At 62.6% G+C, this 105580-nt stretch carries 82 protein-coding genes, 1 tRNA gene, 2 pseudogenes and 2 riboswitches; of the genes and pseudogenes, 21 read left to right on the forward strand and 64 right to left on the reverse strand.

Going from position 1 to position 105580, the window contains the following annotated elements; genetic code table 11:
- From AB4Y32_RS29670 to AB4Y32_RS29695, 6 genes are all read right to left on the reverse strand, one after another.
- The coding region (locus tag AB4Y32_RS29670) for a tetratricopeptide repeat protein (protein ID WP_368724738.1) at positions 1–2143 on the reverse strand (2143 nt) is incomplete at its 3' end.
- Between the two features lie 54 nt (positions 2144–2197).
- On the reverse strand, positions 2198–3403 hold the full coding sequence (locus AB4Y32_RS29675; protein ID WP_368724739.1) for a class I SAM-dependent methyltransferase: 1206 nt from the start codon (positions 3401–3403) through the stop codon (positions 2198–2200).
- A complete protein-coding gene (locus tag AB4Y32_RS29680) occupies positions 3400–4341 on the reverse strand; it encodes a UDP-glucuronic acid decarboxylase family protein (protein WP_368724740.1) in 942 nt (313 codons plus the stop codon). Before AB4Y32_RS29680 ends, AB4Y32_RS29675 begins: the two co-directional genes overlap by 4 nt.
- Complete coding sequence (locus tag AB4Y32_RS29685; protein ID WP_439899859.1) at positions 4338–6170, reverse strand: O-linked N-acetylglucosamine transferase family protein; 1833 nt, start codon at positions 6168–6170, stop codon at positions 4338–4340. The genes AB4Y32_RS29680 and AB4Y32_RS29685 overlap by 4 nt, the downstream gene beginning before the upstream one ends.
- 189 nt (positions 6171–6359) lie before the next feature.
- On the reverse strand, positions 6360–7046 hold the full coding sequence (locus tag AB4Y32_RS29690) for a glycosyltransferase (protein ID WP_368724742.1): 687 nt from the start codon (positions 7044–7046) through the stop codon (positions 6360–6362).
- A gap of 347 nt (positions 7047–7393) precedes the next feature.
- Positions 7394–7469, reverse strand: a tRNA-Arg gene (locus AB4Y32_RS29695).
- 333 nt (positions 7470–7802) lie between these two features.
- On the opposite strand from AB4Y32_RS29695, the gene AB4Y32_RS29700 reads away from it, so the two are divergent.
- Positions 7803–8738: a cytochrome c5 family protein gene (locus AB4Y32_RS29700; protein ID WP_368724743.1), complete on the forward strand. Its 936-nt coding sequence runs from the start codon at positions 7803–7805 to the stop codon at positions 8736–8738.
- An 80-nt stretch (positions 8739–8818) separates the two neighbouring features.
- On the opposite strand, the gene AB4Y32_RS29705 is transcribed toward AB4Y32_RS29700, so the two are convergent.
- Positions 8819–10906, reverse strand: coding sequence for a UvrD-helicase domain-containing protein (locus AB4Y32_RS29705; protein ID WP_368724744.1), 2088 nt, complete (start codon positions 10904–10906; stop codon positions 8819–8821).
- A 373-nt stretch (positions 10907–11279) separates the two neighbouring features.
- Here AB4Y32_RS29705 and AB4Y32_RS29710 point away from each other — a divergent pair, with 373 nt between their 5' ends.
- On the forward strand, positions 11280–12329 hold the full coding sequence (locus AB4Y32_RS29710; protein WP_368724745.1) for an oxidoreductase: 1050 nt from the start codon (positions 11280–11282) through the stop codon (positions 12327–12329).
- A gap of 43 nt (positions 12330–12372) precedes the next feature.
- Here AB4Y32_RS29710 and AB4Y32_RS29715 read toward each other — a convergent pair whose 3' ends face one another.
- From AB4Y32_RS29715 to pseB, 3 genes are read right to left on the reverse strand one after another with little or no spacing between them, the layout of a single operon-like run.
- Positions 12373–13263 carry a class I SAM-dependent methyltransferase gene (locus AB4Y32_RS29715; RefSeq protein WP_368724746.1) on the reverse strand — a complete coding sequence of 297 codons (891 nt, stop codon included), beginning with the start codon at positions 13261–13263 and terminating at the stop codon, positions 12373–12375.
- Positions 13260–14231, reverse strand: coding sequence for a glycosyltransferase family 2 protein (locus AB4Y32_RS29720; RefSeq protein ID WP_368724747.1), 972 nt, complete (start codon positions 14229–14231; stop codon positions 13260–13262). The genes AB4Y32_RS29715 and AB4Y32_RS29720 overlap by 4 nt, the downstream gene beginning before the upstream one ends.
- 47 nt (positions 14232–14278) lie before the next feature.
- Positions 14279–15322, reverse strand: a complete 1044-nt coding sequence (pseB, locus tag AB4Y32_RS29725) for a UDP-N-acetylglucosamine 4,6-dehydratase (inverting) (RefSeq protein ID WP_368724748.1) — start codon at positions 15320–15322, stop codon at positions 14279–14281.
- 78 nt (positions 15323–15400) lie between these two features.
- Here pseB and AB4Y32_RS29730 point away from each other — a divergent pair, with 78 nt between their 5' ends.
- A complete protein-coding gene (locus AB4Y32_RS29730) occupies positions 15401–15580 on the forward strand; it encodes a hypothetical protein (RefSeq protein WP_368724749.1) in 180 nt (59 codons plus the stop codon).
- Here the strand turns inward: AB4Y32_RS29730 and AB4Y32_RS29735 are convergent.
- The 10 genes from AB4Y32_RS29735 to rfbF all read right to left on the reverse strand — a co-directional run bounded on the left by AB4Y32_RS29735 (position 15570) and on the right by rfbF (position 26785).
- Positions 15570–16373 (reverse strand): hypothetical protein, encoded by an 804-nt coding sequence (locus AB4Y32_RS29735; RefSeq protein ID WP_368724750.1) that lies wholly within the window; start codon positions 16371–16373, stop codon positions 15570–15572. The genes AB4Y32_RS29730 and AB4Y32_RS29735 overlap by 11 nt on opposite strands.
- Positions 16374–16416: 43 nt before the next feature.
- Positions 16417–17484, reverse strand: a complete 1068-nt coding sequence (pseI, locus tag AB4Y32_RS29740; protein WP_368724751.1) for a pseudaminic acid synthase — start codon at positions 17482–17484, stop codon at positions 16417–16419.
- On the reverse strand, positions 17481–18065 hold the full coding sequence (pseH, locus tag AB4Y32_RS29745; protein ID WP_368724752.1) for a UDP-4-amino-4,6-dideoxy-N-acetyl-beta-L-altrosamine N-acetyltransferase: 585 nt from the start codon (positions 18063–18065) through the stop codon (positions 17481–17483). The genes pseI and pseH overlap by 4 nt, the downstream gene beginning before the upstream one ends.
- Positions 18062–19291 carry a UDP-2,4-diacetamido-2,4,6-trideoxy-beta-L-altropyranose hydrolase gene (gene pseG / locus AB4Y32_RS29750; protein ID WP_368724753.1) on the reverse strand — a complete coding sequence of 410 codons (1230 nt, stop codon included), beginning with the start codon at positions 19289–19291 and terminating at the stop codon, positions 18062–18064. Before pseG ends, pseH begins: the two co-directional genes overlap by 4 nt.
- Positions 19216–20442: a UDP-4-amino-4,6-dideoxy-N-acetyl-beta-L-altrosamine transaminase gene (gene pseC, locus AB4Y32_RS29755; RefSeq protein WP_368724754.1), complete on the reverse strand. Its 1227-nt coding sequence runs from the start codon at positions 20440–20442 to the stop codon at positions 19216–19218. The genes pseG and pseC overlap by 76 nt, the downstream gene beginning before the upstream one ends.
- A 33-nt stretch (positions 20443–20475) precedes the next feature.
- Positions 20476–22284 (reverse strand): thiamine pyrophosphate-binding protein, encoded by a 1809-nt coding sequence (locus AB4Y32_RS29760; protein ID WP_368724755.1) that lies wholly within the window; start codon positions 22282–22284, stop codon positions 20476–20478.
- Entirely contained in the window at positions 22281–23435 is a 1155-nt protein-coding gene (locus tag AB4Y32_RS29765) for an NAD-dependent epimerase/dehydratase family protein (protein WP_368724756.1), read from the reverse strand. The genes AB4Y32_RS29760 and AB4Y32_RS29765 overlap by 4 nt, the downstream gene beginning before the upstream one ends.
- A gap of 17 nt (positions 23436–23452) precedes the next feature.
- Positions 23453–24766, reverse strand: a complete 1314-nt coding sequence (gene rfbH / locus AB4Y32_RS29770; protein ID WP_368724757.1) for a lipopolysaccharide biosynthesis protein RfbH — start codon at positions 24764–24766, stop codon at positions 23453–23455.
- A gap of 172 nt (positions 24767–24938) precedes the next feature.
- Positions 24939–26015, reverse strand: coding sequence for a CDP-glucose 4,6-dehydratase (rfbG, locus tag AB4Y32_RS29775; protein WP_368724758.1), 1077 nt, complete (start codon positions 26013–26015; stop codon positions 24939–24941).
- Positions 26012–26785 carry a glucose-1-phosphate cytidylyltransferase gene (rfbF, locus tag AB4Y32_RS29780; protein WP_368724759.1) on the reverse strand — a complete coding sequence of 258 codons (774 nt, stop codon included), beginning with the start codon at positions 26783–26785 and terminating at the stop codon, positions 26012–26014. Before rfbF ends, rfbG begins: the two co-directional genes overlap by 4 nt.
- 299 nt (positions 26786–27084) lie before the next feature.
- Positions 27085–27194, forward strand: a riboswitch (glycine riboswitch).
- Between the two features lie 52 nt (positions 27195–27246).
- Positions 27247–27389: riboswitch (glycine riboswitch) on the forward strand.
- Between the two features lie 88 nt (positions 27390–27477).
- Here rfbF and gcvT point away from each other — a divergent pair.
- The 6 genes from gcvT to AB4Y32_RS29810 all read left to right on the forward strand — a co-directional run bounded on the left by gcvT (position 27478) and on the right by AB4Y32_RS29810 (position 36644).
- A complete protein-coding gene (gene gcvT / locus AB4Y32_RS29785; RefSeq protein ID WP_368724760.1) occupies positions 27478–28596 on the forward strand; it encodes a glycine cleavage system aminomethyltransferase GcvT in 1119 nt (372 codons plus the stop codon).
- A gap of 113 nt (positions 28597–28709) precedes the next feature.
- Positions 28710–29090: a glycine cleavage system protein GcvH gene (gene gcvH / locus AB4Y32_RS29790; RefSeq protein ID WP_090870586.1), complete on the forward strand. Its 381-nt coding sequence runs from the start codon at positions 28710–28712 to the stop codon at positions 29088–29090.
- A gap of 64 nt (positions 29091–29154) precedes the next feature.
- Positions 29155–32085 (forward strand): aminomethyl-transferring glycine dehydrogenase, encoded by a 2931-nt coding sequence (gene gcvP, locus AB4Y32_RS29795; RefSeq protein ID WP_368724761.1) that lies wholly within the window; start codon positions 29155–29157, stop codon positions 32083–32085.
- A gap of 240 nt (positions 32086–32325) precedes the next feature.
- A complete protein-coding gene (locus AB4Y32_RS29800; RefSeq protein WP_439899860.1) occupies positions 32326–33369 on the forward strand; it encodes an alginate lyase family protein in 1044 nt (347 codons plus the stop codon).
- A 97-nt stretch (positions 33370–33466) separates the two neighbouring features.
- Entirely contained in the window at positions 33467–34855 is a 1389-nt protein-coding gene (locus tag AB4Y32_RS29805; RefSeq protein WP_368724763.1) for an L-serine ammonia-lyase, read from the forward strand.
- An 88-nt stretch (positions 34856–34943) separates the two neighbouring features.
- Positions 34944–36644, forward strand: a complete 1701-nt coding sequence (locus tag AB4Y32_RS29810) for a thiamine pyrophosphate-binding protein (RefSeq protein WP_368724764.1) — start codon at positions 34944–34946, stop codon at positions 36642–36644.
- Positions 36645–36818: 174 nt separating this feature from the next.
- Here the strand turns inward: AB4Y32_RS29810 and AB4Y32_RS29815 are convergent, their stop codons facing one another.
- Entirely contained in the window at positions 36819–37967 is a 1149-nt protein-coding gene (locus AB4Y32_RS29815) for a branched-chain amino acid ABC transporter substrate-binding protein (protein ID WP_368724765.1), read from the reverse strand.
- An 88-nt stretch (positions 37968–38055) separates the two neighbouring features.
- The gene (gene putA, locus AB4Y32_RS29820) at positions 38056–42030 is read right to left on the reverse strand and encodes a trifunctional transcriptional regulator/proline dehydrogenase/L-glutamate gamma-semialdehyde dehydrogenase (RefSeq protein ID WP_368724766.1); all 3975 of its coding nucleotides are present in this window, start codon (positions 42028–42030) and stop codon (positions 38056–38058) included.
- A gap of 308 nt (positions 42031–42338) precedes the next feature.
- Between putA and AB4Y32_RS29825 the strand changes: the two genes are divergently transcribed.
- Positions 42339–42500 carry a hypothetical protein gene (locus AB4Y32_RS29825; RefSeq protein WP_368724767.1) on the forward strand — a complete coding sequence of 54 codons (162 nt, stop codon included), beginning with the start codon at positions 42339–42341 and terminating at the stop codon, positions 42498–42500.
- A 302-nt stretch (positions 42501–42802) separates the two neighbouring features.
- Here the strand turns inward: AB4Y32_RS29825 and AB4Y32_RS29830 are convergent.
- The 3 genes and pseudogenes from AB4Y32_RS29830 to hemE form a co-directional block, all read right to left on the reverse strand.
- Positions 42803–43279 (reverse strand): annotated as a pseudogene (locus AB4Y32_RS29830) (putative sulfate exporter family transporter); the annotation flags it as partial.
- Positions 43280–43289: 10 nt separating this feature from the next.
- Positions 43290–45548 (reverse strand): primosomal protein N', encoded by a 2259-nt coding sequence (locus AB4Y32_RS29835; RefSeq protein WP_368724769.1) that lies wholly within the window; start codon positions 45546–45548, stop codon positions 43290–43292.
- 445 nt (positions 45549–45993) lie between these two features.
- Positions 45994–47097, reverse strand: a complete 1104-nt coding sequence (gene hemE / locus AB4Y32_RS29840) for a uroporphyrinogen decarboxylase (protein WP_368724770.1) — start codon at positions 47095–47097, stop codon at positions 45994–45996.
- 172 nt (positions 47098–47269) lie between these two features.
- On the opposite strand from hemE, the gene AB4Y32_RS29845 reads away from it, so the two are divergent.
- Complete coding sequence (locus tag AB4Y32_RS29845; RefSeq protein WP_368724771.1) at positions 47270–48064, forward strand: transporter substrate-binding domain-containing protein; 795 nt, start codon at positions 47270–47272, stop codon at positions 48062–48064.
- Positions 48065–48857: 793 nt separating this feature from the next.
- On the opposite strand, the gene AB4Y32_RS29850 is transcribed toward AB4Y32_RS29845, so the two are convergent.
- The 27 genes from AB4Y32_RS29850 to AB4Y32_RS29980 all read right to left on the reverse strand — a co-directional run bounded on the left by AB4Y32_RS29850 (position 48858) and on the right by AB4Y32_RS29980 (position 79847).
- Entirely contained in the window at positions 48858–50588 is a 1731-nt protein-coding gene (locus AB4Y32_RS29850) for an AMP-binding protein (protein ID WP_368724772.1), read from the reverse strand.
- A 203-nt stretch (positions 50589–50791) separates the two neighbouring features.
- Positions 50792–51217, reverse strand: a complete 426-nt coding sequence (locus AB4Y32_RS29855) for a F0F1 ATP synthase subunit epsilon (protein WP_368724773.1) — start codon at positions 51215–51217, stop codon at positions 50792–50794.
- A gap of 157 nt (positions 51218–51374) precedes the next feature.
- On the reverse strand, positions 51375–52769 hold the full coding sequence (gene atpD / locus AB4Y32_RS29860) for a F0F1 ATP synthase subunit beta (RefSeq protein ID WP_368724774.1): 1395 nt from the start codon (positions 52767–52769) through the stop codon (positions 51375–51377).
- 92 nt (positions 52770–52861) lie between these two features.
- A complete protein-coding gene (gene atpG / locus AB4Y32_RS29865; RefSeq protein ID WP_368724775.1) occupies positions 52862–53749 on the reverse strand; it encodes a F0F1 ATP synthase subunit gamma in 888 nt (295 codons plus the stop codon).
- A 91-nt stretch (positions 53750–53840) separates the two neighbouring features.
- Positions 53841–55382 (reverse strand): F0F1 ATP synthase subunit alpha, encoded by a 1542-nt coding sequence (atpA, locus tag AB4Y32_RS29870; RefSeq protein ID WP_368724776.1) that lies wholly within the window; start codon positions 55380–55382, stop codon positions 53841–53843.
- Between the two features lie 58 nt (positions 55383–55440).
- Positions 55441–55980: a F0F1 ATP synthase subunit delta gene (locus AB4Y32_RS29875; protein WP_368724777.1), complete on the reverse strand. Its 540-nt coding sequence runs from the start codon at positions 55978–55980 to the stop codon at positions 55441–55443.
- Between the two features lie 2 nt (positions 55981–55982).
- Complete coding sequence (locus AB4Y32_RS29880) at positions 55983–56453, reverse strand: F0F1 ATP synthase subunit B (protein WP_087738543.1); 471 nt, start codon at positions 56451–56453, stop codon at positions 55983–55985.
- 137 nt (positions 56454–56590) lie between these two features.
- Entirely contained in the window at positions 56591–56860 is a 270-nt protein-coding gene (gene atpE, locus AB4Y32_RS29885; protein WP_007180033.1) for a F0F1 ATP synthase subunit C, read from the reverse strand.
- A gap of 79 nt (positions 56861–56939) precedes the next feature.
- The gene (atpB, locus tag AB4Y32_RS29890) at positions 56940–57791 is read right to left on the reverse strand and encodes a F0F1 ATP synthase subunit A (protein ID WP_368724778.1); all 852 of its coding nucleotides are present in this window, start codon (positions 57789–57791) and stop codon (positions 56940–56942) included.
- Between the two features lie 145 nt (positions 57792–57936).
- Positions 57937–58482: an ATP synthase subunit I gene (locus tag AB4Y32_RS29895; protein ID WP_368724779.1), complete on the reverse strand. Its 546-nt coding sequence runs from the start codon at positions 58480–58482 to the stop codon at positions 57937–57939.
- A gap of 282 nt (positions 58483–58764) precedes the next feature.
- Positions 58765–59913 (reverse strand): SLC13 family permease, encoded by a 1149-nt coding sequence (locus AB4Y32_RS29900; protein WP_368724780.1) that lies wholly within the window; start codon positions 59911–59913, stop codon positions 58765–58767.
- 11 nt (positions 59914–59924) lie between these two features.
- Positions 59925–60815, reverse strand: coding sequence for a ParB/RepB/Spo0J family partition protein (locus AB4Y32_RS29905; RefSeq protein ID WP_368724781.1), 891 nt, complete (start codon positions 60813–60815; stop codon positions 59925–59927).
- Between the two features lie 38 nt (positions 60816–60853).
- Positions 60854–61624: a ParA family protein gene (locus AB4Y32_RS29910; protein ID WP_368724782.1), complete on the reverse strand. Its 771-nt coding sequence runs from the start codon at positions 61622–61624 to the stop codon at positions 60854–60856.
- A gap of 49 nt (positions 61625–61673) precedes the next feature.
- Entirely contained in the window at positions 61674–62351 is a 678-nt protein-coding gene (rsmG, locus tag AB4Y32_RS29915) for a 16S rRNA (guanine(527)-N(7))-methyltransferase RsmG (RefSeq protein WP_368724783.1), read from the reverse strand.
- Positions 62348–64306 carry a tRNA uridine-5-carboxymethylaminomethyl(34) synthesis enzyme MnmG gene (gene mnmG / locus AB4Y32_RS29920; protein ID WP_368724784.1) on the reverse strand — a complete coding sequence of 653 codons (1959 nt, stop codon included), beginning with the start codon at positions 64304–64306 and terminating at the stop codon, positions 62348–62350. The genes rsmG and mnmG overlap by 4 nt, the downstream gene beginning before the upstream one ends.
- Positions 64307–64463: 157 nt before the next feature.
- Positions 64464–65255: an ABC transporter ATP-binding protein gene (locus AB4Y32_RS29925; protein ID WP_368724785.1), complete on the reverse strand. Its 792-nt coding sequence runs from the start codon at positions 65253–65255 to the stop codon at positions 64464–64466.
- Positions 65255–67039 (reverse strand): branched-chain amino acid ABC transporter ATP-binding protein/permease, encoded by a 1785-nt coding sequence (locus tag AB4Y32_RS29930; RefSeq protein WP_368724786.1) that lies wholly within the window; start codon positions 67037–67039, stop codon positions 65255–65257. The genes AB4Y32_RS29925 and AB4Y32_RS29930 overlap by 1 nt, the downstream gene beginning before the upstream one ends.
- A 4-nt stretch (positions 67040–67043) precedes the next feature.
- Complete coding sequence (locus AB4Y32_RS29935) at positions 67044–68099, reverse strand: branched-chain amino acid ABC transporter permease (protein WP_368724787.1); 1056 nt, start codon at positions 68097–68099, stop codon at positions 67044–67046.
- Between the two features lie 231 nt (positions 68100–68330).
- Positions 68331–69491, reverse strand: coding sequence for an ABC transporter substrate-binding protein (locus AB4Y32_RS29940; protein WP_368724788.1), 1161 nt, complete (start codon positions 69489–69491; stop codon positions 68331–68333).
- 267 nt (positions 69492–69758) lie between these two features.
- Positions 69759–70925 (reverse strand): ABC transporter substrate-binding protein, encoded by a 1167-nt coding sequence (locus tag AB4Y32_RS29945; RefSeq protein WP_368724789.1) that lies wholly within the window; start codon positions 70923–70925, stop codon positions 69759–69761.
- Positions 70926–71421: 496 nt separating this feature from the next.
- Positions 71422–72393: a branched-chain amino acid ABC transporter permease gene (locus tag AB4Y32_RS29950; protein ID WP_368724813.1), complete on the reverse strand. Its 972-nt coding sequence runs from the start codon at positions 72391–72393 to the stop codon at positions 71422–71424.
- Positions 72393–73277 (reverse strand): branched-chain amino acid ABC transporter permease, encoded by an 885-nt coding sequence (locus tag AB4Y32_RS29955; protein ID WP_368724790.1) that lies wholly within the window; start codon positions 73275–73277, stop codon positions 72393–72395. Before AB4Y32_RS29955 ends, AB4Y32_RS29950 begins: the two co-directional genes overlap by 1 nt.
- 130 nt (positions 73278–73407) lie before the next feature.
- The gene (locus AB4Y32_RS29960; RefSeq protein WP_368724791.1) at positions 73408–74631 is read right to left on the reverse strand and encodes an ABC transporter substrate-binding protein; all 1224 of its coding nucleotides are present in this window, start codon (positions 74629–74631) and stop codon (positions 73408–73410) included.
- Positions 74632–74683: 52 nt separating this feature from the next.
- The gene (locus AB4Y32_RS29965) at positions 74684–75439 is read right to left on the reverse strand and encodes an ABC transporter ATP-binding protein (protein ID WP_368724792.1); all 756 of its coding nucleotides are present in this window, start codon (positions 75437–75439) and stop codon (positions 74684–74686) included.
- The gene (locus AB4Y32_RS29970) at positions 75436–76215 is read right to left on the reverse strand and encodes an ABC transporter ATP-binding protein (RefSeq protein WP_090870649.1); all 780 of its coding nucleotides are present in this window, start codon (positions 76213–76215) and stop codon (positions 75436–75438) included. The genes AB4Y32_RS29965 and AB4Y32_RS29970 overlap by 4 nt, the downstream gene beginning before the upstream one ends.
- Positions 76216–76462: 247 nt before the next feature.
- Complete coding sequence (locus tag AB4Y32_RS29975; protein WP_368724793.1) at positions 76463–78178, reverse strand: GMC family oxidoreductase; 1716 nt, start codon at positions 78176–78178, stop codon at positions 76463–76465.
- A 145-nt stretch (positions 78179–78323) separates the two neighbouring features.
- The gene (locus AB4Y32_RS29980; protein ID WP_368724794.1) at positions 78324–79847 is read right to left on the reverse strand and encodes a CoA-acylating methylmalonate-semialdehyde dehydrogenase; all 1524 of its coding nucleotides are present in this window, start codon (positions 79845–79847) and stop codon (positions 78324–78326) included.
- A gap of 203 nt (positions 79848–80050) precedes the next feature.
- Between AB4Y32_RS29980 and AB4Y32_RS29985 the strand changes: the two genes are divergently transcribed.
- Positions 80051–80950, forward strand: a complete 900-nt coding sequence (locus AB4Y32_RS29985; protein ID WP_368724795.1) for a LysR family transcriptional regulator — start codon at positions 80051–80053, stop codon at positions 80948–80950.
- 323 nt (positions 80951–81273) lie between these two features.
- A complete protein-coding gene (locus AB4Y32_RS29990; protein ID WP_368724796.1) occupies positions 81274–81804 on the forward strand; it encodes a class IV adenylate cyclase in 531 nt (176 codons plus the stop codon).
- Positions 81805–81823: 19 nt separating this feature from the next.
- On the opposite strand, the gene AB4Y32_RS29995 is transcribed toward AB4Y32_RS29990, so the two are convergent.
- Positions 81824–82315: an Lrp/AsnC family transcriptional regulator gene (locus AB4Y32_RS29995; RefSeq protein WP_368724797.1), complete on the reverse strand. Its 492-nt coding sequence runs from the start codon at positions 82313–82315 to the stop codon at positions 81824–81826.
- 144 nt (positions 82316–82459) lie between these two features.
- Here AB4Y32_RS29995 and phhA point away from each other — a divergent pair, with 144 nt between their 5' ends.
- Complete coding sequence (gene phhA / locus AB4Y32_RS30000; protein WP_368724798.1) at positions 82460–83350, forward strand: phenylalanine 4-monooxygenase; 891 nt, start codon at positions 82460–82462, stop codon at positions 83348–83350.
- A gap of 71 nt (positions 83351–83421) precedes the next feature.
- Positions 83422–83745, forward strand: a pseudogene (locus tag AB4Y32_RS30005) (4a-hydroxytetrahydrobiopterin dehydratase); the annotation flags it as partial.
- Between the two features lie 117 nt (positions 83746–83862).
- On the opposite strand, the gene AB4Y32_RS30010 reads toward AB4Y32_RS30005, so the two are convergent.
- Positions 83863–84084: a DUF3717 domain-containing protein gene (locus tag AB4Y32_RS30010; protein WP_368724799.1), complete on the reverse strand. Its 222-nt coding sequence runs from the start codon at positions 84082–84084 to the stop codon at positions 83863–83865.
- A gap of 116 nt (positions 84085–84200) precedes the next feature.
- Here AB4Y32_RS30010 and AB4Y32_RS30015 point away from each other — a divergent pair, with 116 nt between their 5' ends.
- Both AB4Y32_RS30015 and AB4Y32_RS30020 read left to right on the forward strand, forming a co-directional pair.
- A complete protein-coding gene (locus AB4Y32_RS30015; RefSeq protein WP_007581727.1) occupies positions 84201–84887 on the forward strand; it encodes a response regulator transcription factor in 687 nt (228 codons plus the stop codon).
- Positions 84888–85137: 250 nt separating this feature from the next.
- Positions 85138–86637, forward strand: a complete 1500-nt coding sequence (locus AB4Y32_RS30020) for a sensor histidine kinase N-terminal domain-containing protein (RefSeq protein WP_368724814.1) — start codon at positions 85138–85140, stop codon at positions 86635–86637.
- Between the two features lie 56 nt (positions 86638–86693).
- On the opposite strand, the gene AB4Y32_RS30025 is transcribed toward AB4Y32_RS30020, so the two are convergent.
- From AB4Y32_RS30025 to mnmC, 8 genes are all read right to left on the reverse strand, one after another.
- Positions 86694–87176 carry an SET domain-containing protein gene (locus AB4Y32_RS30025; RefSeq protein ID WP_368724800.1) on the reverse strand — a complete coding sequence of 161 codons (483 nt, stop codon included), beginning with the start codon at positions 87174–87176 and terminating at the stop codon, positions 86694–86696.
- A 260-nt stretch (positions 87177–87436) separates the two neighbouring features.
- Complete coding sequence (locus AB4Y32_RS30030) at positions 87437–88549, reverse strand: NADH:flavin oxidoreductase/NADH oxidase (RefSeq protein ID WP_368724801.1); 1113 nt, start codon at positions 88547–88549, stop codon at positions 87437–87439.
- 128 nt (positions 88550–88677) lie between these two features.
- On the reverse strand, positions 88678–89382 hold the full coding sequence (locus AB4Y32_RS30035) for an MOSC domain-containing protein (protein WP_368724802.1): 705 nt from the start codon (positions 89380–89382) through the stop codon (positions 88678–88680).
- Positions 89383–89412: 30 nt separating this feature from the next.
- Entirely contained in the window at positions 89413–90126 is a 714-nt protein-coding gene (locus AB4Y32_RS30040) for a glutamine amidotransferase (RefSeq protein ID WP_368724803.1), read from the reverse strand.
- A gap of 133 nt (positions 90127–90259) precedes the next feature.
- Positions 90260–90904 (reverse strand): MarR family winged helix-turn-helix transcriptional regulator, encoded by a 645-nt coding sequence (locus AB4Y32_RS30045; protein WP_368724804.1) that lies wholly within the window; start codon positions 90902–90904, stop codon positions 90260–90262.
- Positions 90905–91574: 670 nt separating this feature from the next.
- Entirely contained in the window at positions 91575–92690 is a 1116-nt protein-coding gene (locus tag AB4Y32_RS30050) for a YbdK family carboxylate-amine ligase (RefSeq protein ID WP_368724805.1), read from the reverse strand.
- Positions 92691–92861: 171 nt separating this feature from the next.
- Positions 92862–94064: a cation:proton antiporter gene (locus AB4Y32_RS30055; RefSeq protein WP_368724806.1), complete on the reverse strand. Its 1203-nt coding sequence runs from the start codon at positions 94062–94064 to the stop codon at positions 92862–92864.
- 880 nt (positions 94065–94944) lie between these two features.
- Positions 94945–96912, reverse strand: a complete 1968-nt coding sequence (mnmC, locus tag AB4Y32_RS30060) for a bifunctional tRNA (5-methylaminomethyl-2-thiouridine)(34)-methyltransferase MnmD/FAD-dependent 5-carboxymethylaminomethyl-2-thiouridine(34) oxidoreductase MnmC (RefSeq protein ID WP_368724807.1) — start codon at positions 96910–96912, stop codon at positions 94945–94947.
- A 489-nt stretch (positions 96913–97401) separates the two neighbouring features.
- Between mnmC and AB4Y32_RS30065 the strand changes: the two genes are divergently transcribed.
- On the forward strand, positions 97402–97680 hold the full coding sequence (locus AB4Y32_RS30065; protein WP_007581741.1) for an HU family DNA-binding protein: 279 nt from the start codon (positions 97402–97404) through the stop codon (positions 97678–97680).
- Between the two features lie 82 nt (positions 97681–97762).
- On the opposite strand, the gene AB4Y32_RS30070 is transcribed toward AB4Y32_RS30065, so the two are convergent.
- Positions 97763–99061: a GTP-binding protein gene (locus AB4Y32_RS30070; protein WP_368724808.1), complete on the reverse strand. Its 1299-nt coding sequence runs from the start codon at positions 99059–99061 to the stop codon at positions 97763–97765.
- 112 nt (positions 99062–99173) lie between these two features.
- Positions 99174–99677, reverse strand: coding sequence for a lytic transglycosylase domain-containing protein (locus AB4Y32_RS30075; RefSeq protein WP_368724809.1), 504 nt, complete (start codon positions 99675–99677; stop codon positions 99174–99176).
- Between the two features lie 517 nt (positions 99678–100194).
- Here AB4Y32_RS30075 and gspD point away from each other — a divergent pair.
- Genes gspD through gspF form a run of 3 tightly spaced genes read left to right on the forward strand, consistent with a single transcriptional unit; the run spans position 100195 to position 105411 of the window.
- A complete protein-coding gene (gspD, locus tag AB4Y32_RS30080; RefSeq protein WP_368724810.1) occupies positions 100195–102651 on the forward strand; it encodes a type II secretion system secretin GspD in 2457 nt (818 codons plus the stop codon).
- The gene (gene gspE, locus AB4Y32_RS30085; RefSeq protein ID WP_368724811.1) at positions 102648–104189 is read left to right on the forward strand and encodes a type II secretion system ATPase GspE; all 1542 of its coding nucleotides are present in this window, start codon (positions 102648–102650) and stop codon (positions 104187–104189) included. The genes gspD and gspE overlap by 4 nt, the downstream gene beginning before the upstream one ends.
- 4 nt (positions 104190–104193) lie before the next feature.
- Positions 104194–105411, forward strand: coding sequence for a type II secretion system inner membrane protein GspF (gene gspF / locus AB4Y32_RS30090; RefSeq protein WP_368724812.1), 1218 nt, complete (start codon positions 104194–104196; stop codon positions 105409–105411).
- Positions 105412–105580 lie beyond the last annotated feature (169 nt).

Here is a 105580-nt window from a genome sequence, read left to right on the forward strand (position 1 = left end):
ACGGGCTCAGCGCGATATCCACCCGCCCGTACGCCGCCAGATACTCCGCGCGCGGCGACGGGCCCTCCAGTATCAGCCGCTCCCCGCCGATGCCGTGCGCCTCGAAACGCGACAATGTCGCGGCACGAATGTCGTCTGCTTCGAGCAGCGGCGCCTTCAGAAAGAGCCGCGAATGCGGCAGCGAGTGCAGCAATCTGCACCACAGTGCGATCACCTCGTCCGTCACCTTGACGAGCTTGCCGAAACAGCCGAATGTCACGCCCTTGCCGGCGAGCATCGGCAGCGGGCCGACTTCGACCGCATCGCGCGGCGGCGTGAAGCAGAGATAGCTGTCGGGCAGCCGCCACGGCTTTTCGACGAAATGGGATTCCTCCCCTTCCGGCAGCACGTGACGGTCGCCGAGGAAGTAATCGATATCTTTGCTGCCCGTCGTCGCGAAGAAGCCCAGCCAGCTCACCTGCACAGGGGCCGGCTTCCAGCCGAAAATCGGCAAGCCGGTCCATGACGTATGCCCAGCCAGATCCACGAGAATGTCGATCTCATCGTCGCAAATCGTGCGCGCGGCCGTCTCGGTGTTCATCCCGTGCACATCGCGCCATTGACTGAAGTGTCCCTTCAGGCGGGCGGTCACGTCGTCCTGTTCCGCGTAGGTCGAATAGGCGAGTAATTCGATGCGGCGCCTGTCGATATAGCCCAGCACGCTTTCGAGAAAGATGCCGACGGGATGCTGCCGCAAATCGCCCGACACGAATCCGATACGCAGCGGCCCTGCTCGACGTCGTTCTCCGCGCAGATGGACGAAAGGCCGTGTGCCTGCGCGCATCAGTTCGCCGAAGCGGCGTGCATCATCCATCCATTCGTGCGGTGCGAACTCCGGCGCGCTGGTCATCGCGAACAGCATGCGATTGTAGATTTGCAGAGCGTCACCGCCATTTGCGAGCGACTCGCGATAAGCGGCGATTCCGCCCGCCAGGTCATTCACCTGCCGACGGATATCTCCGAGCGTGATCAGCATCGAACTGTCGTTACGCGACAGGGACAGCGCCTTCTGACAATTCTCCAGCGCTTCCTTTGTCCTGCCCTGCTTGCTGTGAACGATAGCGAGGTTGTGATAGGTGTCCGCGTTGCCCGGATCGAGATCGAGGGCGAGCCGGTAGCTCAATTCCGCGGCCTCGGATTTATCTAGCGAGTAGTACGCATTGCCGAGCAACTGGTAAGCCTTGACGAGCCGCGGCTGGAGTTCGATCGCGCGACGTGCGTGCCGCAACGCGTCGTCGTAGAGCCCACGGCAGCCGCATGCTTCGGCGAGGCCACAGTGCGCCAATGCGTTAGACGCATCGGCGGCGAGCACTTTCTCATAGTACGCAGCCGCGGAATTGAAGTCGCTCGCTTCGCGCAGCTGATCGGCAAGCGAGAGATATGCGCTGACGTCCTCGCGCGCCAGTACGAACGGCAGACCCGCGGCAGCACCGGCCAGATCGCCCCTGGCGCGCAGCACCGCGCTCAGGCCATCATGCGCCGCTCGCAGATCCGGCTGCAACGCGATCGCCTGGCGATAGCTGCCGATTGCCTCGTCCAGTTTCCCCTGCTCGCGCTGCACATGGCCCAGGTTGCAGTACGCCTGCGCGTAATCCGGCGCCAGCGCGAGCGCCTTGCCGTAGCTCTTCGCCGCCGCTTCCAGCTCGCCCAGGTCCTGCAGCGCATTTCCCAGGTTGTTGTACGCCTGCGGGTACGCCCCGTTCAGCTCCAGCGCCCGCGCGCAGCTGTGCATCGCCTCCTGCGCGCGCCCCGCCTCGCGCAGCGCGTTGCCCAGATTGTTGTGCGCCTCCGGGTACGCCTCCTTCAGCGACACCGCCTCGCGATACCGCGCGATCGCCTCTTCCAGGCGGCCATGCTCGCGCAGCATGTTGCCCAGATTGTTCAGGTACGCCGCTTCCGCGCGCACGCGCACCGAGTGCTCCATCAGTGCGAGACCCGCCTCGTACTCGCCCCGCTGGCAGCGCAGCAGCCCCAGGAAGTGCTGCGCATCCGCCTGCCCGGGCTCGCGATCCAGTATCTCCATGTACCGCGCCTGCGCCTCCTCCAGCCGTCCGGACTGGTGATGCGACAGCGCCTGCTCCAGCAGCCGTTGCACTTCGTTCATGTGTCTCGCTCTCGACGGCCCGCGGCTCCACACCCGCGCGCGCTGCTATCGGATTCAGTAAGGGTGGGTTTCGGATGCGAAATCGATCAGCGAGCCGTCGTGCTCGATCAACACAGCGCCTGCGGAAATGCCTTCGCGAGACATTTCGGCGACGATGTCACGCGCGCGCCATTGCGTGGGAATCACGACCACGTCGACGGCCGCTGTTTTCAGTACGTCGCGGTACTCGATTTTCTGGCCGGTACCCGGCACGAAAGTGCCCGCTTTCTGCTGATCGGAATCGACCACCAGCGGAAACCGCCCGGCGTCCGCACCAAACTGATGAATGAACGCGGCAGCCTTGCCTGTGCCCCCCCAGATCGCGACGCGCTTGCCTGATCTGGCCAGTGACGACAGTTGCTGCGCGATCGTTTCGCGGCTGATGGCCGAACGCGCCGCGAAACTCGCCGCAGCCTGCGCACGGGCACGCGCTTGCGCGGGAACTTCGAGACGCACCAGCGCATAGACGACTTCACCGTCGTACCCGTGCGCGAGTGTGATGATCTCGCCCGCGCGCGACATCAGCGCCCGGAACGATTCCGTTGTGAAATGCGAGACGTGCTCGTAGAAGAAGTCGGCAAGACGGCCCGTTTCGAACACCCGGTCGATGCACGGCACTTCGGCGAAGAGCAGACACGCATGCGTTTGCGATGCGGCGCCCCACGCGAGTTGCTCGATCAGTCTGGCGGGCTCCTTCAGGTGTTCCAGCACGTGACGGATAACGACGGCGTGCGGCGCGAAGGTGGCCATATCGGAGAGCGGCTCAAACAGGCGCGCATAAAACTCGACTCCGTGTCCGGTCTCCGGGCTCGCATTAGGATCGAAGCCGATGAAGCGGCCAGCATCACGCACCTGCGCGAGGCCTCGTACGAAATGGCCCTCGCCGCAGCCGATCTCGACTACGTTCGGCGCTGCCGGCAAATGATTGAGGAGAAGATCCCGGGTCAGTGCCAGATGCCCCTTCCAGATGCCACCGCTGTTGAACATGCGGTTCGGGTTGCTCTCGTACGGAATCGCGTCGTAGCGGAAACGATGATTCCACACGTGCGAGCACGACGGACACTGCACAAAGTCCTGCGGGTGGCGGGGCAACTCGCGTGCTGCCTTGGCGGAGGACGGCCAGGCCAGCGTTGCAAGCGAATGTTCGCCGGCTGGGAAAAAGCGTGCCGCGATCGAATGCGCGCACACAGGACACGCGGCGTTGAGTAGATCGTTACTCATTGATTCACCAAATGACGGAAGTAGCTGATGGTCTCTTTCAAACCATCTTCAAGCTCCACGCCCGGATGCCAGTCGAGATGCTGGCGCGCGCGCGCGATGTCGGGGCGCCGCTGAACGGGATCATCGGCGGGAAGTGGACGGTATTCGATGCGGCTCTTCGAGCCGGTCAGGCGCAGCACGCGCTCGGCCAGTTCGCGAATCGTGATCTCGGCCGGATTGCCAACGTTGATGGGGCCGACCAGTTCGTCCTGATTCATCATGCGCAGCAGGCCTTCGACGAGGTCGTCGACGTAGCAGAACGACCGGGTTTGGCTGCCGTCGCCATACAGCGTGATAGGCTCGCCACGCAGCGCCTGCATGATGAAGTTCGATACGACACGCCCATCGTCCGGCCGCATGCGCGGGCCATAGGTGTTGAAAATGCGCACCACGCGAATGTCGACCTGGTGCTGCCGGTGATAGTCGAAGAACAGCGTTTCGGCACAGCGCTTGCCTTCGTCATAGCACGCTCGCGGACCGGTTGGGTTCACGTTGCCCCAGTAGCTTTCCTGCTGCGGGTGCACTTGCGCGTCGCCGTAGACCTCGCTGGTCGAAGCCTGCAGGATGCGCGCGTTGCAGCGCTTCGCCAGACCGAGCATGTTGATTGCGCCAAGCACGGCCGTTTTGACCGTGGAAACGGGATCGCTCTGGTAGTGAACAGGGCTTGCCGGGCAGGCCATGTTGAAGACGCGGTCTGCTTCGACATACAGTGGCAGCCAGACATCGTGCCGGATCAGCTCGAAGTTCACGCGCCCGATCAGATGTGCGATGTTCTGCTTGCTTCCCGTATGAAAGTTGTCGACGCACATGACGTCGTGGCCCGCACCGACAAGGCGGTCGCACAGATGCGAGCCGAGGAACCCAGCCCCGCCCGTCACAAGAACCGAAGGCATGTTCACCGTGCGCTCTCCGTGACCTTCGAGACGTGACTCGCCCACATTCCGTGCAACGCGTCCTCGAGGTTTTGCGCAAAGCGCGCGGCGTCGCACAGCGGCGAAGCGAGAAGCTGCGCACGCAGTTGGCCGCGCAATACGCGCAATTGCTCGATGTTCGACGCGTACGACGCGGCTTTGGCGATATATTCGTCCGCGCTTGCTGCGATCCAGTCCGAAAGCCCCGCCGAATGCAGGATGCTCTCGCAGATGTGCGACAGGAACCGCTCACCACGCAGGCAGACTACGGGCACGCCCATCCACAGGGCTTCCGCGGTAGTCGTACCGCCCGGATACGGGAAGGGGCTCAATGCGATGTCGACGCGCCGATATGCGTTCAGATAGGCAGCACGCGGCGAACGTCCCTCGAAAAACAGGCGCGACGCGTCGATCCCATGCGAAGCGAAGCGTGCATACATCGTTTCGCTTGCGTGGGGCGCATCGAGATGCTGTGCCTTCAGGAAGAGGCGCGATTCCGGTACGGCGTTCAGCAGGCGCGCCCAGACGGCCACAGTTGCTTCGGAAATCTTCGCCAGCTTGCCGAAATAGCCGAACGTAGGATACCCGTTCGCGACCATCGGTAATTCACCGACCTGCACGTATTCAGTCGGCGGCGTGAAGCACAGGTAGCTGTCGGGCAGCAGCCACGGTGTCTCGGTGAAGTGCGCCGCTTCGCTGGCGGGCAGCACATGGCGGTCGGCGAGAATGTAATCCATCGCCTTGAGGCCCGTGCTCGCGAAATAGCCCGGCCAGGTCACCTGCACGGGCGCCGGCTTCCATGCGAACACAGCGAGGCGGTTGTGCACGGTATGACCTGAAGCGTCGATCAATACCTCGATCTGGTCGTCGCGAATCATTTTCGCAGCCGCTTCGTCCGTCATGCCGCCGATGCACTTCCACGATGCGAAGCGAGCCTTGATGCGCGAGGTCAGCACATCTTCGACATCGCGCGCCGGATACGCGTACAGCGCGACGCGCCGCATATCGAGGTTCTTCACGACGCTTTCGAGGAAATAGCCGACGGGATGCTGCTTCAGATCGCCGGATACGATGCCCACCCTCAGGGGCCTATCGATGGGCAACGCCGGCTGTACGAGCCAGTCGCGCCAAGCGGTCACGCCACGGGTAGCGGCTTCGTCGAAACGGGACGCTTCTTCGAGATACGCTTGCGGCGCGAAATCGCTCCGGTAATTGAGCGCAAACAGCATATTGCTGCGCGGGACCGGCAGCTCGGGACTCAATGCAATAGCGGCACCATATGACTCGATGGCCGCGTCCAGTTCGTCGAGTTCCATCAACGTGTTGCCGAGGTTGTTGTACGCCTGCGCGTGATCCTGCTTTAGCGTGATCACCTTCACGAACGACTCGACGGCGGCCGTCAGATCACCTTGCTGACGCAGCGCATTCCCGAGATTGTTATAAGCGTCGACGTAGTCCGGCTGCAGCGCGATGGCCTGCCGAAAGCACTCGACCGCGGCAGCGGGACGGTTGTTTGCCTGCATCACGTTGCCAAGGTTGTAGTAGTAGATCGCCTGCGGCCTGATGGCGATAGCCGCCATGATCAGTTCCGACGCCTGAAAGTACTGCCCGAACTGATGCCCGATCAGCCCCAGCAGGTGCAGTGCATCGGCGTGGCGCGGCTCGCGTTCGAGGATTTCCCGGTAGAGGGTTTCGGCTTCTCCGAGGCGATCGGCTCGATGATGTTCGAGTGCACTTGCAAGCAGCGCGTCGATTTTGGTTGTGTCAGGCGTGGCGCTTCCAGCCACGGCCGGCGCCTCTCGCCTCGGCGTCGGCATGCGCCGCCATGAAGCCGGAGCGGCGGCTTCGGAAACTTGTCGATCGCGGGATTCAAGTTCGTTCATGGGTCGAAGCATCACGCTTGGCGCGCGACGTTGATGTCAGATCGGTGAAAAGGGGATGCCACAGTTGAATGCGAATGTCGGTCGCCCGTGCGCCGGCGCGAGATCTCCACACCGCTACCGCCTCTATTCGCCGTATTTGTGCAAATACCGCACATACGCATCGCGCCAGCGCGGCGAGTTGAAGCCGCCGCCGCTTTCGTGGATCGTGCTCAGCGCAAACGTGCCCATCCGAAGTCCCCTGAGCTCGGCTTGACGGCAAAAATCCACGTCGTAGAAGTCGAACGTGAAGCGCTCGTCGAAGGTGAGCCCCGTGCGTTGGAGCGTGTCGCTATCCACCGCAAGCAGCACACCGTCGAGCAGCTTGCATTGACGGCCTGCGGGCCCATAGAAGCTCACGTTCTGACACGGGAAGCCGCTGCCGTGCCCCACCACACCGCTCAGAAACTCGCCCGTCTCCAGGCTGAACGACTCATCGGCAAAGCACCATGCGGGCTGGCGCGGGATGCGGCGCGTATTGCCGGCGAGGCCGATGATGTCGAAGTGGGTCAATCCTTCGCGAATGCGGTCAATCAGGAAGAAATCCGGAATATGCAGGTCGTCGTGGATGAATACCAGAATGGCGGGCTCATCCCTGGCTTGGGCGATCGCCAGGTTGTAAATCGCGGACAAGCCCTCGGTGTTGTTGTCAAACACCACGAGTTCGGGCGGATGGGCGTAACGGGACAGCGATAGCGAGCGGCCGAGCGCCGTTCCCGTCGCAAAGTCGTCATAGGACACGCGCGTGCCGCAAACAAATCGAATGGGCTTCATGTTTCAGCGATAGATGACATCGACTGTGGTCCCGCGCGACCGACGATCCGCAATCGCGGAATGCTCGCGCGCCAGGCCCCACCTTGATCGACATTTTGCGTGAACGCTGGAAGCCGCAATCTACGGATCAGACCACGTTATTGGCCGCTATTCCGTGATCTCCGGGAACCGAAAGACGCGCCCCATCGGAAACGACACCACGGTTGAGCATCGCCAATTCAAAGTGGGAAGGTTTGGGCACGACAGCAGTCGTTGCGGAATGGCCAGAGGAGAAGGAGCGAGGAGAGTGGCGGCGAGGTCACCGCACGCGTGCTGCTGCTTTGAATTACGCGCAGTGGCGCAAAAATTGGCGCGCCCGGCTGGGATCGAACCAGCAACCCCTGCCTTCGGAGGGCAGTACTCTATCCATTGAGCTACGGGCGCATTCGGAAGAAATGCTCGGCGAAAAGCGCTGCAAAATCACGAGGTTGATGCGACATGCGGCGCCAAAGCGAGACCGAGAGGATACCCTTTTTCAGGCGGTCCGTCCACCGCAGGCCCGCTGGCGCAACCCACCAAGCTGTCGAAAGCAATGTCAAATCAATCACAAAACCGCGCGAGAACCCAAAAATGTCCGCGTAAACGCCTACTGAACACGCTTGAGGCCCGCACACCGGCGCCGAAACCTTCCGTCTATAATCGTCCGTGGCCTATTAAGAACAAAGTCGTTGCCGTCGCGCTGTACCGCTCACAATACCCATGGGAGACGAGACAAGCATGAGCGAAGCACCACACGGAGCCCCGATCAAAACCCCCGGACAGCTGATCGCCGCAGTCATCGCCGGCTTTGCTGTCCCCATCGCCATCATCGTTCTGCTCGCCTATTACGTCGACAACTCGACTCGCACGGGCGCGGGAACCGATGGCCTGTCCGACGCAGTCGTCGACTCGCGCATCACCCCCATCGCCAAGGTAGACATTCGCGACGCCAACGCGCCGCGCGTCTACAAGACGGGCGAGGAAGTGTACAAGGCCGTCTGCTCGGCCTGTCACGCGGCGGGCGCGGCGGGCGCGCCGAAGTTCACCAACACGGGAGACTGGGCGCCGCGCATCGCCCAAGGCTTCGACACGCTCTGGCACACCGCGCTGACCGGCAAGGGCGCGATGCCCCCGCGCGGCGGCACGAGCCCCGACGATTACAGCGACTACGAAATCGGGCTTGCCGTCGCTTACATGGCGAACAACGCAGGCGCGAAGTTCGCCGATCCGCCGAAGCCCGTGCCGGGACAGCCGGCTGCCGGTCCTGCGGGTGCCTCCGGCGCAGCGGCCGCTTCGGGCGCCGAAGCGGCGTCGGGCGCAGCAGCAGGCGCTTCCGACACCGCCAGCGCACAGGCCGCCGCCGCCATGGCCGCGATGAAGAACGTGCCCCAAGGCGCCGCGCCGGCATCGGGCGCGACGCAAAGCGCGGACGCATCGCAGGCGGGCAAGGCGCTATATCAGCAGGTCTGCCAGGCCTGTCACGCGGCGGGCGTGCTGAACGCGCCGAAATTCGGCGACAAGGAAGCCTGGGCGCCGCGCCTCAAGGACCCGATGGACACCGTCTACAACTATGCGCTGCACGGCAAGGGCGCGATGCCGCCGAAGGGCGGGTCGAACGCCTCGGATGCGGACGTGAAAGCCGCCGTCGATTACATGGTGAACGCGTCGAAATAAGCGCCGCATCTTCGGCCCCAACGAAAAATCCCCGCCTCGTGCGGGGATTTCTCATTCATGCGGCATGCGCGGCCAGCGCATCACGCCTTCTGCAACAGCGCCTTCAAACTCGCAAGCCGGTCTTTCGGCGTCATCGGCGCTTCTTCCGGTGTCGGTGGCGGCGCTTCGTCGAGGCCCATTTCGGGGATGAAGCGCGATGGCTCGCATATCACCGTCTCGCGCGCCCGCTTGCGCTTCTTGCACCAGTTCAGATGCAGGCTGCGCTGTGCGCGCGTGATCGCGACGTACATCAGCCGGCGCTCTTCCTCGATGCGCGCATCGTCGATCGGCCCATCGTCCTCGGTGCCGCCGCGATGCGGCATGATGCCTTCCTCGACGCCCACCAGAAACACGTGCGGATATTCGAGCCCCTTCGACGCATGCACCGTCGACAGACGCACGGCATCCGGGTCTTCGTCCTTGCCTTCTAGCATCGACATCAGCGCGACCGTCTGAATCAGACCGAGCAGATTCTTGCCTGTATCGGTGAGACCGTCAGCGGTGTCGTAGCCGGTCTGCTCCGCGCCTGCTTCGGGTTCAGGCTTCGTGCCCTTTCGCTTGAGCCACTCGAGAAACTCCAGCACGTTCTGCCACTTCGCCTGGGCCTGGCGTTCGTCGAATGCGTCGTACAGGTACGCTTCGTAGTGGATCGCTTCCATCATGTCGTCGAGCACGGACGTTGCTGCATCTTTCTCAGCGCGGTCTCGCAGACGCTGCATGAAATCGCAGAACACGCGCAGCGGCTCGACCTGCCGCGCCGACAGCCGCGCTTCGATGCCGCCCATGTACACCGCTTCGAACAGCGACACCTTCGCCTGCCCCGCGAACGCGCCCAGCGCTTCGAGCGTCGTGTTGCCGACGCCCCGGCGCGGCGTCGTGATCGCGCGGATGAACGCGGGATCGTCGTCGGCGTTCGCGATCAGCCGCAGATACGCGCAAATGTCCTTGATCTCAGCCTTGTCGAAGAACGACTGGCCGCCCGACAGCACATACGGAATGCGCTCGCGGCGCAGCACCTGTTCGAAGATGCGCGCCTGGAAATTGCCTCGATACAGGATCGCGTAATCGCGAAACTGCGCGCGGCGCTCGAACTTGTGCGCCGACAGCCGGAACACGACGGACTCGGCTTCGTGCTCTTCGTCGTTGCACCCGGTAACGGTGATCGTGTCGCCCATGCCGTGCTCGGACCACAGCTTCTTCTCGAAGAGCTTCGGATTGTTCGCGATCACGTTGTTCGCCGCCGTCAGGATGCGCACCGTCGAGCGGTAGTTCTGTTCGAGCTTGATCACGTGCAGCTTCGGGAAGTCCTTGCCGAGCTGCGCGAGGTTTTCGAGCGTCGCGCCGCGCCAGCCGTAGATCGCCTGATCGTCGTCGCCGACGGCCGTGAACGCGGCGCGCGGGCCCGCCAGCAGCTTCACCAGTTCGTACTGGCACGCGTTGGTGTCCTGATACTCGTCGATCAGCAGATAGCGCAGCTTGTTCTGCCAGCGGTCGCGCACCTGCTCGTTCTTCTTGAAGAGCTCGGCGGGCAGGCGTATCAGATCGTCGAAGTCGACGGCCTGATACGCGTGCAGCGTCGCGACGTAGTTGCGATAGACGATCGCGGCCTGATGCTCGTCCTCGTTCGACGCAATCGCCATCGCCTCTTCCGGCATGATCAGGCCGTTCTTCCACAGCGAGATGATCGTCTGGATCTTGCGGATGAAGCCTTTGTCCGTCGAGCCGACCTGCTCCTGGATCATGCCGAAGCAATCGTCCGAATCCATGATCGAAAACTGCGGCTTCAGGCCGACGTGCTCCGCTTCCTGACGCAGGATCTGCACGCCGAGCGAGTGGAACGTGCACACCGTCAGCTGGTTGACGGGCACCTTGCGGCCTTCCTTGCCGGGCGCCGTCAACGTCTTGCCCTCGAGCAGCTTGCCGACGCGCTCGCGCATTTCAGCAGCGGCCTTGTTCGTGAAGGTGACGGCAGCGATATGGCGCGGCTCGAAGCCTTTGTTTTCGATCAGGTGCGCGATCTTCTGCGTGATCACGCGCGTCTTGCCGCTGCCCGCGCCCGCGAGCACGAGACACGGACCGTCGAGATAGCGCACCGCTTCGCTTTGAGCGGCATTCAGGCCTGCGGACATCGTTGTGAATGAGAAGTCAATTGAGGGCGCTGCTTGACGAACGAGCGGCCCGGGAACATGCAGCAAGACGGCTCGAATGGCGCATCGTGCTGGACGGGTGCAGAGGCACAAGCGTGGCGCTTGCGGCGATCCGCCGGCATCCGCCGCGCATCTGTCTCTTGCGCCACGCACTTGATTCCATGCGTCTTTTGCCGTTCGCGTGAGAACCGCGATGCTAACACGAATGCTCTTGCGAATGCCTCGGCTCATGCCCTCGGGTCAGCGGCGACGCGCCATGCACTGAACCCGCGCGTCGCGAGCCGAAGCGCGTCCGTGCCACAATTGCGGCGTTGCGCGCCGCCCCCGCGGCGCGCCGCTTTTGCAGGGAACACGCATGTCTTCATCGCTGAAAATTGGCTTGATGGGCTACGGCTTTGCCGGCGCCACCTTTCACGCGCCGGTGATCCAGCACTGCGGACGCGCGAGCGTCGCCGCAATCGCCACCGGACAACCCGACAAGGCTCGCGCCGACTATCCGAACGCGCGCATCGTCGCCGACATCGACGCGCTGCTCGCGCTGGCGGACATCGAATGCGTCGTGATCGCGACGCCGAACGACACGCACTTCGACCTCGCGCGCCGCGCGCTGGAAGCGGGCAAGCACGTCGTCGTCGACAAGCCCGTCACGCTCACGGCCGCCGACGCGCGCTCGCTCGCCGATCTCGCGCAGAGCAAGGGCCTGCTGTTCGCGCCGTTCCACAACCGCCGCTGGGACGGCGATTTCCTGACCGTGCGCGAGCTGATCGCAAGCGCAGACCTGGGCCGCATCACGCATTTCGAATCGCACTTCGACCGCTTCCGTCCGGGCATCCGGCAGCGCTGGCGCGAAGAGGCATCGCGCGGCGGCGGCCTGCTGCTCGACCTCGGGCCACATCTGATCGACCAAGCGCTGACGCTCTTCGGCACCCCCGAGACGGTCTATGCATCGGTGAAGGCGTATCGCGACAATGCGAGTGCGCCGGACTACGTTCACCTGCTGCTCGGCTACGCGAACCACGAAGTCGTGCTGCACGCTAGCGCGCTGACGGCGATCGTCGCGCCGCGCTTCACGATTCATGGCACGCGCGGCAGCTACGTGAAGCACGGTCTCGACACGCAGGAAGATCAGTTGAAAGCAGGCCTGCGCCCCGGCGACGCCGGCTTCGGCGGCGGCAACGAGGCGGGCAAGCTGCGCGTGCTCGAAGGCGAACAGGAGGTGCAGCGCGATCTGCCGACGCGCGACGGCGTCTATGTCGAGTTCTATCGCGCGCTGGCGGCTTCGATTTGCGACGGCGCGCCGTTCCCGGTCAGCGCGCAGGATGCCGTCGACGTGATGACGATCATCGAACTCGCGGCTCGCAGCGACGAGGAAGGCGTGCGGTTGCCGTGCAAGCGCGGAGTTTGACGTCACACGGGCCGCGGGCCGCCCTGGCACGGCCCATTGCGGATCAACGCCGCTTGCAGACGATCGAAAAAACGTGTGCTTGCCGGCCGCCCGCTCCGACAGCATGCTCAGCGACCTCGACGGCTTCGAGGCCGCTGGCGTTGAGCAGCGGTTCGATCGACGCTTCGCTGAAGAAGTTGATGTGTTCGTGCCAGTGTCGGCGCTGACGATTGATGTCGAGCGAGCCGCGGTTGGCGCGCATCAGGTCTTCATGCGGGACTTCCACGTAAAGGAGCGTGTCTTGTCTCATCTCGGCCGCGATTTCGGCGAGCGTATCGATGGGATGGGGCACGTGTTCCAGCACGTTGGAGAACACGATCAGGTCGTACCCGGTCGCGCCGATCACCGTCTTGTCGACGCGCACCGCGCCGTCCACGACAGGCTTGCCGGAAATGTCGTAGACGTGATGCAGCGCACAGCGGCTGCGAAACGGCGTGTTGAGCCCCGTGTCGCCGCCCCAGTCGAGCAGGCGCGGCGTGCCGCGCACGTAGCGCTCGAGGAAAGCCTCGATCTGTGGGATGTAGAACGATCCGTCGACGTAAATCTGATTGCGCGCCTTGTAGCCCGGTTCGAAACGATCCCTCAGGTCTGTGTATGCCTCGCCGCGATAGTCGGTGTAGAGCGCGGCCATCTCCTCGTCGTCGAAACGGATATCGAGGAACAGCGCGCCGCAGTCCGCGCATTGCACTGAATTGCACAGCGGATACGCGTGACCCGGCTGAATGTCACGAAAGCCCCAATCAGCCGTCACTTCGACGGGCTCCCATCCGAACACGCGGTTTGCGACGAACGGCATCAGGATCGCGGGACTGCGGTTGAGCCGGTCGCCCTGGCAGCAGATGCACAGCCTCGCGATACGCTTGCGCTGGCGAATCGGCGAAGGAAGAGCGGTCATGATGCATCCTGTTTCCGGAGTCGTCCCGCCGCGACGCGAGCCTTCGTGACCTCTCGCGCGTGAGCGAGATTCGCCTGGAATTTTTCCGATTCGAATAGTCTTCCGGATACCTCATCCGTCAATTCGGCGAGACCTTCGATGAATCGCTGTAATTCGGGAAACTGCGCGACGTAATGACCGTAGACGTGTTCGAGGCGCTGCTTCGCCGCGAGGATTTCGCGGATCGTCAGATTGCCGTCAGCCGCCTCGCCGCGCAGGAACACCTCCCACTCGATGAGGCCCATCGCGAAGATCGGGCTGCCGGCTGCCGACTCCTGCGCGCCGTGCTTTCTGAAGCCGCCGAAGTAGCCGCCGACAGCGACGATGGGCGCCCTGCCGGCCACCTCGAGGTACGCGCAGACGTCACCGAGAAAGTTGGGTTCGTGGCCTTTGTACAAGCCCATTTCCGCGAGGTCGATGCGGCTCTTGTCCAGCATCAGGAAGCTCGGCTCACCGATAAAGTTGTCCATCTGCCCAACCATGCGGCGCGCAATGTAGCTGCGGTCCATCAGCCCCAACTGGCCATCGCCCAGAAGCCGGGGCGGCGTATACACGACCGCGCCGCTTTCGTCGATGATCGCGCGCTCGTGAAACGCCATCAGGGAGTCAGGATACGTCTGCAAGGCCTCAATCAGCACCTCGACCGACGCGGGCATCAGCACGTCATCGTAGAAGAGCCACTTCACATAACGTCCACTCGCCTTCGCCCACAATGCACGCGCGTTGTCGCCGCCATTGTCGAAGCCGTGATGAAAGTACTTCAGCTTCGGGCTATCGAACTCGCGGACGATCTGTTCAAGCGCCCCGTTCGGGGTGTTGTCGCCCACGAGAATTTCGATGTCCTCGAAGGTCTGTGCAAGCGCGCTGGCGATCGCCTGTTTGACAAACTCCGGACGGTGCGCGGGAATAAGAATGCTGACGGTGGTCACTGAACTCTGCCTCTGGCGAATCGCAACATCTGGTACGCGTGAATGCGTTACGCCGCAACGGCTTCGAGAGCCGGGGCCGTGTGGAAGCCGCCAACCATGCGGACCATCTCGACGAGCGATTCATGCGTAAGCCAGTCGTCGTTGTTGTCGCTGCTGTACGAGAAGCCTTCGGGCATCGGACTGCCCGCTTTGACGGCGTGACGCTCGGCGCGTCGGTCGTCGAATTCAGGCACGATCACGAAATGCGTGCCCATGTCGTACGTATGGCGTCCTTCGTCTTCGCTGATCAGCACTTCGTGCAGTTTCTCGCCGGGACGGATGCCGACCACGCGCGCCTCGGGCGAGCCGGGGAACGCCTTGACGAGGTCCATCATTCTCGTGCTCGGAATCTTCGGAATGAAGATCTCGCCCGGTTCGGCGTGATCGATGGCGCGCAACACCAGGTCGACGCCACCTTCCAGATCGATCAGGAAGCGCGTCATGCGCGCATCGGTGACGGGCAACGTGGTTTCACCGCGTCGGATAAGATCCGACCAGAAGGGAATCACGCTGCCACGGCTGCCCGTGACATTGCCGTAGCGCACGACGCTAAAGCCGATGTCGCGATAACGCGTGTAAGTGTTCGCGGCAACCAGCAGCTTTTCCATCGCCAGCTTGGTGGCGCCATACAAATTGGACGGGCTGACGGCCTTGTCCGTCGACACGCCGATCACGCGTTTCACGTTGCGGTCGAGCGCCGCCTCGATAATGTTCTGCGCGCCGATGATGTTGGTCTTCACCGCCTCCATCGGATTCGCTTCGAGCGCAGGCACCTGCTTGAGCGCGGCAGCATGAACCACGATGTCGATGCCGTTGAACGCGCGCAGCAGCCGTTCGCGGTCGCGGATGTCGCCAAGGAAGTAGCGCACTGGGAAGCGGCTCTGCGAGAACACCTGCGCCATTTCGAACTGCTTGAACTCGTCGCGGCTGAAGACGACGATCTCGCGCGGCTCATAGTCCTTCAGCAGGCGCGCGACAAATGCGCGGCCAAAGGTGCCCGTGCCGCCCGTCACCAGGATCGACTTGTTGTTCAGGTAGGAAGAGAGCTTCATAAGGTCTCGCTGCGTTGTTCGTTGGTATTGTCCGCAGCGGCGATGCGGCCTTGTGGCCTTGCGCTGCCTGGTGCGGTCATGATCGCCGTGGCACGGCGTCGTCCGGAAAGCCCGGTTGTCATGGGTACCCAGTTTACGCAGCGTCCGCCAGATCAAATTCGTGATAACAAGCCCCTTTTCCCCCTTTTTCCCGCCGATTCAGACGCCAGCATGAACCCCGCCGGACTGCCGCGCGGGCGTTTCGAGCTTATTTCCTGAAGCGCCACACGGTCCGGATGGACGGGTTCAGCGGGTGGATGCCGAAGACGTCGGGCTCGAAGCTCACTATTTCGATGTCGGGATGGCTGCGCAGCAGTTCGACGAGGTCGCGGTTGTGCTGGATCAGTTCGTTGAACCGGTTTCTCGCCATCCCCAGCAGGGTCGTGCGCTCGTCGAGCCAGGAAGGCTCCAGATGGATGACCTCGGTGATCTTGTCGCGCTGCTTCGAGATCGCGTCGATGAAAGCGCGCGCGCTCGGAATCTGCTCGATGCTGTGCACCGTGAGGATCGTCGAGCCTGGGCGAATGAACTCGTAGGTTTCCGGCTGGTAGTAATCGAAGCGGCAGATGTCCGCACCAAAGCGCTGGCCGAGCCGCACCGCGTTCTCCGAGTAGTCGCCGCCATAGCTTTTGTCGCCAAGTTGCGCGAGGTTATAGCCGTAGCCGCAGCCCAGTTCGCAGATCTGTCCCGTAGCGAAACGTTGGGCGCTCGACTGGATCAGGTCGATCCACAGCTTGCGGGCAACCCGGGTCGGGCACTTGAACAGCTCTTCACCATACGAAATGAAATGCGGCGCATCCGGGCTCATCCCCATGTTCTCGAATTCGCGCGTCTTGCATGCCTCGATGGTCAGAAGCGATGCGTCGGCCAGCAGAGGCGCATACCGGTCGATGTTGTACTCGGACTCGATCTGCGCGATGTCACGGTCGATGCCGAATTTCTCCCAGCCGAAGAGGCGCTTCGGCCAGTTGCTCTTATTGCTGAGGTAGTCGTTCAGGGATACGGATTGCATGCGGGTACTCGCCGTTGATAAGTGTCGTCAGGCTGAGCGTGCGTCAGGAGGCGCTGAGCGCGACGTCGGTAATGGGCTCGCCACGCTCGAAGCTCACGGGCGACGGCCGCCCCAGCAGCCGGTCGAGATGCTTGGGCGCAAGGCCAAAACCGGGCCGGATGCTGCGAACGTTCTCGTTCGTGAAGAGTTCGCCGGCGGCGATCGGCTTGACGGCATAGAGCGAGCGGCGGAACTGTGCGTTGCCCTGTTCGCTGCTCTTGCGCGCATAGTTCACGCCGCCCAATGCGTCCCACGCGGTGCGGGCGTCGCGGACGAGCGCGGCCAGATCGGCCGGCTCCAGAGAGAAGCTGTCGTCGGGCCCGCCGCCATTGCGGTCGAGCGTGAAGTGCTTTTCGATCAGCGCGGCGCCGAGCGCGACCGAGCAGACGGCCGTCACGTTGTCGAGCGTGTGGTCGGATAGGCCCGTCACCACGCCGAAGCGGCTCATCATGTCGGACATCGTGCGCAGGTGGTAGTCGGTCGCAGGCGCCGGGTAGCCGCTCACGCAGCGCAGGACGGCGACTTCCTCGCAGCCGCCCGAGCGCGCCGCGTCGATCGCCTCGGCAATTTCTTCGGCACTCGCCATGCCCGTTGAGATGATCATCGGCTTCCCCGTGCGCGCGGAATAGCGGATCAGCGGCAGGTCGATCGCCTCGAACGACGCGATCTTGTAGGCAGGCGCGTTGAGGTCCTCGAGCAGATCGACGGCCGTCGTGTCGAACGGTGAGCTGAAGATCGTGATGCCTTCCGCGCGCGCCTTGTCGAACAGAGGCTTGTGCCATTCCCACGGCGTATAGGCGCTCTCGTAGAGCTGATACAACGATGTGCCCGCCCACAGGCCGCTCGTGATCTGGAATTCGGGGCGGTCGCTGTCGAGCGTGATCGTGTCGCCGCGATAGGTCTGCAGCTTGACGGCATCGGCGCCTGCCGCGCGCGCCGTCTCGATCAGCCTGAATGCCTTGTCGAGACTGCCATTGTGGTTCGCCGACATCTCCGCGATGATGTACGGCGGATAGTCGCGGCCGATGCGGCGCCCCGCGATCCGCATGTAAGGCGAAGCGTTCGAGTTCATGATGCGTCTCCGGAAAATGCGTGCGCCCTTTCGTCAGCGGCGCGGGCACGCAGCCAGGACGCGCGCGTCAGGCTGAATTCGTGGACATCCTGCACCGTGTCGCCGTCGCGATGGTGCGCGCGCAGAATGTGCTCGCGCTCGGAGCCGAGCTTGCGATGAAAGCGAAGCGAGGCTTCGTTCGACGCCAGAACTTCACCGATCAGTCTGTTCAGTGACAGCGGCCCGAATGCCTCGGCCAGCGCGAGGCGGCCAAGCCGTGTGCCGCTGCCTTTCGGCGCTCCGGGGCGCACGTAGAAGCCCCAATGCGCTTCGCCGCTCGCCGCATCGATACGGGTGAAGTTGACGACGCCCATCGGCTCGCCGTCAGCATCGAAAATCAACGTGCGCTTTGTCGGATCGCGCTGAAGCCGCGCGAACCATGCCGCGTGCTCAGCGGGCGTGATCTCGCGGGATGTGTACATGACGGCGCGCACCTCGGGCGCGTTTCGCCACATGAGCACCTGCTCGAGGTCGGCCTCGCACAGCGGCCGCAGGCGGTCGCGTAACGTGTCGGACGCCATCGCGTACACGGCAGCGCTCATCGTGTCTCCTGAATGCCGAGCAGGCGCGCCACGACGCGTTGCACGCCGAGTCCGTCGACTGCCTGCATAAGCCGCTCACGGCGTGCATGCGCCGCCGCCGATGCGGGATCGAGTGCGCGAAGCGCGCGACGGTATGTTTCGGGCGTCGTGTCACGTGCGTCGCCGAGACTGTCGACCCATCCCTGTTCGCCAAGGAATTGGGCAATCGGTTGCTGGTTGTCGGCGACCGAAACGACCGACGCGTTCAGCCCCAGGCAAAAGCGCTCCCAACTGGTGATGCCCGATGCGCCGAACGCATGGTCCGCGTTCGTCATCAACCCGGCCATTGCCGGGACATAGCCAAGCACGGTCACACCAGGCAGCGCGCATTGCTCGTGTTGCGCGCGGCGCGGATGATTGGCGCCGATCACCACTTCGGCGACGAAGCGTTCCGCGTCATACGCGGACCATGCGTCCAGAAACTTGCCCGTTTCATCCGTCGCGTCGACGCCGCCGAAGAAAACGAGCAGACGAGCGGGAGCTTCGACGCGGCGGTGCTTCGCTATCTCGCGCAGCGCGGCGAATTCCGGACGCAGCAACGCATACTCGACGCCTGTCAACTGCTCGCATCGAGGCTCCACGCGCGAGCGGTAGCGTTGCTGCGCGTTCGCAATCATGTTCTGGTCGAGCAAAAGGTCGGCGTCGTGGTGCCGGTCGGCAAGATCGTCGATTACGAAAATCCGCTCTGCGAACTCGCGCAACGGCGTTTCCCAGCGTGCGTCGAGCGCATAGTGATCGACGACGAGCCAGTCTACGCTGCCGGCCGATCGCAGCACCCGCGCCGTATCTTCCAGATCCATGCGCCAGTCGCAACCCAGCCATGCGGCATGTGACGGTTCGGCGGATACGACGTGCTCGTCGCGCGGCGCAAGCGAATGAACGGGATAGCCACGCGCTTCGATCAACGCGTCGAGATGCCCTAGATGGGCGCGAGTGATGAACCGCACGTTTGCGCCTTCAGCGCGCAGTCCGTCCGCGAGTGTGAGGCAGCGCATGACATGGCCGCTCCCCATACTTACCGACGCATCGGTGCGAATTGCGACTCGAAGCGGTGACGTGGCATTCGACGTGGCATTCGACGCGCCGTCATCGCGCTGACTGGCAAGCGTGTTCACGCGGAATCCCTGGCCTCGACTGTGCGGGCCGCGAGCGCCGGACGCGTGCGCGACGGAGTAAGCAGCGTCCACAGGGCATCGGCCACCTGGTCCTGTTCTGCCTCTTCGAGCGCCGCGAACAACGGCAAGCTGATGGCCTCGCGATAGAACTGCTCGGCAGCGGGAAAATCGCCCGCCTTGAAGCCAAGGTTCCGATAGTGAGGCTGCATATGAACAGGGATGTAGTGCAGATTTACGCCGATTCCCGCCGAGCGCAGCGCCTCGAACACCTCGCGATGCGTGCGGCCCGACACCTTCCCGTCTTCATCGAGCACGAGACGAACCACATAAAGATGCAAGCTCGAATAGCCTTCCTTTAGCTGGGCCGGCACCGTGACAGGCAACCCTTCGAGCAGCCGGTCGTAACGCCGCGCCAGCACGTGGCGTCGCTCGACGTACGCGTCGAGTCGATCAAGCTGGCTTGCACCGAGCGCCGCCTGTAGTTCCGTCATCCGGTAGTTGAAGCCCAGTTCGATCTGCTCGTAGTACCACGGACCGTGGCTGGGTTCGCTCATCGCAGCCTGGTCGCGCGTGATGCCATGGCTGCGCAACAGCGCCATGCGCTCGGCGAGCGCCGCGTCGTTCGTGACGGCAACGCCGCCTTCCGCCGTCGTGATGATCTTGACGGGATGGAAGCTGAACACGGTGATGTCCGCGTACCGTCCGCAGCCGACGGGCTCGCCGCAATAGCGCGCGCCCACCGCGTGCGACGCGTCTTCGATGATCCTGAATCCGAACTCGGTGGCGAGTGCCCGAATTTCGGCCATGTCGCACGGATGCCCGCAAAGATCGACGGGCACCACGATTTTCGGCAGCGTGCCCTGTTCACGTGCCCGTTCGAGCTTCGCGCGCAAGGCGCGAGGACTCATGTTGCAGGTGGCAGGGTCGATATCGACGAAGTCAACCGTGGCGCCGCAATACAGCCCGCAATTTGCTGACGCGACGAACGTGATGGGCGTAGTCCACAGGCGATCGCCGTGACCGAGGCCGAGCGCGAGACAGGCAATATGCAGCGCCGACGTCGCGCTGTTGACGGCGACGGCATGCTTTGCGCCCGCATAAGCCGCGATCGCCTGCTCGAAGCGCGGCACGGCCGGTCCCTGGGTCAGGAACGGCGAGCGCAGCACCTGGGTGACGGCTTCGATATCGGCGGCGGTGATGTCCTGACGTCCATAGGGGATCATCGGCGGTTCCTTTTCATTGCTCCGGACAGTGCATCAGGCCGTCGTGCGCGCCGTGGCACGCGCGAAACGCTGCAAGTTCTGCTCGATTTCTTCCTTCGGCAGGAACGGATACATGTCCTCGAGCGCGGGCGACTCCATCTTGCCGTCAGCCGTGCGGCGCGACATCAGGCGTGGCGAACGCGGCTGCCCTGGCGACACGTTCAGTTCGCAGATCATCGGCCCCGGTTCGGTCAAGCAGGCTTCCAGTTGCGCATCCAGTTCGCCGTGATTCGCGATGCGGCAGTAGCCGAGACCGTAGGCCGTCGCGAGGCTGTCGAAGCGCGGATTGCCGACACCCGAACTGGAATCGGCGCCGACCAGGTGTCCCGCGAAATGGTTGGTCTGAGTTGCGCGGATCGACTGGTAGCCGTCGTTGTTGAGCACGAAAATCTTGATGTTGAGCCGGTTGAGGCCGACCGTCATCAGTTCCTGAATGTTGAACTGGATGCTGCCGTCGCCCGTCACGAGGATCGTGCGTGCGGCAGGGTCGGACCGGCGCGCGACGGCCGCGCCGACCGCTGCGGGCAAGTCCCAGCCCATCGCGCCGTAGTTGATGTTCGTGTACACGCGTTGACCAGGCGTGACCTTGAATGCCTGGATCACCGACGCGGCATCGAGCGCGTTGCCCGTGAGCACCAGATCGCCCGCGCCGAGATAGTCAGACAGACGGTCGACGAACACATAGCTGTTGACGTACTCGCGTTCCGCTCGCTGTTCGGGCGTCACGGTCGGATAGCGCTGCTTCCATTCGAGGCAGGCAACGGGCCAGTCGGGATCGACGTCGAAACGACGGTCCTTGCACGCTTCGAGCAACGCGCGGATGAAGCTGCCGGCGTCGGCCGCGACGCCGAGATCAGGCGTCGGGCGCATCTTGCGGATTTCCTCGACGTCGGTGTTGACGACGATCTTCGTCGAATGCTGCGAGAACGAATCCGTGTTGAAGCCGATATTGGTGACCGACATGCTCGCGCCGATCGTGAGCAGAAGATCGCAGGTCTGGATGACGAAGTTGGCGTTGCGCTGCCCGCCCGGTCCGAAGCGGCCCGCGAACAACGGGTGATCGTCGCCGATCAGATCGAGGCCGCCTAGCGTCGTGAGCACGGGGATGCCGAGACGGTCGGCAAGCGCGCGCGCTTCCTGTTCGGCACCCGCGTAATGCACGCCGTTGCCGAACACGAGCGCGGGCCGCGATGCCTTCGAAATCCGTTCGACGACGCGCAACACGTCTTCCGCCGCTGGCGCAGTGCCCGTTGCGGGCGCCAGCCTGCGCGGCTCAGGCAAGTCCACCTGCGCGCCTTGCACGTCGAGCGGGATGTTGATCCAGACGGGACCCGGCCGGCCACTCGACGCGACTTCGAAAGCCTTGTCGAGTTCCGCGCCGATGGTCGCCGGATCGGTGATGGTCACCGCGTACTTGGTGACAGGACGCACCATATCGATGATGTTGATTTCCTGCGGCCCCATTTGCCGGACGCGGGAATAGTCGGCGATCAGATCGCGCCGCACCTGGCCTGAGATCACCACGACGGGAACGGAATCGACCCATGCGCCCGCGATCGCGGACAGTGCATTCGTGCTGCCGGGACCCGTCGTCACGAGGCACACGCCGGGGCGCCCCGTCGCGCGCGCGTATGACTCCGCCGCGATAGCGCAGGCCTGCTCGTGATAGTTGCACACATAACGGATCGACTTGCTGTGGCCCAGCGAATCGACCAGATGCATGATCCCGCCGCCCGTCACGGTGAATATCGCGTCCGTGCCCTGGATCGCGAGGTACTGCATTACATAGTCAGAGAGTTTCATGTGCGTTCTGCAGGTTCGTAGCAAGGAGGCGCGCAGAGCGTGGCCTGATTGGCAGCGCCCGCCGTCGCGGCCCATGCGGCCGTCCGGCGAATTGCGGCATCGAGCGGTGTGACGACATCCAGCCCGAGGCGCGCACGGGCGAGCCCGACATCGGGCGCGAAGAGTTCAGGACGGTGGCCCGTCGGCTGCCCGGCGACCACGACGGGACATTCGCGCACCGGCACGGCCGCCGGCACTTCGCGCGCGATCTGCCGCGCCAGCTCGCCAATCGAAATCGGCCGGTCCGAGCCGACATTGAAGATCTCGCCATGCTCGCCGCGCAGCAGCATCGTCCACAGCCACATCGCCATGTCCGCGCCGTACAGATACGAGCGGATGGGCGTGCCGTCGCCTTTGATCTGGATCGACTTGCCTTCGAGCGCGTCTCGCATGAAATTGCCGGCCGCGAAGCCCGAGTTGAACGGCTGGTACGGGCCGATGAATGAAAAGCAGCGCGCCGCGACTGCGGTAAAGCCGTGCGCAGCGCCCGAGGCCACCGATAAAAATTCGGCAGCGGCTTTGCCGAGTGCGTATGCGCCTGCCAGATCGCCGCGCACGCTCGCGAGCGGGTCGCTTTCGGTGAGCGGGCGATCGAGTGCATGCGTGCGCCCATACACCGCGCCCGAACTGATCAGCAGGAAGCGTTTCACCGCATGACGCTCGCAGAGATCGAGCACATGGCGCGTTCCCATGACACTCGCGTCAAACGCCGCGAGCGGCGGCGGATTGTCGAGCGACACGTTGGTTGCCGTCGCGGCGTGAATCACGTGCGTATAAGGGACGCGGCGGCCATCGCCGGCTTGACCGTCATGCGAAGGCAGATCGCCGTTGCGGATATCCCCTCGCACGAGCGTGATGGCGGGATCGGCGGCGAGATGGGGCGCAATGGCCGCTAGCCTTTCCGGGCGCCGCGCGAGCACGCTGATCCGCAAGTCGATGCGAAACCGCGCGCGCGCCCACAACGCGGCCTCCAGCAGCCAGCAACCGACGAAGCCGGTGCCGCCCGTGACCAGCACATGCACGCCGTTGAGTTCGCGCCACAGCGCTTCGCTGCCGACGAGCACGGCGGCGAGATCGTCCGCAAGCGGGCTCGCGTATTGATGCGTCGTCATGGGACGTGAACCCTGTGTCAGAACACGACGCCAAGAAACCGCTCGATCGAAGTGGCCGCGAATTCGAGCATCTCTTCCGTCAGCCCCGGATACACACCGATCCAGAACGTCCGATGCATGACGACATCCGTATGCATCAGTTCGGACGCGACGCGATAGTTACGGCCCTTCATATACGGTTGCTTGAGCAGATTGCCGCCGAACAACAGGCGCGTGCCGATCTTCTTCTGGTCGAGATATCCCAGCAGATCGGCGCGGCTGACGGGCGCGCTGTCGCGCAGCGTCAACGGAAAGCCGAACCACGACGGCTCGCTACCGGGCGTGGCCTCGGGCAGGATCAGATACTCTTCGCAAGTCTTGAGCCGCTCGCGCAGGAATGCGAAGTTGCTGCGGCGGCGCTCGATGAAACCGTCGAGCCGGTCCATCTGCGCAAGCGCGCAAGCGGCCTGCATGTCGGTGATCTTGAGGTTGTAGCCGAGATGCGAGTAGATGTACTTGTGATCGTATCCGGCAGGCAAGTCGCCGAGCTTCCAGCAGAAGCGCTTGTTGCAGGTGTTGTCGCGGCCGGGCGCGCAATAGCAGTCGCGGCCCCAGTCGCGGAACGAATCGATGATCGGCTTCAGCTCGGCGTGTCGCGTGAAGACCGCGCCGCCTTCGCCCATCGTGATGTGATGGGCCGGATAGAAACTGAGCGTGCCGATGTCGCCGAACGTGCCGACGAGCTGCCCCTGAAACGTCGCACCCAATGCATCGCAGCAGTCTTCGATCAGCCACAGGTTGTGCTTGCGGCACAGCGCCGTCACCACTTCGAGGTTGTACGGATTGCCGAGCGTGTGCGCGAGCATGACCGCCTTCGTCTTCGGCGAAATGGCGGCCTCGAGCAGCGAAGGATCGACGTTGTATGTCGGGATCTCGATATCGACGAAGACGGGCACCGCGCCGAATTGCAGGATCGGGTTGACCGTCGTGGGAAATCCAGCCGCCACGCCAATCACTTCGTCGCCGGGGCGGATCGCGCGGTCGCCAAGGCGTGGCGACGTCAGCGCTGAAAAAGCGACCAGATTCGCCGACGATCCCGAGTTGACCGTCGACACAAACGGCACGCCAAGCACGCGAGCGAGCGACGCTTCGAACTGGTCGTTGAAGCGGCCCGTGGTCAGCCAGCCATCGAGCGACGCTTCAACCATGTTCTTCAATTCGCTCGCGCCGATCACCTTGCCGGCGGGCGGAATTGCGGTGTCGCCCGGCGCGAACGGCCTCGGCGCGCAACTCGCCTGCGCGTAGCGATCGACCAGTTCGAGGATTTCGCGCCTCAGCGCCTCTTGACTCATCTGATTTGCCTGCCTGTCTTGTGTCCCGAAGCGCACATGGCACTTGCCGGCCCAGTCGCGGACTATGTACGGACAGTGTACGAATTGCGCTCTTTCTTTAACCGCGGAATACGGGGCACTTTCCCCAGCAATTCGAACCGCTAGCCGGGGCTGCGGCTTGCAGGCAGGCGAATCAGCACGCGGTGGCGCGGTCGAGATAGCGTTCGAGCTGGCGCAGCGACACGCTGCGCATGTCGGTGCGCGCAAGCCATGCCCGATACCAGTCCGCTGTCAGCGCAAGCGTTTCGTCGAGATCGATGCGCGGAGCCCACGCGAGGTGCGCACGGGCCTTCGAGGTGTCGAGCTTCAGCAGCGTCGCCTCATGCGGCTGCTTCGTGGCGGCGCCGAAGCACACGCGTGCCGGATTGCGCCATGCCGTCGCCAGCGCGAAACGTTCGATTACCTGCCTGACCGTGCGCACGCCACCTTCGTCCGGACCGAAGTTCCACGCACCGGCAATGCCAGGCTCGCGCAAGTACGCGCGTTCCGCGAGTTCCAGATAGCCGTGCAACGGTTCGAGAACGAACTGCCACGGACGCACGGCTTCGGGATAGCGGATTTCGAGTTCGGCATTGCGCTCGATTGCGCGAACAAAGTCAGGCAGCAGCCGGTCGGACGCGAAATCGCCGCCGCCTATCACGTTGCCCGCGCGAGCTGTCGCAACGACGACGCCCGCAGCATCGAGAAACGACGAGCGCCACGCGTTCGTAGCGATTTCCGCAGCGGCCTTGCTTGCGCTGTAAGGATCGTGGCCACCCAATGGATCGGTCTCGCGATAGCCATAGACCCATTCACGGTTGTCGTAGCACTTGTCCGTCGTCACCACGATCACGGCACGCACCGACGGCGTCTGCCGCACCGCTTCGAGCAAATTGACCGTGCCCATCACATTCGTTGCGAACGTCGCCGTGGGCTGCGCATAACTTTCGCGCACGAGCGGCTGCGCAGCAAGATGGAACACCACCTCCGGCTGCGCGGCCTGCATGGTGGACTTCAAACGCCCGGCATCGTTGATGTCACCCGCCATCGACTGGAGATGCGCACCGACGCCCGCCAGTTCGAAGAGGCTTGGATCAGTTGGCGGCGGCAATGCGTAGCCCGTTGTACGAGCGCCCGCGTGACTCAGCCAGAGGGCAAGCCAGCTGCCCTTGAAACCCGTGTGCCCCGTCACGAAGACGCGGCGATTCCGCCAGAACTCCGAAGTGCTCATGACACCGCGTGCCGCCACGGAGCCTTCCCCGAGTTCCACAGGCTATCGAGAACCGTTTTGTCGCGCAGCGTGTCCATCGGCTGCCAGAAACCGTCATGAAAGTGCGCGCGCAGCTGTCCTTCGCTCGCGATCCGCTCGATGGGTTCCTGCTCCCACAGCGTCTCGTCCCCATCGATGTAGTCGAGCACGCGCGGATTCAGCACGAAGAAACCTGCGTTCACCCAGCTGCCGTCCCCATGCGGCTTTTCCTTGAATGAGATGACCTTGTCGCCTTCCACATTCAGCGCGCCGAAACGACCAGGCGGCTGCGCGGCCGTCACCGTCGCGAAGCGGCCATGCGAGCGGTGATAGTGGATCAGCGCCGACACGTCGATATCGCCCACGCCGTCGCCATAGGTCATGCAGAAGTCTTCGTCGCCGAGATAGCGGCGGATTCGCTTCAGCCGGCCGCCCGTCATTGTCTTTTCGCCCGTGTCGACCACCGTCACGCGCCACGGTTCAGCCGTGTGCTGATGGACCTCCATCGAGCCGCGCGCAATATCGAACGTGATGTCCGCGTTGTGCAGCATGTAATTGGCGAAGTACTCCTTGATGATGTAGCCCTTGTAACCGACGCACACGATAAAGTCGTTGATGCCATGAGCGGCATAGATCTTCATGATGTGCCACAGCATCGGTTTGCCGCCGATTTCGACCATCGGCTTCGGCTTCAGCGTGGTTTCCTCCATCAGCCGGGAGCCAAGACCGCCGGCCAGAATGACTGCTTTCACGGACCACCTTCAAGGTAGTTTTTGACGCATCGATGCTAGCCTGGGCAACGGGAGGTCAAACGGGCGGATAGAGGCCACATCTGGCTCGATATCATGCGAATGGCGCGCTGCTCATTTCGTCGGATGCACGTGGCCCGTCCAATCTTTTCAGCGCCTGTTTATCGTGCATGCCGGTGTGCGGCCCAACACTTTCACCCGATCATTACTGATGCCGATGCCCTGCGCGCGTCCGACGTCCCGCGCCGCACATAGAGTCGAAACCTTTATTTGACAAGCCTCCCACCCTCGCGTACATTCGCCGCACGCGTCGGGAGAGCGCGCCGCCTGCTGTCGTCTTGAGTACACCGCAGCCAGCGCCGCCGAAGGGGCACACCCGCAAACTCTCAGGCAAAAGGACCGAACGCGTCGAAAAATCCCGCTCGTCATCCGGTCATAGCGACCTCATTCGAATGAGCGCGCGTTTTTCGCACTCTGGAGAGCGGCAGTAGCGCCGATGCACACATGCTGCACGCGCAAGCTGCCCACCGAAGGGGCGCGCGCCACGCCATCCAGCACTCGCTGACGGCGGCGCAATCTCTCAGGTATCGAGGACAGAGGGGGCATGCAGTAATCGCTCGTTGGCCCAAGGTGGGATCAGGCCGCGAGGGGTTTCGCCGCATGGCCTTTCCTGTTTAGCGACGCCCGAGGCCCCGATGACCGAACTCAAACACACCCCGCTCCACGCCACGCACCGCGCGCTGAATGCCCGCATGGTCGACTTCGGCGGCTGGGACATGCCGGTAAACTACGGCTCGCAGATCGAAGAGCATCGCGCCGTGCGCACCGATGCCGGCATGTTCGACGTGTCCCATATGTGCGTCGTCGATTTCAAGGGCGAACGCGTGCGCGCTTTCTTCGAGCGCGCGCTGGCCAACAACGTCGGCAAGCTGCAGACGCCGGGCAAAGCGCTCTACTCCTGTCTGTTGAATCCGCAAGGCGGCGTGATCGACGATCTGATCGTCTACTACTTCTCCGAAGACGATTTCCGCGTCGTCGTGAATGCGGGCACGGCCGAGAAAGATGTCGCGTGGTTCAACAAACTCAACGACTCCGAAGGCTTCGGCCTCACGATCGAGCCGCGCCGCGACTACGCGATCGTCGCCGTGCAAGGCCCGAACGCGCGCGAAAAAGTCTGGGCGACGGCGCCCGCCGCCCGCGCTGCCAGCGAAGGCCTCAAGCCGTTCAACGCGGCGCGCGTCGCCGATACGCTGTTCGGCGAGCTGACCGTCGCGCGCACCGGCTACACGGGCGAAGACGGCTTCGAAATCATCGTCCCCGCCACTCACGTCGAAGCGCTGTGGAACGCGCTGCAGGCACAAGGCGTGCGTCCCGCGGGCCTCGGCGCGCGCGACACGCTGCGCCTCGAAGCAGGCATGAACCTGTACGGCCAGGACATGGACGACAACGTGTCACCGCTCGACGCCGGTCTCGCATGGACCGTCGACCTGTCCGCGCCGCGCGATTTCATCGGCCGCGCGAAACTCGAAGCGGACGGCTCGAAGTCGTCGTTCGTCGGCCTGATCCTGCACAAGGACAACGGCAAGGCGGCGGGCGTGCTGCGCGCGCATCAAAAGGTGGTCACGCCGCACGGCGAAGGCGAAATCACGAGCGGCACGTTCTCGCCGACCATGCAGGAGTCGATCGCCTTTGCGCGCGTGCCGACAGGCGTGCAGCCGGGCGACGTCGTGCACGTGCAGATACGTGACAAGGCACTTCCCGCCAGCGTGGTTAAACTGCCATTCGTGCGCAACGGCAAAGTGCTCGTGAGCTGATCGATACCCGAGCTCGCGATGAGCGTCACGAGACAGTCACCAGACAGACACCAAAGCGTCGCGTGCGTCCCATCCATCAAGTCAACCGAATCAAACCGTTTTAGGAGCATCCGATGAGCATCCCGGCCGATCTGAAATACACCGAATCGCACGAATGGGTCCGCACCGAAGCGGACGGCACGCTGACGGTCGGCATCACCGACCACGCGCAAGAAGCGCTCGGCGACATCGTCTTCTTCGAAGTGCAGCAACTGGGCCAAACCGTCTCGGCAGGCGATACCGTCGCCGTCATCGAATCGGTGAAGGCGGCTTCCGATATCTACGCGCCCGTCTCGGGCGAGATCATCGAAGCAAACCCGAACGTCGCCGATACGCCCGATGCCGTGAACGGCGCGCCGTACGACAACTGGCTGTTCAAGATCAAGCCGGCTGCGGGTGCATCGCAGGACAAGCTGATGGACGCCGCGGCATACGGCAAGTCGATCGGCGAATAAGTCATCTACCCACGACAGGCGCGGCGTTCACGACTGGCGAACGCCGCGCCGGCAGGAACAATCAATGAAGCTCGAACACCCGGATCATCTGATGAACCGCACTCCCCTCTCGCTCGCCGCGCTCGAAGTGCACGACGCCTTCGCTGAACGGCATATCGGCCCCGATGCGGCCGATCAGCAGTCGATGCTCGAAGCGCTTGGCTTCGCATCGCGCGCCGCGTTGATGGACGCGGTGATTCCGAAGACGATCCGCCGCCAGGACGCGCTGCCGCTCGGCCCCTTCGCCCAGCCGAAGAGCGAAGCCGAAGCGCTCGCCGCGCTGCGCGAACTCGCGGACAAGAACCAGGTGTTCCGCTCGTACATCGGCCAGGGCTATTACAACGCGCACACGCCCACCGTCATCCTGCGCAACGTGCTCGAAAATCCTGCGTGGTACACGGCTTACACGCCGTATCAGCCGGAAATCTCGCAGGGCCGTCTCGAAGCGCTGCTGAACTTCCAGCAGATGATCGTCGACCTGACGGGTCTCGCGATCTCGAACGCTTCGCTGCTCGATGAAGCGACGGCCGCAGCCGAAGCGATGACGCTGCTGCAACGCGTCGGCAAGCCGAAGTCGAACATTTTCTATGTGGCAGACGACGTGCTGCCGCAAACCATCGAAGTCTTGAAGACGCGCGCGAAGCCCGTCGGCATCGAAGTAAAGGTCGGCCCGGCCGCCGATGCCGCTAACGCAAATGCGTTCGGCGTGCTGCTGCAATACCCGGGCGTCGACGGCGACGTGCGCGACTACCGCGCGCTCGCCGACGCGATCCACGCAGCAGGCGGCCACGTGGTCGCCGCCGCCGATCTGCTCGCGTTGACGATCCTCACGCCGCCGGGCGAATGGGGCGCGGACGTTGCCGTCGGCAACTCGCAGCGCTTCGGCGTGCCCGTTGGCTTCGGCGGTCCGCACGCTGCGTACCTGGCGGTGCGCGACGAGTTCAAGCGTCAGATGCCGGGCCGTCTCGTCGGCGTCACCGTCGATGCGCAGGGCAACCCCGCGCTGCGTCTCGCGCTGCAAACGCGCGAACAGCACATCCGCCGCGAAAAGGCGACGTCGAATGTGTGTACCGCGCAAGCGCTGCTCGCGATCATGGCGAGCATGTACGCCGTCTATCACGGCCCGCGCGGCCTGAAGACGATCGCGCAGCGCGTGAACCGCATCGCCGCGCTGCTCGCCGAAGGCGCGAAGCAATTGGGCTACACGCTCGTCAACGAAACGTTCTTCGACACGCTCACGTTCGAAACGGGCGCGCGCACGCAGGCGCTGCACGACGCGGCGACGGCCAAGCGCATCAATCTGCGCCACGTGAGCGACACGCGTGTCGGCATTTCGATCGACGAAACCACGACGCGCGCCGATCTCGCCGATCTGCTCGCGGCATTCGCGCAAGCCGCGTTTGTCAGCGACGTGCCGCAAATCGATGAACTCGACGCGAAGCTCGCTCAATCGAACACGTTCCCGGCGACGCTCGAACGCGAAAGCGCGTACCTCACGCATCACGTGTTCAACCGTCACCATTCCGAAACGGAAATGCTGCGCTATCTGCGCAGCCTTGCGGACAAGGACCTCGCTCTCGACCGCTCGATGATTCCGCTCGGCTCGTGCACGATGAAGCTCAACGCGACGTCGGAAATGCTGCCCGTCACGTGGCCCGAGTTCGGTCAGATCCATCCGTTCGCGCCCGCACAGCAAACGGTCGGCTACCGCGAAATGATCGATCAGCTCGAACAGATGCTGGTCGCGGCCACCGGCTACGCGGCCGTGTCGCTGCAACCGAATGCTGGCTCGCAAGGCGAGTACGCGGGCCTGCTGATCATTCACGCGTATCACGAGTCGCGCGGCGAAGGTCATCGCAACGTGTGTCTGATCCCCGCTTCGGCGCACGGCACGAACCCGGCGTCCGCGCATATGGCGGGCATGCAGGTCGTCGTCGTCGCGTGCGATGCGCAAGGCAACGTCGATATCGAAGACCTGAAGAAAAAGGCCGGGCAGCACGCCGACAAGCTCGCGGCCATCATGATCACGTATCCGTCGACGCACGGCGTGTTCGAGCAGAACGTCCGCGAAATCTGCGAGATCGTGCATGCGCACGGCGGCCAGGTGTACGTCGACGGCGCGAACATGAACGCAATGGTCGGCCTTACCGCGCCGGGCCAGTTCGGCGGCGACGTCTCGCACCTGAACCTGCACAAGACGTTCTGCATTCCGCACGGCGGCGGCGGTCCGGGTGTCGGTCCTGTTGCCGTCGGCGCGCATCTGGCGAAGTTCCTGCCGAATCAAACGTCGACGGGCTACGAGCGCGACGCGAACGGCATCGGTGCTGTCTCCTCTGCACCGTATGGCTCTGCGTCGATCCTGCCAATCTCGTGGATGTACATCGCGATGATGGGCGCGAAGAACCTGACGGTCGCGACAGAAGCCGCGATCCTCAACGCGAACTACGTCGCGAAGAAGCTCGCGCCGCATTACCCGGTGCTGTACTCGGGCCCGGGCGGACTGGTCGCGCACGAGTGCATTCTCGATCTGCGTCCCATCAAGGAAACGAGCGGCATCAGCGTCGATGACGTCGCGAAGCGTCTGATCGATTACGGCTTCCACGCGCCGACGATGAGCTTCCCGGTGCCGGGAACGCTGATGGTCGAGCCGACCGAATCGGAATCGAAGGAAGAACTGGACCGCTTCATCGAGGCGATGATCGCGATTCGCAATGAAATCCGTGCTGTCGAAGAAGGCCGCAGCGATCGCGAGGACAATCCGCTGAAGCATGCGCCGCACACGGCGGCTGTCGTCGTCGCGAACGAATGGGCACATGGCTATGCACGCGAGACGGCGGCGTATCCGCTGCCTTCGCTGGTCGCGAAGAAGTACTGGCCGCCCGTCGGCCGTGCGGACAACGCGTATGGCGACCGCAACCTGTTCTGCTCGTGCGTGCCGATGGCGGACTACGAATAAGGCCGTATTCAGCGCATCGATATGTTGAAGTAATGTGAACCGCGCGTCGCGTCCAAACGTGTCGCGCGGTCCTGTCCATTGTTCTGTTGCTTGGCGCGTCAAACCGTTACCATCACACACCGATCCAGCCCAACGAAGGAGTTTCGCATGGTGCGACAGGTGCGAATGATGCAATCCAGGACACATCGTGCGCGTACGCCGCAACAACGTATTTCCGCCTCGCCGCTTGCGGCGCTGTTGATGATGTTCGCTGCGTTCTGCGCGCAAAGCGCCCATGCCGCGATGAACCTCTGCGCCGCGCCTGCGCTGCAAACCAGCGAGCGCACCAACGCCGATCCGGGTGTCAAGGCACTGGTAAGCAATGTTCAGGCGCACCTGGCCGAGCCAACGCACGCGGTTCGCCGATTGCATACGGAAGGCACGCTGCCGCACGAAGATATCTACGATCAGAGCAAGGACGCGGAGAAAGACCTCGATCTGCTGCGCGATGCCGCGCTCGCGTGGCGCGCAACCAGCGACGACCGCTATCTGAAGCTCGTCGACCGTCTGCTGTATGCCTGGGTGACGATCTATGAGCCGTCGTTCAATCCCATCGACGAAACGCCGTTCGAAGGGCTGATCCTCGCGTACGACATGACAGCGAGCGCGCTGCCCGTCAAGACGCGCAACGCGACGATGGCTTTTCTCACGAAACTCGCCAACGGCTACATCGCGCAGATCGACGCACAAAAGCGGCCGCTGACGGGCACATTCCGAAACAACTGGCAGAGTCATCGGGTCAAACTGATAGCGATGGCGGCGTTCACGCTCGACAACCGCAAGATGATCGACGCGGCGCAGCGTCTGTACGTCGAGCACGTCAACGACAACATCGCACCCGACGGCACGACCGTCGATTTCGGCGAACGCGATGCGCTGCACTACGTCACCTACGATCTTCAGCCGCTCGTGACGGCCGCGCTCGCGGCGCGCCGCCACAACCGCAACTGGCTCAACGAGCGCGCACCGAACGGCGCGACGCTCGCCGCCGCGTTGAACTGGCTCACGCCATATGCGAGCGGCTCGAAGACACACGACGAATTCGTGCATTCGAGCGTGCCGTTCGATGCGAAGCGCCGCGAAGCCGGCATGCCCGGCTACAGCGGACAGTGGGACCCGAAGAACGCGGCCGAGCTGTATCACCTCGCCGCGCGGCTCGACGGACGCTATACGCCCGTCGCGCTGAAACTGGCACCGACGCCGCCCGCGTGGCTCGCCGTGTGTCTGCCGTTGCCGGCGCGTTGATCACGCGTCGCGTATTGGCCGCCGAATTCGGCACATTCTGCTGCCGCGTTACCCGCGCAGTGCAGCACAAACGAAATTCTTGTTAGCAGGAGCAGCCATGGCAGTCAGCGTATTCGATCTCTTCAAAATCGGCATCGGTCCGTCGAGTTCGCACACGGTCGGTCCCATGCGTGCAGCGCTGATGTTCGCGCAAGGGCTCGAGCGCGATGGGCTGCTCGACAACACGGCATCGGTGAAGGTGGATTTGTATGGCTCGCTCGGCGCAACGGGCAAAGGCCACGGCACCGATCGCGGTGTGATGCTCGGCCTGCTCGGCGATGCGCCCGATACCGTCGATCCCGATACGATCGCCGCGCGTCTCGACCAGGTTCGCACGTCGCGCACGCTCGCGCTGCTCGGCAAGCACGACATTCCGTTCGTGCAGAGGGAGCACATTTCGTTCTACCGGCAAGCGCTGCCGGAGCATCCGAACGGCCTCAAGCTGCGCGCATTCGATGCGAACGGCGAGACGTTGCGCGAAGCGACGTATCTGTCGGTGGGCGGCGGCTTCGTCGTGACGGCGGGCGCGCCGAATACGAAGGTGCTGTCGGCTGTCGACCAGTTGCCGCATCCGTTCCACACGGGCACGGAACTGCTCGAGATGTGCAAGGCGACGGGCAAGAGCATTGCGCAGCTGATGTGGGAAAACGAGTGCGCATGGCACACGGAAGAAGAGACGCGCGCAGGCTTGCTGAAGATCTGGGACGTGATGCAATCGTGTGTCGCGCGCGGCTGCGGCATCAACAACCCGGACGCGAATGGCAACCTGCCCGGCCCGTTCCAGGTGAAGCGCCGTGCGCCGCAACTGTATCGCGCGCTAACGGGCAATCCGGAACGCGCATTGCAGGACCCGCTTTCGATGGTCGACTGGATCAACCTGTATGCGATCGCGGTGAACGAAGAGAACGCAGCGGGCGGACGCGTCGTCACGGCGCCGACCAACGGCGCGGCGGGCATCATCCCCGCCGTGCTGCACTACTACACGCGCTTCATGCCGAACGCGAATCAGCAAGGCGTGCTCGACTTCCTGATGACGGCGGCCGCCATCGGCATTCTGTACAAGCTGAACGCGTCGATCTCCGGCGCGGAAGTGGGCTGCCAGGGCGAAGTGGGCGTCGCGTGCTCGATGGCGGCGGGCGCGCTCGCGGCCGTGATGGGCGGCACGCCGCTGCAAGTCGAGAATGCCGCCGAAATCGGCATGGAGCACAACCTGGGCCTCACGTGCGATCCCGTCGGCGGCATGGTGCAGATTCCCTGCATCGAGCGCAACGCGATGGCGTCGGTGAAGGCGGTGAACGCGGCGCGCATGGCGTTGCGCGGCGACGGCAGCCACTACGTGTCGCTCGACTCCGTCATCAAGACGATGCGCGAGACGGGCGCCGACATGAAGACCAAGTACAAGGAGACGTCACGCGGCGGGCTCGCGGTGAACATCATCGAATGTTGATCGCATGTTGATGCCGCTTTTACGAATGACATCGGCGCGTGTCTCGGCGTAAGCTGTCGAAGCTCTTCTGACTGGAGGTGTCTTCGCAATGTCGCTGTCTTCCGATGCTTCATCTATGACGACTGGCGCGCGGCTCATGGTCGACGCGTTGTTGACGCATGGCGTCGAGCGCGTGTTCTGCGTGCCCGGTGAAAGTTTTCTGGCGGTACTCGATTCGCTGCACGACGAGACCTCGCGAATCAAGACGGTCGTGTGCCGTCACGAGGCGGCAGCGGCCAACATGGCTGAAGCCGTCGGCAAACTGACGGGCCGTCCCGGCGTGGCGATCGTCACGCGCGGCCCGGGCGCGACGCATGCGTCGATCGGCGTGCACACGGCGTTTCAGGACTCCACGCCGATGATTCTGCTGATCGGCCAATGCGCGCGAGAGCATCTCGATCGCGAGGCGTTCCAGGAGATCGACTATCGGCGCATGTTCGGGCAGATGGCGAAGTGGGTCGCGCAGATCGACGACCCGCGTCGCATTCCCGAGTACATGAGCCACGCGTTCCATACGGCGACATCGGGCCGGCCGGGTCCCGTGGTGTTGTCGCTGCCCGAAGACGTGCTGAGCGAAGCATGCGCCGCGATGCCGGGCGCGCCCGCATATCAGCGCGTGGCCGCGGCGCCGGCGCCGCAACAGATCGAACGTCTGCGCGGCCTTCTCGAAGGCGCGAAGAAGCCGATGGTGATCGCTGGCGGCAGCGGCTGGACCCCGCAAGCGTGCGAGGATTTGCGCACGTTCGTCGAAAACTGGCGGTTGCCCATCGGCCTCGCGTTCCGCTTCCAGGACACGCTCGACAACGAGCATCCGAACTATGCGGGCGATGTGGGCCTCGGCATCAATCCCGCGCTCGCGAAGCGCATCGAGGATGCGGACGTGCTGCTCGCACTCGGCCCGCGCCTCGGCGAAGCAACGACGGGCGGCTACACGCTGCTCGACATTCCGAAAACGAAGCAGACGCTGATCCATATTCATCAGGGCGCGGAAGAACTGGGCCACGTCTATGCAGCCGATCTCCCGATCGTCTCCGGCATGCCCGAAATCGCATCGATGCTCGCGGCGCTCAAGCCATCGGCGAAGCTGGCCTGGGAAGGCACGGCCAACGAGGCGCACGACGCGTACGTCGAATGGCGCAAGCCGCGCACAATCCCCGGCGACGTGCAGCTTGGCGAGATCATGCAGCAACTGCGCGAACACTTGCCGAAGGACGCGATCCTGACCAACGGCGCGGGCAACTACGCGACGTGGCTGCACCGGCATTTCGCGTACCGTCATTTCCGTTCGCAACTTGCGCCGACGAGCGGCGCGATGGGCTACGGCGTGCCCGCGGCGATCGCGGCGAAGTCGATGTATCCGGACAGAACGGTCGTCGCGTTCGCAGGCGACGGCTGCTTCATGATGTCGTCGTCCGAGCTTGCGACGGCGATGCAGTACGAGCTGCCCGTGATCTTCATCGTGGTGAACAACAGCCACTACGGCACGATCCGGATGCATCAGGAGCGGCACTATCCGAACCGCGTCCACGGAACGGGCCTGACGAACCCGGACTTCGCAGCATTCGCGAAGTCCTTCGGCGCGCACGGCGAAACGGTGGAGCGAACGGAAGACTTCATGCCCGCGTTCAAGCGCGGGCAAGAATCGAAGAAGCCGGCCGTCATCGAAATCCGCCTGCCGCAGGAAGCGAGCACGCCGGGCGCGACGCTCGAACAGATTCGCGTACAGGGTAGAAAGCTGCGCGACGAGTGATGCAGGCGCGCGCAAGCGCGCACTACCGGCGGCATAAGCGGAATACGCGACATACGCAGCATCAAAACAAAAAGCCTCGCAGAGCAAAATCTCTGCGAGGCTTTTTTCGTCAATCGATCAGGCTGCGACGCTCAGCCAGCAACAACCGCCGAGCGCCACACGCCTTAACGGGAATTACTTGCCGCCCACGCTTTGCAGCGTCGTCCACTTGCCGTCGACGACCTTGTACAGCGTGATGCCGCCGTTCTTCAGATCGCCCTTCGGATCGTAGGCCAGATCCTTGGTCGTCACAGCAGGCATATTGGTCTTCGCGAGCACGGGCAGGTACTTGGCCGGATCGGTCGAGTTCGCCTTCTTCATTGCGTCGAACATCGCCATTGCGCCGTCGTACGCGTACGGCGAGTACGTCTGAACGTCTTCACCGAAGCGCTTCTTGTACTTCGCGACATAGTCCTTGCCGCCCGGCATTTCTTCCAGCGGCAGACCCGCCAGCGAAGCCACCGTGCCGTTAGCCGCATCGCCTGCGATTTGCAGGAACGTCGGCGTGTGCACCATTTCGCCGCCCATCAGCGGAGCCTTGATGCCCAGCGTCTTCATCTGCTTGACCATCGGTGCAGCCTGCGAATCGGCGCCGCCGTAGTAGATCAGATCCGGCTGCACCGACTTCAGCTTCGTCAGGATCGACTTGAAGTCGACGGCCTTGTCGTTCGTGAACTCACGATCGACGATCGTTCCGCCCGCAGCCTTCGCTGCCTTCTCGAACTGGTCGGCGAGACCCTGGCCGTAAGCCGTGCGGTCGTCGACGATCGCAATCTTCTTCATGCCCAGGTTCTTCACCGCGAACGTGCCCGCGACGGAGCCTTGCTGCGTGTCCGACGTCATCATGCGGAACGTCGTCTTGAAGCCTTGCTGCGTGTATTCCGGAGCCGTCGCCATCGCGATCTGCGGGATGCCCGCGTTCGCGTAGATGCGCGATGCCGGGATCGTCGTGCCCGAGTTGAAGTGGCCGAGCATGCCCTTGATGCCGTCGTCGACCAGCTTCTGCGCGACCGTCGTGCCCGTGCGCGGGTCAGCCTGGTCGTCGGCCACGTCCAGCACGAAGCGAACCGGCTTGCCGCCGATCGTCGGCTTCGTCGCGTTCATGTCTTCGACTGCGAGCGTGATGCCGTTCTGGAAGTCCTTGCCATAGTGAGCCTGTGCGCCCGTCATCGGACCGGCGAAACCGATTTTCACGTCTTCGGCCTGCTGAGCGTGCGCAGTCCCCGCCAGCGACATGGTCGCGAACAGCGTCGCGCCTGCCAGCTTTTTCATCGTGTTTTGCATATCTTCTCCTTGGTACCAGGTGTGGACGGCGCGGTGATCGGTGTCGCCGTCTCGCGCCATTTTTTTGAATCGATCAAGCGAGGTTCGCTCAGCCGATCGTCATCAAATTCGCATTACCGCCTGCTGCGGCCGTATTCACGCTGACCGAACGTTCCGTCAACAGACGTTCGAGCGCGTAATCCTCATCGCCGCTCTCCAGCGCGCGCGCCGCGACGCCCTGCACCGAGACGATCGGCCCCGCGCGCTTCGCGACATCCTTCACGAGCGTCAACAGTTCGTCGCTGTCGCCTTCGAAGAGCACGGCATCGAACGATGCTTCCGCGCTCTTCTTCACGCTTGCGTACGGCTTCAGCGTGGCGGGCAGCGCAGCATACAGCTGCTCGCCCGCTGCGCCCTCGAACAGCGCCTTGTTGCCCGTCGCAAGCGCCGCCGCGAACTGCACGCGCGCGCCGCTTGCCGTCGACGCGACGCACAGCACCGTGCCGCGCGCGCCGAGCGTGTACGTGTTGCGCTCGCCCGTCGGACCGGACAGCACGGCCGTCGCGCCCGCCGGGATGTGCGTAAGGTAGCCGTCGCAGCGCGCGGCCAGCACCGGCTCGCGTTCCGCGATCAGCCAGTCGCGCAGCGCCGTCAGCGCAGCGGCAGGATTATCGCTTGTCGCGCCGCTGGGTGCACCATTCGATGCGCCGCTCGATGCACCATTCGGCGCGCCTTGCGAAGCGTCGACCATCAGCGTCTGCGCGAGCGACTTCGGCAAGCCAGCCGGACGCGTCGCGAGCAGACGTTGCAGATAGAGCGCGCCGCCCGCCTTCGGCCCCGTGCCCGACAGCCCTTCGCCGCCGAACGGCTGCACACCCACGACTGCGCCGATCACGTTGCGGTTCACGTAGATATTGCCCACGTGCGCGCGGCTGATCACATGCGCGATCGTTTCGTCGATACGCGTGTGGATGCCGAGCGTCAGTCCATAGCCTGTCGTGCGGATCTGTTCGAGCAGCTTGTCGAGCGCGCTTCGGCGATAGCGCACGACATGCAGCACCGGACCGAACACTTCGCGCTTCAGTTCGTCGATGCTGTCGAGCTCGATCAGCGTCGGCGGCACGAACGTACCGGCTGCGCAGGCGTCCGGCGTCGGCAGCTGCGTGACCTTGCGGCCCTTCTCGCGCATCGCGGCGATGTGTGCATCGATACCGCGCTTCGCTTCCGCGTCGATCACGGGACCGACGTCGATCGACAGGCGGTCCGGATTGCCGACGGCCAGTTCCTTCATCGCGCCCGTCAGCATTTCGAGCGTGCGGTCCGCGACGTCGTCCTGCAAGCAGAGAACGCGCAGCGCGGAACAACGTTGACCGGCCGAATCGAACGACGATTGCAGCACGTCCGCGACGACCTGTTCTGCGAGCGCCGACGAATCGACGATCATCGCGTTCTGGCCGCCCGTTTCGGCGATCAGCGGAATCGGCTTGCCTTCGGGGTCGAGCCGGTTCGACAGCGTCTTGTTGATGAGGCGCGCGACTTCCGTCGAGCCCGTGAACATCACGGCACGCGTACGGGCATCGGCCACCAGAGCAGCGCCGACCGTTTCGCCATCGCCCGGCAGCAGTTGCACCGCGCCTGCGGGCACGCCCGCTTCGCGCAGAATGCGCACGGCTTGCGCGGCGATCAGCGGCGTCTGCTCAGCGGGCTTCGCGAGCACCGTATTGCCCGCTGCGAGGGCAGCGGCCACCTGGCCCATGAAGATCGCGAGCGGGAAGTTCCACGGGCTGATACACACGACGGGACCGAGCGGACGATGCGTATCGTTCGAGAACTCATCGCGAATCTGCGCCGAGTAGTAGCGCAGGAAGTCGATCGCTTCGCGGATTTCAGCGACCGCGTTCGGCAGCGACTTGCCCGCTTCGCGCACGACGAGGCCCATCAGCGTGTGCATTTGCGCTTCGAGCAGATCGGCGGCGCGCGTGAGGCAATCGGCGCGCGCTTCGATGGGCGTCGCCTGCCAGATCGGCGCTGCGGCGACCGCGTGCGCGAGCGCGGCGCTCACATGTTCCGGCGTCGCTTCGACGACCGTGCCGACGACGTCGCGATGATCCGACGGATTGCGCACGTCGCGCGCATTGCCGACGGCGATCTCGTTGTCTTCGAGCATCGGCGCGGCGCGCCACGGATGATTCGCGCTCGCCAGCAGCGCCGACGACAGCGACGCGAGACGATGCTCGTTCGAAAGATCGAGGCCCATCGAATTGCTGCGCTCCGCGCCATACAGATTGCGCGGCAGCGGAATCTTCGCGTGCGGCGCGCCGAGCGGCATGATCTTCGCTGCTTCTTCGACAGGATCGGCGACGAGTTCCTTGATGGGCACGCTTTCGTCGGCGATGCGGTTCACGAACGACGTGTTCGCGCCGTTCTCCAGGAGACGTCGCACGAGATACGCGAGCAGCGTTTCGTGCGTGCCGACGGGTGCATACACGCGGCACGGACGGTTCAGCTTGTCGCGGCCCGTGACCTCTTCGTACAGCGGCTCGCCCATGCCGTGCAGACACTGGAACTCGTACTGGCCGGGATAGTAGTTGCCGCCCGCGAGGTGATAGATCGCCGAGAGCGTGTGCGCGTTGTGCGTCGCGAACTGCGGATAGACGGCATCGGGTGCGCCGAGCAGCTTCTTCGCGCACGCGAGGTACGACACGTCCGTGTAGATCTTGCGCGTGTACACGGGATAACCTTCGAGGCCGTCCACTTGAGCACGCTTGATTTCCGTATCCCAGTACGCGCCCTTCACGAGGCGCACCATGATGCGGTGACGGCTGCGGCGCGCCAGATCGACGATGTAGTCGATCACGAACGGGCAGCGCTTCTGATACGCCTGCACGACGAAGCCGATACCGTTCCAGCCTTGCAGTTCGGGATCGAAGCACAGCGCTTCGAGCAGATCGAGTGAGATTTCCAGACGGTCCGCTTCTTCCGCGTCGATGTTCAGGCCGATGTCGTAGCGCCGCGCGAGGATTGCGAGCGCGCGCACGCGCGGCAGCAGCTCGCTCATCGTGCGTTCCTGCTGCGAACGCGAGTAGCGCGCATGCAGTGCCGACAGCTTGATCGAAATGCCCGGGCCTTCGTAGATGCCACGGCCGCCCGCAGCCTTGCCGATCGCGTGGATGGCCTGCTCGTATGACGCGTAGTAGCGCTGCGCGTCGGCTTCCGTGGTCGCGGCTTCGCCGAGCATGTCGTACGAATAGCGGAAACCGCGCGCTTCGAATTTGCGGCTGTTCGCGAGTGCTTCGGAGATGTTCTCGCCCGTGACGAACTGCTCGCCCATCAGGCGCATCGCCATGTCGACGCCCTTGCGGATCAGCGGCTCGCCGCCCTTGCCGATCATGCGCGTCAGCGCCGACGACAGACCCGTTTCGCTATTCGTCGTCACCAGCTTGCCGGTGATCATCAGGCCCCACGTCGCCGCGTTCACGAACAGCGACGGCGCATGGCCGACGTGCGAGCGCCAGTCACCCTTGCTGATCTTGTCGCGGATCAGCGCGTCGCGGGTTGCGCGGTCGGGAATGCGCAAGAGCGCTTCGGCGAGGCACATCAACGCGACGCCTTCCTGGCTCGACAGCGAAAACTCGTGGATCAGCCCCTCGACGCCGCCGCCCGAACGCTTGCCGCGCAGCGCTTCGACGAGACGCGTGGCCATCGCCTGCACGTCGCTCGCGATGTTCGCGGGCAGACGCGCCTGGCCGATCAGGAACGGCACGCACTCCGGCTCGGGACGACGATAAGCCGCCGTGATCGCCGCGCGCAGCACCGATTGCGGCTGCACGCTCTGCGCGAATTCGAGGAACGGATGCGATGCGTCGCTCTCGTCGGAATCGACGGCGGCACCGTCGGCGAGGTCGGTCGCGTTCTGATGGCCGGTGAGTTCTGCGGGAAGCTGACCGTGCTCGATCTTCTCGAGGTAAGCGAAGATCGCCTGCTTGATCAGCCAGTGCGGAGTGCGTTCGAGACGCGTGGCGGCATCTTTCAGCCGGGTACGCAAAAGGTCGTCGACCTTGACGCCAAGGGTAGTGCTCGCCATGTTTCCTTCTTCATTGCCGGACGGACGCCGGCCAAAGACTAAAAAGTTGGGCGAATCGTACCCCTCTCAATAAAAAGGTGCAACCAGTTCGATGAATCGGTTGCACCCTTCGACGAGCCTTGCTGCACAAGGGTTTGCAGCGGAAGTGCACCGTTCCGATGCACGCGGTTGCGCTCGGTGTTTTCCCTGGATGGGTTTTGTCTCGACGCACCCTTATCGAAAGCGGAATCGCGCCGTTATACCGGTCATGAAATGCGCAGCGACGCTCGGTACGGGGTTCGCAGTCTCGCTAAAACGGGGTGGCCGGAATGGAAAAGTGGATCGTGGTAACGGGGATTTGGATGATGTTCGCGTCGTGCATGGTGCTGTTCATCCGCGGCGCCACGGGCCCGTCGCGCAACGAGTTGCAGCCCGTCGAAGTGAAAGACGACGAGCGCGATGTGAAGCAGCAGGGGTCGTTTCGGGTCTGAGGGCCGTGCGTGTTTTTCAAGCCGACGCGCGGACGGCGCGAGTGCAGCGCTCGCGCGCCTGACAGGTCAGCAGTGACGCGGCAAGAACCGGCTGCAATGGTCGCGACGCGCGACGAGCCGATCGTGCACAACGCACAGCCGGCTATCAGCGACGCTCGCACCGAATCCCGAACCGAAGATAGCGAGGCCCGCAATGCGTTGCTCAAGTGAATGCCGATCGTCGGCGCGGAACCGGCAATCCGCGCAGCAAGGCCGGCGCGCGTCGGGCTGCGCGCCGATGTTGTCGTCGAGAACGGGTGCGCTCACGAGCCCTGTCCCAAGCTATTCCAATACGGTGCGAACACGTGCGCGGACCGCGCGTAGCCGATGGCGATATTGACGGCCACGCCGACGGTGAACGCGATAAGCGGCTTCACGCCCGTCGCCGCCAGCGAACGGATGCGCGTCGTCTGCCCGATGCTGAAGAAGCAGAAGATGAACGCCCACGTGCGCAGCGCGGTGATCGGCGCGACGAACTCCGGCGTGACTACCTTGCGATAGCCGGCGAGCGAGCAATGGCTCGCGATCCGCGTGACGAGCGCCAACGCGATCACGAAGCCGATCACGAACTTCGGGAAACGCGCCCAGGTCTCGCGCACATCGGCTCTCGCCGCAACGCCGTTTTCATCGGATTCCCAGCGCGTCGTCGAGTCGAGCGAAACGCCAAACGAAACGACCTTTCGCTCTATCGATATGACTTGAAGGGATTTGCACGCAGATGCGCGCAAGAAGCCTGCGGCGAGCGGCTCGCTAGATGTCGAGAGGATCGACTTCGATGCTCCAGCGCAGCACGCCTTTGATCGCGCGCAGCGAGGGTTGCCATGCACGGAGCGTCGCCTGCAGCGCCGCGCGCGACGCGCTTTCGACCAGCAGTTGCGCGCGGTGCACATGCATCACCTTGACGACGGTGAGCGGCACCGCGTCGTAGACGGTCACGCGGGCGGCGGCGGGAACGTCGGCGAGCGCCGCCGCGGCCTGTTGCAGGAAGGTGAGCGCGGCGTCGAGCGTGCGGCCCTCGGCGCGCAGCATCGCCTGATAGACGAATGGGGGCAGATGCGCGTCGCGGCGCTCGGCAAGCGTCGAATTGGCGAAGCCGATGTAATCGTGACGAGCAAGCGCGTGATACAGCGCATGACGCGCATAGCGCGTCTGCACGAGCACTTCGCCCGGCAGGCCCGCTCGGCCCGCGCGGCCGCTCACCTGCATCAGCTGCGCGAAAAGCCGTTCGCTCGCGCGGAAATCGTGCGAGAAGAGCGCGGTGTCGGCGTTCAGCACGCCGACCAGCGATACGCGCCGGAAATCGTGCCCCTTCGCGATCATCTGCGTGCCAACGAGGATATCGACCTCGCCGGCATGAACATCGGAGAAAAGCGCTTGGGCGCTGCCTTTGCGGCGCGTACTGTCGGCGTCGATGCGCAGGACGCGCGCGCCCGGCACGGCGCTCGCCAGCGCCTCCTCGACGCGCTGTGTGCCACGCCCGAGCGGCGCGATATCCACGTTCCCGCATTCCGGGCACGAGCGCGGAATACGCGACTCCCAGCCGCAGTGGTGGCAGCGCAGCGCGCGTTCTGGCTTGTGCAGCACGACGTAGGCGCTGCAGCGCGGACAGCCCGCGACCCAGCCGCAAGCGTCGCAGGCGAGTTGCGGCGCGTAGCCGCGACGGTTCAGGAACACGAGGCTTTGCTCGCCGCGTTCGAGGCGCGCTTTCAGCGCCGCGATCAGCGGCCCGGACAGCCCTTCGACGGATGCGCGTCCGCGCCGCCGTTCGTTCTCGAGGTCGATGAGGCGGACGGCCGGCAACGCCGCGTCGGCGACGGCGCGACGCGACAACGTCAGCCGCCTGTAGCGCCCCTGCTCGACCTGCCACCAGCTTTCCAGCGACGGCGTCGCCGATCCGAGCACGACGGGCACGCCGAGCTGCTTCGCGCGCCAGACGGCGAGATCGCGCGCTGAATAGCGCAAGCCTTCCTGCTGCTTGTAAGCGGGGTCGTGCTCCTCGTCGACAACGATGATCGACAGATGCGGCAGCGACGCCAGCACCGCGAGCCGCGTGCCGAGCACGATGCGCGCGCGCCCCGTGTGCGCGGCGAACCAGTTGCGGGCGCGCTCGCCTTCGGCGAGGCCGCTGTGCAAGGTGACGATCGCGGTATCGTCCATCGACGCGAAGCGCGCGCGGAACGCAGCCTCGAACTGCGGCGTGAGGTTGATCTCCGGCACGAGCACGAGCGCCTGTGCCTGAGGATTCGCGGCCAGCAGCGCCGCCAGCGCGCGCAGATACACCTCCGTCTTGCCGCTGCCCGTCACGCCGTGCAGCAGGAATGGCGCGAAGCCTTGCGCATCGCAGATCGATTCGACGGCGGCCGTTTGCTCGTCGGTGAGCATCGGCAGCGTTGCGTTCTGCGGGGCGTGATGCTGTGAAGGGAGCGGCGCGGCGGGATCGATCACGTCGAGCGCGACCCAGCCTTCGGCTTGCCACGCTTCGAGCGTCGCGGTCGCCTTTGGGTGCAGGGCACGCGCATCGGCGGCAGGCAGCGTCTCTACTCCCGCCAACGCAGCCGCCAGGCGGCGCAGCGCGCTCGCGCGGGCGGGCAGCGCGTCCGGCAAAGCAGTGCGGCCGGCGGGCAGCAAACGGTAGTACTCCTCGGGTGCGAGCAGCCGCGCCCAGCGCGCCGCGTCGCGCAACGCTTGGGGCAGCGCCGGCAACGCGACTTCGCCGATACCGCGCTGGTAGTAATCGGCGGCAAATTGCGCGAGTTGCAGCCAGTGAGCGGAAAGCGGTGGGCATGCGGCACACACGCCGGCCACCGATTTCAGACGGTCGGGCGGCACTTCACTGTGAGCGGTCACTTCGGCGATGAGCCCTACCACGTGACGCTTTCCGAACGGCACGCTGACGAGCATCCCCCGCGCCGGCGACAGCACGGCTTCGCAGCGGTAGTCGAAGAGCGTCGGCAGCGGATGATCGAGCGCGACGCGGACGTAGGTGCCCGTCAGATCGTCGATCCGCATAGCCGCCGTTCATCGGGACGGTTATTCACAGGCTGACAGCCTCCGGGGCCACACTTAAAGTAAAACTTCAATTTCGGCGCTAAGTTTTGAATTTGTCTCAACAATTGCGTCCCGCCCGCCCCGCCTGTGGATAACTTTGTTGAGAACTCGGTCCGAATGCGCCGAAGACCGCGCCGCGCGGGCCTCTCTGTGGGATAGGGCACATTTGTCTTAAGATCCGCAAAGCCTTGTCACTCAAGGGATTGACCAGAGATCTGCGGATTTTTCGAGCCAGGTGTGACAATCAATCCCTCTACTGCGGCGCAACGTGACAAATGTGCATAAGTCAAGTCTTGACAACGTCGGGAGCACCATCGGGCGGCCTATGGAACGCCAATTTCCGCCTTCGGCCGAGAGCATGCGTCGTTGCACTGCAACAAAACCGTCACAATGCGATGAGCCCGCTTTATGCCGGTTGGTTGCCGCCCGCTGCCCGAATCGCGCGGCTGTGCCGATGCACCTCGTCGACCAGTTCGGCGACGTGTTCCGGCGGCGTGAACTGCGAAATACCGTGCCCCAGATTGAAGACGTGACCCGGGTGGTTGCCGAAACTGTCGAGGACCGCGCGCGCCTCGATGCGAATCGTCGACGGCGGCGCAAACAGCACGGAGGGATCGATGTTGCCCTGTAGGGCCACCTTGCCGCCGACGCGCTCGCGCGCCTTGCCCAGATTGACCGTCCAGTCGAGCCCGACGGCATCGACGCCCGTCGCCGCGATCTCTTCGAGCCACAGGCCGCCGCCTTTGGTGAAGGTGATCACCGGCACGCGGTTGCCGTCGTGCTCGCGCTTCAACTGGCTCACAGCCTGCTGAATATAGTGCAGCGAGAAGCGCTGATAAACGCCATCCGCGAGCGCGCCGCCCCACGTATCGAAGATCATCACGGCTTGTGCGCCCGCTTCGATCTGCGCGTTCAGATAGGCGGCGACTGCCTTTGCGTTGACGTCGAGAATGCGGTGCATCAGGTCCGGCCGTGCGTAGAGCATCGACTTGACGGTTCTGAAGTCGTCCGAACCGCCGCCTTCGACCATATAGCACGCGAGTGTCCACGGACTGCCCGAAAAGCCGATCAGCGGCACGCGCTGACGGCCTTGCGCGTCGGTGAGCGCCGTGCGGATCTGGCGAACGGCATCGGTGACGTAGCGAAGCGTGCTGTCGATATCCGGCGCCGCGAGGCGCGCGACGTCGTCCTCGGTGCGCACGGGCCGCGCGAATTTCGGACCCTCGCCCACCTGGAAATCGAGACCGAGACCCATCGCGTCGGGGATGGTGAGGATATCGGAAAAAAGAATCGCCGCGTCCAGCGGATAGCGGTCGAGCGGCTGCAACGTGACTTCCGTCGCGTAGTCGGGATTCTTCGCGAGTCCGAGGAAACTGCCTGCGCGGCTGCGCGTCGCGTTGTATTCGGGCAGATAGCGCCCCGCCTGGCGCATCAGCCAGATCGGCGTGTAGTCGGTCGGCTCGCGCAGCAGCGCGCGCAGGAAGGTGTCGTTGAGGAGATTGTGGGCCACGTCGCTTGCAACTTAAGGCAAAGCGGCATTTTAACCGCTGGGCGTCGGCGGCAACCTGCGTAATCCCCGCAATTGCTGTTTGTCCTATGCCTTCCCGCCGATGGTCACAGATAGTTGCGCAGGCTATTATCCGTTCCGTTGGCCCACAATAAACAACGATAGAGGAGATTCAATGAAGAAATTCAGCTTGCTTCTCGCCGCTGCACTGTGCTGCGTCGGCGCAGCCCATGCGCAAAGTGCCGCATCATCCGCCCCCGCGACTTCAACATCGCGGCTCGACGAAATCACGGCACGGGGCACGCTGCGGGCCTGCACGACGGGCGACTACAAGCCGTACTCGTTCTACAAGCAGGACGGGCAGTTCGAAGGCATCGACATCGACATGACCGAATCGCTCGCCAAATCGCTCGGCGTCAAGGCGGAATTCGTGAAGACGTCGTGGTCGAATCTGATGAACGACTTCGTCGCGAAGTGCGACGTGGCCGTGGGTGGCGTTTCGACCACGCTGGACCGGCAGAAGCGCGCGTTCTTTACGGAGGCGTACCAGGTGGACGGCAAGACGCCCATCGTGCGCTGCGACGACGTCAACAAGTACCAGACGGTCGCGCAGATCGACCAACAGTCCACGCGCGTGATCTTCAATCCTGGCGGCACCAACGAGCGCTTCGCGCGTCAGTTTTTCCACCACGCGAATCTCACCGTTTATCCGGATAACGTGACCATCTTCAAGCAGATCCTCGCGGGCAAGGCCGACGTGATGGTAACGGATGCGTCCGAGACCCTCCTGCAGCAGAAGCTCAACCCTGGGCTGTGCTCCGTGCATCCGGACAAGCCGTTCCAGTATGGGGAAAAGGCGTGGATGGTGCCTCGCGGCGACGTCGTGTTCCAGCAATACGTCGATCAATGGCTGCACCTCGCGAGAGCAAGTGGCGAGTATCAAGCCATTTCGGACAAGTGGCTGAAATAAGCCGAACCGAGCCGAGTTTGTGACGGCCAAGGCAGTCGCACTTACCTGTTGGGGCGAGAGGCTGCCTCTGTCCGTGATGAGCAATGCTTGCGGTTCGCCCGGCGAGCTACGAGTCCGTGCGGGACGGTCCGCTAATTCCGCGTTGCGGCAATATGCAACTGCGCAGCCAAGCGCGAGTTTCAAGCATGTGCGGTCCGGATCGGTATGAGCATTCGGGCTCGAGGCTTTGCATTCACTCGTGGCCCCTGTGTTGGCGGGATTCCTGGCACGACGCGATGCAGCATGCGCTTCGAACGATAGTCCGGAAGCGGACGAAATCGACTGAAAACGTATCGGTAATAATTGCACCAAAATCGCTTCCCTATCGCAATAAATCCCGCTGCGCCTTATCTGGCGGGCGTTACAACCTGAAACACTTTGTTACCGCGCGAGCGAACTAATTCGCCCACAATGCCTTTCACGGGTTCAGCACGGATGCGGCCGGGTAGTAGTGTCTTCGGACAACTCGACGGCTGGTCGGCGTAAATGCCGAAGCTCTCTTATCAGGGGCATCTCTGCTGGAGTCGTGATCGGCGTCGATCGCGCCGGTTGTTCGACTCCTCCAATGGTCTCCTCGCGCTAACCCCGTAGCGTGTGGTTTTTAGCGGGCTCCAGGCCCGCTTTTTTTTTATCTAGCCAAACGTTTGCGCATCACCCATCTGTGTGCGCGAGCCGGCAAATTCCCTCTCAAAACAAAACGCCGTGTGATTTGCACACGGCGTTGAGTCCTCTTCCGGATAACGGCGATGCGCCGTCAGGCCGTCTTGTCTTCCTTGAGGTGAAGTTCGCTGATCATTCGTTCGCGCATCACGAACTTCTGGACCTTGCCCGTGACGGTCATCGGCAGCTCGTCGACGAAACGGATGTATTTCGGAATCTTGTAGTGCGCGATCTGGCCACGGCAGAATTCCTGCACTTCCTCGGCCGTGAGATGCTCGCCGGCGCGCAGGACGATCCATGCGCACACTTCTTCGCCGTATTTCGCATCGGGCACGCCGAACACCTGAGCGCTCTGAATCTTAGGGTGCCTGAAAAGAAATTCCTCGATCTCTCGCGGATAAATGTTCTCGCCGCCACGAATCAGCATGTCCTTCAGACGGCCGACGATATTGCAGTATCCCTCGGCGTCGAGCGTTGCGAGGTCGCCGGTGTGCATCCAGCCGTCGACGACGCTTTCGCGCGTTTTCGCTTCATCGCCCCAATAGCCCTTCATCACCGAATAGCCGCGGGTGCACAACTCGCCCGTTTCGCCGACAGGCACGGTGTTCCCGACTGCATCGACCACTTTCACTTCGAGGTGCGGCTGAATGCGGCCGACCGTCGTCGTCCGTTTGTCCAGCGGATCGGTCGTCGAGCTTTGGAATGACACCGGACTCGTCTCAGTCATCCCATAAGCGATCGTGATCTCGGCCAGGTGCATTTGCGAAACGACGCGTTTCATCGTCTCGATCGGGCATGGCGAGCCGGCCATGATGCCCGTGCGCAGGCGCGACAGATCGAAGGTCGCGAAGTCGGGGTGGTCGAGTTCGGCGATGAACATCGTCGGCACGCCATGCAGCGCCGTGCATTTTTCCTCGGCGACGGCCGCCAGCGTCGCGCCGGGCTCGAATGCCTCGCCCGGGAAGACCATCGCCGCCCCCACCGACACGCAGGCCAGCACCGCCAGCACCATACCGAAGCAGTGATAGAGCGGCACCGGAATGCAAAGCGAGTCCTTCTCCGTCAGCCGCATCGCCATGGCGATATAGCGCGCATTGTTCACGACGTTCCGGTGCGTCAACGTCGCGCCCTTCGGATTCCCGGTCGTTCCGCTCGTGAACTGGATGTTGATCGGGTCATTGGCGTCGAGCGTTGCGCCGACTGCGTCGAGTTTTGCGGGATCGTACGTGATTCGGCCACGCTCGATCACATCCGAAAACGTCAGCATGCCCGGCGTCTCCGCATCGCACATGCGGATCACGATGCGCAAGTCCGGGAGGCGCGCGGCGTGGAGATTTCCGGGAGTGGCGGTTGCCAGTTCGGGCGCCAGTTCCTGAAGCATCTGCAAGTACATCGACGACTTGAACTTCTCCGCCGAAATAATCGCTTTGCACCCAACTTTGTTCAGCGCGTATTCGAGTTCGGCAAGGCGATAAGCGGGATTAATGTTGACGAGAACGGCGCCGATCCGCGCCGTTGCGAACTGCGTCATCAACCATTCGATGCGGTTCGGCGACCAGATGCCAACGCGATCGCCTTTCTCGATACCGAGTGCCAGCAATCCCGCCGCCAAGGTGTCGACTTCTTGCAGAAACTCCGTCCAATTCCAGCGAATCTGTTGCTCGCGAAACACCACGGCCGGATGTTCGGGGAAGCGCCGCGCGGTATCGACGAGAAACTGACCGACCGTCGATTCGCTAAGCGGCACGTCCGTCGAACCGCGCACGTATGACAGCCCGTCCTTCGGCTCGATGTTTGCGCCCTCTCCTGCAGCTTGCGTTGCCATGGTGGTGTCTCCAGAGATGATTCGCCGTATTGAGATGAGTTTGCGACCGATTGTGCCCCGGTCGTGAGCCGACCGGCATCAAGTCTTACCCGCAACTTTCTAGCTGTTCGGGCACTGCCGGTATGATTTTGCTGACCTTTCCGTAAACGTCAAGTAGAAGACAAAAAAAGCAGCCACGAGGGCTGCTTTTCAAATGATGTTGCTTAGTGCTGTCCGCGCAGCTTGCGCAAACGCTGGATCGCGGCCAGCTGTGCCGTCGCATACGCGAGTTCTGCTTGCGCAGTCGCGTATTCGAGGTTCGAGCCGGTGTTCTGCAGCGCTTCTTCCGCGCGCTTGCGAGCCTGCTCGGCCTTCGCTTCGTCGAGATCCTTGCCGCGGATCGCCGTGTCGGCCAGAACCGTCACTGCGCCCGGTTGGACTTCGAGAATACCGCCAGCGACGAACACGAACTCTTCTTCGCCGTTTTCAGCTTCGATACGCACCGCGCCCGGACGAATCCGCGTGATGAGCGGGGTGTGGCCGGGCAGAATGCCGAGTTCACCCGCTTCGCCCGGGAGCGCAACGAACTTCGCCTCGCCCGAGAAGATCTGCTCTTCCGCGCTGACGACGTCTACCTTGATGGTTGCCATTTATGTCGACTCCTGTCGACGAGTGTTAGCGCTTTAGCGCTTACTCTCGTCCCATGCAACGCTGGTTGAGCGTAGGACGAGGCGCCAGGCTTGTGCGCCGGCAGTCTTGCGACAGCCACCGCGCGCGAGCCGGCGCCCGCTTCGATACACCCAGCCTTTACTGGATCTTCTTGGCCTTTTCGAAGGCTTCGTCGATCGTGCCGACCATGTAGAACGCCTGCTCCGGCAGGTGATCGCACTCACCGTCGACGATCATCTTGAAGCCACGGATCGTTTCCTTCAGCGGCACGTATTTGCCCGGCGAGCCCGTGAACACTTCAGCAACGTGGAACGGCTGCGACAGGAAACGCTGGATCTTACGAGCGCGCGCGACCGACAGCTTGTCTTCCGGCGACAGTTCGTCCATGCCCAGAATCGCGATAATGTCGCGCAGTTCCTTGTAGCGCTGCAGCGTCTGCTGAACGCTGCGCGTGATCGTGTAGTGCTCTTCGCCGATCACGTGCGGGTCGATCTGACGCGACGTCGAATCGAGCGGGTCCACTGCCGGGTAGATACCCAGCGAAGCGATGTCACGCGACAGAACGACGGTTGCGTCCAGGTGGCCGAAGGTCGTTGCCGGCGACGGGTCCGTCAAGTCGTCAGCAGGGACGTACACGGCCTGAACCGACGTGATCGAGCCCGTCTTGGTCGACGTAATACGCTCTTGCAGCTTGCCCATTTCTTCAGCCAGCGTCGGCTGATAGCCCACTGCCGACGGCATACGGCCCAGCAGTGCCGACACTTCCGTACCGGCCAGCGTGAAACGGTAGATGTTGTCGACGAAGAACAGCACGTCGAGACCTTCGTCACGGAAGTGCTCGGCCATCGTCAGGCCCGTCAGCGCGACACGCAGACGGTTGCCCGGCGGCTCGTTCATCTGGCCGTACACCAGCGCGACCTTGTCGAGAACGTTCGAGTCCTTCATTTCGTGGTAGAAGTCGTTCCCTTCACGGGTACGCTCGCCCACGCCCGCGAACACGGAGTAACCACCGTGCTCCTTCGCGATGTTGTTGATGAGCTCCATCATGTTGACGGTCTTGCCCACGCCAGCACCGCCGAACAGACCCACCTTACCGCCCTTCGCGAACGGGCAGATCAGGTCGATAACCTTGATGCCCGTTTCGAGCAGTTCCGTGGACGGCGACAGTTCGTCGAACGCCGGTGCCTTCTGGTGGATCGAGCGCGTGGTCTCGCTCGAGATCGGGCCCGCTTCGTCGATCGGACGACCCAGCACGTCCATGATGCGGCCCAGCGTCGGCTTGCCAACGGGGACGCTGATCGGCTTCGCGGTGTTCTTCACCATGACGCCGCGGCGCAGGCCGTCCGACGAACCCAGACAGATGGTACGGACAACGCCGTCGCCCAGCTGCTGCTGGACTTCGAGCGTCAGTTCCGAACCTTCGAGAATGAGCGCGTCGTAAACCTTCGGCATGTGCTCACGCGGGAATTCCACGTCGATCACCGCGCCGATGCACTGTACGATCTTGCCTTCTACCAAAGCAGTAGTACTCATCGCTTTTCCTTTAGATACTCAATTCTTCACTCGCGCAACGGCGCAGTTTCGGTGGACTCGCCAGACGGCGCTCCCGCGTGTCGACGTCAGCGTCAGACTGCCGCGGCGCCACCGACGATTTCCGACAGTTCCTTCGTGATCGCTGCCTGACGGCTCTTGTTGTACGAGAGCTGCAGTTCGTTGATGACCGTCTTCGCATTGTCCGACGCGGCCTTCATTGCGACCATCCGTGCCGACTGTTCCGACGCCATGTTTTCCGCGACGGCCTGATAGACCAGCGCTTCGACATAACGCACCAGCAGTTCGTCGACGACGGTTTGCGCGTCCGGCTCGTAGATGTAGTCCCACGACGTATTCGGCGTCGGGCTACCCTTCTCGTCCTTGAGCTCGAACTGTTCCGCCGACAGCGGCAGCAGTTGCTCGATCACCGGCTCCTGCTTCATCGTGTTGACGAAGCGCGTGTACGCGAGATACACGGCCGAGAGCTTGCCTTCCGAGTACATGTCGAGCTGAACCTTCACAGCGCCGATCAGCTTTTCGAGGTGCGGCGTATCGCCCAGTTGCACGACGTTCGACACGACCTTTGCGCGCAGGCGGTTCAGAAAACCCAGACCCTTGCCGCCGATTGCCGTCGCTTCGAGCATCTTGCCCTGACCTTCCAGCTCCTTGAACTTCTGGAGCGAAGCGCGCAGCACGTTCGTGTTCATACCGCCGCACAGACCCTTGTCAGTCGTGACAAGGATGAAGCCTGCCGATTTCGCGCCATCGTTCGTCACCATGAACGGATGACGATACTCCGGGCTCGCACTGCTCATGTGCGCAGCGATATCGCGGACCTTGTCGGCGTACGGGCGAGCAGAGCGCATGCGCTCCTGAGCGCGGCGCATCTTGGATGCGGCCACCATCTCCATCGCTTTCGTGATCTTGCGCGTGTTTTGCACGCTCTTGATCTTGCCGCGAATTTCCTTCATTCCAGCCATTGCTTGCTCCTTGATCGAAGCAGCGCGGACGCATTTGCATGCACCGCGCGCTGCTTCAAGGTCCGTTTATGCTTTGCGGATCACTCGCGGATCAATAAGCGCCCGACTTCTTGAAGTCCTTGAGTGCGGCGTGCAGCGCGCCCTCGTCGTCCTTCGACAAGTCCTTGTTGTCTTCGATGCGCTTGACCAGGTCAGCATGCTTCGACTTCAGGAATTCGCGCATGCCCTTTTCGAAAGACAGGACTTGCGAAACTTCCAGATCGTCGAGGTAGCCGTTGTTCGCTGCGAACAGCGACACCGACAGTTCCCACACTTGCAGCGGCTGGTATTGCGGCTGCTTGAGCAGTTCCGTCACGCGGCGGCCGCGCTCCAACTGCTTGCGGGTTGCTTCGTCGAGGTCCGACGCGAACTGCGCGAACGCTGCCAGTTCACGGTACTGTGCGAGGTCGGTACGGATACCACCCGACAGCTTCTTCACGACCTTCGTCTGAGCCGCACCACCGACGCGCGACACCGACACGCCAGCGTTAATAGCCGGACGGATACCTGCGTTGAAGAGGTCGGTTTCCAGGAAGATCTGGCCGTCCGTAATCGAGATCACGTTCGTCGGAACGAATGCCGTCACGTCGCCTGCTTGCGTTTCGATGACAGGCAGTGCCGTCAGCGAGCCGCTCTTGCCCTTCACTTCGCCGTTCGTGAACTTCTCGACATACTCTTCCGAGACGCGAGCAGCACGCTCCAGCAGACGCGAGTGCAGATAGAACACGTCGCCCGGGTATGCTTCACGGCCCGGCGGACGGCGCAGCAGCAGCGAGATCTGACGGTATGCCCAAGCCTGCTTGGTCAAGTCGTCGTAGACGATCAGCGCGTCCTGGCCGCGGTCGCGGAAGTATTCGCCCATCGTGCAGCCGGCATACGGCGCCAGGTACTGCATCGCGGCCGATTCCGAAGCCGAAGCGGCGACGACGATCGTGTATTCCATCGCGCCCGTTTCTTCGAGCTTGCGAACCACGTTCATGATCGACGAAGCCTTCTGGCCGATCGCGACGTAGATACAGATCAGGTCCTTGCCCTTCTGGTTGATGATCGCGTCGACAGCGACAGCCGTCTTGCCGCACTGGCGGTCGCCAATGATCAGCTCGCGCTGGCCGCGGCCGATCGGCACCATCGAGTCGATCGACTTCAGACCGGTTTGAACCGGCTGCGACACCGACTTACGCCAGATCACGCCCGGAGCAATCTTTTCGATTGCATCGGTCATCTTCGCGTTGATCGGGCCCTTGCCGTCGATCGGGTTGCCCAGTGCGTCGACCACGCGGCCGGTCAGCTCCGGGCCCACCGGCACTTCGAGAATGCGGCCCGTCGTCTTGACGATGTCGCCTTCCGAGATGTGTTCGTATTCACCCAGAATCACCGCGCCGACCGAGTCGCGCTCGAGGTTCAGCGCGAGACCGAACGTGTTGCCCGGGAATTCGAGCATTTCGCCCTGCATCACTTCCGACAGGCCGTGGATACGCACGATACCGTCGGTCACGGAGATCACGGTGCCCTGGTTGCGAACGTCTGCGCTCGCTTCAAGGCCCTGGATCCGGCTCTTGATCAGCTCGCTGATCTCAGAGGGATTGAGTTGCATTATTCGCTCCTGATAGTCAATTCTGTTGCGTGCCAGCCGCCACAACCACGTGAGGGCTTCAGGCGGTCAGAGCCGTCTGCATGCTGGCGAGCCGCGCGCGGACCGAGGTATCGAGCACTTCGTCGCCGACCGTCACGCGAACGCCGCCGATCAGCGACGGGTCCACTTGAACCGTCGGCTTCAGCTTGCGTTTGAATTTGCGTTCGAGGCTCGCGACGACGTCGTCCAGCTGCGCACCTTCGAGGGGGAATGCGCTGACGATCAGCACATCGGCCGCACCTTCACGGGCGTTCTTCAACTCTTCGAACTGCGTGGCGATTTCCGGCAAGAGCGGCAGACGATTGTTGTCGACCAGCATCCGGACCAGATTCTTCGCCTGCGCATTGTCCTTGAGCGGCGATTTCAGCGCGGCGAGCAGCAGGTCGCTGATCTGCGCACGGCTGACTTTCGGGCTCGAGGCAATCGACAGCACTTCGGGCAGACGCGCAACCTGTGCCAGCTCCTGCACGAGCGTGGACCAGGCGGCGATGTCACCAGCTTCGGCCACGCCAAACAGCGCTTCTGCGTACGGACGGGCGATGGTTGCAAGTTCGGCCATGATCAGAGCTCGGCTTTGAGTTGATTCAGCAGGTCGGCGTGGGCCGCCTGGTTGACTTCGCGCTTCAGGATCTGTTCGGCACCCTTCACGGCGAGCGCGGCGACTTCACCACGCAGCGCTTCACGCGCCTTCACGACCTGCTGTTCCGCGTCGGCTTTCGCCTGAGCGATGATGCGCGCCGCTTCAGCTTGCGCCTGTGCCTTGATTTCGTCGGCGACCGCGACTGCACGCTTTTCGGCGTCAGCGATACGTTGCTGGCCGTCATTGCGTGCCTGAGCGAGTTCCTGGTCGACGCGCTTGTGCGCGGCTTCGAGTTCCAACTTGCCCTTTTCAGCGGCCGACAGGCCATCGGCGATCTTCTTCGAGCGCTCGTCGAGGGCGTTGATCAGCGGCGGCCACACGAACTTCATCGTGAACCACGCGAGGATCAGGAACACGACCATTTGCGCAAACAGGGTTGCGTTGAGATTCACGGTGTTTCCTTAAACGTTGCTTGATCGGAGGGGGAAACGGCAAGGCGCTCATCGATTCAGTGCTCGATCAGCGCCTTAGTGCCCGTTCCGCTTTGCGCCTTATTAGTTATAGATCAGGCGCACACTTCCGAGGAACCTCAGCCTGCCAGCTTCGACAGCAGCGGGTTCGCGAACGCAAACAGCATTGCCACACCAACGCCAATCAGGAACGCCGCATCGATCAGACCAGCAAGCAGGAACATCTTGGTTTGCAGCGGGTTCATCAGTTCCGGCTGGCGAGCGCATGCCTCGATGTACTTGCCACCCATCAGGCCGATACCGATACAGGCGCCGATAGCACCCAGGCCGATGATGATGCCGATACCGATGGCGGTCAGACCCTGGATGTTGGCGATGAAAGCTTGCATGATCACTCCTTTGTGAAAAGTCTTTTTGGAACTGGGATTTAAGAAAAAACTAAAGCGGATAGAGGTTCGACTTGCCGTGTTAGTGCTTGTCGTGTGCCTGGCCGATGTACACCAGCGTCAGCATCATAAAAATGAACGCCTGCAGAAGCACGATCAGGATGTGGAAGACCGCCCACACGCTGCCTGCGATCACATGACCAATGAAGCCAAGCAACGTCGTGTCCGCGCCGAAGGTCCAGAGGCTGCCGAGCAGGGCAATCAGCAGGAACAGCAGTTCGCCCGCATACATGTTTCCGAACAGCCGCAGTGCGAGCGAAACCGTCTTCGCGACGAACTCGATGATGTTCAGTGCAAGGTTCGGGATCCACAGCAGCGGATGCGCGCCGAACGGAGCGGACAGCAATTCGTGCACGAAACCACCCGCGCCCTTGATCTTGAAGTTGTAATAGATCATCAGCACGAATACGCCGAGCGCGATGCCGAACGTGCCATTCAGGTCGGCGGTCGGCACGATCCGGTGGTGCGAGATGATATCGGACAGGCCGAGCCAGCCGATCACACGACCAGGCAAGTCAACGGGAAGGAAGTCGAGCGAATTCATCAGCGCGACCCAGACGAACACGGTCAGAGCGAGCGGTGCAATGAAGGTACGGTTGCCGTGGATAATCGATTTCGATTGATCCTCGACCATCTCGACGAGCATTTCGACAGCGCACTGGAAACGGCCCGGAACGCCGGACGTTGCCTTGCGCGCAGCGAGACGCAGCACGAGGATGGTGACGACACCGCACACGATCGACCAGAAAAGCGTATCGATATTCCAGACGTGAAGATCGAAGACCGACGTCTGATGAGCGGTGGAAAAATTCTGCAAGTGGTGCGCAATGTACTCGGACGGATCCAGAGTGCGCGTTCCTTCGCTAGCTGCCATATCGTTAATGCCACCCAATTTGTCGAAAATCGTTCCGGACCGTTCCCGCCGCAATTCTGTCTTGCGGGAACACGCCAGCGCGGGCCTTTGTCGAACCCGCGCGCCTCGTTGCCGACGCCGTGCGTCAGCCAGTATCTCGCTTGCTTCAGCGCCAGGCGAGCGCGATCCAGTACGTCTTGAGAGCGATGAGGTAAGTCACGAGAAGCGGAATCCACCGTACATCGTGATACCAGAATGCGATGGCAATAAACATCGCAATCGTTGTCCCCATCTTGAGTGCTTCACCGATCATCCAGCTCATCACCGTTTCGGCGCCACTCAACTTCTTAAGACGTGCCGCGAACAATGCGCTCGGCACCCAGCAAATCGCTCCTCCCAGGAAGGCTGACAGCGCAGCATCGCCCGGCGGCTTGTAGAACAGCCACCACAACAGCGTCGCACCCAGGGACAAAACCATTTGCGCAATCACGACCTTGAACGGTGTGACGCGCGATGGACGACTCACATTCGGACCGAACAGTTTTTCGGCCTCGGCCCGTGTGAGCGGAACGATATTGTTATCTTGCTGCTCGGCATCCCACGCGTCGTCATGCGCTGCGCCCTGACCGCCGGACGTTTGCGAACCGGTGCGAGCTTCACGGTTTTCGTCGTGCCGTTGTTGCGGCGTTTGGTTCGACGCTTTGACCGCCATCGCAGTGTTCCCGCAAAGTCCTGTTCAGCCCGCGAGCTTTCGCACCGCTTACGGGGTTACCTAGCAAATAAATCCGGGCGATTGTAAGCGATAGTTGCAGGCAATTCAAGACTTTAGCCCGGCCAATCACTACCATGAAATGGCGCTTCATGATGCGGGAAAATGCCCATTTTCATGCGGTCGGACTGCAAATGTAAGGCGGTCGCGACAGACGGGGAAATGCCGCAGAAATTGTGTTACGAGCACAACGTCGCGAGCGCATTTTCGTCGCTCGCACAAGTGTCAAAAATGCAACAAGAGCCACCCGCCGACCACCCCGCTCACGACCCAGAACGGAACCGAAAACAGGTGGAATTGCAGCCACATTCCGCGCTGTCCTGAAAGCCTCATTGCAATCAGATTCGCCAGCGAACCGATCGCAAATCCGAATCCACCGACACTGACTCCGAACGCCAATGCTCGCCAATCCTTTGAAAACTCGGCCAACATGATCGCTGCCGGAACATTGCTGATGAACTGCGACAGCACCGCACTTGCGGCATAGGCTCGCGACGGCGTCGTCAGATGCATTTGTCCGACGGCTGCGTGTACCCAAGGCAATGCTGCGACGCTTCTCAAGACAATGAACATGAACACAAAGATCAGCAGCAGAAGCCAGTCGATCTTCATGACGATACGAGGCCGCCAGAAGAGAAATCCGACACCGACGCCGATCAGTCCGATGCCTGGGTGATGCGCATCAGCGAGGAGTACAAACGCGGCGAACAGAAGCACGGCGACGCCAAGCAGCGAACGATCGACGGGATGAGGTTCCGTGTCTTTCGACAGATCCAGTTCGACGCGCTTGAACGCCACTGCCGTCAGCGCAAACAGCATCGCCATCAGCGCGACACACAACGGCGCCAATGCCAGCACGAATCCCGCGAACGAAACGCCGCTCGTCTGCCAAAGGAACAGATTCTGCGGATTCCCCAGCGGCGTAAGAACGGAGCCGGCGTTGACGGCAATCGCAATGAAGATCACGAGCCGCTTCAACGGCAACGGCGTCAACTCGTTCAGCGACAACGCGAGCGGCACGACGACGAACAATGCGACATCGTTCGTGAGCAACGTCGACAGCGCAGCGGCGAGCGCGATCAGCAGATACGCCAGCCCTCGCTGCGATCGGATCCGATGAACGACGCGATGCGCGAGCCATATCAGGAATCCTGAATATTCGACGGCCTTCGTCAAAACCAGAAGCCCGGCGAGCGTCATCACCGTTTGCCAGTCGACGAGCGCAGGGAGCGACGCCAATGGACGCGGATGGAGTATCTGCAGCGCGATCAATGCCGCGACGAGCACGGTTAGCACCGGCTCTTTCGCCACATAGCGAATGACCGCGTGCAACAAATTTTGATGAGGCGTCAGCGCTCGGTCGGCAGCAGGCATCGCGTGAACCGTTATGCAGCAGCTGCGCTGCCCCTCAAGCGGGCAAGAATGCCTTCGAGTGCGTCGAGGTCGCCAAAGTCGACGAGCACCTGCCCTCGTCCGCGTCGGCCAAGCTTGATCTTCACCGTCGCGGCGAGCAGATCCGACAACTCCTCTTCGAGCCGGCGCGTATCGCGGCCACCGTCGCTATTCACCTTGGCCTTGACGGCGGGTGCAGCCTTCGTCGTCGTCGTGACCAGTTTTTCGGTTTCGCGCACCGACATCCGCTTGTTGATTACCTGATTCGCGAGCGTGATCTGCGTCGCGGCGTCGACGGCAAGCAATGCGCGCGCGTGACCCATGTCGAGGTCGCCGGCGAGCAGCATCGTCTGAACGGGCGACGCGAGATTCAGCAGGCGCAACAGGTTCGACACTGCGCTACGCGAACGCCCCACCGATTCGGCCGCTTGTTCATGCGTGAAGTTGAATTCATCGAGCAGACGCTGGATGCCTTGCGCCTCTTCCAGCGGATTCAGGTCTTCGCGCTGGATGTTCTCGATGAGCGCCATCGCTGCCGCAGCCTGATCCGGCACATCGCGGACCAGCACCGGCACCTCGTCCAGCCCAGCCAAACGAGCCGCGCGAAAACGTCGCTCACCTGCGATGATCTCGAACTTTTCCGGCGAGATCGGACGTACCAGAATCGGCTGCATCAAACCCTGCGCGCGAATGCTGGCTGCCAGTTCCTGCAACGCGCCCTCGTCCATTCGTGTGCGAGGCTGATACTTGCCGGCCTGCATCTTGTCGAGTGGCAGTGTGTGCGGCGCGCCGTTGATCTTGACGGCCTCCGTGAACTCCGCGCTGCCGCCGAGCAACGCTTCCAGTCCTCTGCCCAAACCTTTCTTCCGTGCTACTGCGTTCATCGTGGTTCCTCGATCCGCTTTGGATGGATGGCGCAGCGTCATAGCGCACGCACCCGTTCGATCATTTCCGCGCCAAACTGCACATAAGCCTGCGCGCCGCGCGACGCACGGTCGAACACGACGCCCGGCAAGCCGTAACTCGGCGCCTCGGCAAGTCGTACGTTCCGCGGAATGACGGCGTCGAATACCTTGTCGCCAAAGTGCTCTTTCAATTGTTCCGATACCTGTTGCTGCAGCGTGATGCGCGGATCGAACATCACACGCAACAAGCCGATCACCTTCAGGTCACGGTTCAGATTCGCGTGAACCTGCTTGATGGTATTGACGAGATCCGACAGGCCTTCCAGCGCGAAGTATTCGCATTGCATTGGGATCACGACGCCGTGCGCGGCGCACAGGCCATTCAGCGTCAACAGCGACAGCGCGGGAGGGCAATCGATCAGGACGAAGTCGTACTCGGCCACCACATGCGCCAGCGCCTCTCTGAGTTGGTGCTCGCGATTTTCCATGCCGACGAGCTCGACTTCGGCGCCCGCCAGTTCGCGATTGGCAGGCAGTACGTCGTACGAAACGGCTTCCGATTTGACGCGCGCATCGGCGATCGATACGCCGTCGACCAGCACTTCGTAAACCGTGTTCTCGCAAGCGGCCTTATCGACGCCGCTACCCATGGTGGCGTTGCCTTGCGGATCGAGATCGATGAGCAGGATCCGCTGTCCCTGCGATGCGAGGCTCGCGGCGAGATTGACCGCGGTCGTCGTTTTGCCGACTCCACCCTTCTGGTTCGCAACGCAGAAGATTTTTGCCATCTTTTTAGTGTCCCTTTGCAGCCTGTTTAATGAGATTTCGATTTGTTCATCAGCCTACGGCAACTTCGACGAGATGCCGTTCGGCATCCAGCGATGGCACTTTGAGACGAATCACCTGCTTGACATGCGTGCCCTCTGGCAAGCGCTCGATTTCTCCGTCGGGTCGCACGCCCTTCATCGCCCAGATGGCTCCGTTGTCCGCGACGAGGTGACGGGCCAGTGTAACGAAATCCGTGAGTTCTGCGAATGCGCGCGAGACGATCACATTAAATTTTCCCGGGACTTCGACGCCGGGTCTAAGGCTTTCGACCCGCCCAGTCACGACCGACAGGTTCGCGAGACCCAATTCGGCCTTCGCCTGCGACTGGAAGGCTGACTTCTTGTGGATGATATCGTTGACGGTGACAGACCAACCGGGAAACACGATGGCCAGCACGATACCGGGCAAACCGCCACCCGAGCCGACATCCAGTACCGACGACGGCCCAAGATTGGCGAGATGCGGCACGATCGAGAGCGAATCCAGAATGTGCTGAACCAGCATCTGCCGCGGATCGCGGATTGCCGTCAGGTTGTAGACGGCGTTCCACTTTGCCAGGAGTGCGACGTAATCGAGAAGTTTGCTCTGCTGCTCCGAACTAAGGTCGATGCCCAATTCACGCGTACCTTCTTCCAGGAGGCCAGCGAGCGCTTCGCGGTCGGCCACTGTGTTGGAGCGCGCCGTCATTGAGCCACCGGCGTGCTGTCGTTGCCAGCGTCGGCGGGCTTTTGCGAACGGCGGCCAAGGCCGCGCTTAAGATGAACCATCAGTAACGAAATGGCGGCCGGCGTAACTCCCGAAATACGCGAAGCCTGACCGATGGTTTCAGGGCGGAACTGCATCAGCTTCTGACGCACTTCGAACGACAGCCCCCGAACTTCGGCGTAATCGAGGTTCTCCGGCAATCGCGTATTCTCCTGCGCTCCGTTTCGCTCGATCTCACCTGCTTGCCGTTCGATATAGCCTTGATATTTGACGCCGATCTCGATCTGTTCCTTGATCTGCGCGAGCAGCACTTCGTCGCCGACGAGCGGCTCGACTGGGCCGCAGGTTCCTTCACGCAGACCGCAAACGCCCTCGTACGAGACGCCTGGACGACGCAAAAGGTCGGCGAGACTGTATTCGTGGTCAATCGGCTTGCCGAGGAGCGCAGTCGCTTCCTCAGACGAAAGCGTCTTCGGGTTGACCCACGTCGTCCGCAGACGCTCTGTTTCACGTGAAACAGCGTCGCGCTTGCGGCTGAAAGCGTCCCAGCGGACATCGTCCACGACGCCGAGCTCGCGCCCAATCTCCGTCAAACGCATATCCGCGTTGTCTTCACGCAGGCTCAAGCGGTACTCGGCACGGCTCGTGAACATCCGATACGGCTCGGAAACACCGCGCGTCACCAGATCATCGACCAGCACACCCAGATACGCCTCGTCACGGCGCGGCGTCCACGCTTCTCTACCTTGGACGTACAAGCCGGCGTTAATGCCCGCCAGCAGCCCTTGTGCAGCCGCTTCTTCGTAGCCGGTCGTTCCGTTGATCTGACCGGCAAAGAACAGGCCGTTGATCACCTTCGTTTCCAGCGACGCCTTCAGCCCGCGCGGATCAAAGTAGTCATATTCGATCGCATAGCCGGGACGAAGGATGTGCGCGTGCTCGAGGCCGACCATCGAGCGAACCAGCTCGAGCTGGACGTCGAACGGGAGACTCGTCGAGATGCCATTCGGATAGAACTCGTTGGTAGTCAACCCTTCCGGTTCAAGGAAGATCTGATGCGATTCCTTCGATGCAAACCGATGAATCTTGTCTTCAATCGACGGACAGTAGCGCGGTCCAACTCCTTCGATCACGCCGGTGTACATCGGAGAGCGGTCCAAGCCACCGCGAATGATGTCGTGGGTTTGTGCGTTCGTATGCGTGACCCAGCACGGCACTTGGCGCGGGTGCTGCTCAACGCGTCCGAGAAAAGAGAAAACCGGAATCGGATCGAGGTCGCCCGGCTGTTCTTCCAGCTTCGAAAAATCGATGGTGCGACCGTCGATGCGCGGCGGCGTGCCCGTCTTGAGACGGCCTTGCGGCAGTTTCAGCTCTTTCAGACGCGCCGACAACGATACCGCGGCAGGATCTCCTGCCCGTCCACCCGTATAGTTGTTGAGCCCGACATGGATCTTCCCGTCCAGGAAGGTGCCGGCCGTCAAAACCACTGCGCGCGAGCGGAAGCGGACACCAACCTGCGTCACTGCGCCAACAACGCGATCACCTTCGACCATCAGATCGTCGACGGATTGCTGGAAAAGCCAAAGATTTGGCTGGTTTTCGAGCCGCCGACGGATAGCCGCCTTGTACAACACGCGGTCAGCCTGTGCACGGGTCGCTCGGACTGCCGGGCCCTTCGACGAGTTGAGGACGCGGAACTGAATGCCGCCTTCGTCGGTTGCCGCCGCCATTGCGCCGCCGAGTGCGTCAACCTCTTTCACCAAATGGCCCTTTCCAATGCCGCCGATCGATGGATTGCAGCTCATTTGGCCGAGGGTTTCGATGTTGTGCGTCAGCAGGAGCGTCTTGTTGCCCATGCGCGCGGACGCCAAAGCGGCTTCCGTGCCGGCATGGCCACCGCCAACGACGATTACGTCAAACTCTTTGGGATAAAGCATCGCAGATCTCACGCCGGACCCGCCGTGAGCCTTCAAGGAAAATATATGGCCGAAATTATAGCGGGTTCGCTTTTGACACCAATTTCGTCCAATGGGCATAGGAATAAAAAACGGCGTGTTTCACGTGAAACACGCCGCTCATTTGACAGCCAACCTGTCACAAATTCCTTCCGCTACGCGCTATCTTTTTCGTAAGACCGAGATACGTTTCGATCACGCGGGGATTTTGTGCCAACGCGTCGGCGGCGCCTTCCAGAGCCAGTTCGCCCGTTTCCAGCACGTAGCCATAGTCCGAAATTTGCAGCGCCGCGCGTGCATTCTGCTCGATCAAAAGCGTCGCGACGCCCGTTTGCCGCAACGCGCTAATGATATGAAAAATCTCCTTCACAATCAGCGGCGCCAAGCCGAGACTCGGCTCGTCGAGCATCAACAGATCCGGCTTACCCATTAGCGCGCGGCCGACCGCCAGCATCTGGCGCTCGCCTCCCGACAGCGTTCCCGCCGCCTGCTTGCGACGTTCCTTCAAACGCGGGAAGATTTCGAACACCGGTTCGAGCTGATCCAGATAGTTTCGATCGCCGGCACGCTTGCGACGATAAGCGCCAAGCAACAGATTGTCCTCGACCGTCATCGTCGCGAATAACTCGCGCTTCTCCGGCACGAGACACATGCCGCGCGCTACCCGCTTCTCGACGGGTACGGCACTCACGTCTTCGCCGAGATACGTGATTGCGCCCTTCGCATGCCCCGTCAGCGGCAACGCGCCCATGATCGCGTTGAGCAGCGTCGACTTTCCCGCGCCGTTCGGACCGATCACCGTAACAATCTGACCGGGACGCACGGCAATCCTTGCGTCGTGCAGCGCTTCGACCTTTCCATAGCGGACCGCCAGGCTGTTCACTTCGAGAATCGGCTGCGCCGCGGCTTGATTCGTCGTTTGATTCTCCATCACTCCACCCCGCCCAGATAGGCTTCCAGCACAGCCGGATCGTTCTGCACATCCTGCGGAAGCCCTTCCGCGATTCGCGTCCCAAACTCCATCACGACTAACCGGTCAGTGAGATTCATCACGAAGTCCATATCGTGCTCGACAAGCAGCACGCTCATACCCTCCTCGCGCAGCTTGCGCAGCAACGTCGCCAGCTGCAGCTTTTCCTGGTAACGCAGGCCTGCCGCAGGTTCATCGAGCAACAGAAGCGTTGGGTCGCAGCAAAGCGCACGCGCAATCTCCAGAATCCGCTGTTTGCCGAGGGCGAGACTGCCCGCTTCGTCGTACAGATGCTCGTCCAGACCGACGCGTCGGATCTGTCGGGCGGCCTCCGCCATCAGACGCGCCTCCTCCGCGGCGTTCAGGCGCGCCACGCTGCGCCACACGCCGGCATGTCCACGCAGATGCGCGCCGATCGCGACGTTCTCCAGCACGGTCATGCCCGGCAGCAGCTTCACGTGCTGAAACGTCCGTCCGATGCCGCGTTTGACGATTTCACGCGAATTCAGCTTGTCGATACGCTCGCCGCGGAACGTAATCGCACCGCTTGTCGCTTGCAGCACGCCCGTGACCAGATTGAACGTCGTCGACTTGCCCGCGCCATTCGGGCCGATCAGACCGACGATCTGCCCCGCCTTCACATCGAAGCTGACATCGTTCACCGCCACCAGACCGCCGAACTGCTTGCGCGCCTTGTCGACGACAAGCAGCGCTTCGCCCGCGGCCGGCTTGCTGCGCTGCGGCAGCCCTTCCGCGTGATCGGGCACGTGCGCATGCGGGCCGTGAGGGAAGATTCGCGCGACGAACGGCCACACGCCCCGGCGAGCATACTGAAGCAGCAGCACCATCAGAATGCCGAACACGATGATTTCGAAGTTGCCGTTCTCGCCGAGCAGTTTGGGCAGCAGCGTCTGAAGGTAGTCCTGAAGCACGGTGAGAATTGCCGCACCCAGTACCGCGCCCCAGACGTGCGCGACGCCGCCCACCACGGCCATGAACAGAAACTCGATGCCGTGGTTGAGACCAAAAGGCGTCGGGTTTACCGCGCGCTGCAAGTGCGCGTACAGAAAGCCCGAGATCGCCGCCAGCACCGCCGCATAGACGAAGATCACGACGCGCATCCAAGCGGTATTGACGCCCATCGCCTCCGCCATCAGGCCGCCGCCACGCAGCGCGCGGATCGCCCGACCCGGACGACTATTAAGCAGATTCTGAACAGACACGACCGCGCCGAGTACGACGATCCAGATCAGGTAATAGATATGCCGGCCGGATTCGAGGTTGATGCCAAGCACGTTCAGCACCGGAATCCCGTTGATCCCGTCGTATTTGCCGAGCATCTCCATGTTGCCGAACAGAAAGAACAGCGCGAGGCCCCACGCGATCGTCCCGAGCGGCAGAAAATGCCCCGACAGCCGCATCGTCACGGCCCCCAGCAGCAACGCGATCAAAGCTGTCAGGACGACGCCGGCGATCAGCGCGAGCCACGGCGACACGCCGAACTGCGTCGTCAGATACGCGGTCGTGTAGGCGCCGACGCCGACGAACGCCGCCTGTCCAAAGCTCGTCATTCCGCCGATTCCCGTCAGCAACACAAGACCGATTGCAACGATCGAGTAAAGGCCGATGTAGTTGAGCAGCGTCACCCAGTACTCGGGTACGCGAATCGGCTGCGGCAGCACGGGCAACGCGAACATCACCACGAGAAACAGCCAGAAGAACTTGTTTTGCATGATGCGTTTCATCGCGTCACTCCTCCTCTTCTTCCGCATGCGGGCTGGCGAGACTCCGCCAGAGCAGCACCGGAATGATCAGCGTGAACACGATCACTTCCTTATACGAGCTGGCCCAGAACGACGAATACGACTCCAGCAATCCGACGAGTATCGAACCCGCCGCAGCGAGCGGATAACTGACCAGCCCGCCGATGATCGCCCCGACGAAGCCCTTCAGGCCGATCAGGAAGCCCGAGTCGTAGTAGATCGTGGTCAGCGGCGCGACGAGAATCCCGCACAGCACGCCGAGGCCTGCCGCAAGCGTGAACGCGAGTCGCCCTGCCTGCGTCGTGCCGATACCAACTAGCCGCGCGCCGAGCCGGTTCACCGACGTCGCGCGCAACGCCTTGCCCGAGATCGAGCGGTCGAAATACACGTACAGCACGCCGATCAGCACGACGGCCACGCCGACGACCCACACGCTCTGTCCTGAGATCGACATGCTGCCGACGTTGAACGTCGCATCCGTGAACGCATTGGTGCGCGAGCCTTCCGCGCCGAACATCACGAGCCCGAGGCCGACCATCGCGAAGTGCACGGCCACCGACACGATCAGCAGCAGGAGCGTCGTCGCTTCGGCGACAGGCTCGTATGCGAGGCGATAGACGAACGGCCCCATCGGCACGACGATCAGCAGCGTCAATGCGATCTGCGCGACCATCGGCAGCGGCTGCATGAATACGCCGCGCGTAATCGCGTAGACAGCGACGGGGAACAGCAGATACTTGCCCGCCAGCGTCACCAGCGTACGTGCAGCATGACGCCGCCGCTCCGCATGCCGCGCCATGCCGGTCACTTCGATGACGAAGCATGCAAGCCCCATCGCCATCAGCAGCCAGCATGTCGCCGGAAACTTCTGCGTCTGCAACGCGGCGAGCGTCAGCGCACCGTACGAAACGAACTCCCCTTGCGGGATGAAAATGGCGCGCGTCACGGAGAACACCAGCACCAACGCGAGCGCGAGCAATGCGTAGATCGCGCCCGTCGTGATGCCGTCCTGCGCGAGGATCGCCGCAATTGATAGATCCATACTTCCTCGTCCTGGAACGTCGAAATCGAAACTGAGAAACGGAGAGAACCGCAGTGAGAACCGGCTGATCGACCACCAGCCGCGAAGCGAAGCCGCACTTCATAAAACAACTGCCGCGCCTGAGAAAACGACGCGGCAGAGCTTGCCATCGTTATCGACCAGAAATGGCCGCGCGACTTAAGAGATGCCCTACCGACTCATGGTCACGCGTTGCGAGCGTTGCGCACCTTCTTAGTCGTTCTGAAGTTTCCACTTGCCATCGGAGATTTCGACGATCACGCGTGCGCGCTTGTCGAGACCGTTGTGGTCGGTGGCCGTCGTGTTCATGATGCCGTGCGCGAGTGGCAGATCCTTGACGTTCTCGAGCGCGTCACGCAGCGCGACGCGGAATGCTTCCGTGCCCGGCTGGCCCTTCTTCAGCGCTTCGGGAATCGCGCGCTGGAGCATCTGGCCCGCATCCCACGCATGACCGCCGAACGTCGCAACGGAGCCCACGCCATACGCCTTCTCATAAGCGTTCTTGTACGCTTCCGACGACTTCTTCACCGGATTTGAATCGGGCAGCTGATCCGCGACGAGAATCGGGCCCGCGGGCAGCAATTCGCCTTCGCAGTCCTTGCCGCACACGCGCAGGAAGTCGTTGTTCGCGACGCCGTGCGTCTGATAGATCTTGCCCTTGTAGCCGCGCTCTTTCAGCGCCTTCGCCGGCAGTGCCGAAGGCGTGCCCGAGCCTGCGATCAGCACGGCATCCGCATTCGATGCAACGATCTTCAGAACCTGCCCCGTCACCGATGCATCGGTGCGGTTATAGCGCTCGTTGGCCACGAGCTTCAGATGGTGTGCATTCGCTGCCTGGCTGAAGACCGTGTACCAGTTCTCGCCATACGCATCCGCAAAGCCGATGAACGCCACCGTCTTCACGCCGCGCTTCTCCATGTACTCGGCGATCGCGTCGGCCATCAAGCCATCGTTTTGCGGCGTCTTGAATGCCCATGTCCGCTTCCCGTCCATCGGCGAAATGATGGCAGCCGATGCCGCCAGCGAAATCATCGGTGTCTTGCCTTCGGCGATCGGGTCGAGCATTGCGAGCGAATTCGGCGTCACCGTCGAGCCGATGATTGCATCGGCGTGATCTTCGTCGATCAGCTTGCGCGTGTTCTGCACTGCGCGGCTCGTATCCGATGCGTCGTCGAGCACGATGTATTGCACGCTCTTGCCTGCGATCTCCTTCGGCAGCAGCGCAATCGTGTTCTTCTCCGGGATACCGAGCGATGCGGCGGGTCCCGTGGTGGACAGCGTGACACCGATCTTCACTTGCGCCATTGCCCCACTCGCGCCGCAAACGAGCGCCATTGCAATCGCGGAACGGACCCACTTCTTTGTCGTTTTCATTGCATGTCTCCAAACGCTTTAAATGCGTGTCGTAATCCAGTTCGAGAACCGGGTAACTGAATCTAGTTATCGGGTATAAGCCTGCCAAGCATGGTTTTCCCTGCTCGTTGCAATTGCGTCAAACCAGGCTTTACCGCTTTAGTTGTCTCCCCTGCGGATCAGAGTGAAGCCGCACTGCCTTATTCGATTCATCTCGCGTGCAATAAAAAAGACGCGTCAACTGCCCGCGTCTTTATGAATGAATTCGAATTCGTTAATTCTTCTCGCTCAATCGGAAGCAAGCTTCCATTTGCTGTCGACGATTTGCACCATCACGCGCGCCCGCTGATCGAGACCCGCGTGATCGTTCGCGCTCATGTTGAAGATGCCGTGCGAGCCCGGCATGTCCTTCGTGCTTTCGAGCGCGGCGCGCAGCGCTTCACGGAATTGCGGCGTGCCCGGCTGGCCCTTTTTCAACGCGACGGGAATCGCGCGCTGCAGCAGCAGGCCTGCGTCCCAAGCGTGGCCACCGAAAGTCGAAATCGAACCAGTGCCATTCGCGCTTTCATAAGCGTGCTTGTACGCGAGCGATGCCTTCTTCACAGGATTCGAATCGGGCAATTGATCGGCAACGAGTAGCGGACCCGCAGGCAGATACGTGCCTTCACAGTCCTTGCCGCACACGCGCAGGAAGTCGTTGTTCGCGACGCCATGCGTCTGATAGTACTTGCCCTTGTAGCCGCGCTCGCGCAGCGTCTTTTCCGGCAGCGCGGCCGGCGTGCCCGCGCCGGCGATCAACACGGCATCCGGGTTCTGCGACATCATCTTGAGCACCTGGCCCGTCACCGACGCGTCGTTGCGCGCGAAACGTTCATTCGCGACGACCTTGATCTTCGCGAGATCGGCGGCCTTGCCGAATTCCTTGAACCAGCTCTCGCCGTACGCGTCCGAGAAGCCGATGAAGGCCACCGTCTTCACGCCGTGATTCGCAATATGCTGCGCGATGGCCGTCGCCATCAGGATGTCGTTCTGCGGCGTCTTGAAGATCCAGGAACGCTTCGCATCCATCGGCTCGACGATCGACGCCGCCGCTGCCATCGAGATCATTGGCGTTTGCGTTTCGTTCGCGATGTCGATCATCGCCAGCGAGTTCGGCACGACAGTCGAGCCGATCAGCGCGTCGACGTGATCTTCACTGGTGAGCTTGCGCGCGTTCTTGACGGCTTGCGTCGAATCGGTTGCATCGTCGAGCACGATGTAGTCGATTTTCTGGCCCGCGATCTCCTTCGGCAGCAGCGCGCTGGTGTTCTTCTCCGGAATGCCGAGCGAGGCCGCCGGCCCCGTTGCCGACACTGTCACGCCGATTTTCACGTCCGCCCATGTCGCGCCGCTGTACGTTGCGCACACGCCCGCCGCGACCAATGCCGCGCTGATCCAACGCAATGCCGACTTCATTCCGCTCCTCTATGCCCCGATGTTTGAGTTAATTCGAATACGTTGAAATGCCGACCGAATGGTCAGCGAATGGCGAGTGTAGCGGACGCATACTACGCGCGGCAAGCAGTTTGAAGGCTTTGAATCTTTGGGAAAAATGCCGCGGAGAAATGCGTGCGGAAAGCGCCAGAATTTACAGCGCTGCACGAGGGCGGAGCGTGCGCTACTAAAGAGATTTTGGAAAGGGAAAGTAAAAAGCGCTGTTGGATTAGATCCAACAGCGCTTTTGTATGGGCACTGAGTGCCTCATTGTCTCCTCGTTCTCCACCTGCTAAATTCGGTGCATCAGAACTGTGTGAAGATTAAACGGGGGCCGTTTAACGGGCAACTAGCATTTACCCTAGTGGTGCAGTGCCGCACAAAAATGGGGCGGGTTCTTGTATTTTCACTTCGTTTTCGGCGCAGATCAGCCGCATTGCGCGATTGATTTGGATAACGAAACAATTTCGCAATCCACTCACGCCCGCAGCGGTTTGAAGCGCTGAACGATCTCGCCGACGATGCCGCGCCTGAACGCCAGCACGCAAAGAATGAAGATGATCCCCATCACGATCGTCGCGGACTCGCCGAGCGAATGAAACCAGTCGACGCCCGTCACTGACGCAATTGCACCGCCAATATCGCCGAGCCGGTCCTCTAGCGCGACAATCAGCGCGGCGCCGAGCAGCGGCCCGAACAGCGTGCCCATGCCCCCCACCAGCGTCATCAGCACGACGAGGCCCGACATCGTCCAGTATGCGTCGCCGAGCGTTTCGAAGCCCAGCACGAGCACCTTCAGCGCCCCAGCAAGACCCGCGAGACCCGCCGACAGAACGAACGCCAGCAGCTTGAAGCGGTTGGTGTCGTAGCCTAGCGAGATCGCACGCGGCTCGTTTTCCTTGATCGCTATCAGCACCTGCCCGAACGGCGAATGCACGACGCGCACGATCAACAGAAACGCCAGCACCATCACGACGAGCACGATGAAGTACAGCGTCAGATCCGATGAAAGGCTCAGCACGCCGAACAGCTTGCCACGCGGCACGCCTTGCAGCCCGTCTTCGCCGTGCGTGAACGGCGCTTGCAGGAACACGAAGTAGACCATCTGCGCAAGCGCGAGCGTCACCATCGCGAAGTAAATGCCCTGGCGGCGAATCGCGAACAGGCCGACGACCAGACCCAGCAACGTCGCCGCCGCGGTGCCCGCGATCACACCGAGCTCGGGCGACAGGCCCACCGTCTGGATCGCGTAGCCGGTGATATAGCCGGCCGTCGCCAGGAACATTGCGTGGCCGAACGACAGCAGGCCCGTATAGCCGATAAGAAGATTGAATGCGGCCGCGAACAGCGCAAAGCACAGCACTTTCATCACGAATACAGGGTATGCGCCGACGAACGGCGCAGCGATGAGCGCGATCAGCAGCAAACTGTAGAGCGCTTTTCTCTGCATCATTTTTCCTTGCCGAAGAGACCTGCCGGACGCACGAGCAACACGAGCGCCATGATCACGAAGACCACGGTCGCCGACGCTTCCGGATAGAACACGCGCGTGAACCCTTCGATCACACCGAGCAGCAGGCCCGTGAGGATCGAGCCCATGATCGACCCCATCCCGCCGATCACGACGACGGCGAACACGGTGATGATCATCGGCTGGCCCATCAGCGGCGAAACCTGGATCACGGGCGCGGCGAGCACGCCCGCAAATGCGGCCAGCGCGACGCCGAAGCCGTACGTCAGCGTGATCATCACCGGCACGTTCACACCGAATGCTTCGACGAGCTTCGGGTTCTCCGTACCCGCGCGCAGATATGCGCCGAGGCTCGTCTTCTCGATCACGAACCACGTCGCGAAACATACGATCAAGGACGCGACGACCACCCAGGCCCGATAGTTCGGCAGGAACATGAAGCCCAGATTGGTTGCTCCCGCAAGCAGCGACGGCACGTCGTACGGCTGCCCCGACGAGCCGTAGATCGAACGGAACATGCCTTCGACGACCAGCGTGAGACCAAACGTGAGCAGAAGGCCATAGAGGTGATCGAGCTTGTACAGCCAGCGCAGCATCGAGCGTTCGATCAACACGCCGAAAAGCCCGACGATCAGCGGCGCAAGGACGAGCATCACCCAGTACGGCAGACTGAAATACGACAGGCCCATCCACGTGAGCATCGCACCCAGCATGAACAACGCGCCGTGCGCGAAGTTGATCACGTTGAGAAGACCAAAGATCACGGCCAGTCCAAGACTCAGGATCGCGTAGAAGGAACCGTTCACGAGTCCGAGCAGGAGCTGGCTGAGCATCGCCGGTAGCGGAATGCCAAAGATATCCATTGAAGCCGTCGTCAAAGTGAAAGCGGCATGCACGCATCAGGCCTGTGAAGGCCCGACGCGTCCAGCACGCAGAACATCGACGCCCGCTTTGTCTCGATGAATCAGACCAGCAGGCGCTCCTCGGCGCCGCTTATTTCCACAGCGCGCAGCGCGTTTCCTGCTTCGTCGTAAAGGCCTGTTCCCCCGGAATCGTGGCAGTGATCTTGTAGTAATCCCACGGCTCCTTCGACTCGGCCGGCGTCTTCACCTGCATCAGGTACATGTCGTGGATCATGCTGCCGTCCTGACGGATGTAGCCCTTTGCATAGAAGTCATCGATCTTCTGCTTCTTCAGTTGCGCCATCACCTTGTCGGCGTCTGTCGAGCCGACCGTCTGCACTGCCTTCAGGTAGGTCATCGTCGCCGAATAGTCGGCCGCCTGCAGGCTCGACGGCATCTTCTTCATCTTGTCGAAGTAGCGCTGCGCCCACTTGCGCGTGTTGGCATCCTTGTTCCAGTACCAGCTGTCCGTCAGCACGAGGCCTTGCGTCGTTTCGAGGCCGAGGCTGTGGATATCGTTGATGAAGATCAGCAGCGCGGCGAGCTTCATCGACTTCGTGATGCCGAATTCCTTCGCGGCCTTGATCGCGTTGATCGTGTCGCCACCCGCGTTCGCGAGGCCGAGAATCTGAGCCTTCGATGCTTGCGCCTGCAACAGGAACGAAGAGAAGTCCGATGCCGACAATGGGTGACGCACCGCGCCGACCACCTGGCCGCCATTGGCCTTCACGACGTCGCTGGTCGCCTTTTCGAGCGCCTTGCCGAACGCGTAGTCCGCCGTCAGGAAGTACCACGTCTTGCCGCCCTGCTTCGTCACGGCCGAGCCGGTGCCCTTCGCGAGCGCCGTCGTGTCGTACGCATAGTGAATCGTGTACGGCGTGCATTGCTCGTTCGTGAGCGTATCGGCGCCCGCGCCGATGCTGATGTAGGCCTTGTGCTTCTCGGCCGCGACCTGGTTCATCGACAGACCCGTCGCCGAGTTCGTCCCGCCGATCAGCAAGTCGACGCCATCGCGGTCGAACCATTCACGCGCGCGCGAAGCGGCGATGTCGGCCTTGTTCTGGTGGTCCGCATACACGACCTGGATCGGCTTGCCGTTCACCTTGCCGCCGAAATCCGCCACTGCCATGCGAATCGCTTCGAGACCACCCTGCCCGTCGATGTCGGCATAAAGACCCGACATGTCGGTGATGAAACCGATCTTCACTGCATCGTCGGCAGCCCGCGCGCTGCCCGTCGTCAATGCGACGCTTGCGGCCGCCGCAAAACAGATTGACGCGATCCGGGCCAGCGGCGCGAGTGTCTTCCTTTTCATTACTGTCTCCTTCGTTCTGCGTTGTGGTTGTCAGAGGCAATCAGGTTGGTGCTTACACCCCGAGCAGATCGTGCAGCACCGGCATTTTGCTTTCGAGGTCCTTGGCGCCGAAGTGCTCGACGATGCGCCCATGCTCCATCACATAGAAACGATCGGCGAGCGGCGCGGCAAAGCGGAAGTTCTGTTCGACCATGACGATCGTGTAGCCGCGCGCCTTCAACGTCACGATCATGCGGGCGAGGGCTTGCACGATCACAGGCGCAAGTCCCTCGGAGATTTCATCGAGCAACAGCAGGTTCGCGCCCGTACGCAGAATGCGCGCGACAGCGAGCATCTGTTGCTCGCCGCCCGACAGACGCGTGCCCTGGCTCATCCGCCGTTCCTGGAGATTGGGAAACATCTGGTAGATCTCGTCGACCGACATCATCAACGACTTGTCGCCGACGGGCGGCGGCAGCAGCAGATTTTCTTCGCACGACAGGCTCGAAAAAATGCCGCGCTCTTCCGGACAGTAACCGACGCCGCAGTGAGCGATTCGATGCGTCGGCATCGAAATCGTTTCGCGCCCACCGACGCGGATCGAGCCCGTGCGACGCCCCGTCAGTCCCATGATTGCGCGCAGCGTCGTGGTGCGGCCCGCACCATTGCGGCCGAGCAGCGTGACGACTTCGCCTCGACTCACGGTCAAATCGACGCCGTGCAGAATGTGCGATTCGCCATACCACGCCTGCAAGCCGGCGATTTCCAGCGCCGGTTCGCCGCTCACCACACTGACTGCCGGGTTTTCCTGTTCGCTCACTGTGCTCATGCATGCGCTCCGGCAAGCGCCGCGTCCGCACTGCCCATATAGGCTTGCATGACGAGCGGATTCTTCGAGACTTCCGCGTACGTGCCTTCGGCGAGCACCTCGCCGCGTTGCAGGACGGTAATCGTGTCGGAGATGCCGGCAATCACATTCATGTTGTGTTCGACCATCAGGATCGTGCGGCCGCTCGATACTTTTTTGATCAGCGCAGTCACGCGGTCCACGTCTTCGTGACCCATGCCTTGCGTCGGTTCATCGAGCAGCATCAGTTCAGGTTCCATCGCGAGCGTCGTCGCGATTTCGAGCGCGCGCTTGCGGCCATACGACAGTTCGACGGTGCGCACGTCGGCGAAATCGGTCAGACCGACCTGCGTCAGCAAATCGATTGCGCGGTCATCGAGTTGACTCAACGTGCGCTCGCTCTTCCAGAAGTGAAATGCTGTGCCCAGCTGACGCTGCAAGCCGATGCGCACATTCTGCAATGCCGTCAGATGTGGAAATACAGCGGAAATCTGGAATGAACGGATGATGCCGCGACGTGCGATCTGCGCCGGACGCTCGCCCGTGATGTCGACGCCGTTAAAGACGATCTGACCCGCAGTGGGCACGAGAAATTTGGTGAGCAGATTGAAGCAGGTGGTCTTGCCCGCACCGTTCGGCCCGATGAGCGCATGGATAGAACCGCGCTTCACGCGAAGGTTCACACTGTTGACTGCGGTGAAACCTTTGAACTCACGTGTGAGCCCGCGCGTTTCGAGTATCGTATCGCCGAGAATCATGTTCCCTTCCATGCGAAGTAAGGCGAAGCACTACCGCGTTTTATTTCGCGCGAGGATCCGGCGCGACTGTTCATTGGCGAAGACGTCCCCGAGCCAATCGTGGCGTGGTGCACCAACGCGGACGGTCATCCATGCCGCACCACGCAGCATGGATGCCATTGTCTCGCCAATGATGCAGCGCAATCATTGGGATTTGCACTTAGTGTTTAATGCGACCTTTGCCGAATGAAACGTTAAACGTTGCGTGTCATGCAACGGACATCGTAGACGCGGCATGCGTTTCGATCGTGACAGCGTCTCTTCGCGCGCGACGGTCGGCGCGAATCATGTCGCTCGCGCGCTCAGCGATCATCAATGTCGGCGAGTTCGTGTTGCCCGATGTGATGGTCGGCATCACGGATGCATCCACGATGCGCAGTCCTTCGACACCAAGCACGCGCAAGCGGCTGTCGACTACGGCGCCTGGATCATCGGCCGTGCCCATGCGGCATGTGCCGACAGGATGGAAGATGGTCGTGCCGACATTGCCCGCGGCGATCTGCAATTCTTCCTCGCTTTGAAACTGGATGCCGGGCAAGATTTCTTCTGGCCTGTATCGCTGCAACGCAGGCGCGGCCGCGATACGGCGCGTGAGACGCAATCCATTAGCGGCCACATGACGGTCGTAATACGTCGACAGATAATTCGGCGCGATCAACGGTGGTGCATGCGGATCGCGCGACTCGATGTGAATGCTGCCGCGCGATGTAGGCCGCAAATGACACACGGATGCCGTGAACGCATTGAAGCGATGCAGCGGCTCGCCAAACTTGTCGAGCGAAAGCGGCTGCACGTGATACTCGAGGTCGGGACGCGTGAGCGATCCGTCGTCGACATCGGACTTCGCGAATGCACCGAGCTGCGACGGCGACATTGACATCGGCCCGCTCTGCATCAACAGATATTGCAGGCCGATCATCATCTTGCCCCACCAATGCGCCGAGGCCGTGTTCAACGTGCGCACGCCGTGCACCTTGTACGCCATCCGCAGCTGCAAATGGTCCTGAAGATTTTCGCCGACGCCGCGCAGATCCTTCACCACTTCGATGCCCAGGCCCTGCAAACGCGCGCCGTTACCGATGCCCGACAGCTCGAGCAATTGCGGCGAGTTCACCGCGCCCGAACTCATGACGACTTCGATGCGCGCCTTCGCGAAGTACTCGACATTGTCGCCGCGATATTCGACACCCACGCAGCGCTTGCCTTCGAACACCAAGCGCTGCGTGTGCGCGCCCGTAATGACGGTGAGATTCGACCGCTGCATCGCGGGGCGCAGAAACGCCTTCGACGCGTTCCAGCGAATGCCGCGCTTCTGGTTCACGTCGAAGTAGCCGACGCCCGTGTTGTCGCCGCGATTGAAATCGTCGGTGGCGGGAATGCCTGTTTCCTGCGCGGCTTCAGCGAACTTCTCCAGGATCTTCCATTTGAGGCGCTGCTTTTCGACGCGCCATTGACCACCCGCGCCGTGAAATTCATTCGCGCCACCGTGGTGATCTTCGCTACGCTTGAAGACAGGCAGCACGGCATCCCACGACCACGACGGATCGTTCGTCACGCGCGCCCATTCGTCGTAGTCCTCGCGCTGGCCGCGCATGTAGATCATGCCGTTGATCGACGAGCAGCCGCCCAATACACGGCCGCGTGGGTAGGACAACACACGTCCGTTGAGTCCGGGTTCTGCGCGCGTTTTATAGAGCCAGTCAGTGCGCGGATTGCCGATGCAATAGAGGTAGCCGACGGGCACATGAATCCAGTGATAGTCGTCTTTGCCGCCGGCTTCGAGCAGCAGCACGGTGACGTCGGGATCTTCGCTCAGGCGATTGGCGAGCACGCAGCCTGCCGTACCCGCGCCGATGATGATGTAATCGAACTCGCCTTCTAGTTTTCTTGCGCTCGTTGCGCGCGATGCTTCTGTCGTGCTCACCCTTGTCTCCTTCGCATGGCCACGTTGCATGGCGTCTCATTGCGGCTTGGGCGTTCGGTGCGTCTCGTGCTTTCTTCTACTGTGCTGCACGGCATTGCCCTCGAACGAGGACAATGCCATTGCTCTGCTATTGCGCCGAAGCCACTTACTTCGCAACGGGCATCGTGAACTCAGCGCCCTTCGCGATACTGTCCGGCCAGCGCTGCATCACGCTCTTGTAGCGCGTATAGAAGCGCACGCCTTCTTCGCCATAGGCATGGTGATCGCCAAATAGCGACTTCTTCCAGCCGCCGAACGAGTGCCACGCCATCGGCACGGGAATCGGCACATTGATGCCGACCATGCCGATCTGAATCTGCCGCGAAAACGCGCGCGCGATGCCGCCATCCGACGTGAAGCACGACACGCCATTCGCGAACTCGTTCTTGTTGATCAGCTCGACGGCGGAAGCGAAATCGGGCACGCGCACGACACACAGCACCGGACCAAAAATCTCTTCGCGATAGATCTTCATGTCGGTCTTCACGTCGTCGAACAGCGTGCCGCCAAGGAAGAAGCCCTTTTCGTGACCCGGCACCTGATGACCGCGTCCATCGACGACGAGTTTTGCGCCCGCCTCGATACCCGCATCGATATAACCCGACACCTTCTCGCGATGCGCGGCCGTGACGAGCGGACCCATTTCGGCCTCCGCTTCCATGCCGTTCATGATCTTCAGCGACTTCACGCGCGGCGTGAGCTTCTCGATGAGTTCGTCGGCGATGTGGCCAACCGCAACGGCCACCGAAATCGCCATGCAGCGCTCGCCCGCCGAACCATAGGCCGCGCCGATCAGCGCATCGACAGCCTGATCGAGATCGGCATCCGGCATCACGACGAGGTGGTTCTTCGCACCGCCCAGGGCCTGCACGCGCTTGCCGTGCTTCGTGCCTTCCGTGTAGATGTATTCGGCAATCGGCGTCGAGCCGACGAACGACAGCGCGCTCACGTCGGGATGCGCGAGCAGCGCATCGACGGCCACCTTGTCGCCATGCACGACGTTGAATACGCCGTCCGGCAAGCCTGCTTCCTTCAGCAGTTCGGCAACGCGGTTCGATGCCGAAGGATCGCGTTCAGACGGCTTCAGCACGAACGTATTGCCGCACGCGATCGCGACGGGGAACATCCAGCACGGCACCATCATCGGGAAATTGAACGGCGTGATGCCCGCGACGACACCCAGCGGCTGACGCAGATTCCAGTTGTCGATGCCGCCGCCAATCTGATCGGTGAAATCCGTCTTTAGCAGGTTCGGAATGCCGCACGCGAACTCGACGATCTCGATGCCGCGCATCACTTCGCCCTTCGCATCAGAGAACACCTTGCCGTGCTCGCGCGTAATCAGTTCGGCGAGTTCGTCGTGGTGACGGTCGAGCAACTCCTTGAACTTGAAGAGCACGCGTGCGCGTTTGATCGGCGCCGTTTCGCTCCATGCGGGAAACGCGGCTTTAGCGGCGGCGACGGCCGCATCCACTTCCGCGACGCTCGCGAGCGGCACGCGCGACGTCACGTCGCCCGTCGCCGGATTGAACACGTCGCCGAAGCGCTGGCTCGTGCCATCGACGGGACGGCCGTTGATCATATGCGTTAGCGCGCGCGCTTGCGCCCGGGTCTGATCGGTCTCGCTCATGGTGTCTCCTGTATCGATCGGAGTTGGCGCTTTAGCGCTTACCCCAGTCCCATGCAAGTAGTTGCGAAGTGGTGCTTTTGGTAGTCGATGCTGCGGCGCAATACACGCGCCCTTCACATCGTCATTCAAGCGTAATCGGCAAACGCCTCCTGAATCCAATGAGTAATGCTCAACTGCGATATAAGGCGCGTTAATATCAACGGATGGACCTGACCTTGCTCCGCGCATTCGCAACGGTCGCGCGAGAAGGCAATCTGACGCGCGCCGCGGCGCAATTGCACCTGACCCAGCCGGCCGTCAGCCTGCAGATAAAGAACCTACAGGCTGCGCTCGGCGTGGCGCTGTTCACGCGCACGTCTCATGGGCTCACGCTTACGCGCGACGGACAGGCGCTGCTGCCTCACGCGGAGCGCGCGCTCGCGGCCGCGAGCGACGTCGAACGCGCGGCGGCCACGCTGCGTCAGGAAGTGCGCGGGCGCTTGCGCATCGGCACGATACTCGACCCGGCGTTTCTGCGGCTCGGTGGATTTCTCAAGCAACTCGTCGAAACGTGGCCGCATATCGAAACGCAGTTGCGGCACGGCATGTCGGGCTGGGTGCGCGATCAGGTGCGGGCAGGCGAACTCGACGTCGGTTATTACATCGGCCAGCCCGCCGACGACGAAGCGCGCGACGGCGCCATCTTCCATGCCGTCACGCTGACGCACTTTCAGTATCGCGTGCTCGCGCCCGCCGGCTGGAAGGATCGCGTGAAAGGCGCGCACGACTGGCGCGCGCTCGCTGCGCTGCCGTGGATCTGGACGCCGCCCGCGTCCGCGCACAACCGGCTGCTCACGCGCCGCTTCGCCGAGGCCGGCGTCAAGCCTATCAAGGTCGCCGAAGTGGACCAGGAACCGTCGATGCTCGATCTCGTCAAATCGGGCGTCGGACTCACGCTCGCGCGCGATTCGACCGCGCTTGCCGAAGCGCACACGCATGCGCTGACGATCGTCGAAGGCGTGACCGTGCCGACCGAACTGACGTTCATCACGCTCGCCGCGCATAAGGATGAGCCGGCGATCGCCGCCGCGTTGAAGCTAATCGAACAGCAGTGGTCGACCTGAGCAGCGAGCGCTTGTATGCACACGACGGGCCGCATCGCGCGATATGAGCCGACCTCATGACACTGCGGCATTTTCCGCGTCTTTGAGGACCCTTCAGGCGCCATGGCCTTTAACTACATCGTCATGAGCTTTTTGCTAGATTGACGCTTTGCCGTTTTCCCTCTGTTTCTTGAATTCGCTTCAAGTCCCGTTTCAAGTCCCGCTTCAAATCCCTTTTTGGCTCTGACGGGCCTCTGACGATCGGCGGGGCCCACTCAGCTCATCGAGGCAAGCGGTCCCGTTGTCAGAAACCGTTCACGCTCACCTTCCGACAGGAGCTACACATGGCACGCAACATCGAAATCAAAGCCCGCGCGCAGCAATTCGAGCAGCTTCGCGAGCGCGCCGCAGCCCTTTCGCCTGACGCTCCGCTGATTTTCCGCCAGCAGGACTTCTTCTATGACGTGCCGCGCGGCCGTCTGAAGCTGCGCCAGTTCGACGACGGCACGCCCGCCGAACTGATCTTCTATCAGCGCGACGACCGCGACGGCCCGAAAGCGTCGTACTACACGCGCAGCCCGGTGACGAACCCCGAGGCGATGCACTCGCTGCTCGCCACGGCGCTCACAACGCGCGGGATCGTCACGAAGGAGCGCCACGTCTATATCGTCGGACGCACGCGGATTCATCTGGATCGGGTGGATGGCCTCGGCGATTTCGTCGAGCTCGAAGTCGTGCTCGCGCAGGATGACGACGAAGAAGGTGGCGAGGCCGAAGCGCACGCGATGTTCGCGAAGCTCGGCGTGCCTGAATCGGATCTCGTCGCGGTCGCGTATGTCGACATGCTGAATCAGGAGCCGTTGAAGGCCGCCTGATCCGCAAAGGGCCCGCTGGTCATGCGGCTGGCGCGCCCGGCGACAGATGACCGAGCGGCAGCGGGCCGTTGCGCTTGAACGTCGTCAGCACGATGTTCGAGCGCACGCTGTCGACGCCTGGCACACGCATCAGCTTTTTCATCACGAACGACGACAGCGCGTTCAGATCCGGCGCCACGATGCGCAGCAGATAGTCCGCATCGCCGACCACGGCGTGACATTCGAGCACCTCGGGCAGCACGTCGATCTGTTGCTGGAACTGCTCGATGATCGAATCGCCGTGATGCTTCAGCTTCAGGCTCGTGAACGCAGTTACGCCAAGCCCGAGCTTTTCCGGCCGCAGAACGACGCGATAGCCGTCGACCACGCCGATTGCCTCGAGCCGTTGCAAGCGCCGCCCGATCTGCGACGGCGACAGCGGCACCTGTTCGCCGAGTTGCTGGTGTGTCGCGCGCCCGAAGCGCTGTAGCACGTCGAGAAGCGCCAGATCGAAGTGGTCGAACTCTACCATGTGATTTCTCCGCATCTTTTAGCCGCTTGATGCGTGATTATCGCATCAGCAAGTTATGCCGCGCCGAACTTGCGCCCTTTCCGCGTCCCGCCCGCTCTAAACTTGCACGGTCCAATTCCCCGACCGAAGCAGGTGCAGCAAGCCATGTCCGTTACGAACACCGCGAAGCTCAAGGAGCAATTCGACGCCGGCCTCGAAATCCGCGCGGACTTCACCATCGACCAGCCGATTCATCGCTACGGCGCGGTCGATCATGCGGTATGGAAGCAGCTCTACACGCGGCAGACGGCGCTGCTCAAAGGGCGAGTCTGCGACGCGTTTCTGGAAGGCGTCGAGCGCCTGAATCTGTCGCCGGAAAGCGTGCCCTCGTTCGAGGCGATCAACGAGCAGTTGATGCCCGCGACGGGATGGCGAATCGTCGCCGTGCCGGGCCTCGTGCCGGATCAGGTGTTCTTCGAGCATATGGCGAACCGCCGCTTTCCTGTCACCTGGTGGATGCGCCGCCCCGATCAGCTCGACTATCTGCAGGAACCCGACTGTTTTCATGACCTGTACGGCCATGTGCCGCTGCTGATCAACCCCGTTTTCGCCGACTACATGCACGCGTATGGCCGCGCCGCCCTCGCCGCGCGCGATGCAAATGCGTTGCCGCTGCTCGCGCGTCTCTACTGGTACACGGTCGAGTTCGGTCTGATCCGCGATACCGCGAGTCCGAACGGCGTGAAGATCTACGGCGCGGGGATCGTGTCGAGCAAGGGCGAAACGCTCTACAGCCAGCAGAGCGACGCGCCTAACCGCATCGCGTTCGACCTCGAGCGCGTGATGCAGACGCAATACAGAATCGACACGTTCCAGAAGACCTACTTCGTCATCGATGATTTCTCGCAACTGTTCGACGTCGCGCGCACCGATTTCGCGCCGCTGCTGGCCAGGCTCGCCGACGCGACGCCGCTTCCGGCGGGCGACGTGCGGGCGACGGATCGTGTCATCACGCGCGGCACAGGCGAAGGCTGGGCGTCGGACGGCGACGTCTGACGCGGCCCCCAGCAACGCACTTTCAACCGTGAAAAAATAGAACAACTCCGTGCGCGGGCGCTGCGCCAGCGCGCGCGGCCTCAACAGGTGACACGATGACGATCCAGAAACTTTCTTCCGATGAACGCGTGACACAGGTCGCGCAACTGAACGGCTGGCAGAACGTCGATGGCCGCGATGCGATCACGCGGCAATTCAGATTCGCCGACTTCAACGAAGCATTCGGCTTCATGACGCGCGTCGCGATCAAGGCGCAGGAGATGGACCATCACCCGGAATGGTTCAACGTCTACAGCAACGTCGAGATCACGCTGTCGACGCACGATGCGAACGGAGTCACCGAGCGTGACATCCGGCTCGCGCGTTTTATCGACGAAGTGGCTAGCGGGAAATAATGCCGAAGTGATGCGCAGCAGGTTGATCCGAACAAAACGGTTCACGCCGGAAAATACGGATGAAAGCCCGAAGTGAAAGCGTTTTGCAGGTCATCAGGCGACCAAACCTTCACTTCGTTAGGCCATTTTAATGGACACGTAAGAATCCCACGCGGCGCGGGCATTCTCGTCCAAACCTTCCTGCGTCAGCACCGTCTGACGCTGTACAATCATCAGCGCATACGGCTTGGAGAGCGCGCTTGCCTCCTTGCACAGAACGAGTTCGTCGCCGCTCGAAGGCGAGCGGGTACGCCAGAAATTGATCGCGGCTTCCAGTTCGTAGATCGTAATATCGGACATGGCTTGCTGATCTGTCGAAGGCCGTATCGAACGGCACGTCGCACGGCATTCTGTGCAGCAGGCGCCCCGGCGAACCGCGTGCCTCATGCCTAACCCATTGTACTTGAGCGAAATCCATGCGACTCCTTCTGATCGAAGATGACCGCCCAATCGCACGCGGCATCCAAAGCAGTCTCGAACAAGCCGGCTTTACGGTCGACATGGTCCACGACGGCATCTTCGCCGAACAGGCCCTCACGCAAAACCGCCACGAACTCGTGATCCTCGATCTGGGCTTGCCTGGCATCGACGGCATGACGCTGCTCTCGCGCTTCCGTCAGAGCAACCGTCATACGCCCGTGATCGTGCTGACCGCGCGCGACGAGCTGAACGACAGGGTGCAGGGCCTCAACTCCGGCGCCGACGACTATATGCTCAAGCCGTTCGAGCCCGCCGAACTCGAAGCGCGCATTCGCGCCGTGATGCGCCGCAGCGGGCCGCACGGCGACATGCCGCGTCCCGAAGTGTCGCTGGGCGGCGTGCGTCTGTCGGGCGTCGATCGCCGCATCTTCAACGACGACAAGCCGCTCGAACTGTCGCCGCGCGAATTCGCCGTGCTCGAAATGCTGCTGCTGCGCCATGGCCGCGTCGTCAGCAAGGCGCAACTGCAGGATCATCTGACGCATTTCGGCGGCGACCTCGGCGATACGGCCATCGAAGTCTATGTGCATCGCGTGCGCAAGAAACTGGAGAACTGCCGCGTCGAGATCGTCACGGTGCGTGGCTTCGGCTATCTGCTCCAGGAAATCCGACAGGCGTCATAATTGTCGTCAGACCGTCTGGTCTGACGGCGTCCGGGCTGTCCGACAGGCGACCGCGAGCGCATCGAAATGCGCGGCGGTCGCCTGTGCCATTCAGCCCGGCAGCGGCCAGCCAGGATCGCGCGAGCCTCGCGTTGCATATGTGCATGCCTCGTGCGACCCGTCGAGCGCGCGCCGCTGAAACCCGCCGTTCAAACGTGCGCTGATGCTGCCGATCGTCAGTCGGCGCCAGCCTTTTATCGCGGGTTCGATCATGCCCTATCCCGCCGCGAATAGCCTGCGCCGCCAGCTGCTGCGCCGGCTCGCCGCTCCGCTTTCGCTGCTCGCGCTAATGAGCGGCCTCATCGCCTACTGGCTCGCGTGGCAATACACGCAGCATGTCGTCGACCGTTCGCTCGCCGATCTCGCCACGGCCATTTCGAAGCAGATCCAGATCGCCGGTCCCGAGGCGCCGATCACGGTGCCGCCGCTCGCGCAGGCGATGTTCTCCGATCCCGTCGAACAGCTCGTGTACCGGATCAGCACGGGCGATGCCGAAATCGCCGGCGACCCGAAGCTGCCGCTGCAAGGCACGAACGTGAGGCGCATGCACTACGCGTACGTATTCGAAACGCAGCACGAAGGCACGGCCGTGCGCGTCGCACAGGTGCGCGTCGATCAGCCGACGGGCAATCCCGTCGTCATCGAAGTCGGCCAGCCTGTGCGTCATCGCTTTCGCATCGCCGCCGAGTTTCTGATCGCCATCATGATGCCGCTGCTGCTTCTGCTGCTCGCGGGCTGGGTCATCGTATGGCGCGTCGTGAACCAGCAGCTCAACCCCCTCACCGATCTCGCCGATTCGCTGAACCGGCAGACGCACACATCGCTCGAACCCGTCGACGAAACCTTCGTTCCCGTCGAAATCCGTCCGCTGACGGGCGCGCTGAACGGTTTGCTCGACCGCCTGAAAACCGCGCTCGACGCGCAGCGCAAATTCATCGCTGACGCCGCGCATCAGCTGCGCACGCCGCTCACCGCGATCAAGCTGCATGCGGAGCAGGCGGCCGTCGCACGCGATCCGCAGCAGACGCTCGCGGCCGTCAAGGAACTGCGCGCGGCCGCCGATCGCGCAGTGCGTCTGTCGAACCAGTTGCTGTCGCTGGCGCGCGCCGAGCCGGGCGAACAGGCCGCGCGTTTCGTCAATCTCGATGTCGCGTCGCTCGCGTTCGACACGGGCGCCGAATGGGTGCCGCGCGCGCTCGCCGTGCATGTCGATCTCGGTTTTCAACGGCTCGACGATCCGTCGAACGATCATCCGCTAGTCGCGCGCGGCAATCCCGTCTTGCTGCGCGAAGTGATCGCGAATCTGCTCGACAACGCGTTGAAGTATGTGCCGCCAGCGCGGCTCGACGGCGCGCGCATCACGATGACGGTCTCGCAGACCGAGGTGGATGGCGTCGCGATGGCGGAAGTCACCGTCGAGGACAACGGCTCCGGCGTGCCGCCGAAACAGCAGCCCGATCTCTTCAAGCGCTTCTTCCGCGGCGACGGCCAGGGGCAGAGCGACGGGAGCGTCGATGGCGGCGCGGGTCTCGGCCTTGCCATCGTGCACGACATCATGGTGCTGCATCGTGGCAGCGTGCATTACGAAGATGCGCCCGAAGGCGGCGCGCGCTTCATCGTGCGCCTTCCTGTCGCGACGGGCGCCGTGCTGGTCGAGCGCGATTCCGTGCGCGATACAAAAAAACCGGCGCATGCGCCGGTCGATCCGTGACTACTGTCGGATAGCGGGATCATGAACGCGCTGCCTTCGTCACGGCAGCGCGCAGCTCACTTTTTCTTCTTCGACTTCTTCTCGCTTTTCTTGTCCGGCTCGGCGAGCATCGTGCCCCGGCATTTGCGCGCGCCGCAGCGGCACTCGTATTCTTTCTTCAGCTTCTTCGTCTGCCGCGCGTCGATCACGAGTCCGTAGTCGTAGAACAGTTCTTCGCCGGCGTCGATATTGCGCAACGCGTCGATATATACGTGGCCGTCGATTTCTTCCGCCTCGCAGTTCGGCGCGCACGAGTGGTTGATCCAGCGAGCGCTATTGCCCTTCACCTTGCCGTCGATCACGTCCCCGTTGTCGAGCGCAAAGTAGAACGTGTGATTCGGTTCGTCCGGATTGTGAGGATGGCGCCGCAACGCTTCCTTCCACGAGATCCGTTCGCCCTTGTATTCGATCAGCCGCTCGCCGGCCGCGATCGGTTCGAGTGCAAACACGCCTTTGCCGTGCACGCCCGATTGACGCACAGCGATCCTGCGTGAACTCATTGAATCAATCCTTTGTAGAACGTTGGGTGAGCAAGCTCTTGTTCGGCGATGCCGACGTGTGTGCCGCGTCCGTCACGCTGGTTTTCCGACGCGGATAGCAAACGCGGCGCCGTGCTGGCGCCGCGTCGACATGTGATGCACGAAGCGTCACAACCGAAATCGTACACGGATGATGCGCCTTCGTTCAACCGTCAAACATGACCATCCGCAATTGCAGTGAACGGTTCACGGCAAATCCTTCGCGCGGCAAAGCGAACGTGTCAGCGCTGGCCGAACGAGATGTCGCCGAACAGCGTCTTTTGATCACGCGGTTGCGAACGCCAGTATTGCGGCGGGGCATCGACGCTCGCGCCGAGCTTCGCAGCCGCGTGCCACGGCCAGCGCGGATCATAGAGCATCGCGCGCGCCATCGCGACGAGATCCACGTCGCCTTCTTCGATGAGGCCGTCGGCGTGCTCGGGGTCCGTGATAAGGCCAACGGCGATCGTCGTCATGCCCGTCGCCGCCCTCACCGCTTTCGCGTACGGCGCCTGATAACCGGGCTCGAGCGGAATCTTCTGCAACGGCGACACGCCACCCGACGACACGTCGATCCAGTCGCAACCGCGCTTCTTCAACTCTTGCGCAAACGCGATCGTGTCTTCGATCGTGATGCCGCCGTCGACCCAATCGATCGCCGACACGCGCACGCCGACCGGCTTGTCGGCGGGAAACGCCGCACGCACGATGTCGAAGATTTCGAGCGGAAAACGCATGCGGTTTTCGCGCGAGCCCCCGTATTCGTCGCTACGCTGGTTGGCGAGCGGCGACAGGAACTGATGCAGCAGATAACCGTGCGCGGCGTGCACTTCGAGTGCATCGATGGCGAGACGCGCGGCACGGCGCGCTGTCGCCGCAAACGCTTCGCGGATGCGATTGAGACCAGGAATGTCGAGTGCAAGCGGCGGCTCTTCGCCAGCCTTGTGTGGCAGCGCCGATGGCGCGTGCGGGAGCCAGCCACCTTCGGCGACGGGTATCAGTTGCCCGCCTTCCCACGGCACGTGACTCGATGCCTTGCGGCCCGCATGCGACAGCTGCATCGCGACGTGCACCTTCGAATGCTTGCGGATCGCGGCGAGCACGGGCTTCAGCGCTTCTTCCGTCGCGTCGTCCCACAGACCGAGATCGGCGGGCGTGATGCGGCCATCGGGCTCGACAGCCGTCGCTTCGACGCACAGCATGCCCGCACCCGACAGCGCGAGATGACCGAGATGAATCATGTGCCACGCCGTCGCTTCGCCGCGTTCGGCGGAGTACTGACACATGGGTGACACGACGATGCGGTTTGGCAGCGTCACGCTACGCAGCGTGAGCGGAGTGAAGAGAGCGCTCATGGCTTGGGGATGCCCGTTCAAACTCAAGAGCGATTGAGGATAGCACCCGGTCCGATTTGCTGCAGACGGTCGCCCGCTTCGCAGCCTTCACATGAGAACCGCGCGGCGAATGAAATGAATCAGCAGAATCAGAGTTGAGCAGCGGGCGTGTCGAGGCGCTTCGTCCACGACTCGACCTGGCCGCTTTCGATGCGCCTGATCGCGATCTTTCGCCACGAAGCCGTGAGCGTATCGAGCTTCGCCATGCCTTCGAGCGCGCGCAGATCATCGCGATCGACGTACAGCACGCGCAACAGACGCTCGACGGTCCACTCGGCATGAGGACGCGCGAGCCGTTCGATCGTATCGCCCGCGCCGATCTCACCCGCTTCGAGCACGCGGTAATACCAGCCGGTGCGGCGCGTGTCCTGCACCGCGCGCGACATGTCGGCGCGGCCGAAACGCAGGTTCAGTTTCCAGCACGGCTGTCGCGGCTGAGACACCTGCACGATCGTGCCGCCGATCCGGTACACGTCGCCGACGCAGACGTTCGTTTCCGTCATGCCGGACGTGCTGATGTTCTCGCCGAACGCGCCGGGGCCATCGAGCCGCGCGAGACCGAACGCGCCGTCCTGCCATTGCGCGCGCCACGCCGCGTAGTGATCGAACGCATAGTGATGCAGCGCCTTTTCGGGACCGCCGTGATGCTTGAGTTCGGCTTGCTGATCGCCTTCGAGTCCCGTTTCGCCGAGCCACACGCGCCCCTCGACGGGCGTCTTGCCAATTGCGCTCGTCTTGCCATGCTCGCCGAGCGGCGCAATCTTGCCGGTCAGCACGGCATCGACGGTAATCACGCAGCTATCCACGGCGGTCTATCGGAAGATTCAGGACTTCGTTGCGAGCTGATCGAGCCATTCACCGAACATCGTGCGGGCCGCGGCCTCAAGCTTCGGGCCGTGCCTGGCCGTATCGGCGCGCAGCTTGCGCACGTCGAGGCCATGACCTGCAATTTCGCCGGCATTTCCGATCAGCCACGGCTCGAATCGGTCGGTGCGGATCTCCGGATGGCATTGCAGGCCAAGCACGTGCTTGCCCCATGAAAAGGCCTGGTTCTGACAGGCGGGCGTCGATGCAAGATGCACCGCGCCTTGCGGAAGATCGAATGTATCGCCGTGCCAATGAAGCATCGACGTGTGCGCGCCGTCGAGATGGCGCAGCGGAGAACGCTTGCCCGCGTCGGTGAGCGTCAGCGGCGTCCAGCCGATTTCGGTGTTGCCCGACGGATAGACGCGCGAGCCGAGCACGCGCGCGATCAGTTGCGCGCCAAGACAGATGCCGAGCGTAGGCAAGCCCGCTGCGATACGCTTTTCGATCATCGCGACGAGCGGCCCGAGGGTCGGGTAACGGTCGTCGTCGTACGCGCTGATCGGGCCGCCGAGAATCACCATGAGCGATGGCATCACGGGGTCCGGCGCCTCGATGCGCGCAAAGCCGACGTCGAGATAACGGACGGGCCGCCCCCGGTCGCCGAGCACCCGTTCGAGACTGCCCAGATCCTCGAAGTGCACGTGGCGAATGGCCAGAACTTCGTGATTCATCGGCAAATCCCACCGTCAGGTTGACTAAACACGCCGAACGACGCGTCGGAAGACACGCCGCCTGCCGATGCACAGGCGACGCGCGTTCAGCCGGCGCCGATCGATCGGCGGCCGGCTTCGCAGTTTAGCCGACTCAGGCTTGCTGCGCGAAGATCTTCCAGGTCTTTTTCTGCGTGGCGGCGTCAGCCGTCTCGTGCACCGAGCAGTCCAGACGCAGATCGGTGTCTGCCATCGACAGCTCGAGCAGCATGCAGCGATGCGCCGCTTTCTTCGGGTTCTTGCTCGGGTCGAAATGCGTGCAGGTCACGCACATCCGGTGCGGCGGAATGTGGCCTTGCACTTCGAGCTGGCGCACGGTCTTCAGCAGCGTGCGATAGAACGTCGATTGTTCTTCGTCGCGCAGCGTGCCAACCGCCTTCGCAAGAAAGTCCGGCCATTGCGCGGCGCGCTTGGCCGCAGTGCGGCCCCGTGCCGTCAGACGCACGGCGAGCGCTCGTCCGTCGTCGAGGGCGCGGCGCTTTTCCACCAGGCCCTTGCTTTCCAGCGTGCTCACAGCATCGCTCGTGGTCGCGGCCGTCAGCGCGGTTTCGCGCGCGATTTCGCCGAGACGCATCGGCCCCTTGCGCTGCATCAGCAGCACGAGGATCTCGCCTTGAGTCGGCGTCAAACCCGCGCCTTCCGCCCACTCCCATGCCTGGCTCCGCATAGCCGTGCTGAGTCGCAACAGGCTGTGGGTCACCCGCCCGGTTGCCTGCTCTCCGTATACGCCTTCGCTCATAGTCTTTCGTTCGTTTGTTGACTGCATGCCGTTGCACGTCGACATCCGATATGCGATGCCGGCGCGCCGACAGTCTGTTGGGGACGACGATTCGCCGGTCGATCCGGCTCGCCAATATCTACTATCTCAAAAAATACCTGTGATGCAGGCCTGTTCGGCCGCTTGCACAGGTGCTGCTAACGCTCTGTGTTCCGTTTGCGACTGTTTCGCTTTCCTGCCCGAAGACGGGCCGCAACGACGAAAAACGACATTCTATTCGAGAGCGGCGAATCGTACAGCTAAGTTATCCCATGCAATCTGTGGATAACCCCGGGAAAAGACCGGGACGACTTGTGTGCCGATTCTTGATAACACGAGCTCTGACGAAGCTCAGGCAAATCGTTGTCCCAGGTTCCCGGTCGCGCTGCACGGCCGATCCGCTCGGTTATCGTTTACGCAGTGCATTGAGTTTTCAGGGAATTATTCGGTTGTCCACAGGCAAACGCAATGCTTGTTAACTACTACTACGTTTGTATACGTAAACAATTGGAAATACCTGAAGCACCCGTCACCGGCATTCGACAAAAAAAAACCGCAACAAAGCGGGTTCGTCCGCGCGATGTCCCTTCGCCTGTTTGTCGCGCAGCTTCGGCTGCCGGGAGCGCATACCGCATCGAATGGTCCGCCTGGCTCACGCGCGCCATTGCAGGCACTGCTGCCGCACGACCTCATGCAGTGATTTTTCCTGCTTGACGACGTTGCGCAGCCACGTCGCATCGTTTTCCTGACCGCGCGCGATCGCGCCGATTTCCTCCAGCGCGTTGCCCGAAGCCAGCGCATCCGCGTGAGGCGCGATGCGTTCGAGCGTGTGGATGATGTCTTCGGAAATCGTGCGACGTTCGCCCGTCTGCGGATCGATGCAGGTGCCGGCGAGGCCGAACCGGCAGGCCTCGAAGCGGTTGAACGTGTAGACGAGGTAGTCGTCTTCCTTTGGCGTCAAGGGCTTGTCGAGCAGCAGATGCCGCGCGAGCGTCTGGATGTAGCACGCGATGGCGGCCGCGCGATCCACCGAAAGCGGCGTGTCCATCACCCGCACTTCGATCGTGCCGAAGCCGGGCTTCGGCCGGATGTCCCAGTAAAAGTCCTTCATGCTGTTGACGACGCCCGTATGCACCATCTTCGAAAAGTATTCCTTGAAGCTTTCCCACGTGAGGACGAAAGGCGCGCGGCCCGACATCGGAAACGCGAACACGGAATTCAGGCGTGCCGAGTGAAAGCCCGTATCGACGCCCTGCACGAACGGCGACGACGCCGACAGCGCGATGAAATGCGGGATGTAGCGCGACATCGAATGCAGCAGGAACAACGCGCTATCTGCATCCGGACAGCCGATGTGCACGTGCTGGCCGAACACCGTGAACTGTTTCGCAAGATAACCGTAGAGTTCCGAAAGGTATTGAAAGCGCGGCGTATCGACGATCTGCCGTTCGCTCCATTGCTGGAAAGCGTGCGTGCCGCCGCCGCACAGGCCGACGTTCAGGCGGTCGGCTGCGGCGACGAGCACATCGCGAATCGCTCTCAAATCGGCGACGGCCTGCTCGTGCGTCGTGCAGATGCCCGTCGACAGCTCGATCATGCTTTCGGTGATTTCCGGCGTGATGTTGCCGGGAATCTTTTCGTCCTTGATGAGCCGCATGAGATCCGTGCCCGCTTTGGTCAGATCATAGTCGTGCGTATTGACGACCTGCATCTCGAGTTCGACACCGAACGTGAACGGTTTCGAATCGACGAAGGCTTCGAGTGACATGGCGTTTCCTGATTCTTGTCGGCCGGACGGCGAACGATGTCGAACGCGTCCGGCCGGATTGACTGTCGGATGCGGCGGCTAGGCGCGGGAGGCGCGCAAGAAATCTGCCGCGCTTTTTGCAGCCCTTGTTGTTGCGCTCATCTTGCCGCGCCCATCCGCGCTGATAAGTATTCACTCGCGCCGCTCGCCGACGAGCGCGAGCGAGCGGTACACGAGCCAGGGCCCGACGAGCTGCAATACGACGATCGTGCACATGACGATCGCGCGCAGCGTCGGGTCGAAATTTGGATAAAGCTGGTAGGTGTCGTCGACGAGCAGATACGCGAGCGCCGACATCGGCGACAGCGACAGGCCGAGCGCCATGCCCTGCTTCATGTTCAGACCGCTAGGCCTGGCAAACGCGAGCACGCCGACCAGTTTCGCGATGAGCCGCGCGACGATCAGTCCGACGGCCGCGATACCGCCTATCACGATGTCCTTCCATTCGAAGGTCGTCAAGGTGAGCACGAACAGAATCACCGTCAACAGCCAGCCTGCCGTGCCGAAATGCTGCGGCCAAAGCTGCGGACGCGCTTCCAGATTCTTCACGATGATGCCGGCGGCAAGCAGGCTAAGTATTGTCGACAGCTTGAAGACATGCGCGACCGCGATCGCCAGCAGAACGAGACCGAACAGCGCGACGAACGAGTGCTCGTCCTGAAGATTCACACGCTTGTAAAAGAACGTGATGGCCCGCGCGACCAGGTACGCGAGGATCAGCGAACCGATCAGCAGATAAAGCGGCTGAAGAATCGTCGCAAGCAGGTTGCCGTAGGCCTCCTGATGCAGCCAGCCCGACGCGAGCTTTTCGACGATCACGGCATACATGCTGTTCAGCGCGGTGAGCGTCATCAGCCGCTGCGTGACCTGGCCTTCCGCGCGCAACTCGGTTTTCAGCTGGATCACCATCGCGGGCGACGTCGCCATCGCGATCGACGCGAGCACGAGCGCCGTCACCGTCGGCACTTTCAGGAACAACAGCACGAGCAGCACGAGCACGAACGTGAGCGTCGATTCCGCGACGCTCGACACGATGAGCCATGTATTGCGGCGAATCCAGCGCAAGTCCAGCCGGCTGCCGAGTTCGAACAGCAGAAGACCGAGCGCGACATCGAGCAACGGACGCGCGGCCGACGACGACTCCGGGTCGATCACGCCGGACCCCGCCGCGCCCGCGATCAGTCCGATCACGGCATAGCCGGAAACGCGCGGAAGATGCCATGCGCGGTAGCACAACTCGCCGACGAGCCCCGCAGCGAGCAATGCGAGGCCCGCCCAGAAAATGGCATCGGGCGTGAGCGGCCAGGCTGGAAAGAATGAAAACGCCGACTTCATCGTGGTGGCTTCTCCTTTACGACAACCGCTGGCAACGCGAACGGGCAAACGCCGGCGGCACGCGAGGCGCAAGCTGTGTCCGTTGCCGCGATTGGTTCGCGTCTGCCGGCGTTGCGAGTTGTCAACGATCGGATGAAAAACTGAAACGAACACGCCGATGCCGCGTGACTACGGGCGGCCCGACGTGAGTGAAAAGAGCGCCGTCGACTTTTGAATCAGATTCTGGTGGTCCGGCAACCGTTCCATTGGCGCGCCGGTTGCTGAAGCAAAACACGACGCGGAAGAACGGCGATTGTGCCATAGCTTTTTTACGGTTGACGGAAAAGCGTCGAACAGACGTCAAAGCGGTAAAAACGTACGCTAATTATCTGACAACAGGAAAAACCGACCGCAGCTAGCCCGCTGCTTGCGGCTGAACGCCTTGCTGCGTCGACTCATATCGGGTTCGCCTGGAGAGATCCTGCGTTGGATCGTCATTGAGTCCGGGCGTTCAAGCCGCCTGCGCTTTTGAACCTTCGCGCGTAGCGTTCGCTCGCAAAGCGGACTTTTGCACAGAGAAAAACGATGCCGCCGCGCGTCGATTGACCGGGGGCTTCTCATCTGTAGGTTTACCTGTATGTATACGTAGTAGCAGTTAACAAGGCCGCCGCATTTCTGTGGACAAGCTGGGTTTACCGAAACGAATCAGCGTCTTGACGAACGCATAACCGGATGTGTTTGATGTGCGCGCCGGATAGGCTTCAGCGGATAACTTTTTGCTTGATTCGGAAGCCGTCGAGTTACCCCGTTTACGTCCACATCGATTCCACACGAGTTTCGCGTGCAATGCTCCCGGTTATCCACAGATTGCCGTGGATAACTTTTCGACGGGAATGAAAGATCAGCGCGCCGTCCCTTGACGCAGCGCGCGAAGCAGAAAGCGCGCGGGGTCGAGGGCTTCCGCGAGTTCGCGCTCGACCGGCCAGGGCTCGCCTTCGATCTGCGACGCGATCAGTTCCGCGCTGAGCGAAGCCCATATCAGTCCGCGCGAGCCGAACGCAAATGCGCCATAGAGTCCCCGTGTACGCGGCAGATCGAGCGGCCACGCGCCGCGCAGCTTGTCGGCGTCGCGGATAGCGGCCGATTCGTCGGCGAACGCACCGATCATCGGCAAGCGATCGCTCGCCACGCAGCGAAACCCGACGCGCCCGTCCAGCGACGCCTGCCGGGCAGTATCGATCGCTTCGCCCATCTCGGGCAGCAGGCACGCGATGCGCTCGACGTTTTCGATATGCGCGTCGGCGCGCAAGGCGATGTCGGGATCGTCGATGTCGTAGCTCGCGCCCGTCAGCGTGACGCCGTTGGGCAGCGGCACCGCGTATCCCTCGCCGATCACGGGCACGCGCAGCGCTTTTGCAGCGCTCTCGGGCAGCAGCGTCAATTGGCCGCGCACGCTGCGCGTCGGCGCATGGCGCAAGCCGGCGACACGCGCCGCTTCATGCGCATTGGCAAAGATGACGACAGGTGCGCTGGCGATCGCGGCGCCTTCAGCACCGAGCACGATCCACTGGTTGCCCATGCGTTCGATGCGCGCCACTTCGACATTGAAGCGCCGCTCGAGCAACGCGTGCGACGCATCGCACTGCGCCGCGCACAGCGACGCAGGCGAGATCCAGCCGCCATGCGGAAAGAACCAGCCGCCTCGTGCAACGCGCATGTTGGCAATGCGCTGCGCATCGTCGGAGGAAACGGGTGTCACGTAGTCCTGTGGATAGGCGAACGCGGCAAACGCCCGAGCCATCGCCAACGCTTCGTCTTCGTCGGCGGCGATTTGCAAAAGACCTTCGGGCCCGCGCATAGGACGATGACCGCGCCGCTCGAGCGACGACCAATGTCGCAAGGCATAGAGAAAGCCGGCGCGTGTGATGCGCGAGCCGACGCTGTCGTCGCGCGACATCATCGGATGAAACACGCCGGCGGGATTGCCGGATGCATCGCCGGCGATTGTCGGATGCCGTTCGAGCGACGTCACGCGCCAGCCGCGCGCAGTCAGACGCTCGATCGCGGCGCAACCCGCGAGCCCCGTGCCGATGACGATCGCATGCCGTTCATCGACGGCAAGCGGCAGCGGCGGCTCGTGACGCCGCACGCGATAGCGCGGCGCAAAGCGTCCGACGAGCATCGCCCGCTTCCATCCGAAACCGTCGACCTTCCGATACTCGAAGCCGGCCTGCTGCAGCCCTCGTTTGACCTCGCCCGCGCTCGTATAAGTGGCGAAGGTCGCCTGATCGCCGGCGAGGCGCGCGAGCGACTTGAAGATCGCGGGCGTCCATAGCTCAGGGTTCCTGGCGGGCGAAAAGCCATCCAGATAGAACGCATCGGCGCGCAGCCAGAGCGAGTGGAGCGTTTGCGCGGCATCGCCGAAGACGAGCGTGAGTGTTACGCAACCGTCTTCGAATTCGAGCCGATGCACGCCGGGCACGAGCGTCGGCCACGCATCGGCGAGCTGCCGGGCGAGCGGCGCAATCGATGTATCAGCAACGGCCGGCGCGCTTGCCGCGATCAAATCGGCTGCCGAGAACGGATGCTTTTCCGTCGAGACGAAGTGCAGCCGCTCGCAGCGATCGGGGTCCGCGCGCCATGCGGCCCACGTCGCGAGAAAGTTGATGCCGATGCCGAAGCCCGTCTCCAGCACGGTAAAGAGCCGCCGCTTTTGCCAGCGTCCAGGCAGATCGTTGCCTTTGAGAAAGACATACTCCGCCTGCTCAAGCGCGCCGACCGCGCTGTGATAGATGTCTTCATAACGCGGGGAATACGGTGTGCCGTTGTCGCGAAAGGCAAGTACGGCGGGAACGAGCGGCTCGGTCATGCGCGATGAAATGCAGTGCGGAAGAATGTATTTGGGAGGAATCCGGGAGAAAGCCGGTGTCGGCGAACGTCCTCATCAACGCTGATCGCGACGCGGAAAGCCCGGGCCAATACCCGTTAAAGCCCGTCCAGACGCCGCCTGGAGGCCGTTCCAGGCCGGTCGAACGTTGGCAAAAACCAACGCTGACGGGGCGTTGAGCGCTGCCAATAGCGTCTATTCGATGCGCTCGAAGTCAAAAAAGCTGCTTTCCATGCTGTATAAGGCGTTGCAGCGTGTAATTCTTCGAAACCCTTATCCAGATTGGGTTTGCGCTGCGCTATCATAGCAAGCGCCGCGAGGGAAGCGGCAGCACGGTGCTCTGCGCGGTGCCTGGCGTGCCGCGGGAGTGCGGGGTATTCCCGAGCCGTCGCTGCTCGACGGCGCGGCGCGCGCACGTATAATCGGCGCGTTCGCGCTGTTCGTGTCAACCTAAACCAGAAAGGAACCTTAATGAACAAACAGGAACTGATCGACGCCGTCGCAGGTCAGACGGGCGCCAGCAAGGCTCAAACCGGCGAAACGCTGGACACGCTGCTTGAAGTCATCAAGAAGGCTGTGGCGAAGGGTGATGCAGTCCAGTTGATCGGCTTCGGCAGCTTCGGTTCGGGCAAGCGTGCAGCGCGTACGGGCCGCAACCCGAAGACGGGCGAAACCATCAAGATTCCGGCCGCAAAGACCGTCAAGTTCACGGCTGGCAAGGCGTTCAAGGACGCAGTCAACAAGCGCTAAGCATCAGCGCCTGATTTGTTGACACCCGCCATCGGCGGGTTTTTTTTCGTCTGCGCTTCGCGATGGTGTCTGTCGATCTTGCTCAATGCTGGTGGTGATGACCGTCGCCATCGTGATGGTGATGATGCGCATGACCGTGGTCGTGATCATGTTCGTGGTCGTGTTCGTGTTCGTGACCGTCGTCGTCGAGATCCCACGCGGGGAACGGGTCCGGCAGTTGTCGCCAGCCTTGCGCGCCCAATCCATATTCGGCGTCCGTCAACAGGCAAGCATCGAACTTTGCGCGCCACTTCGCCGGTTCGATATCGACGCCGATCAGCACCAGCTCCTGGCGACGGTCGCCGATTGTGAAGTCGCCGGCGTCGCCAAACCAGTCCGCCGCGATTTCCTCCAGCAGTTCGTCGTCCCCTTCGGGCCACTCGCTGCGATCCTGCGCGGCCCACCATGTTCCAGCAGGCACGGGACGGCATGCGCCGCCCGCCTGCGACAGCGAACCGCCGATGTCGTTGCGCGTCGCGAGCCAGAAGAAGCCTTTGCCGCGCAGCACGCCTTTCCATTCCTCGTGAAGCAGCGCCCATAGACGCCCCGGATGAAACGGCCGCCGCGCGCGATAGACGACGTGCCCGACGCCTTTGCCCTCGCCCGCTTCCAGATGACTGAGCGGATCATGCAGCAACGCGAGCCAGCCCGCCGCATTCGACGTCGCGTCGTAATCGAAGCGCCCCGTATCGATCACCTCGTCGATGGGCGCGTTGCCGTAGCTGCTGGCGATCTGCGCCGCGCGCGGATTGAGCGCTGCGAGGATTGCTTGCAGATGCGCGAGATCGTCGGCGGAAACGAGGTCTGCCTTGTTGATCACGAGCACGTCGCAGAACTCGATCTGTTCGATCAGCACCTCGACGATCGTTCGGTCATCGTGTTCATGCGCGGCGATGCCGCGCTCGGACAGCGCATCCGTCGACGCATAGTCGCGCAGAAAATTCGCTGCGTCGACAACCGTCACGGCGGTATCGATACGCACGCGCGGGGCCAGCGATTCGTCTTCGATGATCGACTCGACGAGATCCATCGGCTCGTCGACACCCGATGCTTCGATCACGACGGCATCGAAGCGATCAGCCGCCGACGCGACTTCCAGCATCTGTTCGAGCAGATCTTCTCCGGCTTGCACGCACACACAGCCGTTCGGCAGTTCGATGCGCGATGCCGTGGAAGACGCGGGTGTTGCGTTGTCGATATCGACACGAACGGCAGCAAGATCGGCGACGATCACCGCGACGCGCGGGCCGCCGCGATTCGAGAGAATCTGATCGACGAGCGCGGTCTTGCCGGCGCCCAGAAAACCGGAGATCACGGTGATGGGCAAAAGCGGCTGGTTCATCGTGGTGCGAAAAACTTGAAGGTGAAAAACGCATGCGCCGGTCGAGCGTCAGACAGCGGGCGTCGGACTCAGACGGAAGCTAGCCGGCAGCAGCACGAAGCCGCATTGTGCATCAATTGGCGCGGGACCGACGCGTGTCGTTGTCCGCGGTGACGGATGTGCGAGCCCGATTATTTTCGGGCGGCATCAGGTTCCACTTGCGAAGTATCGCAACGATTTGCCTTGCGTACTCGTCGCGCAGCGATGGCGTTTCGGAATGGTAAGCACCGACGGCCGCCCATGTATTGCCGTACTTGTTCATCTTCTGCCGCAGATGCCACGCGGCGATGTACACGTTCTTGCACGGCTCCATCAACGTGCCCTGCGAGATGCCGTACTGCGAGAGCGCGGGCAGATGCACGGAGTTGATCTGCATGACGCCGTAGTCGGTCGAGCCGTTGGCGTTCTTATGCACGGCGGCGGGACGGTTATGCGATTCCTGCCAGGCAATGGCCCGCAGGATCAGCGGATTGACCTTCTGATAGTTGGCGGCCTCGTCAAAGCAGTCCGCGCGTGCAGACCCGGCGCCCAGCAGCGCGGCGAGTCCAACGGCGACAGTGAGTGAGGACGGCTTCATCGGTCAAGATGGTGAATTATGTCGGTGTGCGAACGGGAAAAACGGTAAAGACTACTTGAGACCCTTATCCTGCGGGCCTGCACTCGGGAAAACCCGCTAAGCATGTTATGCTCAAATGATTGGATCCGCCCGTATCATACCGGCTGGATATGTCGCGTTAAAGTTGGCCAACCGACATAAGCCAGTAAATTGCGGCCAAAGGGAAACCGTGTGTAACAACGTACGGTCCGAGTCACAAACTTTCAAGAACGTAACGAAGCACGCAATCAGACGACAGTCTGATTGGAATCGTTAGAGGAATCACACCGGCCTTTCGGTTTTTGTGACATTTCCGACACGAAAAGCTGTTACTGTTCATTGTTTTCGGTTACAGGGAAGCAAGGCGTTCCCGGCATTCGCTGCTGTGGGAACGTCGCGTCAGATCGAGGACGACCTTGTGTCGGCCCGTCGTCCACTGTGCATGATTGTCGGCGGTCACACCGTCGACTTCGAAATCCTATTCATGAGAAGAAATCGTATGGCATTGCGTCGCGTGGCGACAGCGCTGCTGGTCGCTGGCATGATCACCGCGCACACTGCACACGCACAGGTGACGCTCAATTTCGTCAACGCCGACATCGATCAGGTGGCCAGAGCGATTGGCGCGGCGACGGGTAAGACGATCATCGTCGACCCGCGTGTGAAGGGGCAATTGAATCTCGTCTCCGAGAATCCTGTCCCTGAAGATCAGGCGTTGAAGACCTTGCAGTCCGCGCTGCGAATGCAGGGCTTTTCGCTGGTGCAGGATCACGGCGTGTTGAAGGTGGTGCCCGAAGCGGATGCAAAACTGCAGGGCGTGCCGACCTACGTCGGCAATGCGCCCGCGGCGCGCGGCGATCAGGTTGTCACGCAGGTGTTCCAGCTGAAGAACGAATCGGCGAACAACCTGCTGCCCGTGCTGCGTCCGCTCATCTCGCCGAACAACACGGTCGCCGCGTATCCGTCGAACAACACGATCGTCGTCACCGACTACGCGGATAACGTGCGCCGCATCGCGCAGATCATTGCGGGCGTCGATACGGCAGCCGGCCAGCAGGTGCAGGTCGTGCAGCTGAAGAACGGGAATGCCATCGACGTCGCGACACAGATGTCGAAAATGCTCGACCCCGGCTCGATCGGCAATACGGACGCGACGCTGAAGGTCTCCGTGCAGGCCGACCCGCGCACAAATTCGCTGCTGCTGCGCGCGTCGAACGCGGCGCGCCTCGCGGCGGCGAAGTCGCTCGCGAAGCAGCTCGATGCGGCAACGGGCCAGCCCGGCAACATGCACGTCGTGCAGTTGCGCAACGCGGACGCCGTGCGTCTTGCGAAGACGCTGCGCGGCATGCTCGGCAAGGGCGGCAGCGAAACGTCGTCGTCGGGCGGCGCCAATGCTGCGAACGCGTTCAACCAGGGCAACGCGAGCTCGTCGACGGGCACCTCGGGCCAGCCCCCGCTGCCGGGCGGCTCGCTCGGCGGCTCGTCGTCATCGTCGATGGGCGGCAATCCGCTCGGCGGCGGCGGCGGCACCTATGGCGGCCAGGGCAACAAGGAGGCTGCGTTCCTCGGCGAAAAGGAAGGCGGCGGCGAAGAGAACCAGCCCGGCGGCATGATCCAGGCCGATGCGGCGACGAACTCGCTGATCATCACCGCGTCCGACCCCGTCTACCGCAACCTGCGCAGCGTGATCGACCAGCTCGATTCGCGTCGGGCACAGGTGTATATCGAGGCGCTGATCGTCGAGCTGTCGGCGACGTCGAGCGCGAACCTCGGCATCCAGTGGCAGGGTGCGCTGCTGTCGAACAGCGGCAACAACGGTCTTTACGGCAGTTCGAACTTCAATTCGAACGGTAGTCAGGGCATCGTGAACCTGACCGCGCAGGGCGCGATCATCGCGAACAACCCGGCCGCGGCGCTCGCGACGACGGGCACGAATCTGCTGAACAACGGCGTGAACATCGGCCTGCTGCACCGCTTCGGCAATGTGTTCGGTCTGGGCGGCCTGTTGCAGGCGCTGGCGCAGTCGAGCGACGCGAACATCCTGTCAACGCCTAACCTGATCACGCTCGACAACGAGGAAGCGAAGATCGTCGTCGGCTCGAACGTGCCTGTCGTGACGGGTTCGTACGCGACGCCGACCGCCAACGCCGCGACGTCCGTGACCGCGTTCAATACATTCGATCGTCAGGACGTCGGTATCGTGCTGCACGTAAAGCCGCAGATCACCGACGGCGGCATCATCAAGCTGCAAATCTACTCGGAAGATTCGTCCGTCGATCCGACCTCGACGAACAATCCGGGCGGCGTGACGATCATCAAGCGTTCGGTGCAGTCGACTGTGTTGTCCGACGATGGCGAGATCATCGTGCTCGGCGGCCTGATGCAGGACAACTACTCGAACGGCAACAGCAAGGTGCCGCTGCTCGGCGACATCCCGTGGCTCGGCCAACTGTTCCGCTCGGAAAACAAGGCGCGCACGAAAACCAACGTGATGGTGTTCCTGCGGCCCGTGATCGTGCGCGATCAGGCGACCAGTTCGTCGATTGCGTTGAGCCGTTACGACTATCTGCGCGCGCAGCAGGGCGGCTATCAGACGGACAATAACCTGATCCGCGACAAGAACATACCGATGCTGCCGCCCGCGCCGCCGGGACCGAGCGAAGGCGGCGTGCCCGCGCAGAACCTGTTCGACTTCAACGACATGACGCGCCGGCCGCAGGCGCCGAATGGTGCGAGTGACGTGAACGGCCCGAGTGGCTCGAACGGGACGAATGGTGTGAACGGCACGAACGCTGTGAACGGCGCGAACGGCGCGAATGGTGTAAACAGCATGAATGGCACGAACAACGTGAACGGCACGAACTCCGCAAACGGCGCCAATGGCACGAACGGAACGCCGGGCACGTCAGGTGCTGCAACCCAGGGCACGATTGCCTCACCCGGAGCAAGACCGTGAGCACGACGCCGCTTTCCGGGCCGCACGCCGCCGCTACAGCGGAAGGCGTACGCGAAGCACCGGAAACATCCGCTCAACCGGCGCGCGAAGCGCCTTCTCCGCTCGCCGCGCGGCTCGTGCCGTACGGCTTCGCGAAGAGCGGCCAGATTCTCGTCGCGCATCAGCATGCCGATACGATCGAAGTGTGGATCAGCGAGCGCACGAGTCAGGCCGCGCTCGCCGAAGTCGCGCGCAATTTCGGCGCGGTGTCGGTCGTGCGCACGAATGCGGATGAACTCGCGCAGGCGATCAATCAGGCGTACGCGCGCCAGGACGGCAGCGCCGCGCAGGTGGTCGGCGAAGTAGAGGGCGAAGTCGATCTGTCGCGTCTGATGCAGGACATTCCCGAAGTGGAAGACCTGCTGGAATCCGAAGACGACGCGCCGATCATCCGCATGATCAACGCGCTGCTCACGCAGGCTGCGCGCGAGCAGGCATCGGATATTCACATCGAGCCGTTCGAGAATGCATCGGTGGTGCGGTTTCGCGTCGACGGCACGTTGCGTGATGTCGTGCGTCCGAAAAAAGCGCTGCATGGCGCGCTGATTTCGCGGATCAAGATCATGGCGCAGCTCGACATCGCCGAGAAGCGCCTGCCGCAGGACGGCCGCATTACGTTGCGTGTCGGCGGACGGCCTGTCGACGTGCGCGTCTCGACGCTGCCGACGGGCCACGGCGAACGCGCCGTGCTGCGTCTGCTGGAAAAAGACGCGCAGCGTCTGAATCTCGAAGCGCTCGGCATGGCGCCCGATACGCTCGCGCAGTTCGACAAGCTGATTTCGCGTCCGCACGGCATCGTGCTCGTCACGGGCCCGACGGGTTCGGGCAAGACGACGACGCTCTACGCGTCAATGTCGCGGCTCGAAACGGCGACGACGAACATCATGACCGTCGAGGACCCGATCGAATACGACCTGTCCGGCATCGGGCAGACGCAGGTGAACGAGCGCATCGGCATGACGTTCGCCCGCGCGCTGCGTTCGATTCTGCGTCAGGACCCGGACATCATCATGATCGGCGAAATCCGCGACCTCGAAACGGCGCAGATCGCGGTGCAGGCGTCGCTGACGGGCCACCTCGTGCTCGCGACGCTGCACACGAACGATGCTGCGTCGGCCGTCACGCGTCTGACGGATATGGGCGTCGAGCCGTATCTGCTCGCGTCGTCGCTGCTGGGCGTGCTCGCGCAGCGTCTCGTGCGGCGCCTGTGTCCCGTGTGCAAGGAAGAGCGCGAAGAAGAAGGCGGCCGCAAGGTGTGGCACCCGGTCGGCTGCGACAAGTGCGGGCATTCGGGCTACGCGGGGCGTCGCGGCGTGTATGAACTGCTCAACGTCGACGAGCCGATCCGCACGCTGATTCACCGCAATGCCGCCGACGCCGAAATTGCTGAAGCGGGTCACAAGCAGGGCATGCGCACGTTGCGCGAGGACGGCGAGCGCTGGCTCGCATCGGGCATGACGTCGCTCGAAGAGGTGATACGCGTGACGGGCGGAGTCTGAGCCCATGCCCGCATTCCGCTTCGAAGCAATCGACGCCGCGGGAAAGGCGCAAAAGGGCGTGCTCGACGCCGACAGCGCGCGCGGCGCGCGCACGCAATTGCGCACGCAAGGGCTCACGCCGCTCGTCGTCGAACCGGCCGCGACGCGCACGCGCGGCGAGCGCAGCCAGCGGCTGTCGCTGGGACGCAAGCTTTCGCAGCGCGAGCAGGCGATTCTCACGCGGCAACTCGCGAGCCTGCTGATCGCAGGCTTGCCGCTCGACGAAGCGCTCGCCGTGCTCACCGAGCAGTCGGAGCGCGACTACATCCGCGAACTGATGGCGGCGATTCGCGCCGAAGTGCTGGGCGGCCATTCGCTTGCCAACGCGCTGTCGCAGCATCCGAAAGATTTTCCCGAGATCTATCGCGCGCTCGTCGCCGCCGGCGAACATACGGGCAAGCTCGGACTCGTCCTGTCGCGCCTCGCCGATTACATCGAGCAGCGCAACGCGCTCAAGCAGAAGATCATCCTTGCGTTCACGTATCCGACTATCGTGACGATCATTGCGTTCGGCATCGTCACATTTCTGCTGAGCTACGTGGTGCCGCAAGTCGTGAACGTCTTCGCGAGCACGAAGCAGCAGCTGCCGATTCTCACCGTCATGATGATGGCGCTCTCGGGCTTCGTGCGGAACTGGTGGTGGGCCGTGCTGATCGCGGTGGTGGTCGTCGTCTATGTGGTGCGTTCGATCCTCGCGCAGCCGGCGCCGCGCTTCGCGTTCGACCGCTGGACGCTGACGGCCCCGCTCTTCGGCAAGCTCGTGCGCGGCTATAACACGGTGCGCTTCGCGAGCACGCTCGGCATCCTGACGGCTGCGGGCGTGCCGATCCTGCGCGCGTTGCAGGCGGCGAGCGAAACGCTCAGCAACCGCGCGATGCGCGGCAATATCGACGATGCGATCGTGCGCGTGCGCGAAGGCACGTCGCTGTCGCGCGCGCTCGGCAACACGAAGACGTTTCCGCCCGTGCTCGTGCACCTGATCCGCTCGGGCGAAGCGACGGGCGATGTCACGACGATGCTCGACCGCGCGGCTGAAGGCGAAGCGCGCGAACTCGAACGGCGCACGATGTTCCTGACGAGCCTGCTGGAGCCGCTGCTGATCCTGGCGATGGGTGGCGTGGTGCTGGTGATCGTGCTGGCCGTGATGCTGCCGATCATCGAGCTGAACAACCTGGTGCAGTGACGGCGGGTGTCACGCCGCCAGGACGTGACGGCGCACTGTAATCGGAGAGCGTCGCGCCGTCACAGCGGAAGAAATCAGCGCACGTAGATGGTCGGGCCGGGCGCGTTCGCGGGCAGGAACACTTCGGAGCGCGCGCCGTTGCGATCGATGATGATCGAGCGCGCGCGCA

The organism is Paraburkholderia phymatum (assembly GCF_040965635.1).
GTDB lineage: Bacteria > Pseudomonadota > Gammaproteobacteria > Burkholderiales > Burkholderiaceae > Paraburkholderia > Paraburkholderia phymatum_B.

Bases quoted from the DNA above. Each gene is read 5' to 3' on its own strand.
- AB4Y32_RS29675 (WP_368724739.1), bottom strand. From the start codon at position 3,403: ATGAGTAACGATCTACTCAACGCCGCGTGTCCTGTGTGCGCGCATTCG.
- AB4Y32_RS29685 (WP_439899859.1), bottom strand. From the start codon at position 6,170: ATGCCGACGCCGAGGCGAGAGGCGCCGGCCGTGGCTGGAAGCGCCACG.
- AB4Y32_RS29690 (WP_368724742.1), bottom strand. From the start codon at position 7,046: ATGAAGCCCATTCGATTTGTTTGCGGCACGCGCGTGTCCTATGACGAC.
- AB4Y32_RS29700 (WP_368724743.1), top strand. From the start codon at position 7,803: ATGAGCGAAGCACCACACGGAGCCCCGATCAAAACCCCCGGACAGCTG.
- AB4Y32_RS29705 (WP_368724744.1), bottom strand. From the start codon at position 10,906: ATGTCCGCAGGCCTGAATGCCGCTCAAAGCGAAGCGGTGCGCTATCTC.
- AB4Y32_RS29710 (WP_368724745.1), top strand. From the start codon at position 11,280: ATGTCTTCATCGCTGAAAATTGGCTTGATGGGCTACGGCTTTGCCGGC.
- AB4Y32_RS29715 (WP_368724746.1), bottom strand. From the start codon at position 13,263: ATGACCGCTCTTCCTTCGCCGATTCGCCAGCGCAAGCGTATCGCGAGG.
- pseB (WP_368724748.1), bottom strand. From the start codon at position 15,322: ATGAAGCTCTCTTCCTACCTGAACAACAAGTCGATCCTGGTGACGGGC.
- AB4Y32_RS29730 (WP_368724749.1), top strand. From the start codon at position 15,401: ATGATCGCCGTGGCACGGCGTCGTCCGGAAAGCCCGGTTGTCATGGGT.
- AB4Y32_RS29735 (WP_368724750.1), bottom strand. From the start codon at position 16,373: ATGCAATCCGTATCCCTGAACGACTACCTCAGCAATAAGAGCAACTGG.
- pseI (WP_368724751.1), bottom strand. From the start codon at position 17,484: ATGAACTCGAACGCTTCGCCTTACATGCGGATCGCGGGGCGCCGCATC.
- pseH (WP_368724752.1), bottom strand. From the start codon at position 18,065: ATGAGCGCTGCCGTGTACGCGATGGCGTCCGACACGTTACGCGACCGC.
- pseC (WP_368724754.1), bottom strand. From the start codon at position 20,442: ATGATCCCCTATGGACGTCAGGACATCACCGCCGCCGATATCGAAGCC.
- AB4Y32_RS29760 (WP_368724755.1), bottom strand. From the start codon at position 22,284: ATGAAACTCTCTGACTATGTAATGCAGTACCTCGCGATCCAGGGCACG.
- AB4Y32_RS29765 (WP_368724756.1), bottom strand. From the start codon at position 23,435: ATGACGACGCATCAATACGCGAGCCCGCTTGCGGACGATCTCGCCGCC.
- rfbH (WP_368724757.1), bottom strand. From the start codon at position 24,766: ATGAGTCAAGAGGCGCTGAGGCGCGAAATCCTCGAACTGGTCGATCGC.
- rfbG (WP_368724758.1), bottom strand. From the start codon at position 26,015: ATGAGCACTTCGGAGTTCTGGCGGAATCGCCGCGTCTTCGTGACGGGG.
- gcvT (WP_368724760.1), top strand. From the start codon at position 27,478: ATGACCGAACTCAAACACACCCCGCTCCACGCCACGCACCGCGCGCTG.
- gcvH (WP_090870586.1), top strand. From the start codon at position 28,710: ATGAGCATCCCGGCCGATCTGAAATACACCGAATCGCACGAATGGGTC.
- gcvP (WP_368724761.1), top strand. From the start codon at position 29,155: ATGAAGCTCGAACACCCGGATCATCTGATGAACCGCACTCCCCTCTCG.
- AB4Y32_RS29800 (WP_439899860.1), top strand. From the start codon at position 32,326: ATGATGTTCGCTGCGTTCTGCGCGCAAAGCGCCCATGCCGCGATGAAC.
- AB4Y32_RS29805 (WP_368724763.1), top strand. From the start codon at position 33,467: ATGGCAGTCAGCGTATTCGATCTCTTCAAAATCGGCATCGGTCCGTCG.
- AB4Y32_RS29810 (WP_368724764.1), top strand. From the start codon at position 34,944: ATGTCGCTGTCTTCCGATGCTTCATCTATGACGACTGGCGCGCGGCTC.
- AB4Y32_RS29815 (WP_368724765.1), bottom strand. From the start codon at position 37,967: ATGCAAAACACGATGAAAAAGCTGGCAGGCGCGACGCTGTTCGCGACC.
- putA (WP_368724766.1), bottom strand. From the start codon at position 42,030: ATGGCGAGCACTACCCTTGGCGTCAAGGTCGACGACCTTTTGCGTACC.
- AB4Y32_RS29825 (WP_368724767.1), top strand. From the start codon at position 42,339: ATGGAAAAGTGGATCGTGGTAACGGGGATTTGGATGATGTTCGCGTCG.
- AB4Y32_RS29835 (WP_368724769.1), bottom strand. From the start codon at position 45,548: ATGCGGATCGACGATCTGACGGGCACCTACGTCCGCGTCGCGCTCGAT.
- AB4Y32_RS29845 (WP_368724771.1), top strand. From the start codon at position 47,270: ATGAAGAAATTCAGCTTGCTTCTCGCCGCTGCACTGTGCTGCGTCGGC.
- AB4Y32_RS29850 (WP_368724772.1), bottom strand. From the start codon at position 50,588: ATGGCAACGCAAGCTGCAGGAGAGGGCGCAAACATCGAGCCGAAGGAC.
- AB4Y32_RS29855 (WP_368724773.1), bottom strand. From the start codon at position 51,217: ATGGCAACCATCAAGGTAGACGTCGTCAGCGCGGAAGAGCAGATCTTC.
- atpD (WP_368724774.1), bottom strand. From the start codon at position 52,769: ATGAGTACTACTGCTTTGGTAGAAGGCAAGATCGTACAGTGCATCGGC.
- atpG (WP_368724775.1), bottom strand. From the start codon at position 53,749: ATGGCTGGAATGAAGGAAATTCGCGGCAAGATCAAGAGCGTGCAAAAC.
- atpA (WP_368724776.1), bottom strand. From the start codon at position 55,382: ATGCAACTCAATCCCTCTGAGATCAGCGAGCTGATCAAGAGCCGGATC.
- AB4Y32_RS29875 (WP_368724777.1), bottom strand. From the start codon at position 55,980: ATGGCCGAACTTGCAACCATCGCCCGTCCGTACGCAGAAGCGCTGTTT.
- atpE (WP_007180033.1), bottom strand. From the start codon at position 56,860: ATGCAAGCTTTCATCGCCAACATCCAGGGTCTGACCGCCATCGGTATC.
- atpB (WP_368724778.1), bottom strand. From the start codon at position 57,791: ATGGCAGCTAGCGAAGGAACGCGCACTCTGGATCCGTCCGAGTACATT.
- AB4Y32_RS29895 (WP_368724779.1), bottom strand. From the start codon at position 58,482: ATGGCGGTCAAAGCGTCGAACCAAACGCCGCAACAACGGCACGACGAA.
- AB4Y32_RS29900 (WP_368724780.1), bottom strand. From the start codon at position 59,913: ATGCCTGCTGCCGACCGAGCGCTGACGCCTCATCAAAATTTGTTGCAC.
- AB4Y32_RS29905 (WP_368724781.1), bottom strand. From the start codon at position 60,815: ATGAACGCAGTAGCACGGAAGAAAGGTTTGGGCAGAGGACTGGAAGCG.
- AB4Y32_RS29910 (WP_368724782.1), bottom strand. From the start codon at position 61,624: ATGGCAAAAATCTTCTGCGTTGCGAACCAGAAGGGTGGAGTCGGCAAA.
- rsmG (WP_368724783.1), bottom strand. From the start codon at position 62,351: ATGACGGCGCGCTCCAACACAGTGGCCGACCGCGAAGCGCTCGCTGGC.
- mnmG (WP_368724784.1), bottom strand. From the start codon at position 64,306: ATGCTTTATCCCAAAGAGTTTGACGTAATCGTCGTTGGCGGTGGCCAT.
- AB4Y32_RS29925 (WP_368724785.1), bottom strand. From the start codon at position 65,255: ATGGAGAATCAAACGACGAATCAAGCCGCGGCGCAGCCGATTCTCGAA.
- AB4Y32_RS29930 (WP_368724786.1), bottom strand. From the start codon at position 67,039: ATGAAACGCATCATGCAAAACAAGTTCTTCTGGCTGTTTCTCGTGGTG.
- AB4Y32_RS29935 (WP_368724787.1), bottom strand. From the start codon at position 68,099: ATGGATCTATCAATTGCGGCGATCCTCGCGCAGGACGGCATCACGACG.
- AB4Y32_RS29940 (WP_368724788.1), bottom strand. From the start codon at position 69,491: ATGAAAACGACAAAGAAGTGGGTCCGTTCCGCGATTGCAATGGCGCTC.
- AB4Y32_RS29945 (WP_368724789.1), bottom strand. From the start codon at position 70,925: ATGAAGTCGGCATTGCGTTGGATCAGCGCGGCATTGGTCGCGGCGGGC.
- AB4Y32_RS29950 (WP_368724813.1), bottom strand. From the start codon at position 72,393: ATGCAGAGAAAAGCGCTCTACAGTTTGCTGCTGATCGCGCTCATCGCT.
- AB4Y32_RS29955 (WP_368724790.1), bottom strand. From the start codon at position 73,277: ATGGATATCTTTGGCATTCCGCTACCGGCGATGCTCAGCCAGCTCCTG.
- AB4Y32_RS29960 (WP_368724791.1), bottom strand. From the start codon at position 74,631: ATGAAAAGGAAGACACTCGCGCCGCTGGCCCGGATCGCGTCAATCTGT.
- AB4Y32_RS29965 (WP_368724792.1), bottom strand. From the start codon at position 75,439: ATGAGCACAGTGAGCGAACAGGAAAACCCGGCAGTCAGTGTGGTGAGC.
- AB4Y32_RS29970 (WP_090870649.1), bottom strand. From the start codon at position 76,215: ATGATTCTCGGCGATACGATACTCGAAACGCGCGGGCTCACACGTGAG.
- AB4Y32_RS29980 (WP_368724794.1), bottom strand. From the start codon at position 79,847: ATGAGCGAGACCGATCAGACCCGGGCGCAAGCGCGCGCGCTAACGCAT.
- AB4Y32_RS29985 (WP_368724795.1), top strand. From the start codon at position 80,051: ATGGACCTGACCTTGCTCCGCGCATTCGCAACGGTCGCGCGAGAAGGC.
- AB4Y32_RS29990 (WP_368724796.1), top strand. From the start codon at position 81,274: ATGGCACGCAACATCGAAATCAAAGCCCGCGCGCAGCAATTCGAGCAG.
- AB4Y32_RS29995 (WP_368724797.1), bottom strand. From the start codon at position 82,315: ATGGTAGAGTTCGACCACTTCGATCTGGCGCTTCTCGACGTGCTACAG.
- phhA (WP_368724798.1), top strand. From the start codon at position 82,460: ATGTCCGTTACGAACACCGCGAAGCTCAAGGAGCAATTCGACGCCGGC.
- AB4Y32_RS30010 (WP_368724799.1), bottom strand. From the start codon at position 84,084: ATGTCCGATATTACGATCTACGAACTGGAAGCCGCGATCAATTTCTGG.
- AB4Y32_RS30015 (WP_007581727.1), top strand. From the start codon at position 84,201: ATGCGACTCCTTCTGATCGAAGATGACCGCCCAATCGCACGCGGCATC.
- AB4Y32_RS30020 (WP_368724814.1), top strand. From the start codon at position 85,138: ATGCCCTATCCCGCCGCGAATAGCCTGCGCCGCCAGCTGCTGCGCCGG.
- AB4Y32_RS30025 (WP_368724800.1), bottom strand. From the start codon at position 87,176: ATGAGTTCACGCAGGATCGCTGTGCGTCAATCGGGCGTGCACGGCAAA.
- AB4Y32_RS30030 (WP_368724801.1), bottom strand. From the start codon at position 88,549: ATGAGCGCTCTCTTCACTCCGCTCACGCTGCGTAGCGTGACGCTGCCA.
- AB4Y32_RS30040 (WP_368724803.1), bottom strand. From the start codon at position 90,126: ATGAATCACGAAGTTCTGGCCATTCGCCACGTGCACTTCGAGGATCTG.
- AB4Y32_RS30045 (WP_368724804.1), bottom strand. From the start codon at position 90,904: ATGAGCGAAGGCGTATACGGAGAGCAGGCAACCGGGCGGGTGACCCAC.
- AB4Y32_RS30050 (WP_368724805.1), bottom strand. From the start codon at position 92,690: ATGTCACTCGAAGCCTTCGTCGATTCGAAACCGTTCACGTTCGGTGTC.
- AB4Y32_RS30055 (WP_368724806.1), bottom strand. From the start codon at position 94,064: ATGAAGTCGGCGTTTTCATTCTTTCCAGCCTGGCCGCTCACGCCCGAT.
- mnmC (WP_368724807.1), bottom strand. From the start codon at position 96,912: ATGACCGAGCCGCTCGTTCCCGCCGTACTTGCCTTTCGCGACAACGGC.
- AB4Y32_RS30065 (WP_007581741.1), top strand. From the start codon at position 97,402: ATGAACAAACAGGAACTGATCGACGCCGTCGCAGGTCAGACGGGCGCC.
- AB4Y32_RS30070 (WP_368724808.1), bottom strand. From the start codon at position 99,061: ATGAACCAGCCGCTTTTGCCCATCACCGTGATCTCCGGTTTTCTGGGC.
- AB4Y32_RS30075 (WP_368724809.1), bottom strand. From the start codon at position 99,677: ATGAAGCCGTCCTCACTCACTGTCGCCGTTGGACTCGCCGCGCTGCTG.
- gspD (WP_368724810.1), top strand. From the start codon at position 100,195: ATGGCATTGCGTCGCGTGGCGACAGCGCTGCTGGTCGCTGGCATGATC.
- gspF (WP_368724812.1), top strand. From the start codon at position 104,194: ATGCCCGCATTCCGCTTCGAAGCAATCGACGCCGCGGGAAAGGCGCAA.